The organism is Parendozoicomonas callyspongiae (genome assembly GCF_023502345.1).
Taxonomy (GTDB): Bacteria; Pseudomonadota; Gammaproteobacteria; order Pseudomonadales; family Endozoicomonadaceae; genus Sansalvadorimonas; species Sansalvadorimonas callyspongiae.
Genome location: NZ_JAMFLX010000004.1, coordinates 1 through 115,343 on the forward strand (window position 1 = coordinate 1; position 115,343 = coordinate 115,343).

Annotated in this window: 105 protein-coding genes and 1 pseudogene (1 of these 106 running past the window's edge); 64 read left to right on the plus strand and 42 right to left on the minus strand. The window is 47.1% G+C overall.

The features are described 5' to 3' along the window. From M3P05_RS03835 to M3P05_RS03880, 10 genes are all read left to right on the plus strand, one after another. Window positions 1–2,567: type I secretion C-terminal target domain-containing protein (locus M3P05_RS03835; RefSeq protein ID WP_249697927.1), on the plus strand; the 2,567-nt coding region annotated here is incomplete at its 5' end. Window positions 2,568–2,612: 45 nt separating this feature from the next. Further along, window positions 2,613–3,974 carry a TolC family outer membrane protein gene (locus M3P05_RS03840; protein WP_249697928.1) on the plus strand — a complete coding sequence of 454 codons (1,362 nt, stop codon included), beginning with the start codon at window positions 2,613–2,615 and terminating at the stop codon, window positions 3,972–3,974. A 90-nt stretch (window positions 3,975–4,064) separates the two neighbouring features. Further along, window positions 4,065–4,925 carry an OmpA family protein gene (locus tag M3P05_RS03845; protein ID WP_249697930.1) on the plus strand — a complete coding sequence of 287 codons (861 nt, stop codon included), beginning with the start codon at window positions 4,065–4,067 and terminating at the stop codon, window positions 4,923–4,925. Window positions 4,926–5,084: 159 nt separating this feature from the next. Beyond that, window positions 5,085–9,260, plus strand: coding sequence for a response regulator (locus tag M3P05_RS03850; RefSeq protein ID WP_249697932.1), 4,176 nt, complete (start codon window positions 5,085–5,087; stop codon window positions 9,258–9,260). Further along, window positions 9,257–10,096 carry a CheR family methyltransferase gene (locus M3P05_RS03855; protein WP_249697934.1) on the plus strand — a complete coding sequence of 280 codons (840 nt, stop codon included), beginning with the start codon at window positions 9,257–9,259 and terminating at the stop codon, window positions 10,094–10,096. The genes M3P05_RS03850 and M3P05_RS03855 overlap by 4 nt, the downstream gene beginning before the upstream one ends. After that, window positions 10,093–10,653 carry a chemotaxis protein CheB gene (locus M3P05_RS03860; RefSeq protein ID WP_249697936.1) on the plus strand — a complete coding sequence of 187 codons (561 nt, stop codon included), beginning with the start codon at window positions 10,093–10,095 and terminating at the stop codon, window positions 10,651–10,653. Before M3P05_RS03855 ends, M3P05_RS03860 begins: the two co-directional genes overlap by 4 nt. Further along, window positions 10,646–12,796, plus strand: a complete 2,151-nt coding sequence (locus M3P05_RS03865) for a two-component system response regulator (RefSeq protein ID WP_249697938.1) — start codon at window positions 10,646–10,648, stop codon at window positions 12,794–12,796. Before M3P05_RS03860 ends, M3P05_RS03865 begins: the two co-directional genes overlap by 8 nt. Before the next feature lie 92 nt (window positions 12,797–12,888). After that, complete coding sequence (locus M3P05_RS03870) at window positions 12,889–14,259, plus strand: MBL fold metallo-hydrolase RNA specificity domain-containing protein (protein ID WP_249697940.1); 1,371 nt, start codon at window positions 12,889–12,891, stop codon at window positions 14,257–14,259. A gap of 177 nt (window positions 14,260–14,436) precedes the next feature. Next, window positions 14,437–15,216 carry a threonine/serine exporter family protein gene (locus M3P05_RS03875; RefSeq protein WP_249697942.1) on the plus strand — a complete coding sequence of 260 codons (780 nt, stop codon included), beginning with the start codon at window positions 14,437–14,439 and terminating at the stop codon, window positions 15,214–15,216. Continuing rightward, window positions 15,213–15,746 carry a threonine/serine exporter family protein gene (locus M3P05_RS03880; RefSeq protein ID WP_249697943.1) on the plus strand — a complete coding sequence of 178 codons (534 nt, stop codon included), beginning with the start codon at window positions 15,213–15,215 and terminating at the stop codon, window positions 15,744–15,746. Before M3P05_RS03875 ends, M3P05_RS03880 begins: the two co-directional genes overlap by 4 nt. A gap of 36 nt (window positions 15,747–15,782) precedes the next feature. Here M3P05_RS03880 and M3P05_RS03885 read toward each other — a convergent pair whose 3' ends face one another. Then, a complete protein-coding gene (locus tag M3P05_RS03885) occupies window positions 15,783–16,241 on the minus strand; it encodes a methylglyoxal synthase (RefSeq protein WP_249697946.1) in 459 nt (152 codons plus the stop codon). 211 nt (window positions 16,242–16,452) lie between these two features. Between M3P05_RS03885 and M3P05_RS03890 the strand changes: the two genes are divergently transcribed. From M3P05_RS03890 to M3P05_RS03900, 3 genes are all read left to right on the plus strand, one after another. Then, window positions 16,453–16,743 (plus strand): hypothetical protein, encoded by a 291-nt coding sequence (locus M3P05_RS03890; RefSeq protein ID WP_249697948.1) that lies wholly within the window; start codon window positions 16,453–16,455, stop codon window positions 16,741–16,743. A gap of 106 nt (window positions 16,744–16,849) precedes the next feature. Beyond that, window positions 16,850–17,647, plus strand: a complete 798-nt coding sequence (locus M3P05_RS03895) for an alpha/beta hydrolase (protein WP_249697950.1) — start codon at window positions 16,850–16,852, stop codon at window positions 17,645–17,647. A gap of 96 nt (window positions 17,648–17,743) precedes the next feature. Further along, window positions 17,744–18,199 carry a YHS domain-containing (seleno)protein gene (locus tag M3P05_RS03900; protein ID WP_249697952.1) on the plus strand — a complete coding sequence of 152 codons (456 nt, stop codon included), beginning with the start codon at window positions 17,744–17,746 and terminating at the stop codon, window positions 18,197–18,199. A 101-nt stretch (window positions 18,200–18,300) separates the two neighbouring features. Here M3P05_RS03900 and M3P05_RS03905 read toward each other — a convergent pair whose 3' ends face one another. After that, window positions 18,301–19,566, minus strand: coding sequence for a 6-phosphofructokinase (locus tag M3P05_RS03905; protein ID WP_249697954.1), 1,266 nt, complete (start codon window positions 19,564–19,566; stop codon window positions 18,301–18,303). Between the two features lie 274 nt (window positions 19,567–19,840). Here M3P05_RS03905 and M3P05_RS03910 point away from each other — a divergent pair, with 274 nt between their 5' ends. The 4 genes from M3P05_RS03910 to M3P05_RS03925 all read left to right on the plus strand — a co-directional run bounded on the left by M3P05_RS03910 (window position 19,841) and on the right by M3P05_RS03925 (window position 22,960). Then, entirely contained in the window at window positions 19,841–20,332 is a 492-nt protein-coding gene (locus tag M3P05_RS03910; protein ID WP_249697956.1) for an FKBP-type peptidyl-prolyl cis-trans isomerase, read from the plus strand. A gap of 296 nt (window positions 20,333–20,628) precedes the next feature. Continuing rightward, window positions 20,629–21,993 (plus strand): UDP-N-acetylmuramate:L-alanyl-gamma-D-glutamyl-meso-diaminopimelate ligase, encoded by a 1,365-nt coding sequence (gene mpl / locus M3P05_RS03915; protein ID WP_249697957.1) that lies wholly within the window; start codon window positions 20,629–20,631, stop codon window positions 21,991–21,993. Continuing rightward, a complete protein-coding gene (locus M3P05_RS03920; RefSeq protein WP_283777670.1) occupies window positions 21,990–22,634 on the plus strand; it encodes a flavin prenyltransferase UbiX in 645 nt (214 codons plus the stop codon). The genes mpl and M3P05_RS03920 overlap by 4 nt, the downstream gene beginning before the upstream one ends. Window positions 22,635–22,684: 50 nt before the next feature. Beyond that, on the plus strand, window positions 22,685–22,960 hold the full coding sequence (locus M3P05_RS03925) for a hypothetical protein (RefSeq protein ID WP_249697959.1): 276 nt from the start codon (window positions 22,685–22,687) through the stop codon (window positions 22,958–22,960). 65 nt (window positions 22,961–23,025) lie between these two features. On the opposite strand, the gene M3P05_RS03930 is transcribed toward M3P05_RS03925, so the two are convergent. From M3P05_RS03930 to M3P05_RS03970, 9 genes are all read right to left on the minus strand, one after another. Then, window positions 23,026–23,262, minus strand: coding sequence for a YdcH family protein (locus tag M3P05_RS03930; protein ID WP_249697961.1), 237 nt, complete (start codon window positions 23,260–23,262; stop codon window positions 23,026–23,028). A 243-nt stretch (window positions 23,263–23,505) separates the two neighbouring features. Continuing rightward, on the minus strand, window positions 23,506–24,342 hold the full coding sequence (locus tag M3P05_RS03935; protein WP_249697963.1) for a YdcF family protein: 837 nt from the start codon (window positions 24,340–24,342) through the stop codon (window positions 23,506–23,508). A gap of 52 nt (window positions 24,343–24,394) precedes the next feature. Then, window positions 24,395–24,721, minus strand: coding sequence for a cupin domain-containing protein (locus M3P05_RS03940; RefSeq protein ID WP_249697964.1), 327 nt, complete (start codon window positions 24,719–24,721; stop codon window positions 24,395–24,397). A 75-nt stretch (window positions 24,722–24,796) separates the two neighbouring features. Continuing rightward, complete coding sequence (locus tag M3P05_RS03945; RefSeq protein ID WP_249697966.1) at window positions 24,797–25,099, minus strand: hypothetical protein; 303 nt, start codon at window positions 25,097–25,099, stop codon at window positions 24,797–24,799. A 166-nt stretch (window positions 25,100–25,265) separates the two neighbouring features. After that, window positions 25,266–25,907: a hypothetical protein gene (locus tag M3P05_RS03950; protein ID WP_249697968.1), complete on the minus strand. Its 642-nt coding sequence runs from the start codon at window positions 25,905–25,907 to the stop codon at window positions 25,266–25,268. 105 nt (window positions 25,908–26,012) lie between these two features. Beyond that, window positions 26,013–27,068 (minus strand): polysaccharide deacetylase family protein, encoded by a 1,056-nt coding sequence (locus tag M3P05_RS03955; RefSeq protein WP_249697969.1) that lies wholly within the window; start codon window positions 27,066–27,068, stop codon window positions 26,013–26,015. Between the two features lie 77 nt (window positions 27,069–27,145). Then, complete coding sequence (gene tesB, locus M3P05_RS03960) at window positions 27,146–28,009, minus strand: acyl-CoA thioesterase II (RefSeq protein WP_249697971.1); 864 nt, start codon at window positions 28,007–28,009, stop codon at window positions 27,146–27,148. A gap of 39 nt (window positions 28,010–28,048) precedes the next feature. Next, entirely contained in the window at window positions 28,049–28,738 is a 690-nt protein-coding gene (gene trmH / locus M3P05_RS03965) for a tRNA (guanosine(18)-2'-O)-methyltransferase TrmH (protein WP_249697973.1), read from the minus strand. A 75-nt stretch (window positions 28,739–28,813) separates the two neighbouring features. Beyond that, entirely contained in the window at window positions 28,814–29,764 is a 951-nt protein-coding gene (locus M3P05_RS03970) for a D-alanine--D-alanine ligase family protein (protein WP_249697974.1), read from the minus strand. Window positions 29,765–29,857: 93 nt separating this feature from the next. On the opposite strand from M3P05_RS03970, the gene M3P05_RS03975 reads away from it, so the two are divergent. Together M3P05_RS03975 and M3P05_RS03980 are read left to right on the plus strand one after the other, a co-directional pair. After that, window positions 29,858–30,199, plus strand: a complete 342-nt coding sequence (locus tag M3P05_RS03975) for a DUF4870 family protein (RefSeq protein WP_249697976.1) — start codon at window positions 29,858–29,860, stop codon at window positions 30,197–30,199. Window positions 30,200–30,231: 32 nt separating this feature from the next. Continuing rightward, entirely contained in the window at window positions 30,232–31,524 is a 1,293-nt protein-coding gene (locus M3P05_RS03980; protein ID WP_249697977.1) for a VTT domain-containing protein, read from the plus strand. Here M3P05_RS03980 and M3P05_RS03985 read toward each other — a convergent pair. Both M3P05_RS03985 and M3P05_RS03990 read right to left on the minus strand, forming a co-directional pair. After that, window positions 31,514–32,323, minus strand: coding sequence for an SDR family oxidoreductase (locus M3P05_RS03985; RefSeq protein WP_249697979.1), 810 nt, complete (start codon window positions 32,321–32,323; stop codon window positions 31,514–31,516). The two genes, M3P05_RS03980 and M3P05_RS03985, sit on opposite strands and share 11 nt — an antisense overlap. A 66-nt stretch (window positions 32,324–32,389) precedes the next feature. Next, window positions 32,390–33,124, minus strand: coding sequence for an FAD-binding oxidoreductase (locus tag M3P05_RS03990; protein ID WP_249697981.1), 735 nt, complete (start codon window positions 33,122–33,124; stop codon window positions 32,390–32,392). 56 nt (window positions 33,125–33,180) lie between these two features. Here M3P05_RS03990 and M3P05_RS03995 point away from each other — a divergent pair, with 56 nt between their 5' ends. After that, window positions 33,181–33,888, plus strand: coding sequence for a TVP38/TMEM64 family protein (locus M3P05_RS03995; protein ID WP_249697983.1), 708 nt, complete (start codon window positions 33,181–33,183; stop codon window positions 33,886–33,888). Here M3P05_RS03995 and M3P05_RS04000 read toward each other — a convergent pair. Genes M3P05_RS04000 through M3P05_RS04015 form a run of 4 tightly spaced genes read right to left on the minus strand, consistent with a single transcriptional unit; the run spans window position 33,846 to window position 36,224 of the window. After that, complete coding sequence (locus M3P05_RS04000; protein ID WP_249697984.1) at window positions 33,846–34,664, minus strand: ISAs1 family transposase; 819 nt, start codon at window positions 34,662–34,664, stop codon at window positions 33,846–33,848. The genes M3P05_RS03995 and M3P05_RS04000 overlap by 43 nt on opposite strands. 33 nt (window positions 34,665–34,697) lie before the next feature. Then, on the minus strand, window positions 34,698–35,282 hold the full coding sequence (locus M3P05_RS04005) for a bZIP transcription factor (RefSeq protein WP_249697986.1): 585 nt from the start codon (window positions 35,280–35,282) through the stop codon (window positions 34,698–34,700). Window positions 35,283–35,340: 58 nt separating this feature from the next. After that, complete coding sequence (locus M3P05_RS20870) at window positions 35,341–35,505, minus strand: hypothetical protein (protein WP_283777671.1); 165 nt, start codon at window positions 35,503–35,505, stop codon at window positions 35,341–35,343. 8 nt (window positions 35,506–35,513) lie between these two features. Continuing rightward, entirely contained in the window at window positions 35,514–36,224 is a 711-nt protein-coding gene (locus tag M3P05_RS04015; RefSeq protein ID WP_283777672.1) for an ISAs1 family transposase, read from the minus strand. 186 nt (window positions 36,225–36,410) lie between these two features. Here M3P05_RS04015 and M3P05_RS04020 point away from each other — a divergent pair, with 186 nt between their 5' ends. The 3 genes from M3P05_RS04020 (at window position 36,411) to M3P05_RS04030 (ending at window position 39,082) form a co-directional block, all read left to right on the plus strand. Then, a complete protein-coding gene (locus M3P05_RS04020) occupies window positions 36,411–37,193 on the plus strand; it encodes a ParA family protein (protein WP_249697988.1) in 783 nt (260 codons plus the stop codon). Between the two features lie 186 nt (window positions 37,194–37,379). Continuing rightward, window positions 37,380–37,715 (plus strand): hypothetical protein, encoded by a 336-nt coding sequence (locus M3P05_RS04025; RefSeq protein WP_249697989.1) that lies wholly within the window; start codon window positions 37,380–37,382, stop codon window positions 37,713–37,715. A 17-nt stretch (window positions 37,716–37,732) separates the two neighbouring features. After that, a complete protein-coding gene (locus M3P05_RS04030; protein ID WP_249697991.1) occupies window positions 37,733–39,082 on the plus strand; it encodes a hypothetical protein in 1,350 nt (449 codons plus the stop codon). Window positions 39,083–39,291: 209 nt separating this feature from the next. Here the strand turns inward: M3P05_RS04030 and M3P05_RS04035 are convergent, their stop codons facing one another. Both M3P05_RS04035 and hrpB read right to left on the minus strand, forming a co-directional pair. After that, on the minus strand, window positions 39,292–39,645 hold the full coding sequence (locus M3P05_RS04035; protein WP_249697992.1) for a hypothetical protein: 354 nt from the start codon (window positions 39,643–39,645) through the stop codon (window positions 39,292–39,294). A 105-nt stretch (window positions 39,646–39,750) separates the two neighbouring features. Further along, entirely contained in the window at window positions 39,751–42,276 is a 2,526-nt protein-coding gene (hrpB, locus tag M3P05_RS04040) for an ATP-dependent helicase HrpB (protein WP_249697994.1), read from the minus strand. A 218-nt stretch (window positions 42,277–42,494) separates the two neighbouring features. On the opposite strand from hrpB, the gene M3P05_RS04045 reads away from it, so the two are divergent. Continuing rightward, window positions 42,495–51,383 (plus strand): hypothetical protein, encoded by an 8,889-nt coding sequence (locus M3P05_RS04045; protein ID WP_249697996.1) that lies wholly within the window; start codon window positions 42,495–42,497, stop codon window positions 51,381–51,383. 60 nt (window positions 51,384–51,443) lie between these two features. Here the strand turns inward: M3P05_RS04045 and M3P05_RS04050 are convergent, their stop codons facing one another. From M3P05_RS04050 to M3P05_RS04060, 3 genes are all read right to left on the minus strand, one after another. Then, the gene (locus M3P05_RS04050) at window positions 51,444–52,703 is read right to left on the minus strand and encodes a MotA/TolQ/ExbB proton channel family protein (RefSeq protein ID WP_249697998.1); all 1,260 of its coding nucleotides are present in this window, start codon (window positions 52,701–52,703) and stop codon (window positions 51,444–51,446) included. Then, entirely contained in the window at window positions 52,700–53,344 is a 645-nt protein-coding gene (locus M3P05_RS04055) for a DUF3450 family protein (RefSeq protein WP_249698000.1), read from the minus strand. Before M3P05_RS04055 ends, M3P05_RS04050 begins: the two co-directional genes overlap by 4 nt. 126 nt (window positions 53,345–53,470) lie before the next feature. After that, complete coding sequence (locus tag M3P05_RS04060) at window positions 53,471–54,355, minus strand: SDR family oxidoreductase (protein ID WP_249698001.1); 885 nt, start codon at window positions 54,353–54,355, stop codon at window positions 53,471–53,473. 218 nt (window positions 54,356–54,573) lie between these two features. On the opposite strand from M3P05_RS04060, the gene M3P05_RS04065 reads away from it, so the two are divergent. Then, complete coding sequence (locus M3P05_RS04065) at window positions 54,574–58,233, plus strand: PAS domain S-box protein (RefSeq protein ID WP_249698003.1); 3,660 nt, start codon at window positions 54,574–54,576, stop codon at window positions 58,231–58,233. Window positions 58,234–58,317: 84 nt separating this feature from the next. Next, window positions 58,318–59,919 carry an ATP-binding response regulator gene (locus M3P05_RS04070; RefSeq protein WP_249698005.1) on the plus strand — a complete coding sequence of 534 codons (1,602 nt, stop codon included), beginning with the start codon at window positions 58,318–58,320 and terminating at the stop codon, window positions 59,917–59,919. A gap of 72 nt (window positions 59,920–59,991) precedes the next feature. Here M3P05_RS04070 and M3P05_RS04075 read toward each other — a convergent pair whose 3' ends face one another. Next, complete coding sequence (locus M3P05_RS04075; RefSeq protein WP_249698006.1) at window positions 59,992–61,791, minus strand: RING finger protein; 1,800 nt, start codon at window positions 61,789–61,791, stop codon at window positions 59,992–59,994. A gap of 313 nt (window positions 61,792–62,104) precedes the next feature. Between M3P05_RS04075 and M3P05_RS04080 the strand changes: the two genes are divergently transcribed. The 7 genes from M3P05_RS04080 (at window position 62,105) to M3P05_RS04110 (ending at window position 69,527) form a co-directional block, all read left to right on the plus strand. Further along, entirely contained in the window at window positions 62,105–63,343 is a 1,239-nt protein-coding gene (locus tag M3P05_RS04080; RefSeq protein WP_249698251.1) for a glutamate-5-semialdehyde dehydrogenase, read from the plus strand. Between the two features lie 122 nt (window positions 63,344–63,465). Next, entirely contained in the window at window positions 63,466–63,810 is a 345-nt protein-coding gene (rsfS, locus tag M3P05_RS04085) for a ribosome silencing factor (protein WP_249698009.1), read from the plus strand. Then, complete coding sequence (rlmH, locus tag M3P05_RS04090) at window positions 63,810–64,277, plus strand: 23S rRNA (pseudouridine(1915)-N(3))-methyltransferase RlmH (RefSeq protein ID WP_249698011.1); 468 nt, start codon at window positions 63,810–63,812, stop codon at window positions 64,275–64,277. The genes rsfS and rlmH overlap by 1 nt, the downstream gene beginning before the upstream one ends. 98 nt (window positions 64,278–64,375) lie before the next feature. Beyond that, window positions 64,376–66,247, plus strand: a complete 1,872-nt coding sequence (gene mrdA / locus M3P05_RS04095) for a penicillin-binding protein 2 (RefSeq protein ID WP_249698013.1) — start codon at window positions 64,376–64,378, stop codon at window positions 66,245–66,247. A gap of 2 nt (window positions 66,248–66,249) precedes the next feature. Then, a complete protein-coding gene (gene rodA / locus M3P05_RS04100; RefSeq protein WP_249698015.1) occupies window positions 66,250–67,389 on the plus strand; it encodes a rod shape-determining protein RodA in 1,140 nt (379 codons plus the stop codon). Between the two features lie 103 nt (window positions 67,390–67,492). After that, complete coding sequence (gene mltB, locus M3P05_RS04105; protein WP_249698016.1) at window positions 67,493–68,539, plus strand: lytic murein transglycosylase B; 1,047 nt, start codon at window positions 67,493–67,495, stop codon at window positions 68,537–68,539. Between the two features lie 28 nt (window positions 68,540–68,567). Beyond that, on the plus strand, window positions 68,568–69,527 hold the full coding sequence (locus M3P05_RS04110) for a septal ring lytic transglycosylase RlpA family protein (RefSeq protein ID WP_249698018.1): 960 nt from the start codon (window positions 68,568–68,570) through the stop codon (window positions 69,525–69,527). Window positions 69,528–69,589: 62 nt separating this feature from the next. Here the strand turns inward: M3P05_RS04110 and M3P05_RS04115 are convergent, their stop codons facing one another. Beyond that, complete coding sequence (locus tag M3P05_RS04115) at window positions 69,590–70,054, minus strand: hypothetical protein (RefSeq protein ID WP_249698020.1); 465 nt, start codon at window positions 70,052–70,054, stop codon at window positions 69,590–69,592. Between the two features lie 451 nt (window positions 70,055–70,505). On the opposite strand from M3P05_RS04115, the gene M3P05_RS04120 reads away from it, so the two are divergent. The 10 genes from M3P05_RS04120 (at window position 70,506) to M3P05_RS04165 (ending at window position 79,546) form a co-directional block, all read left to right on the plus strand. Further along, window positions 70,506–71,708: a D-alanyl-D-alanine carboxypeptidase family protein gene (locus M3P05_RS04120; RefSeq protein WP_249698022.1), complete on the plus strand. Its 1,203-nt coding sequence runs from the start codon at window positions 70,506–70,508 to the stop codon at window positions 71,706–71,708. Between the two features lie 95 nt (window positions 71,709–71,803). Beyond that, window positions 71,804–72,709, plus strand: a complete 906-nt coding sequence (locus tag M3P05_RS04125; RefSeq protein ID WP_249698023.1) for an aminotransferase class IV — start codon at window positions 71,804–71,806, stop codon at window positions 72,707–72,709. After that, the gene (locus M3P05_RS04130; protein ID WP_249698025.1) at window positions 72,678–72,947 is read left to right on the plus strand and encodes an HP0495 family protein; all 270 of its coding nucleotides are present in this window, start codon (window positions 72,678–72,680) and stop codon (window positions 72,945–72,947) included. The genes M3P05_RS04125 and M3P05_RS04130 overlap by 32 nt, the downstream gene beginning before the upstream one ends. A 35-nt stretch (window positions 72,948–72,982) precedes the next feature. After that, window positions 72,983–73,663 carry a lipoyl(octanoyl) transferase LipB gene (lipB, locus tag M3P05_RS04135; RefSeq protein WP_249698027.1) on the plus strand — a complete coding sequence of 227 codons (681 nt, stop codon included), beginning with the start codon at window positions 72,983–72,985 and terminating at the stop codon, window positions 73,661–73,663. After that, complete coding sequence (gene lipA / locus M3P05_RS04140) at window positions 73,664–74,674, plus strand: lipoyl synthase (RefSeq protein WP_249698029.1); 1,011 nt, start codon at window positions 73,664–73,666, stop codon at window positions 74,672–74,674. Window positions 74,675–74,862: 188 nt separating this feature from the next. Beyond that, a complete protein-coding gene (locus tag M3P05_RS04145; protein ID WP_249698030.1) occupies window positions 74,863–76,008 on the plus strand; it encodes an RING finger protein in 1,146 nt (381 codons plus the stop codon). 104 nt (window positions 76,009–76,112) lie between these two features. Further along, entirely contained in the window at window positions 76,113–77,213 is a 1,101-nt protein-coding gene (locus tag M3P05_RS21060) for an MlaE family ABC transporter permease (RefSeq protein ID WP_249698032.1), read from the plus strand. Between the two features lie 5 nt (window positions 77,214–77,218). Next, window positions 77,219–77,998 (plus strand): ABC transporter ATP-binding protein, encoded by a 780-nt coding sequence (locus M3P05_RS04155; RefSeq protein ID WP_249698034.1) that lies wholly within the window; start codon window positions 77,219–77,221, stop codon window positions 77,996–77,998. Further along, the gene (locus M3P05_RS04160; protein ID WP_249698036.1) at window positions 77,995–78,933 is read left to right on the plus strand and encodes an MlaD family protein; all 939 of its coding nucleotides are present in this window, start codon (window positions 77,995–77,997) and stop codon (window positions 78,931–78,933) included. The genes M3P05_RS04155 and M3P05_RS04160 overlap by 4 nt, the downstream gene beginning before the upstream one ends. A gap of 10 nt (window positions 78,934–78,943) precedes the next feature. Next, window positions 78,944–79,546 carry a PqiC family protein gene (locus tag M3P05_RS04165; RefSeq protein ID WP_249698037.1) on the plus strand — a complete coding sequence of 201 codons (603 nt, stop codon included), beginning with the start codon at window positions 78,944–78,946 and terminating at the stop codon, window positions 79,544–79,546. Window positions 79,547–79,978: 432 nt separating this feature from the next. Here M3P05_RS04165 and M3P05_RS04170 read toward each other — a convergent pair whose 3' ends face one another. Further along, a complete protein-coding gene (locus M3P05_RS04170; RefSeq protein WP_249698039.1) occupies window positions 79,979–81,343 on the minus strand; it encodes a sodium-dependent transporter in 1,365 nt (454 codons plus the stop codon). 332 nt (window positions 81,344–81,675) lie between these two features. Between M3P05_RS04170 and M3P05_RS04175 the strand changes: the two genes are divergently transcribed. The 4 genes from M3P05_RS04175 to ilvD all read left to right on the plus strand — a co-directional run bounded on the left by M3P05_RS04175 (window position 81,676) and on the right by ilvD (window position 86,498). Next, window positions 81,676–82,704, plus strand: coding sequence for an AraC family transcriptional regulator (locus M3P05_RS04175; RefSeq protein ID WP_249698041.1), 1,029 nt, complete (start codon window positions 81,676–81,678; stop codon window positions 82,702–82,704). A gap of 37 nt (window positions 82,705–82,741) precedes the next feature. Further along, on the plus strand, window positions 82,742–83,137 hold the full coding sequence (locus M3P05_RS04180) for an acyl-CoA thioesterase (protein WP_249698043.1): 396 nt from the start codon (window positions 82,742–82,744) through the stop codon (window positions 83,135–83,137). Window positions 83,138–83,271: 134 nt separating this feature from the next. After that, window positions 83,272–84,450, plus strand: a complete 1,179-nt coding sequence (locus tag M3P05_RS04185; protein WP_332841994.1) for an NEL-type E3 ubiquitin ligase domain-containing protein — start codon at window positions 83,272–83,274, stop codon at window positions 84,448–84,450. Between the two features lie 206 nt (window positions 84,451–84,656). Then, window positions 84,657–86,498, plus strand: coding sequence for a dihydroxy-acid dehydratase (ilvD, locus tag M3P05_RS04190; RefSeq protein WP_249698047.1), 1,842 nt, complete (start codon window positions 84,657–84,659; stop codon window positions 86,496–86,498). Between the two features lie 33 nt (window positions 86,499–86,531). On the opposite strand, the gene M3P05_RS04195 is transcribed toward ilvD, so the two are convergent. After that, the gene (locus tag M3P05_RS04195; RefSeq protein WP_283777679.1) at window positions 86,532–86,786 is read right to left on the minus strand and encodes a LysE family translocator; all 255 of its coding nucleotides are present in this window, start codon (window positions 86,784–86,786) and stop codon (window positions 86,532–86,534) included. Between the two features lie 21 nt (window positions 86,787–86,807). After that, the gene (locus M3P05_RS04200) at window positions 86,808–87,098 is read right to left on the minus strand and encodes a hypothetical protein (RefSeq protein WP_249698048.1); all 291 of its coding nucleotides are present in this window, start codon (window positions 87,096–87,098) and stop codon (window positions 86,808–86,810) included. 188 nt (window positions 87,099–87,286) lie between these two features. On the opposite strand from M3P05_RS04200, the gene M3P05_RS04205 reads away from it, so the two are divergent. Then, window positions 87,287–88,147 (plus strand): alpha/beta hydrolase family protein, encoded by an 861-nt coding sequence (locus tag M3P05_RS04205; RefSeq protein WP_249698049.1) that lies wholly within the window; start codon window positions 87,287–87,289, stop codon window positions 88,145–88,147. Between the two features lie 103 nt (window positions 88,148–88,250). On the opposite strand, the gene M3P05_RS04210 is transcribed toward M3P05_RS04205, so the two are convergent. From M3P05_RS04210 to M3P05_RS20880, 3 genes are all read right to left on the minus strand, one after another. Further along, the gene (locus M3P05_RS04210; protein ID WP_249698051.1) at window positions 88,251–88,871 is read right to left on the minus strand and encodes a LysE family translocator; all 621 of its coding nucleotides are present in this window, start codon (window positions 88,869–88,871) and stop codon (window positions 88,251–88,253) included. A 147-nt stretch (window positions 88,872–89,018) separates the two neighbouring features. Then, window positions 89,019–89,207, minus strand: coding sequence for a hypothetical protein (locus tag M3P05_RS04215; protein ID WP_249698053.1), 189 nt, complete (start codon window positions 89,205–89,207; stop codon window positions 89,019–89,021). Then, entirely contained in the window at window positions 89,176–89,298 is a 123-nt protein-coding gene (locus M3P05_RS20880; protein ID WP_283777673.1) for a hypothetical protein, read from the minus strand. Before M3P05_RS20880 ends, M3P05_RS04215 begins: the two co-directional genes overlap by 32 nt. A 327-nt stretch (window positions 89,299–89,625) precedes the next feature. On the opposite strand from M3P05_RS20880, the gene M3P05_RS04220 reads away from it, so the two are divergent. From M3P05_RS04220 to M3P05_RS04265, 11 genes and pseudogenes are all read left to right on the plus strand, one after another. After that, complete coding sequence (locus M3P05_RS04220) at window positions 89,626–90,585, plus strand: LysR family transcriptional regulator (RefSeq protein ID WP_249698055.1); 960 nt, start codon at window positions 89,626–89,628, stop codon at window positions 90,583–90,585. Between the two features lie 217 nt (window positions 90,586–90,802). Continuing rightward, a complete protein-coding gene (gene eat, locus M3P05_RS04225; protein ID WP_249698057.1) occupies window positions 90,803–92,236 on the plus strand; it encodes an ethanolamine permease in 1,434 nt (477 codons plus the stop codon). 178 nt (window positions 92,237–92,414) lie between these two features. Next, a complete protein-coding gene (locus M3P05_RS04230) occupies window positions 92,415–93,788 on the plus strand; it encodes a glutamine synthetase family protein (RefSeq protein ID WP_249698059.1) in 1,374 nt (457 codons plus the stop codon). A gap of 31 nt (window positions 93,789–93,819) precedes the next feature. Next, window positions 93,820–95,208 carry an aldehyde dehydrogenase family protein gene (locus M3P05_RS04235; protein WP_249698061.1) on the plus strand — a complete coding sequence of 463 codons (1,389 nt, stop codon included), beginning with the start codon at window positions 93,820–93,822 and terminating at the stop codon, window positions 95,206–95,208. 44 nt (window positions 95,209–95,252) lie between these two features. Beyond that, window positions 95,253–96,416 carry an iron-containing alcohol dehydrogenase gene (locus M3P05_RS04240; protein WP_249698063.1) on the plus strand — a complete coding sequence of 388 codons (1,164 nt, stop codon included), beginning with the start codon at window positions 95,253–95,255 and terminating at the stop codon, window positions 96,414–96,416. A gap of 76 nt (window positions 96,417–96,492) precedes the next feature. Beyond that, the gene (locus M3P05_RS04245) at window positions 96,493–97,209 is read left to right on the plus strand and encodes a glutamine amidotransferase-related protein (RefSeq protein ID WP_249698065.1); all 717 of its coding nucleotides are present in this window, start codon (window positions 96,493–96,495) and stop codon (window positions 97,207–97,209) included. Further along, entirely contained in the window at window positions 97,210–97,458 is a 249-nt protein-coding gene (locus M3P05_RS04250; RefSeq protein WP_249698067.1) for a hypothetical protein, read from the plus strand. It begins immediately after the preceding gene. A 105-nt stretch (window positions 97,459–97,563) separates the two neighbouring features. Next, entirely contained in the window at window positions 97,564–98,331 is a 768-nt protein-coding gene (locus M3P05_RS04255) for a protein kinase family protein (RefSeq protein ID WP_249698069.1), read from the plus strand. Between the two features lie 331 nt (window positions 98,332–98,662). Beyond that, window positions 98,663–98,812, plus strand: coding sequence for a hypothetical protein (locus M3P05_RS04260; RefSeq protein ID WP_249698071.1), 150 nt, complete (start codon window positions 98,663–98,665; stop codon window positions 98,810–98,812). Continuing rightward, a complete protein-coding gene (locus M3P05_RS21195; RefSeq protein ID WP_408635862.1) occupies window positions 98,809–98,955 on the plus strand; it encodes a hypothetical protein in 147 nt (48 codons plus the stop codon). The genes M3P05_RS04260 and M3P05_RS21195 overlap by 4 nt, the downstream gene beginning before the upstream one ends. Beyond that, window positions 98,943–99,523 (plus strand): annotated as a pseudogene (locus M3P05_RS04265) (transposase); the annotation flags it as partial. The gene M3P05_RS21195 and the pseudogene M3P05_RS04265, both read left to right, overlap by 13 nt. A gap of 144 nt (window positions 99,524–99,667) precedes the next feature. On the opposite strand, the gene holA reads toward M3P05_RS04265, so the two are convergent. From holA to M3P05_RS04295, 6 genes are all read right to left on the minus strand, one after another. Next, window positions 99,668–100,726: a DNA polymerase III subunit delta gene (holA, locus tag M3P05_RS04270; protein WP_249698075.1), complete on the minus strand. Its 1,059-nt coding sequence runs from the start codon at window positions 100,724–100,726 to the stop codon at window positions 99,668–99,670. Beyond that, window positions 100,723–101,307 (minus strand): LPS-assembly lipoprotein LptE, encoded by a 585-nt coding sequence (locus tag M3P05_RS04275; RefSeq protein WP_249698076.1) that lies wholly within the window; start codon window positions 101,305–101,307, stop codon window positions 100,723–100,725. Before M3P05_RS04275 ends, holA begins: the two co-directional genes overlap by 4 nt. A 99-nt stretch (window positions 101,308–101,406) precedes the next feature. Next, complete coding sequence (locus tag M3P05_RS04280; protein ID WP_249698254.1) at window positions 101,407–102,264, minus strand: serine/threonine-protein kinase; 858 nt, start codon at window positions 102,262–102,264, stop codon at window positions 101,407–101,409. Further along, window positions 102,255–102,656 (minus strand): hypothetical protein, encoded by a 402-nt coding sequence (locus M3P05_RS04285; RefSeq protein WP_249698078.1) that lies wholly within the window; start codon window positions 102,654–102,656, stop codon window positions 102,255–102,257. The genes M3P05_RS04280 and M3P05_RS04285 overlap by 10 nt, the downstream gene beginning before the upstream one ends. Window positions 102,657–102,711: 55 nt before the next feature. Beyond that, window positions 102,712–103,107 carry a phnA protein gene (locus tag M3P05_RS04290; protein ID WP_249698079.1) on the minus strand — a complete coding sequence of 132 codons (396 nt, stop codon included), beginning with the start codon at window positions 103,105–103,107 and terminating at the stop codon, window positions 102,712–102,714. Between the two features lie 130 nt (window positions 103,108–103,237). Then, window positions 103,238–103,588, minus strand: a complete 351-nt coding sequence (locus M3P05_RS04295) for a YggL 50S ribosome-binding family protein (RefSeq protein ID WP_249698081.1) — start codon at window positions 103,586–103,588, stop codon at window positions 103,238–103,240. Between the two features lie 150 nt (window positions 103,589–103,738). On the opposite strand from M3P05_RS04295, the gene M3P05_RS04300 reads away from it, so the two are divergent. Further along, a complete protein-coding gene (locus M3P05_RS04300; protein WP_249698083.1) occupies window positions 103,739–105,334 on the plus strand; it encodes an alkaline phosphatase D family protein in 1,596 nt (531 codons plus the stop codon). A gap of 108 nt (window positions 105,335–105,442) precedes the next feature. Beyond that, the gene (locus tag M3P05_RS04305; protein ID WP_249698085.1) at window positions 105,443–106,708 is read left to right on the plus strand and encodes an alanine racemase; all 1,266 of its coding nucleotides are present in this window, start codon (window positions 105,443–105,445) and stop codon (window positions 106,706–106,708) included. Here the strand turns inward: M3P05_RS04305 and M3P05_RS04310 are convergent. The 3 genes from M3P05_RS04310 to M3P05_RS04320 all read right to left on the minus strand — a co-directional run bounded on the left by M3P05_RS04310 (window position 106,702) and on the right by M3P05_RS04320 (window position 109,153). Next, on the minus strand, window positions 106,702–107,589 hold the full coding sequence (locus M3P05_RS04310) for an alanyl-tRNA editing protein (RefSeq protein WP_249698087.1): 888 nt from the start codon (window positions 107,587–107,589) through the stop codon (window positions 106,702–106,704). The genes M3P05_RS04305 and M3P05_RS04310 overlap by 7 nt on opposite strands. Before the next feature lie 139 nt (window positions 107,590–107,728). Next, window positions 107,729–108,568 (minus strand): hypothetical protein, encoded by an 840-nt coding sequence (locus M3P05_RS04315; protein WP_249698090.1) that lies wholly within the window; start codon window positions 108,566–108,568, stop codon window positions 107,729–107,731. A gap of 294 nt (window positions 108,569–108,862) precedes the next feature. Further along, on the minus strand, window positions 108,863–109,153 hold the full coding sequence (locus M3P05_RS04320) for an RNA recognition motif domain-containing protein (protein WP_249698091.1): 291 nt from the start codon (window positions 109,151–109,153) through the stop codon (window positions 108,863–108,865). 393 nt (window positions 109,154–109,546) lie between these two features. On the opposite strand from M3P05_RS04320, the gene aspA reads away from it, so the two are divergent. Next, complete coding sequence (gene aspA, locus M3P05_RS04325) at window positions 109,547–110,983, plus strand: aspartate ammonia-lyase (protein ID WP_249698093.1); 1,437 nt, start codon at window positions 109,547–109,549, stop codon at window positions 110,981–110,983. A gap of 74 nt (window positions 110,984–111,057) precedes the next feature. Here the strand turns inward: aspA and M3P05_RS04330 are convergent, their stop codons facing one another. Next, complete coding sequence (locus M3P05_RS04330) at window positions 111,058–111,234, minus strand: hypothetical protein (RefSeq protein WP_249698095.1); 177 nt, start codon at window positions 111,232–111,234, stop codon at window positions 111,058–111,060. Window positions 111,235–111,361: 127 nt separating this feature from the next. Between M3P05_RS04330 and M3P05_RS04335 the strand changes: the two genes are divergently transcribed. Beyond that, window positions 111,362–112,462 carry a hypothetical protein gene (locus M3P05_RS04335; protein WP_249698096.1) on the plus strand — a complete coding sequence of 367 codons (1,101 nt, stop codon included), beginning with the start codon at window positions 111,362–111,364 and terminating at the stop codon, window positions 112,460–112,462. Window positions 112,463–112,529: 67 nt separating this feature from the next. Here M3P05_RS04335 and M3P05_RS04340 read toward each other — a convergent pair whose 3' ends face one another. Next, the gene (locus M3P05_RS04340; protein WP_332841995.1) at window positions 112,530–114,050 is read right to left on the minus strand and encodes an F-box/WD repeat-containing protein; all 1,521 of its coding nucleotides are present in this window, start codon (window positions 114,048–114,050) and stop codon (window positions 112,530–112,532) included. A gap of 106 nt (window positions 114,051–114,156) precedes the next feature. Between M3P05_RS04340 and M3P05_RS04345 the strand changes: the two genes are divergently transcribed. After that, window positions 114,157–114,360: a hypothetical protein gene (locus M3P05_RS04345; RefSeq protein WP_249698100.1), complete on the plus strand. Its 204-nt coding sequence runs from the start codon at window positions 114,157–114,159 to the stop codon at window positions 114,358–114,360. Window positions 114,361–114,391: 31 nt separating this feature from the next. Here the strand turns inward: M3P05_RS04345 and M3P05_RS04350 are convergent, their stop codons facing one another. Then, on the minus strand, window positions 114,392–115,343 hold the 3' portion of the coding sequence (locus M3P05_RS04350; RefSeq protein ID WP_249698102.1) for a protein kinase domain-containing protein. It continues 1,400 nt past the right edge of the window; 952 of the gene's 2,352 nt are visible here — the last part of the coding sequence; its start codon lies beyond the right edge, outside the window; it ends in the stop codon at window positions 114,392–114,394.

Sequence of the window (115,343 nt, forward strand, 5' to 3'; positions counted from 1 at the left end):
TGACCGATGATGTGCCCAGTTGCAATCCAACTATTGATGAGCCAGCACAACCAACTGATGGATTCAGTATCACAATCGATTTGACTGGAAGTCATAGTCATGCAGGAATCATTAACGATCAGGGAGTTACTGTTAATGCAACTGATTATGATAATAATGCAGCCAGGATTCACATCGATGGTGACGGTGCTGGTGTTTGGTCTGATGATGAATCCACATCTTACCCCAATGTTGTAAATGGCGAAGATGGGCGCCTGCAGGAAATCAACTACAGTGATGCCAAAAACGGTTCTGAGTCCCTTATATTTGACTTGGGGAAAAATGTAGCAACAAGTGTGGATGTAAAACTGTCTCAGTTCTATTCCGGCGAGGGTGAAAAAGGTATCGCTTTGTTCTACCTCAATGGTGTAGAAGTTGCCTCAAGACCATTTACCGCAGGTCAGGATACCGGTAATCAAGCACAACAGTTTGATCTCAGCGGTATTGTTTTTGACCGAATGGTGATTAAAGCAGTTGATCACACAGTTGGCTCCACAACCGATAATAGTGACTTCCATGTGAAGGAGGTGAGGTTTACCGGACCTGATGTTATTGGGCAGGTTTCAGGCAATATTAACGCAGAGTATGGAGCAGATGGATCAGGGTCTATAGCACTTAACAGTACCCAGACAGAGACCATAACACTTGCCGATGGTACTGCTGTAAATCTTGTCGTTGATGGAAACAAAATTACCGGCATATATGATGCCACTCCTGAAGACGGTAATAACTCGCAGGATGGTCTTGCCTTTGTACTCAACCTGGATGAGGCAACGGGTGAGTACAGTTTCGTTCAATATCAGGAACTGAACCATGATGCTGACGGGATGCAGTTTGGATATACCATTACTGACAGCGATAGTGATAGTTCAAGTTGTGCATTAACTATTGCTACTCATCAAACACTACTGGTTGGAAGTGATGTAGATGATGCAGGGCTGCCAAATGCAGCTGGCCCTCAATGGGTTGTTGGCGAAAAGAGTAATGGTGAAAGTTCTGGTGATATTGAAGGTGCAGTAAAAGCTGTGATTGCAGGTGATGCTGGAGATTCATCTACAATACCTGTAACCCATGACTATAACTTTGCCTTGATGCTGGATACTTCAGGGTCAATGGATAAGAGTGATCTTGAAGATATGGTTGAAGCTGTCAGCAACCTGCTCACTTCAATCAGAAATCAAAACTATAAAGGAGGTGTCGTTAAAGTACATATAGTGGACTTTGATACTAACGCCGTTTCTTTGGGAACATTCACTATCAATGGTAGTAACCCCAATGCAGCAGGTGGTTATAAAGCTGCACTTGATACTCTTGCAACCATGGATGATGTTGAGGGTGACAATTATTATGGCGGCAGTACAAATTATGAAGCTGCAATGGATAAAGCTATTGCCTGGCTGCCGAACCCAAATTCGAATGTAACGAACTATAGCTACTTCATAACTGATGGTGCACCTAATAAAGCCTTGGATAAGGACGGGAGTCTAACTCCTTTTATCAGGTCAGAGCAGGCAATGGAGCATATTCGAGGAAAGGCCCAAGATGATCAAAGGAACGAAATTGAAAAACTACAGCAGTTGAGTCTTGTTGTAGCTGTTGGAATCGGGGTCAGCGCAGGTACAAATAAGGCTGGCTATCTCAATGAGATTGACTCTAAGTCAGATGCAATTCTGCTAACGGATACTTCGGGGCTTAATCAGGCGCTTCAACAGATTCCACCTCTAATAAATATCTCTCCTGTTGGTGATGACCATATTGAGGGTAGTAGCCGAAGTGACATCATCTATGGAGATGTTCTTAATACTGACCTGCTAGCTGATGATAAAGGCATTAATTTGCCTGAAGGCAGTGGTTGGTCTGTTTTCGAGCACTTAGAGGATAATGATCCTGACTGGTCACGCCAGGATACTATCGATTACATCAACACCCATAAGCAGGAAATAGCCGCTGAAACTGTTGCATCCGGTGGAGCCAGACGTGAAGGAGGAGATGATGAAATCAATGGTGGCGCAGGAGATGATTATATCTTTGGCCAGGAAGGTAATGATGTAATTGATGGTGGTTCTGGTAATGACTACATCAGAGGTGGTTCTGGTGATGACCAGTTAATTGGTGGCTCTGGAAAAGATACCTTTGCCTGGCATGTAGCTGATCTTGTTGATCTGGGGATGCTGAATAACCATCAGTATACGCAGAGAGATGAGATTAAAGACTTCCAGCTAGCTGATGGGGCAGGTTCAGGAGATCGGCTCGATTTCAGTAATCTGTTAGAGGCCCCTCAGACTGGTTTCACACTGCAAGACTTGGAAAACCTGCTGGGAATTAGCTTCACCAATGGTGGTGCTGATACAACCATCAGTTATACCCATACGGTGCCTGTTTCTAATTCTTCTAACGTTGACACATTCACCCTGAATATCGTTTTGGAAGGTGTTGCTCAGAATGAATGGAATGACCCAGGTTCTGATGGAGTGGATCAAACGGATGTATTAACACAATTGATTAACAGCGGCCAACTGATCGTATAAAGAAAAAAACAAATAACAAGAAAAAATCCCATGGGGAGGGATAAAATGAAAAGGTTACATATAAAGGGGCTAACGCTAGCAGTCTCGCTAATTACTGCAGCAAGTGCTCAGGCCGAATCTCTGACCGATGTCGTAAATATGACTTTGGCAACCAACCCGGATGTGTTGATTAGAACTGTTGGTGCTGATGCAATTTCAGATGAGTTGCGACAGGCTCGGGCAGGTTATCTGCCTACTGTCGACTTAACGGCAGGTGTAGGTTACGAAAACAGCCGTAATGCTACGACATTGGGCGCATATAATGCGACTCCACAGCGGCATGATAAAAAACATCAGAACCGAACCCGCCGTGAAGGTGCCATCACCGCAAGGCAGATTATCTTCGATGGTTTTGCCACTGGCCGTGAAGTTGATCGGCAGTTAGCCCGTCAGGAAGCTTCAGAATATGAAGTGTGTTCGATTTCTGAAGATATCGGTTTGCAGGCTGCTCAGGCTTATACCGATGTGATGGTTGCTGAGAAACTGGTTGAAAATGCTCGTCTGAATGCAAAAGAGCATGAACGGGTTGTTAAGCTGGTTCATGAACGTGGCGAAGATATGGGAACCCGAGCTGATATCGCTCAAGCCGACTCACGTTTGTTGTTAGCCACAGCCAATCTGATTTCCGCTGAAGCTCGGCTACAGGATGCCAAGGCTGTGTATCACCGCGTTGTCGGTAATCTACCATCAAGCTTTGAGCGTCCAGTTGTACCCCCTGTATTACCCAGCTCTTTAGACGAAGCTTTGAATCAGGCTTCTACCAGCCACCCGGTTATGCAGATAACCAAAGCTGATGTTGATGAGGCACAGGCTCAGTATGAAGCCAGTAAGAGCCGGTTCATGCCTACTTTTACTGCTGAGCTGGGTGCAACCTGGGGTAAGGATCAGGATGCTGGAAAGGGCACAACCTACGATCATACCGCCATGTTGCGTATGTCGTACAATCTGTATAACGGTGGTGCAGACAAAGCCCGTAAGAACCAGACCAGTAAGTTGATTAATGAAGCTCTCGAAATCCGTAACAGGGCTGTTCGCCAGATTGAAGAAGAAGTTCGTCTTGCATGGGTTGCTGTTGATAGCGGCACAACTCGTCTTAAGCAGCTGACGGCACATGAGCAGAATGCCCGTAAAGCAGTTGATCTTTACAATCAGCAGTTTGATAACAATCAGCGTACGCTTTTGGATCTGCTTGATAGCCAGAACGAATATTTTACTGCAGGAAACTCCAGGCTTCAGGCTGATTATGATTTGCTCTACAGTAAGTTCCGGCTGCTCCACAGTGAAGGTGCGTTGTTGAAGAGTATGGAAGCCACTCTTCCGGTTGAGAACAAATGTGGTTTGACAGTTGCGCAGCTGAATCAGGAATGATGTCAGTGTTTTGAGTGAGCCCATGAATGCCTTTTCGCTGTTCATTGGGGGAGAAAAGGCATTTCGATAAAAAACAAGGATAACAAGAACGTGAAAACAATATTATCCAGAGGGCTGATGACAGCCCTGGCCTTTATGCTGGTTGCAGGCTGTTCCAGCATGACTCCTTTTGAAAGAGCGGCAACTTGTGTTGTAACAGGTGCTGCTGTTGGCGGTGGTGCTGGCAGTATGAATGAAGGACGCGATGCCGTTAAGGGTGCTGTCGGCGGTGCCCTTGTAGGGGCTTTGGTCTGTGCCATGATCGATGATGATGATGACAATGATGGCGTATCCAATATGTCGGATAAGTGCCCGGGAACACCCGAGTATGCTCCCGTGGATGAAAAAGGCTGCGCTAAAGACAGCGATGGTGATGGTGTTGCCGATTACCGCGATCAATGTCCCGAAACGCCCAAAGGAACTCCAGTTAATGCCAACGGCTGCCCTCCGGACAAGCCTGTTGTTGCCACTGTGAAAGATGATGATATTGATGGGGTTGTTAATGCTGATGACCTCTGCCCCGGAACTCCACAAGGTACCAAAGTTGACGATAAGGGCTGTCCGAAGGTTCAGACAATTGTTTTGCAAGGAGTGAACTTCGAGTTTGATTCTGCCAATCTGACCGGTCAGGCTGAGTCAGTTCTGCTGGATCAGGCCAAAGTATTGGAAGAAAATCCAGCCATCCAGATCAGTATCACAGGGCATACAGATAGCTCTGGTCCTGATATTTACAACAAGAACCTCTCGCTTGAGAGAGCCAAGTCTGTCAGGGATTTTCTGGTGAAATCTGAAATTGACGCGTCTATCTTCACGGTTTCCGGTGCCGGTGAACTGGAGCCTGTTGCTGATAACGCTACTCGTGTAGGGCGCTCCCAGAATCGTCGGGTAGAACTTAAGATAGTCCGCGAGTAATTCTCCTCAAACCTCTCCTGCTGGATGCCGATTTAGGCATCCAGCCACGGTTGATATTGCCGATGACAATTCAGATGCCTGGTAAGTTCGGGAAATGGGGTCAAAACCCCGACAAGAGCTGCCTGTGGCCTGTTTTGATATCAGCCGGAAGTCCAAAATATGTCATCAACAGCAGAGACCAAAAAGAATCTTTCTAAAGGGAACCTCTCTAAAAAGAAGAAGGTCCGCCGTGGTCTGGCTCGTACGCTGTTCAGCTGGTTCATGCTTCTTTCACTGGCTCCCCTGATCATTGTGGGGATGATTGAGTACAACAATGCCAGGGACAGTATTTTCGAAGCACGTCATGAAGAGATGTCCACCATCAGTCTGATGCTTAGCCGCCAGATAGGTGACTATTTTGATGACATTGTGGTGAATATGCACTTCCGGAGTGGTAAGGCAGCTGATTTCCTGCAGGAAATTAAAGAATTACAGACATCAAACAACATAGAAGCGGAAGATCTTCTGAGCAGCCTCGAATATTCGGAGATTGTTGGTCGATACAGCCATGAGTTTATTGATCTCATGCGTTTTTATGATTACTCCGATGTGTTGATTGGTGATGTTGATGGCAATCTCGTTTATTCAGTGGGCCGTTATAGCGACTTTGGGCAGAACCTGTTTACTGGTGAACTGAGTCGTTCTCTTTTTGCAGAAACGGTTCATAAATCGATTGAAAATGACCAGCGACTCTATTCTGACCAGGAAGTATATCCTCCGGCTGGGGATGAGAAGGTAAGCTTCTTCGTCATGCCTCTTGTCGATGATCGGGAACAGCCTCTTGGATTTATCGCGGCCCAAATCTGGGCGCGGGATGATATCAGTTTCCTGTTGAGCCAGAGTCTTGGCATCAGTGCACACGTGGATGCTTATATTGTCGGCAAGGATAAGCGGATTCGCTTCTATCCCGATCGACAGATGTTTTCTTCCGAAGCCCCGTTACAACTGGCGCCAGTAAAGGAATGGCTTACTCATTTTGACCAACATGGCCAGTATATTGAGGATACCCATGGCTATGAAAACCATATAGAGGAGCATAATCATGCTGATGAACATGACCATGAAGATATGGTTGATGGACAAGGCATGAATGAGATGGGAGAGAGTGAAGCTAACAGCTCCAGTAAATCTCATATTTTCGTATACAAAAACAAAGATGGTAGGGAGGTTTTGGGTGTCTCACGCCATATTCAGATAACCGACACCCCTATGGTATTGATTGCTGAAATGGATTACAACACCGCTTTGGCACCAGCCATTCTTTTCAGAAATCAGCTTCTTATCATTATTAGCATTACCGGCCTGCTTGTTTTCACCATTGCAGGATTGATTACCCGCCGAATTACCAAGCCTGTTCGTACCATAACGGAATGGGCAAACAGAGTTGCAGCTGGAGAGTACAGTAAGGGAGAGATTATTCATCAGGCGAATGAGATCGGTGAGCTTTCCCATAGCTTCCAGGTTATGACAGACCGGTTGCAAAGTATCAGTGCCAATAATGAAGAACGTAACTGGCAGCAGAGCGGAGTTGCCAAACTGAATGAGACTATACGTGGCGAGCAAAGCATGGCGGAGCTGTGCCGAAATATAGTCACTGCGTTATGCCGTTATCTCGAAATTCCCATGGGTGCCATGTATGTCATGGCCGACGGTCGCCGTTTGCAGATGATGGGCAGTTTTGCCCTCTCCATGCGCAGAAAAATTGGAAGTGCCTTTGTTCTGGGGGAAGGACTGCCCGGTCAGGCTGCGCTGGAAAAACAGGCTTTAACCGTAATGGTTCCGGAAGACTATTTCACAATTGAGTCTGGCCTTGGTGGTAGAACTCCAGACCGGATTTTTGTTCTGCCATTGATATACGAAGACGAAGTAAAAGGGGTTATGGAATTTGCCCTTCTTGGTGATCTTTCAGAACAAATGAAAGAGTTTCTTGAAGCGGCTGTTGAGGGAATAGCAATTGCGATCAACACCTCGCAGGCAAGGGATCGCGTTCAGGAACTTCTTGATAAGACCACTCACCAGACGCAAGCACTTCAGCAACAACAGGAAGATCTGCGTGCAGCAAACGAAGAGCTGGAGCATCAGACCAGAATCCTGGGTGAGTCGGAAGAAGAACTGAAGACCCAGTCCGATGAATTGCAACGAGCTAACGCTGAGCTGGAAGAGAAAAGCGAATCGCTGTTTCATCAGAAAGAAGAGATTGAAATCAAGAACGCCGAGATTGAACAGTCTCGTAAAGAACTGGAGCGTAAGGCTGACGAGATGGAACAGGTCAGCAAATACAAATCCGAGTTCCTGGCCAATATGTCCCATGAGCTGCGAACACCTCTAAACAGTATGCTGATTCTGGCCAAGATGCTTGCAGATAATGTGGAAGGCCACCTTGATGAGGATGAGGAAGAATCTGCCCAGGTTATCCATAAGGTTGGCCATGACCTGCTTGGCTTGATCAACGATATTCTCGATCTGTCCAAAGTTGAGGCTGGCAAGCTCTCTGTTCATGTAGAGCCAACCTCTCTGGATGGCATGCTGGAATCCATGGATAACCAGTTTAAACCGATAGCCAAGGACAAAAATCTCTACTTCGAGATTGTTAGAAAAACAGATACAGCTATTAATCTCCACACGGACAGCCAGCGGGTTATGCAGATTCTGAAAAACCTGCTGTCGAACGCATTCAAGTTTACGGAAAAAGGCGGTATCAAACTAAATGTTGAGCTTATGCCCGCAGGAGATGAATTTAGTAGTAAGGAGCTTTGCACCCATGGTGCCATTAGCCTTGGTGTGCAGGATTCCGGTATTGGTATTCCTAAGGAAAAACAGGGGGCAATTTTTGAAGCTTTCCAGCAGGCTGATGGTTCAACCAGTAGAAAGTACGGTGGAACAGGGTTAGGGCTTTCAATTGCCCGGGAAATGTCACGTTTGTTAGGTGGGGAGATGCGCTTGTTTAGTGAGAGTGGTGAAGGCTCCACTTTCAGTTTGCTGCTTCCAAATAAATCTGAACCTTCTGATGAAGTTGTTGAACGTACTGATAAAACAGAAGCTCTTCCAGCTCCAGCTCCAGCTCCAGCTCCAGCTGAAGAGGTTACTGAAGATGACAGGGATAGGTTGGATGGAGATTGTCCAATTCTTGTTGTTGAAGATGACCCGGAATTTGCCCGAGTCGTGTTCCGCCTTGCCAAAAATCATGGTAGCAAATGTTTGATAGCTGGAACCGGCAAGGAAGCCCTTGAACTTAGCAATAAACATCACCCTCGTGCGGTTATTCTGGATCTTGGTTTGCCGGATATGGACGGTAAAGACGTTCTGAAAACTCTTAAGAAAACCAAGGAAACAGAAGATATCCCCGTCCATATTATCTCGGGTCGGGATGCTGATGATGCACTCCTGTCACTGGGGGCTGTGGATTACCTTATGAAGCCGGTTGATACACAACAGCTGACTTCTCTTTTTGGTGAACTGAAAAAAACATCCAGGTTTGAAAAAATTCTGGTTATAGATCCGGATGACGATGTTGCTGAGAAGATCAACACTTTCCTGGGAGGAAAGTGCGAACTGATAACGGCAAAAAGTGCTGCTTATGCGAGAACTTTGATTAAAGAGCACAGCTTTAACAGCATTATTCTTGAATTGAATCTACCTGATGAGTCAGGAGATAAACTGCTGCAGTCGCTGAAAGAAGAGTTTGGAGACAGTCTGCCGCCAGTCATTATTAACACCTCGGAAGATATTGATCGTGAACGCTTTAAAGAGCTTGGACAATCCTCCGGAACAATGGTGGTGAAAGGCGAGGAGAGCTCTGACCAGCGTCTTAAAGATGAAGTTCAGCTGTTCCTGAACAGTGTTGCCAAACCAGCCTCAAAACGCCGCAAGCCAGCTGTGAAACCTGTTACAGGTGATTCCCAGTTGAAGGGGCGCAAAGTATTACTGGTTGATGATGATCTGCGAAACACCTTCGCCTTGTCCAAGGCGCTTCAGCGTTTCGAGATGGATATAACTATCGCCGATAATGGTGAACTGGCTTTGGAGCAGCTTGAGAAAAATCCATCCATAGAAGTTGTTTTGATGGACATCATGATGCCGGTGATGGATGGCTATGAGGCAACCAAGAAAATAAGAGAACAGGAACGCTTTAAGAACCTACCAGTGATAGCACTTACGGCCAAGGCCATGGCTGATGATCGTGACAAATGCATTCAGGCAGGTGCTTCAGACTATCTCACCAAACCTGTCGATATCGACAAGCTGGTCGGAATGCTGAAAGTTTGGCTTCAGGGAGGAAACGGGAGCGAAGCATGACCAGTCCCGTACCCAGATCATCTCAGGATGTGAACAACCTGCTTGAAGCTATGACTGCGCAGTATGGTTATGACTTCAGTGGTTACGCACCTGCTTCGCTTAATCGACGCATTCATCGCCATATGCAGTCGTTTAATATCGAGAGTGTAGAAAATCTTAAGCAAATTATTCTCAAGGATGAACAGGCTTTTGCTGACCTGTTGCGCAGCCTTTCTGTTCCTGTGACTGAGATGTTTCGGGATCCTCCCTTTTTTAAATACCTGAGAGAACAGGTTCTTCCGTGGCTGGCAACATTCCCTTTTATCAAAATCTGGCATGCAGGTTGTGCGACAGGTGAGGAAGCCTGGTCCATGGCGATTATGCTTCACAAAGCCGGTTTGCTTTCCCGCAGCCAGATTTATGCGACTGATTATAACGAAGAGGCGCTGACAACGGCTCGAAGAGGCATATATGACTCTCCACTTCTTGATACCTGGCAAAGAAACTTTAAGGAAAGCGGGGGAGAAGGGGATCTGTCAGACTACTGCTTCCAGCGTTATGGCTCTCTGCGAATGGATCGGACTCTGCAGCAGCATATTACTTTCGCCAACCACAATCTGGTAACGGATCACGCATTCGGGGAAATGAATCTGGTGCTCTGCCGAAATGTGCTGATTTACTTCAGCCGGGATCTGCAGAATCGCGTACTGGATCTATTTAAGGAAAGTATATTGCCCGGAGGGCTTCTGTGTCTTGGCCCCCGGGAAACCATGCGTTTTTCATCGGTAGCGGACAGCTTTGAGCCTGTAGAACACGAGTGGAAGATTTATCGATTGAAACAGGGTTTTCAATTATGAAAATTGTTGTTATCGGCGCATCAGCTGGAGGCAGTCGTGCCCTCGAAACTTTGCTGAGCTGCTTGCCTGCAGACTTCTCAGTTCCCATTCTTCTGGTAAAGCATCATGACTCGGGTTCCGGAACCGATATGGTGAAGTGGCTGCACAACAGAACGACTCTGGATGTGCACTTGGCTGAAGATAAAGAACATATTCAGGCAGGATCAATAATCGTTGCCCCCCCCAGCTATCATTTGCTTTTGGAAACTGATGGCTCAGTTTCTCTTTCTATTGATGAACCTGTTATGCATGCCCGCCCTTCTCTGGATGTTTTGTTTGAATCAGCAGCACTGGCTTTTGGTGATGAAGTTCTCTGTCTGGTGCTAACAGGTGCAAGCCGGGATGGGGCCGAAGGAGCTGAAGCTATTAGAAAAGCTGGTGGAAAGGTTTATGTGCAAGACCCGGAAACCGCCGAGGTGCCGGTTATGCCAAGGGCCGCATTAGGTAAGAGCGGAGCAGGTTTTGTGCTGGGGTTGAGTGATTTGACCAAGAAATTACTGGAGTTTGCCAATGAGTGACAAGGATATGTTGCCCAAAGTGCTGGTGGTGGATGACAAGCCGGAAAACCTTCTGGCAATGGGCAAGCTTTTAAAACCTCTCAATGTTGAGGTGATCAAGGCTAACTCTGGTGAAGAGGCACTTTCTCAGGTTTTAAGACACCGGTTTGCCGTTATTTTGCTGGATGTTCAGATGCCAGGTATGGATGGCTTTGAAACCGCTCAGTTGATGAGGGCCAACAAGGCAACCTCATCTATCCCCATTATCTTTGTGACTGCCATCAGCAAAGAAGATAAACATGTCACCATGGGCTACGAGTCAGGTGCTGTGGATTATCTCTACAAACCGGTAAACCCCGATATTATGCTGGGTAAAGTGAAAGTGTTCCTGGAGCTGGAGCAGCAGCGGCTGGAAATGGAAGCACTGACCGATAACCTGCGGAATATGAGCGAAAAGAACCAGCTGCTTTTGGATAGTGCCGGTGAAGGAATTATTGGCATCAGTCCAAATGGGGATGTGGAGTTTGTAAATCCTGCTGCTCTTGAGCTTCTGGATGCCAATGAGAAAGAGCTAAAAGGTAAGCCCGTGTTTCCCTGGTTTTATGATCCGGGGGTGGAAGGGTTTATTCATCAGTGGCTGGATGAAGAAAAGTCTGAACCGATTTACCGGAAAACCAGCCGGATGAAACGCTTGGCTGGTGACAGCAAACCGGTCGAGTTCAACCTTTCTCCCATGCATGGTGTTGACGGAGAGATTACCGGTGGTGTTCTTGTTTTTCGTGATATTACCGAGCGGGTACAGCTTGAGGAGCATCTTACCAAGCTGGCTAAATATGACGCCCTGACCGGACTGGCCAACCGCAGCCTGTTTATGGAGTTTATCGGCACTTCGCTGGCTCGCAGTGAAAGGCGTGAGCGTGGTTCAGCGGTGCTGTTTCTCGATCTCGACCACTTTAAGCAGATCAACGATACCCTTGGGCATGATGTGGGCGATGACCTTTTAATCAGTGTTTCAGAGCGGCTGCACAAATGCGTGCGTGAAGGTGATTTGATAGCCCGTCTTGGCGGTGATGAATTTGCCATCGTTCTGGATGATATTGCCCAGGCAGATGATGTTCAGCTGATTGCTGAGAAAATTGTGGCTTCCATCTCCAAGCCACATCTTCTGGCTGGCAGGGAACTACATGTCAGTACCAGTGTTGGTATTGCCACCTGGCCAGAGTGTGGAAAGGATGCGACAGAACTCATTAAAGCAGCAGACACCGCCATGTATATCGCCAAGAAGGGCGGTAGGAATGGTTACCGCATGTTCACCAAGGATATGCAAGCAGAAGGGCACCGTCGTGCAAGGCAGGAGCAGGCGCTGAAAGATGCTGTACGTAACGGTAGTTTTGAGCTTGTGTATGAGCCTATGGTGTCCCTGGCATCTGGAACTGTTGCCGGATATGAAGCACAACTTCGCTGGCACCATGAAGATAAGGTTCTGTTACCTGAAGAATTTATTCCTGTCGTTGAATCGCTTCGCCTGATGAAGCCTCTGGGGTGCTGGGTTCTGGAAAATGCCAGTCAAGAAATGCAGAGCTGGCGTGGCAGTGATGCCCAGCGCAAAGATGTAACTTTTGCGATCAATCTTTCCTTGAGCCAGTGTCAGGATCAGGAGTTCCAGCAACTGGTTGAGAAAACAATTGAGCAGTATGGGTTTGAACCGGGACAGCTGGAGCTGGAAGTCTCCGAGCGTATCGTCAGCAATATTCCGGGTAAACTGATTGCAGCCCTGAACTCTCTTCGTGATCAGGGCGTTCATATTGCTCTGGATAACTTTGGCAGTGGTGTATCCGCACTCAACTATCTGAGAAAGCTGCCTGTGGATATTGTGAAGGTTGACCAGCTTTATATCCGTGAAATTGGCCAGGACAAGCGGGTTGAAGGAATCCTTAAAGCAATGACCAACCTGGCGCACGATATGGGTATTAGGGCTGTTGCTGAGGGGGTTGAGTCTTCAGAGCAGCTGGTTTTCCTGAAAGATCTGGAGTACGACCGGGCTCAGGGGTTCCTGCTGGGAAGACCGGAAACAGTGACTCGTATCGACTTTGACAGCTTTACTGTTCCAGAGATCAGTAAAGCTGTATCTCAGGGCGCATCATCCAATAATCGTCAGCAGTGACAATTCGGAGTAACGTTGGACTTCGGTCAATACCTATATTTTTTGATAAGGTTACTCTGAAATTACCCATCCAGGATGATTAGAGGTTTTCTATGCAGCTGAAGTTTCTGGGCGCAGCAGGAACTGTAACCGGTTCCAAATCTCTAGTGGTCTCCCATGGTCGTCGAATTCTGGTCGACTGTGGCCTCTATCAGGGCATTAAGAATGAGCGGGAGCGTAACTGGGCTCCACTGCCAGTACCTGCAGAAAGTCTTGATGCCGTCATTCTCACTCATGCTCATATTGATCACAGCGGCTATCTTCCGGCTCTCGTACGGCAGGGTTTTGATGGCCCAGTCTACTGCAGCGAAGGAACTCGGGATCTTTGTAAGGTTCTGCTACCCGATGCCGGTTTTCTGCAGGAAGAAGATGCCCGTTACGCTAACAAGAAGGGTTTTTCCAAACACCAGCCAGCAATGCCTCTGTATACAGAAGAAGATGCCTATCGTTCCCTGAAATTATTTCAGCCACTGGACTGGAATAAGCAACATGAGCTGATGGGAGGATTAATCCTTCGGCTCCGTCGTGCCGGCCATATTATTGGTGCAGGTTCTCTGGAACTGTTTAATGGCAAGCATGTTCTCAGTTTTAGTGGAGACCTTGGCCGGTCAGAAGACCCAATAATGTATCCACCGGAACCCATGCCGCGTGCTGACTGGCTGGTGCTGGAATCTACATACGGCAACCGTCTGCACAGCAATGAAGATCCGCTTCCTGAGCTGGAAAAGATAATCAACCAGACTACATCAAAAGGTGGAACAGTCCTGATACCTGCATTTGCTGTTGGTCGTGTACAACTGGCATTGCATCTTATACAACAGCTAAAGGATTCCGGGCGTATCCGTCGGGAAATACCGGTATATCTAAACAGCCCAATGGCGCAGAGTGCGACCGACCTTTTCTTCAAACACCCTGATAAGCATAAGCTGACCCGTGAAGATTGTGAGCGCATTGATGCGGGAACACAGTATGTTCGTTCTGTTGAAGACTCTATCGCGCTGAACAGCCAGAAATTCCCGTCGATCATTATTTCTGCCAGTGGCATGGCCAGTGGTGGGCGAGTGGTACACCATTTGAATACTCTGGCTCCCAACCACAGAAACAGTATTGTGTTTATGGGTTTTCAGGCTCCTGGTACACGGGGGGAAAAGCTGATCAGCGGTGCAGAAACTATTCGAGTTTTTGGTCGGGATATCCCGGTCAGGGCTTCAGTTCACAAGCTGGATAATCTCTCTGCCCATGGTGATTATGAAGATATTCTGAGTTGGCTGGGTAAGATCAAGCAGCCCCCCAAAGAGATACTGATAAATCACGGTACGCCGGAGTCATCAGATAATCTGGCAAACCATATTCGAGAGAGGTTTGGGTGGGAAGCCCGTGTGCCTGCCCTCAATGAAACTGTGACAATTCCTGACGCACTATGAAAATAGTCGTTGATGCCAGTCAAAAGCATCTGACCAAAATCTCTATATTGTAAGCCGATGGACGGGTTGGAAAGTGCCTATTTCCAGCTCATGGCTGCTTCAGCCCGTTTTTCTCGGAGTTAGTTCACGTCATAGCGCCTGATTCCATTCGAAAAATAATTCTTAGCTGTACTCTTGATGATTGATTTACAAGCCAATGCTACGGCGCATTCTCGGGAAGCAGCTCGTCTCTTGGTAGATATTGGCGTGTTGCTTCTGAGTGCCGGTGCACATACAGAACGAACAGTTCGAAACCTTAAGCGCTTTGCTGAGAGCTTTGGTTACACCCCGGATATTTTTATCTCTTTCTCAGGTATTACCCTGACAATTCATAATGATGAAAACTCTGTCACCTTGTTTGGCAAGGTGAAAAATCATGGTGTTCATCTTGCGATGGCTTCTGCGGTCAGTAAGTTAAGCTGGCGTACCAAGCGTGAAAATCTCTCCCTGCAGGAAGTGAGGGAAGCCGTCACTGCCATAAAAGGTATGCCCCATTACCCGCGCTGGTTTATCCTGCTGATGATTGGACTTGGTTGTGGAGCCCTGGCCCGTAATGCAGGTGCAGACATTCCAGTTGTCGCTGTCACTGCACTGGCCTCCTGCATTGCCCTGCGAGCCCGTATGCAGCTGGCTGAGTGGCGTCTGAATCCTTTCCTGGTTGTTCTCGGTTCAGCTTTTGTTGCCACCTTGATTGGAGGGCTTGCAGGTGCTCTGCACCTGGGGCCGACAAGTGGCATTGCTATCGCTGCGTCGGTACTGTTTTTGATCCCGGGTGTGCCTTTGATCAATGGTGTTATCGATATGATTAACGGCCATATGAGTGTTGGAATCGGGCGCACGGCTATGGGATCAGCTATCTCCTTTGCCTTAAGTGGCGGTATGTTGCTGGGGCTGCAGGTTCTGGGGAGCTCACTATGATCAGTTTTATTGGTGTTGTTGAGCCTGCGATTATGGCGGCTGTCACGGCTGTTGCATTTGCAGTTCTGTTTTCTGTGCCCTCAAGAACCCTACATGTGATTGCCGGGCTTGGCGCTTTGGGAATTGCCCAGAGGTTATTCTTTTTTGAATGGGGGCTGAGCACGATTGAGGGAACATTTGTTTCCGCTGCCATAATTGGCATTATCAGTATCTGGCTGTCATGGAAATATCATGCGGCAGCTATCGTGTTCTCTATTCCTGCTGTTATTCCTATGGTTCCTGGAGTTTATGCCTATCGCACCATGATGGGTTTGCTGGCGTTTACCCATGATGGTGGTCTTAACCAGGAAGTTCTTCTGGATATTATCAGTAACGGACTGCTGACAGCGTTCCTGTTTCTCTGCCTAGCCTTCGGAGTGTCAATTCCAAACCTGCTGCTGCGAGGACGGAGCATCAGGGATATTGCCAAGCCAATGGATATGGAAGGAACTGAAGAAATCGTTTATGAGAAAATGAAAAAAGCCGGTTAAACACCGGTTTTTTTCATTACAGGCTATTACCTGGAATCAGCAAGGGCGGCCAGATGCGTAAGAATCATAGTCTGGAGCCTGACGCTCAAAAGCAGTATCGAACAGCTTTGAGGTTACCAGCAGGTCTGCAGAGGCCTGGTTACAGGCAACGGGAATATTCCAGACTGCAGCCAGACGCAGAAGAGCCTTGATATCAGGGTCGTGGGGCTGTGCTTCCAGAGGATCCCAGAAGAAAATCAGTGTATCGATCTGGCCTGTGGCGATAAGTGCACCGATCTGCTGATCCCCACCCATGGGTCCGCTTATCAGGGTATTAATATTCAGACCAAGGCGGTTGGCAATCATGCCCCCGGTGGTTCCTGTTGCGTAGAGCTTGTGCTTCCTGATCTGCTCCTGATGCTTCTCTACCCAGTCCAGCAGGGCTGGCTTCATATTGTCGTGGGCTACCAGTGCAATATTGCGGGTAGCGGGCATAGTGACTGATTTATATTCCATGCCTGAATCCTGGTCAGTTTGCAGATACCATGTTTATCGCCATGGTCGGCAGTTGGCGAAAGTGCGCAGGTTATCAGATCTGGCAGAAGGGCTGTAGCGGTTATCTAGAGGAGCATGGTCCAGTTGATTGAGAGGGGATCAAGAGCAGCCTGTTTTCTTTCGATAAAATCTGTCAGGATTCCCGCTCTTTAATTTTCTCTGGGATATAAATATGCTTAGAGCGATGACTCTGGTTCTGGGTTTGTTACCCGTTATTGTAAGTGCTGAGATTCTAAACTGTGAACAGCAGCAGACTGTTTGCGATAGCCAGTGCCAAATTACCAATATTGGTGATGAAAATGGCCTGACAACCTGTAAGACCAGATGTCTGGGTAAAAGGGCAGCCTGTGCGGTCAAAAAGGGTACAGAAACAGCGAAAGAAGCTTGGGAAAACTCGGAAGAACTTCGTAAAACGCTGGGCGATAAGGCCAAGACTTTCTGGGAAGGATTTAATGAGAATTAAGTAGATAGTTTATCGGTTGACAATCCATGGAGCATGGAGAGTGTTGCTGCGTTTGCATTGATCCCATAACATGTGGTCATAACTTTAATAAACAGACTCTTCAGCCATGACTAAGCGACCACCTATCGTACTGATCCACGGAATGTGGAGTACGCCTTCGGTCTGGCGTTTATTTCACCGATATCTTTCCCGCCAAGGCTACACCGTTTATATGCCAGCCCTGCGGCACCATGCCAGCCGTGATCAGGATCTGCAGAAATTAGGCCAAACCAGTATTCGGGACTATCTGGCAGATCTTGAACTGTTTGTCAGTGCCTTGCCTGAGAAACCAATACTGATTGGACATTCTATGGGAGGTTTGCTGGCCATGCTGCTTGCAGGGAAAAGGCTCGCTTCAGCAGCAGTGCTATTAGCTCCCGCAGCTCCTCGAGGCTTCTACGTTCTCAATGGGTCAGTACTGAAAACATTCGCTGCAGTTATTGGTAAATGGCGATTCTGGCGCAAGGCGATGAAACTCTCTCCACGGGGAGCAGATTATGCTTTGTTCAATGGTCAGCCAGACGAAGTCAGGGCAGCGCTTTATCAGGATATGGTTCACGAATCAGGCCGGGTAGCAGCTGAAATCGGGTTCTGGCCTTTAGATATGCACTCGAGTACCCAGCTTGAGAGCAAGCCTGATTGTCCGGTTTTCATACTAGTGGGAGAGAATGACCGGATTACACCTGCACCTGTATGTGAAAAAGTTGCCCAGCATATTGGCGCCCAGTTCCAGGAACTGGAGAACCATGCCCACTGGCTGCCTTCAGAACCAGGCTGGGAAATCATTGCTGCTCAGTGTGAAGCCTGGCTGCAGTTGGAAGGTGTTGTTGATGTCAGCCAGGACGAGCTCTGTCCTGAGACCTGATTACGTCAACAGAACCTAAGTGAACTTTCCTGAATCCAAAATCGGGCAGTTCGGCGTATCACTACCATAATGAATGAACGCGGTGGGAGAATGATTATGCTGAAACGCTTTGCTGCACTGATATGCTTGACTCTTGGTCTCGGGGTATCCCAGGCTTCCCTGGCTGATGTGATATACACCGGTGGCTGGTTTGGTGGAAACAAGGCAGTGGGTGGCTATGACACCGTATCCTATTTCACGGAAGGCAAACCGGTTGAGGGCAAGGATCAGTTTACTTACGAATGGAGTGGCGCAAAGTGGCAGTTCTCCAGCCAGACCAATCTTGATAAATTCAAAAAAGATCCTCGCAAGTATGCACCGCAGTATGGCGGTCACTGCTCCTGGGCTGTTGCGGCAAAAGATACCCTTGTTGAAGGTAACCCAAAATACTGGAAGATTGTGGATGACAAGCTGTACCTGAATTACGACAAGTCTGTTCAGGATACGTGGCTGACTAATATTCCTGGTTTTATCGCCAAGGCTGACAAGAACTGGCCGGATCTCAACAAGTAATGGGTAGAATAATGTGAATAAAAATGTATGGTTCGCCCCGTCATTAAAATAATCATTGCAACAACGGGGCGGACCATACGTTTATTTGTGTCCAACTGGAATCAGACTTCAAAAGCTTCCAGTTTTTTCTCTTCAAGAACTTTCTTGAGATTGGCAAATACGGGAACGCCATTCTTGAAAGGAGGGAAGTCTTCACCCTGAATCAGAGGGCGCAGGTAATCCCGGCACTCCTTGGTGATATGAAGGCCATCAGGAGCAATAAAGTGCTCGGGAATCTTCATCTCAACGTTAGCAACCATTTCCAGAGGAGCTTCACCAATACTCCAGACGTACTCGTCGTTCTCGCTGTCTTCCCGAACGATGGAAGCCATCACTCCATTTTTGCCTTCGAGTGCAAATTCAACAGCAGCCCGTCCAACAGCATAGGCCTGTTCAACATCAACAGCAGAGGCCAGATGGCGAGCTGAACGCTGCAGGTAGTCGACAACTGCCCAGTGGTATTTGTAGCCAAGGGAGTCTTTAACCATCCGGGCCAGAATTGGAGCTGTACCACCGAGCTGAACATGGCCGAAAGCGTCAGTGGAACGGGATGCAGAAAGGAAAGTTCCGTCCGCATAATGCGTACCTTCTGAGGCAACGATCACACAGTAACCGTGTTCATTGACAATGCGCTCAACTTTGGCGAGGAATGTCTCCCGGCAGAAGTCTATTTCCGGGAATAGAAGCATATGGGGTGGGTCATTATCCTCTTCCATCGCCAAAGCTGCCGCCGCTGTAATCCACCCTGCGTGACGACCCATAACCTCCATGATGAACACCTTTGTTGAGGATTCATGCATGGATTCAATATCACGTGAAGTTTCCTTCACCGAAGTAGCGACGTATTTTGCAACAGAGCCAAAGCCGGGACAGGTATCAGTAGCTGGAAGATCGTTATCAACTGTTTTAGGAATACCGATACAGGTGATGGGGTAGCCTACCTTCTGGCTGTAGAGGGAAATCTTGTAGGCGGTATCCATGGAATCACCGCCACCGTTGTAGAAGAAGTAACCGATATTGTGAGCCTTAAAGACATCGACAATGCGCTGGTACTCTGCTTCATTGTCTTCAATTCTTGCAAGCTTGTAACGACAGGAGCCGAACGCACCGCCAGGAGTGTGGCGCAGTGAGGCAATGGTGTCGTTGGTTTCTTCGCAGGTGTCGATCAGCTCCTCTCTAAGAGCTCCCAGAATACCATTATGGCCAGCATATAATTTTCCGATTTTATCGGAGTGACGGCGGGCGGTTTCTATCACACCGCAGGCCGAGGCATTAATGACTGCAGTCACGCCACCAGATTGAGCGTAGAAGGCATTTTTGACGGACATCCCGTGCAAGCTCCAAAAAAGTTCAGCGATAACCCACAGCCTGCAATTCCTGTGTTTATTTGTTCTTTTGTGTTCAGTTTGCTGTTGGGTGGTGCCATCATACTCTAACGGCTGTGCTTTAGCATGTGTTGAAACTCCCAATGTTCTGGAATTTCCGGTCACTTCTGGTCAGCATGTGTACCTATTTTGGTGCCCCAAGTATTTTTCTTGCTCTGAAGGTCTTTCGTCTGATTTGATACCGGCAATTATTTGCAGTTAAGACTGGATTGATCGCATGACATCGGATATCTCTTTACTTGCTCTGACAATAGTCATCGTTCTGGTTTTCTATTTCGTGCAGCAGCGCCGTGCAGCCCGAATAAAGCAGGAAGTCGCAGAAAGACAGGAGACAGAGCGGGAGTTCCTTGAGCAAAATAAGTCAAAGGATGGCGTTGTGACTACCGACAGCAGGCTGCAGTATCAGGTTTTTGCTGAAGGCGATGGGGAGAATTACCCCAGTGCTACCAGTCGGGTCAAGGTTCACTATCACGGTACTTTGATTGATGGGACAGAGTTCGACAGTTCTGTAAGACGGAAGGAGCCTATCAGTTTTGGTTTGAACCAGGTTATTCCGGGATGGACTGAAGCTCTTCAGCTGATGTCCGTCGGTTCCAAGGCTCGTTTATTTATTCCTTGTGAGCTGGGGTATGGAATGCGTTCTGTTGGAAAGATACCAGCCGGTTCTGTTCTTATTTTTGATGTTGAGCTGCTTGAAATAGAGTCATAACAATTTTAGTGTTGTTGTTTTCCCCGTTCAGGCGGGGATACATATTGGCAAAGATAATAATGAACGTGATTTAGGCGCAGGAGGTTATCTAATTAACTTTTCATTTGTATGGAAATATCAATTACAGACTATCAATAATCAAATTAGCTGAGTAATAGCTCTAATTTGATTATTGATGAGTGTATTTCATGGCATTCATGAACCCTGTTAAACTGAGAGCTTATAGTCCAACAAGTCTTGGGATCTGTGAATGCTTTAGATACTGAGACGGCTGAAAACCTCAGGGAATAGATCGTTTGCACATACATATTCTTGGCATCTGCGGCACATTTATGGGCAGTCTGGCGCTGCTGGCAAAGGAAGTCGGTCACCGGGTTACCGGCTCTGACCGGAATGTGTATCCACCCATGAGCACCCAGCTGGAAGAGCAGGGTATTGCTCTCCATGAAGGTTATGATCCTGAGCAGCTTGATCCGGCCCCCGATATGGTTGTTGTTGGCAATGCCATGACCAGGGGAAATCCAGCTGTCGAGTATTTGCTGGATAAAGGTTTCCCCTACACATCAGGCCCGCAGTTTCTCGCAGATCATATACTGTCTGGCCGCTGGGTTCTGGCTGCTGCGGGTACCCATGGCAAAACCACAACCTCAACAATGTTGGCCTGGATTCTGGAATATGCCGGTATGGCTCCCGGCTTCCTGATTGGTGGCGTGCCCGGTAACTTTGGAATTTCAGCCCGACTGGGTGATACCCCGTTCTTTGTTATCGAAGCAGATGAATATGACACTGCATTTTTTGATAAACGCTCCAAGTTCGTCCACTACCATCCCCGAACAGCCATTCTGAACAACCTGGAGTTTGATCATGCCGATATCTTCGGCTCACTGGCTGATATTCAACGCCAGTTTCATCATTTGGTGCGTATTGTTCCTGGCACCGGACAGGTTATAGCTCCCGTGTCGGATAACAATCTGGATGATGTTTTGGAAATGGGGTGTTGGAGTGAACAACGCAGGTTTGGGGAAGGAACGGCCTTTTATGCCGAGCCTATCAAGCCTGATTGCAGTGAATTCAGGGTCTTTATTGAAGGTAAAGAGTCTGAAACAGTATCCTGGAGCCATACCGGGGAGCATAACCGCAATAATGCTCTGGCTGCTATTCTTGCGGCCCGTCATGTTGGAGTCACTCCGGCCGTAGCCTGCGAGGCGCTTTGCCAGTTCAAAGGGGTGAAGAGGCGAATGGAGCTGTTGGCAGAGACAGCAGGTGTTAAGGTCTATGATGATTTTGCCCATCATCCAACTGCCATAGCCACCACATTGGAAGGCCTGAGAGCAAGAGTCGGAGACAGTGGTGTTATCAGGGCTGTGATTGAACCACGTTCCAACACCATGAAAATGGGTATCCATAAAGGGCAGCTGGCAGCGGCAACTGCCGCCGCATCAGCTGTGATCTGGTTTGAGCCAGATGGCTTGGGGTGGTCGCTGACTGATGAAATAGCCGCAAGCCCGGTTCCGGCAACGAAAGAATCAAGTATTGATAACCTGGTTAATCATCTTGTGGCGACGAGGCGCCCGGATGAACATCTGGTTATTATGAGCAATGGTGGCTTTGGTGGGCTTCATAAAAAACTGGTGGATGCCCTGAACGGATTGGAAGAATGACGCAAGAAGCAATCATGGAAAGTGCAGAAAGAAAGCGAATCACTCTGGCCATGACTGGAGCTTCGGGTGTTCAGTATGCCTGGAGGCTTCTGGAATGCCTGGTTGCAGCTGATTATGATGTGTTCTTTATGATCAGTAAGGCAGCCCAGCTGGTCTCGGCGACAGAGTGTGATTTACAGTTGCCCGGCAAAGCACGTCAGATGGAAGGTTTTTTAACCGACCATTTTCGAGCCAAGTCTGGACAGATTCGGGTTTTTGATCAGGAACAGTGGATGGCTCCGGTTGCTTCCGGCAGTGGGGCACCTACTCAGATGGTGGTCTGCCCGGCCAGTACTGGTTCTCTATCTGCCATTGCTACAGGCGCAAGTAATAATCTGATTGAACGCGCTGCAGATGTTGCCTTAAAAGAGCGCCGCCAGTTGATTCTTGTTATCAGGGAAACGCCTCTTTCCGAGATTCATCTTGAGCATATGCTTAAACTGACTCGAATGGGGGCAGTGATACTTCCGGCAAGCCCTGGTTTTTATAATCAACCAGAGAAGATTGAAGACCTTTTTGATTTTGTTGTAGCACGTATTTTGAATCAACTTGGAATTCAGCAAAAACTTATGCCCCGCTGGGGAGAAAGCTATATTAGATAATTAGATCTTGTCGATGCTGAAACGCTGATCAAAAGACTGAGAATAATAAAATGCCCAAGAAACGAGATTTAGCCCGCAAAGCCACCCATGGAATGCTGGTCACTCTGGAAGAAACATCCAAGGGTAATCTCAGTCTTGTGCTGGATACTGTAGAGAAAGAAGAAGGCAGCGATTCCGCACAGTGGACTGTTGATCGTAATTTTACCGAGCATGAATACCCCTCGGAGATGATAGAGGGCTTTCAGTTAACGCGACGAGAACTTGCTGAAATTGGTGAAACTCTGATGATCTGGCTGCTATCTAAAGATGGTCGGTTAAATGACTGATATTAAGTGATGAATTGTTTTCCCACCGGGTTACCAATCCCCGGTGGGTTGATAACTGCTCAATATCAGGGGTGAGTCAGTTTGAAATAAATCTGGTCTTTTAACTTCAGGCGATGCTTCTTAAGATCTTCAAGGTAATGGTCTGAACAGCCGGCTTCTGTTTCGTAGTGAACTATTTCTTGGTCTATTGATTCGTATCTGGTGCAGAGTTCGTGGAATTCAGGATCGGATTTGTCGAGGGTTTTGAGAAGTGCGCGAAAGGACGGAAACTCATCAGCGAGATCGTGCTTTTCCGGTATCATGTCTGTGTCCCTCCCCAGTGACGTGTCAGCATATACCGATTTCAGACTCGCATACTTGCAGTAGAGTGATGTTGATATGAATCAATGTTACGTGGATGTAACTGTTGAGTGCTTTTGATTGCAGTTTTTATGCAGTAGGGATAATCATAGTACGTAAAGATGCACCCTCAAGAGCCCGCGTTTGATGCCCCTCTCCACTAGTATTTTCTGCTGGAAGAGTTTTGCACTTAATTAATGGGAGAACTACAGCTTGGGAGGTTTATCTCCGGTGGTCCGAATCCATACAGAAACTGCATCAAGCAAAACAGACAGAGGGATATCCGACGCAAGGGCAGGAGTGGTCATTTCCACATCGAAAGATGAAGGAAGTTCTTTCAGAAATACCGCTTCCTGGTAATGGGCAGAAGGTTGATTAGAAACCACAAGAGTTTTTCCTGGCTTGGGGTTGTGTTTCAGCCACTCATCAACAGTGTCACCGGTATGGCTACGTTCCCAGTTATTGCCCCGCCATTGTCTGGGGGAATCAATATAAACAACGGGCACTTTATCCATTCCTTTTGGCAAAGGAAAGAAAGCGAGAAGCAGCCGTGCAGCTTCAGTTTCATGCATGGGCTGAATCTTTGGATCATTGAAATTAACTCCAGAATCGGGAGCGATGGTGGTCATAATTTCAGGAAAGTGATCTATTGAGGGCGTTAACGGCCTCTGGCCAGTTAGGACAATCAGTTTGCTGAATCGGATGCCTTCTTTCCACAGCTGGGCCAGCCATTCCAGACGGGCTTTCATACTGGTCAGAGTTGCCCCGGGAAGCACCCCATAGTCATAGGTTTCATGCTGTGGCCGCCAGGGTTTGATAAGTCTGAACTCTTCAAGTACAGCCATAACCTGTTTATGTTTCTCAGGGGGAAGTGTGACATCCTTAAGCTGCCATCGCTCCTGGCCGGGAGCTCGTCCCCAGAGCGACATGAACTTCTCACGATATTCAGGCCAGGTATCAACTTCTGGCATATCAAGTAACGCTCCCAGCCTGTCGAATGGTTCTGGAACGCTTTCCTTACCAAATGTTTCTTCCTGAAACATAAGCAACATCCCTGTCAGCAGGAATGCAGCCAGCTTCCATGCCCATGTTTGATTAGCTAGTAACATGCAGGGCGAGCCAGACAGATTCCCGGTTTTCTTCAGTCCTTTCAACCCTGTGGCGGCAGTGAGCCGGAATTAAAATATGATCCCCAGGGTTCATTTCTATAAGCTGGTTGTCTTTTTCAAACAGCAGAGTGGCGGCCCCGGATAACAAAACCACCCATTCATCTGCAGCCTGGTCATACCACTCGCCATCAGGTGTTCGGTGGCCGTGGGAAACAATTCGCTCCAGCTTCAGGCCCGGTTTTTCCAGAATCCTGTCCAGATATTCACTGTCCGGGTTAAATGGGGCTTCGGTAAAAAGATTTGTTGTTTCCATATTTCTGCTCCGTATCCCGAAGCAGAAATATAGCAGTTTCTGTCAGCAAGTCGGTTAAGCCAGCCAGCCAGCTGGCTAGAGCCTGATTCCAGCGGCGGCGTCCCGGGCAGAATCCCCTGCAAATTTGGTGAAATCACCATCCAGCTCAGGAAGTGGCCAGTCAGCAGGGTAAAACTTGGAAAGCTCTTCCATTAGGGCGGAATACTCCCGGGCGGGCTTATTCAGTAGAAATAGCAGGAAGGTGTACATTCGGTCGGACATCGACTTGCGCAGGGCTTTCAGGTCATCTTCAGACATCCCGGTTTTTTCGACGGGTGTGTCTCTCAGACAATTAGCTGTGATGATTAATGCAAGTTTTTTGACAGTGTTCTCGTCCATAACACACCTGATGGGCCGCTTCCTTTTCAGTAAACCTAGCTGTTATAGATATGGCAGCAAGGGTGCGAAGAAAAAGGGAAAAAATGTTGGCACATGAAGTACCAACATTTTTGGTATGAAGAGAAATCAGGTAGCCACTGACGGACTACCTGTGAGGATTTTTCAATTAAGCGGTTTTACTTTCAATCTGCACCAGCTCTTCAACCTTTGATGGCTCAGGACGCTTGCTTAACTCGTCCTTCAGGTGCTTGATTTCGTCTTCCTTGGCACTCATTGCACTCTTCCAGTTGTCTCTGTACTGGTAGAATGATGCAACTAAAGAGCCACCCGTTGCACATGTCATGGCACCAATGCCAGCACCAACCAGAGCGCAGAAGCCTCCGGTGGTTATACCTACAATGGGAGAGCCAACAGAACCGAGGCCATAACCAAACAGGGCACCTGTGGCTGTTCCAATGATCATGCCGCCCAAGCAGCCAAACGCAGCACCATAAGCTCCTGATTTGAAATACTTACCAGTTGTGATGATGCCCTGACGAACAGCTCCGATACCAAACCAAAGAGCAGTGTCAACAGCTTTGACACATTTACAGAACGCCTTAACAGCAGTCACGGCCTCCTGCTGTACAGACTGAGCATAAGCTTTAACAGCGTGAGGAGCACTCTGGAAGAATGACTTCACTTTTCCTGGAATACTAATTACGTAACCACAGAATTTACTGCCTGCAGTTGGTTCTGTTTGAGTTTCTGCTGTTGCCGTTCCGTTAGTGATCACGGCCGGAAGGCTGTGTGATCTTTGTAATGCCATAGTTCATCCTCCTTGAATGCTAAAGCCATTAAGCCCTAATTCGCCACGTTCGAATTCTATGGTGAGACTAAGCTTTCGCGCTATTGAACCATGGTCTGTGAGGCTTTAGTCGAGTGCTTTACCGTCTTTAGTCAGACGCACCCACTCCTTGGAAAACCAGAACCAGCGGCCATCAGGACCAGGGGAAGTGCAGTTGACCCTGGAGCGTCCAAGGGGGAGATCCGGCAGGCTGATATCAAGTACGGTTTTCTGTTTGTCAGCCCAGTTGATGTCCAGATTGGAACCTAAGGCATAACAGGCAATCTGGGAAGGCGACCATTGGCCGGGTTTCAGGGTCAGTTGAAGTTGGCCCAGTTGGCCGTTAAGTGGTGCGACGGAAGTTTCTGGGAACATTGAGACAACCGGCAAAGGCAGGCTTCTGACCTTGAGAGGGAAGTTCTTCATCGAGCCATAGCCTCCTCCCATAGGGAAACGGGGCAGTTTGGCCTTATTGGAGTGAGACCCAATTGGGCCGGATTGCTGGCCAAAGCCCAGATAGCCTTCTTCAAGGATCAGCTGTTCCAGCTCAGGGCTGGATTCACCGAAGGTCCAGGCAAACAGTTTCAGGTTCTGGCCTGTCTCCTCCTTGATTCGGTTTTCCGCTATGTGAAGATCCTTGCGTATTCTTTCCAGCCATTGGACTGTTGACTCTCCGGGTTTCTTCTCAACCAGATGGTCATGACTCACTGTATGGTTGGCCAGGCTGGCCTTGTTACCCGCCATTTCCCTCAGTTGCCCCCAGGACAAAGCCCGATTGCGGCGTTCATCCACAGATAAAGTGTCCACGAAAATTGTGAAGGGGTAGTCATACTCTTTCAGAATGGGGAATGCTTCTGTGTAGATGGACTTATAGGCATCATCAAAAGTGATAACGACAGATTTATCGGGTAGGGCTTGGCCTAAGCGAATCTTTTCAGCAATGGCTGGAAGGGGATGAACAGTAAAGCCATTCTCTTTCAGCCACTTGAGATGTTCGACAAATAGCGCGGGTTGGGTGCTGGTACTGGCCGGAGTCGTCGCATCAATATGGTGATACTGCAGCACAACAGTGGAGCTTGCCGGCATGGACAGACAGAGCAGAGAAAAGGCGGAACAGGCCAGCACGCAGAGTCTTTTGAGCAAAATGTCAGATTCCCGAATAAATTAAAAAACCCTAAGACCGGGTTTCATCATGAACTGTGAAAAGTATATATCAATCGTCAGTCCCGCCTCCTGATTAAGCCTTCCTGCATGGTGGAAGCAACCAGTCTGCCCTGACGGTCAAAAATCTGCCCGCGAGCCATTCCTCTGGCTCCACCGGCAGTTGGGCTTTCCATACTGTAGAGCAGCCAGTCATCCATTCGGAAGTCCCGGTGGAACCACATGGCATGGTCGATACTGGCCACCTGCATATTGGGTTGCCAGAAGTTGACCGCATGGGGATTTAGAGATGTGGTGACAAAACTGAAGTCGGATGCATAAGCCAGCAGGTACTTGTGAACCCTGGGATCATCAGGCAGTTTGCCATTGGCTTTGAGCCAGATATGCCGAACAGGTGGCAGAGGTTCAGGTTTGATCAGGTCTGGCATCTGAACCGGGCGCAGTTCTATCGGGCGATCACAGGTTAATTTTTCTCTGGCGGGCTCAGGGATCAGGTGGGCAATTTTCCTGACCCTCTCCAGTTCCGAAATCAGTTCGTCAGGTCCGGGAACTTTAGGCATATCAGGATGTTGGTGATCAAACCCTTCTTCTTTCTGCTGGAATGAAAGCGCAACATTAAAGATGGGTTTGCCATTCTGAATGGCAACTACACGACGGGTTGTAAAGCTACGGCCGTCCCGTGATTTATCGACTTCATAAACAATGGGGCGATGAGCATTACCCGGACGCAGAAAATAACAGTGAAAAGAGTGCAGGGCGCGGTCTTCATCGACCGTCTGTTTGGCGGCGGAGAGAGCCTGGCCGATAACCTGCCCACCAAAGACATTGCCAAAGCCCAGATCCTGGCTTTGGCCACGAAAGATGGTTTCTTCAATCTGTTCAAGCTTGAGCAGGGTTAGCAGTTCTTTCAATACCTTACTCATTATCTCTCCCTTGATATTATTGTTTTACAGGTTCGGCAGCTAGTCAGAGGTGTTAGCTCGAATCTGCTCATACCAGACATCGGGTTGTATTAACTGACCTTCTTCGTCCAGTTTCGGATAGTTGAGATTTCTGTCATCACAGTAACGTGCCAGTTCCGGATAACTCCAGCGGAACAGGGTGCTGGTGTACTCTGATGATGGTATCTGATTTCTGTCGTAGAGTCCGGCGGCCTGACGTTGTCTTTGCGCTTCCATCAGAATAATACCGGCGGCGACAGAGACATTAAATGACTGAACCATTCCCTGCATGGGAATAATCACATGTTCGTCTGCCAGTTCAGCTCCTTCTTTGCTGACACCTTTCTTTTCCGCACCCATCAGCAGGGCACATGGGCCGGTGTAATCCAGCTCATGGTAAGGTTTGGCTTTATCAGAGAAGTGAGCGGCAATAACTTTAAAGCCCGCGTCTTTCAGCTTTTGTCCTGCTGTAACAATGTTGTCGTACTGCTCAACTTCCACCCAGCGGTTACTGCCCATGGAACGGCCTCGCAGCTGTCGGGCACGGATATCCGGGTCACAGAGGTGAACCTTGGGAATACCTACAGCATCGCAGGTGCGAATAATGGCTGCCAGGTTATGGGCTTTATGGACATCATCGGCCAAAACAGCGAGATCAGGCTGGCGACGAGAAAGGATTGTGCGCAGTTTCTGGAAACGTTCCGGTGTCATTGGACATAGTTCCTGTCAATCAACGCACGATTGTATGAGGCAGGAATTATGCTTACAACAGGCCAGACCCTTAACTCAGGGGCGAGGCCCTCGGGTAATCGCATTGTTTATAAGCTCCATTGCCATATCCAGAATGGAAAGTCCGAAGTTTTCTACGGCGTCGGGCAGAAGACTGGTGGGTGTCATGCCGGGCATGGTGTTGACCTCCAGGAAGACCGGATCACCCTCTTCGGGAACCATGAAATCTGTCCGGCTTAAGTCTCTTAGACCAAGCTCGTGATGTATTTTCAGGGCCCAGTCCTGACAGTATTGATACTGTTCCTCTGGGATTGGAGCCGGAATCAGGTGTTCACACAGGCCTGGCGTGTATTTATGGTCATAGTCATACCAAACTTGGTTTGGAGTACGGATCTCGAGCACAGGCATAACAACCGGGGTGGGCCGCTCAATAATCGAGACCGTCACCTCCCTGCCGGGGATAAACTCCTCGATCAGAATGTGGGGCTCAAGGTCAAAAGCGGTCTGGGCATGTTCCAGTAATTCTTCCCGGTTATGGGCGACCCGAATGGCGATAGTTGAGCCAAGGGAACGGGGCTTGACTACAACAGGGAAGCTCAATGCCTGAATGGCATTATCGACTCCCCGGTCAAGACCTTCTTCCCGCCGCACAAGAATGCTCCTGGCAAGGGCTACTCCAAGAGGCTCCAGCAACCTTTTGGTAAAATGCTTGTCCATACAGATGGCACTGGGATGAACACCGGAGCCGATATAGGGGATTTCAAGCGTATCCAAAAGCCCCTGGATGGTGCCATCTTCACCATAAGGGCCGTGTAACAGGGGAAAAACCACATCAGGTTTGATACGCTCAAGCTCCGTCGCGACATGGCGATCAAGCTCCAGAACGTGGAGGTTGTCATAATGGCGGGCCAGCACCCCCTGAATTCGTCCGGCAGAAAGCCGGGAAACAGTGGCTTCTGGTGAGCGACCACCGCACAGAATAACGACTACAAGCTGGCTGCCGGGCATATTATAAGTCCCTGATGTTGGTTTGAACCCGGCAAGAATATAGACTCTGTATTTGGCTATGCACTCTACAACACAGTGAGTAATGGATTATTAATGCAACTGGATCGTCCATCCCCTTCAAATCACAGCCCGGCTCACGTTAGTTATGCCCTGATGGCTGTCAGCGTGTTTACCGCTTTTCCTATTCTGATTGCGATGATTGTGGCCTGGATAAATAAAAACAAGAGTTTTGATCCCATGTTGATCGCCCATTACCAGTGGCAGATCAGAACCTTCTGGATCAACTTGCTTATCTGGCTGGTTGGTCTGGTATCGATCTTTTTCCTGGTGGGCTACCTTATTCTGTTTCTGAATCAGGTGTGGCTGGTTTACCGGGTCGCCATTGGCTGGTACAGACTGGCCAACAACCAGTTTCCCAATGGGCTGCTGCCTTAATTAAGTTATAAGAAGATCTGGAGTAGGCCGATTTGGATCTGATCTCTCTATCGGAAGCCATGCACTGGCTGCAGCTTCATAAAGACTGGCTTGCCCTGATAATTGCTGCGGTTGCTTTCCTGGAATCACTGGCGCTGGTAGGTCTTGTACTACCGGGTGTTGTTCTACTGTTTGCTGCAGCAACCATAGCCGGCAGTGGTGTGCTTGATATCTGGAGCACCCTGCTGGCTGGTTTTATAGGAGCGGTTCTGGGTGATGGCATCAGTTTTATTCTCGGGCAGGTGTTCCATAAGCGTATTCGTGGTTGGTGGCTATTTCGTTCCCACCCAGAGTGGCTGGAAGAGGGCGAGTCCTTTTTCCACAAACATGGTGGTGCCAGTATTGCGCTCGGCAGGTTTATCGGGCCGGTTCGGCCGGTTATTCCCCTTGTGGCCGGTATGCTGGGTATGTCCGCCAAATACTTCTATTTCATTAACATTATTTCCTCAGTGGTCTGGTCACCCGTTTACCTGTTACCAGGCTATTTGATTGGTGCATCTGTACATTGGCAGGAGCATATCCCTTTGAGTCTTGTTTACTTGGTGGCCGGAGTATTGGTATTTGCCTGGCTGCTGGCTTTTGGTTGTTATCGGTTTGGACAAAAAGTTTCCCTGAAAAAAGCATACAGCTGGACATTAGGGTTGCTGGTTTTGATGGGGCTGGCTGCCGAGTTCTTTTGGTTTCGACCTATCGATATTGATATCCAGGACTGGGCCTTATCGATTCAGACACCTTTGGCCAACAGGCTGTTTACAGATCTGACTTTGATAGGTGAGTTCTACGTTCAGGGTCTGTGGGTTTTACTGGTAGGACTCTGGCTTCTGGAAGATAACCAGCGTCGTCAGTGTGGACGATTCCTTCTGTTGGCATTAACGCTGCATGGGTTACATCTGCTGCTGAAGTTTGTGCTGGCTATAGAGCGTCCAGCTGGCTTGCCCGGTTATGCAGAAGACTGGTTCAGCTGGCCCAGCGGACATGCCTCATTTGTTCTGTTTATGGGGTTGTATGTCGGGCGCTATATTGCATTTTACTTCCCAAAGAAGTTCCGGCCCTGGTGCTGGTGGGTTGGACTCAGCTTTGGACTGTTAATGGGTTTCTCCCGGGTTTATCTCAATGTGCATTGGGCATCCGATGTTTTTGGAGGCTTCCTGCTGGGTGGTTCTGGCTTCCTAATCTGGCTGGTTCTGGATAAGGAAACTGAAGAAAGAACTTTGGGAAAACCATTCTGGTGGCGAGTAGGGTTATTCACCCTGGCTACAGGCGGTGTACTGACTCTTATTCGCTAGGGCGCGCGATACCGCTGATTCTGTGTGCCAGATGTTTCTCAAAGAAGCCTGGCACACAGCGAGCAAACAGCCTGGCGCGCCAGTCAACATTCGACAGAATCAACAGCCGCTTTCGTTTCAGTGCTGCCTGATAGATTTCTTCTGCAACATCTGCTGGCGCGGATGCCTTTCCTGTCATTTGTAACTGTGAGGATATTGAGCCATCAGCTCGCAGGGCATGCTTGTAGATATCTGTAGCTGTAAAGCCAGGACAGGCCAGCATCACATTCACATTCTTGTTTCTAAGCTCCACACGCAGGCAGTCGAAAAGACCATGCAAAGCATGTTTGCTGGCGCTGTAAGCACTGCGAAATTCCAAGGGGGCAAACCCGGCCATACTGCTCATGGTGATAACCTGCCCCTGGTTTTCAATCAGGGATTGAAGGGCGGAACGTGTACAGTTAAGTGCACCGAAGTAGTTCACATCCATGATCTTCTGAAAAACATCAGGATCTGTTTCTTCAAAAGCAGAGTGGTGAGTAATACCGGCATTGTTGATAAGTACATCAATTTTGCCGAAATCTTCGCGAATGCTTTGGAAGCAATGTTTTACTTGTTCCCGGACACTGGTATCACAATGATAGCCCTTCGAATAAACACTGCGGGATTCAAGGTGCTCGCTGAATGCTGCCAGTTCTTCGTCACGAATATCCACCAGAGCGATACGGGCACCGGCTTCTCCAAATCGCAGGGCAAGGGCCCGCCCAATCCCGGCACAGGCACCGGTGATAACAACAGTCTTGTGTAGAAATTTGGGCATATTTCTGACCAGTGAAGTGACTGTCTTTCTACCGTAAAAGTTATGGCTGTTATGGTTTTAACACAGCTATCGGGAAAAGGTATATTTTTCCCGTTTGACCTGCCTCACACCAAACCCTTGTTCCGTCAATATGGTTACACTGTCGTTAATCATTGCAGGGTTGCCACAGAGGTAAACCAGATCTTTTTCCGGGTTCAGGTGCAATTCCGGAAATCTGTTTTGTACTCGACCGCTTGTTTCACCATTCTCAGGTTGAATGTCTTCTTCTTTGCTCAGGCAGGCTTCAAACTGCACATCGGTAGAACTATCAGTTAGTGCTTTGAAATCCTGATGGTAGAATACATCAGAGCGCAACCTTGTCCCCATAAGAATATGAACTTTTACCCCTTGGCTTATGAGCTTTTCGAGTTGTGGCAGCATCGATCGATAAGGAGCCATTCCCGTACCGGTGCCCACAAGAACAAGTCTTTCTGGCAGCTCTTTCGGAAGTGTAAGCAAGCCGAAAGGGCCGATCATGGAAAATTGATCGCCTGGTTTGGCATTGGCAAAACACTCACTGGCCGCCCCACCGGGAATCAAGCCAATTGCAACCTTGAACAGATTCTCCCCAGCCAAAAGTTCTGGGGAACTGGCCAGGCTGTAACTGCGTTTAAATTGCTCTCCTTTGTGCTCGAAAAGCAGGGAAACAAACTGGCCCGCCTCGAAGGCAAAAGGAGCATCGACCCGGAAAGTGAGTTCAATGGTTCTGGGAGCCAGTTTCTGGTTGGAAACCAGTTCTATTGGAAAGGCGGGTCTTGGCATGAATACCTCTGAATTACGGATAGCTGTTCTTCTCTACAGAATGGCATAATTTCAGGATGATAAAATTTCCCCTCTATTCCGAAAACCGCCCACTGGCTTTAGCGCTGTTACTTTTCTCGGTTCTTCCCTTGCTGTTCAGTTCTTTTCTTGGTGGCTGGATACTGAGTAATACGACAACAGTTGATGTTCTGGTATCCCGCTGGGGCGTTTGGTTGATCCTGGCCTCATCTCTGACCATGGCATTTGGGCTGACACCAACAACATTTATTGCACTGGTCAGCGGTTTCTTTATGGGGATAACAGGCGTTATCCCGATGGTATTGGCTTATTCCATGGCTTCGGTTATTGGTTATGGCATTGGGCACCTTCTGGATGGCGGCCATTTTCTGAAGAGCCTTACGCGTTATGACGTTGTTTCCAGAGTGGCTGAAGATTTGAAGCACAGGCCAGTGTCTCTGATTATTCTCGTGCGTTTGTCACCAGTGTTGCCATTTTGTTTGATGAATCTTGCCTTGGCTGCTTTGAGGGTTCGCTTATCAGCATTTTTGCTGGCAGGGGCGGCAGGTATGTTACCTCGAACCCTACTGTCGCTCTGGGTCGGTGACAGGTCGCGTAACTTGCTGGATTTACTTCAAAATGGCGGAGGTCTGCAGGAGGCAATTATTCTGGCAGGTGTAACTGTTATTACAGTTGTGCTTCTGGTCATATTAATAACCAGGGCTTACGCATCAGTTGAACAAAGAATGAATTCCTCAAGGAGTTGAGCGAGACAGGAGTTGCTCCAGCCCGCTTTTTTGCGCTTGCTACGCATGCTCCCTTTTCCGGTACTGTCCAGATTGAATATGTTGAGTGCAATCCGCCCCAGTATAGACAGGTTTTCAGCCCCATTTTCATGCTTGGTCTGACAGGCATCTTCATTGAAAGAGATGTCCAGCATCCAATGGAGGTTATTCTCGACTTCCCTGTGAACCCGGGTTGCCGAAAGCATCTCCAGAGCTGTCATGGATTTACTTGTAATGTACAAACGAAGAGCCGTTGTCACTTTTCCATTCACTGTTCTGTCAGCCTGCACGACACCGAATTGCTTGAGACCGTCCCACTGGTCATGGGTAGATAGTTGGTCTAACTGGTCAAACACCCAGCAGCAGCGGTACCCCTTGCCTTTGCCTTTTGAACCCCTGATGGCTTTACCATCCATAGGGACAATATCAAAAGGCGTGTCAGCGGCTGAAAGGGCTTCCGGAAGGGCCGATTTGACCCAGCGAGTAAAGCTATCTTGAAATCTCTCTGGATCAAGAAGGCAAAAAACGCGGTAAAATGTGTCATGAGAGGGGATACCACATGGCAACTCAAGAAATGTTTTTAGCCAGTCTATTTTCTCTTTTCCATAGAGAGCCAAGTCTTCCCAGGACTCGCCGCCACTTATAATGGTAAAGATGGCAATCATCAAAATATCAATAAGCTTATGGTCGCAAGATTCAGCGCGGCGAGGGTCTTCAATGTCGTTGAGAAACATGCCCAAAGGGGAAGGTTTGAGCATCAGTTATCGTAAAATCCGGCGATTCTACAGGATTTAGCTCTCCCTATCACTTGGTGCGTAAGCCCTGGGTTCAGTGATCTCTCGTTCTAGTTCTTTAATCTTTTTTTCCTGCTCTACGACTTTAGCTTCTAACTCAGCGGTTTTTTTATTCAATTGTTCTGATTCATAAAAAGCAACTAAGCATTGTGCTTGAAGCCCTTCAAACGTTTGCTTCAATGTTTCATACTCTGTCATTAGCAGGTCGTATTTTGCCTTTGGAACTGTACCTGCAATAACTTGCTTTCCTGTATCAATCTGTGTTGGCATTGATGCAGGAATTTGAGGTCTTATATCTGCAGTTTCTCTTGTTAGAGAAGCTAATTGCTGTTTTAAAGCTTTATTCTGTTCTTCTAATACCAGTTTCGTTTTTTTTGCTTTATCCCTTGAATTTTGCGCTGCTACTCGATTACGCAATATCCTCTTTTCTGCGCGAGTCATCGAGAGAGTACCAGCTTTCTTGATAGTCAAACCTGCTGGTGCTGGCAAAATAAAAACATTATTAGATGCCAGATTTACTGATGATACTTGACTTTGGGGGCGGGGTTGATGTTGGGTACCTCCTTCTGATAAAACATGCACAGTAAGCTACCGTCTTTAAATTAGTTTCATTGTTGGACACTATATATCTGAATTTATTTTAGCGTTTTTTGTTATTATTCCTAACAAGATGGTCTGGTTGAGTCCACTTGATGCCTGATTCAAAAGTCTCGAACTTCGCGAAAGGGCGTATCAGGTGATAACTTTTCCTGTCAAATTTGCTTGAGTCCGTCACCAGAATAATCTGGCTGGCAGCATCACACATCTTGCGGTTTAAAGCCGCTTCCCTTTCGAAAAAGGAAGATCCTGTGGGTGGAGTTCCCAGTGACTTTCAACAACAGCCTGAATGTCTTTTTGCAAAGTCTCCTGATTTCCCTTGACGGCCAGCAGATAATCAGCGCCTTGTTCAATATACTTGGACGCAATACTTTTCTGGCAACTGATGGCATCGGCAGTCACCAATGCACCTCTCAGGTCAATGGCTTCAAGGAGTTCTGGAACAGCAGTGATCTCATTCGATTTTTTGTCAACCTGCTTTTGGCCAAGAACCAGCCCCAAACGGCTACTCCAGGTACTGACCATATGAACAGCGCGCTTTCCCTTGCCTTTGCCTTTTGAACCCCTGATGGCTTTACCATCCATAGGGACAATATCAAAAGGCGTGTCAGCGGTTGAAAGGGCTTCCGGAAGGGCCGATTTGACCCAGCGAGTAAAGCTATCTTGAAATCTCTCTGGATCAAGAAGGCAAAAAACGCGGTAAAATGTGTCATGAGAGGGGATACCACATGGCAACTGAAGAAATGTTTTTAGCCAGTCTATTTTCTCTTTTCCATAGAGAGCCAAGTCTTCCCAGGACTCGCCGCCACTCATAATGGTAAAGATGGCAATCATCAAAATATCAATAAGCTTATGGTCGCAAGATTCAGCGCGGCGAGGGTCTTCAATGTCGTTGAGAAACATGCCCAAAGGGGAAGGTTTGAGCATCAGTTATCGTAAAATTCGGCGATTCTACAGGATTTAGCTCTCCCTATCACTTGGTGCGTAAGCCCTGTATTAATAACAAAAAGGGTAAGCAGGCACCTGAATGATGGGCAGAAATGACCTGCTTGTTCTCTTGATTTGTAAGGCATCCCTTGATTAAGGTTTCAGCACAAGCGAGGGAGAATAATAATGCGCAGGGTGATCTTTAACCAAAAAGGCGGTGTCGGCAAATCCAGTATTGCCTGCAACCTGTCAGCCATATCGGCTGCTGCCGGATATAAAACCCTGGTAGTTGATCTCGACCCACAGGGAAACTCAAGCCAATATCTTTTGGGGAAGGATGGAATCGATGCCCGGAATAACGTGGCTGATTTCTTTGAACAGACACTGTCTTTCAATATTTTCAATAAAGAACCCAAAGATTTTGTTCATAGCACCTGCTTTGAAAATCTGTATGTCATGCCATCTCATCAGAAACTGGATGAGTTGATTTTTAAACTGGAAAACAAACATAAAATCTATAAATTGCGTGATGCGCTGAAAACATTAAGTAGTGAATTTGATCGTGTTTATATTGATACGGCTCCGGCCCTGAACTTTTATACCCGTTCCGCATTGATAGCTTCAGAAGGAGTATTGATTCCATTTGATTGTGATGCATTCTCTCAACAGGCATTAATGAACATCATGAGTGAGATCAATGAGCTGCGGGAAGATCATAATCGCGATCTGTCTTTTGAAGGGGTTATTGTTAACCAGTTTCAGCCACAGGCGAACCTTCCAACGCATCTGATTGAAGAGCTGCAGGAAGAAGGGTATCCGGTATTGCCCGTTTATCTTGGGCAGTCCGTAAAAATGCGAGAGTCACACTCTGCGGCTACACCTCTTATTTATATGGCACCACGCCATAAGCTGACCCAGCAGTATGTTGAACTTTATGAGTGCCTGGAAGAAGTGCTCGCTGAAGTTTAATCGGCATGGGATGCAGCAGTTGAAGGTGTTATCAGGAAATGGCAGGTATCTGGTGTTGAGTGAATCAGGCGCCCCCCTGTATTGGAAGTAGGTGAAAGCGTAACCTATTCATGCGAAAGTAAACTTTCATGGAACTTATTCTTGTAAGACGGGTCTTACTCTTTGTAAGACGGGTCTTAGCAAAGAATGGGGGATATCGCACTGGACTGTATAAGAACAGGTATGGCTTCTCTAGCCATCCGTCACGGGGAGCCGCATTCTGAAATTCAGAATGAAGATGAGGCTACCTCTCAGACGTTATTTGGAAGAGCGAAGAGAAAAGCAGAGAAAGTATCAACCTTACGCATATTGATTCAATCAGGCGGGAACTTTGGGGTTGAAAATGCATCCTTTGAAACCTTGAAGTGCTGGCTTGATATTGCGCAGCCTTTGAGAGTAGAAATGATTGTAGATGAGTATCAGGCTAAAACGATTTCAATACTTTCTCCCAGCTATGAACCTAAAAAAAAAGCCAAACTGTAAAATTATTTGGGAGAAACGTGCACTTCATCGATGAGAATGAGACGGATAAATTGCTTGCTTTGCCCATCGGTTTAGTAGCGGGTAAGTTTCCCTCTGTTTTCTGCGACCCTAAAGAAATTTTACGTGTAAAAAATCTTATATGTATTCAGCCATATCGATGGGAACCCGAGCATGATGGTTGGTTTGAAGGAGATTGTTTTCAAAAAATTCCTATTGATTCATATGATTTACATCTTCATGTGCGAGATAATCAAGCAGTAAATGATGAAAATATCGAAATTATTTTAAGGCAGTTTATTGAAAGAAATAAACTGCCGGAAAAAAACTGTGAAAATATCATGCTTTTAATAGATGAAGTAAGGAATAAAAATTTAAATTTTGCTGTTTTATACGGGCTGCATCAAATTATTGGCATTAATAATATAGAAGATGTTATTTATTGCTTGGCAAAATCATATTGTGAAGTATCCGGTAAGAGGACTGTGCTACTAATTCTTTCTGATATAATAAAATTTATTGAAAAGTGTAGCGTTAGATGTAAGGAGCTCAATACCGTTCATTTTTCAGAAATAAGTGGTTCGCAACCTTGGTCTTCAAGAACTGAATTAACAAAGCCTGATGTTGATATAGTGTTCTGTGGAAGATTGCCAAAGCCAATCTTTGAGTATCTTGTAGAACTGAGTAATTTGCCAGTCCTTCTAGAAGGGGCAAATACATATCAACTAGTACAAAATAAAGGGAAGAATCACCTTTTACTTCGTCCTCATGGTTGGACACTCCCTCGATATGTAGAGGATTTTTCAGAAGCGTCAAAAAAGCTGATCCACTGTTCAATATGTTTGGGTTTTCATCGCTATATTTTGGATAAAGTATCTAAATCATATTCCCTGAACAAGCGGGCTATTCAGTTTTTGAAAGATTCTTTTTGCTCGTTTGTAAAAGCAAAAAAACATCTGCCATCTTATGCTGATCTTCAAGAATTCTTAAGTTGTTTGCCTAAAGATAATCTGACAGATGTTGGTTTTTTTGATGTATTGTTTCTGTTTTTTAGGCCCAGTGTGAGGTATCTATCTAATTTTTATCTAATAAAAAAATTTTTTTCCTCGCAAGGTGAGTGCGTGGTGTCTGAAAATGATCAAGACCTGCTTATAAAGTTAATACAAGAAGATAAATTGGTTGACTTTAAGAAATTTCTTGAAGAAGAAACTATTTCATCACTAAAAGACTTTATTGTTTCTTCATTAGAGGAAGATTCAGAAATATCCAGGATGTCCAAGTATTTACAAGATGAATCCTGCAAACCAGAAAATAATAAATTACTACAGATTCTTGACCATATACCTGAAAAGTTGCTGGTTGAAAGTTAAATAAAAATAACCAGCCTGAAGTTCATCACGAATCTGTATCAGCAGTCGACCGCAAATATTCAAACTATTAACTACTGTTTTCTATTGATTATTATGAACTTTCGTTGATGTTGAAAACAGGCAGGTTACCCGTGCTGAGCAGAGCATGGCGTAGGAAAACAAAAAAGCTGCCATTAGCAGCTTTTTTGTTTCTGGTGGAAGAACAGGTTTTAGTTCTTGCAGCTGACGGCCTGCATATTGCCATCAGGAGCCTGCTCGAAAACCTGAACAATGCCAATTCCCGCCCCAGCACCAGCCCCTGTTTTCATATCCCAGACACCGGCCATAGTCTGGGCGGCTACAAAACTACGGCCATTGACGCAGACTTCAATGAAGCGAATCGTTTCCTGATAGTTATTCAGAACCGGATTACTGTGAGTTGTTGACCAGTTGGGAGCCAGCTGCTCACCTTTACCAAGGCGATTTGATTTGTGCTTGCCGACTGTGATGTCTGCCATAACCGGTGCTGATAAAAGTCCTGCTGCCAGAACGGCCCCTGCGAATTTCCCTGCTTTTTTAAGCATGATGTCAACAACTCCCTGTTGTGCCAAATGTCTCTGAAAGAATAGCGTCTGCGGGGAGTTTTGCTGCGTCATAAATTTGTCAGAGCACAATCACTCGTTTCAGGACTACCTGGGGCGAACAAACCTTGTGGCGACTGCTGTCATTGGATCTTCCGGCCAGTAGTGCTTGGGATAGCGACCCTTCAGATCCTTTTTGACCTCTATATATGTATTGCTCCAGAAGCTTTTCAGGTCATGGGTTTTCTGGACAGGTCGCTGGGCTGGAGAGAGAAGCTCGATGGTGAGTGGAAGCTTGCCATAAGCCAGACGTGGCGTATCCAGCATGCCAAACAGCTCCTGCAGTTTGACGCCTAGAATCGGTTCAGCCGGATTGCTGTAATCAATCCGGATTTTAGAGCCGCTGGGGACTTCCAGTTTTTCTGGTGCCTCATTCTCCAGCTCCTGTAAGCGTGACCAGTCCAACTGTGCCTGCAGGCATTGCAGCAGGTTCAGCTTTTTCAGATGATCCAGCCGGGTAAAGCCATCAACAAAGGGCAACAGCCACTCTTCAAGATTATCCAGCAGTGCCTGTTCAGAGAGATCTGGCCAGCTGGTGTCAAAGGTATAAAGGCAGTTCACCCGATTACGGAATGCTTCACTTTCTTTATCCCATGGCAGGGTATGAAGACCGGTCTCCCGAATACCTTGCAGCAGACCTTTGGCAATAATTTCTGGATCAGGTTTTTGGATAGGGTTGCTGGTCAGGGTTAGTGCGCCGAAAGTTTCAGTCAGGTTGGCCTGAACTGATTTTTGTCTTTTATCCCAGCAGACGGTTTCGTGCTCTTCAATCTGGTCAGTAAAAAGCTCTTCAATAGTCTCCAGGGTGATTTCACAGGCTAGAAAAACGATCGCTTCCCTTTGGGAACTGTGGCCACCTGTTTCTGGGATCACCAGAAACTCTGAGGCAGACAGAGGTTCAGCAGAGCGGAAACTGACACCTTGTCCTCCAGACAAAAGGTAACGGCCATCCTGACAGCGGCGTCTCGCGACTCTATCCGGATAGGCACAGGCCAGCAGTAATGCCACATCATCGTTTGTATATATGCATCGTTTGGGGTTCCCCAATCTTTGAAGCCAGCGAGTAGTTAGTTGCCTGAATCTTTGGGAGGTTGATTTGGGGATATGGAATCCAGGAAGTTTCTGACTCTCAAGAAAGGCCAGTCGCAAGCCAATATCAACTCCAGCATCACGGATACCTGACAGCGGATCACGTTCACTCAGCAGAACGCAAAGCAATCCAGCCAGCCGTGATAGCTGACGGTCCCTGGCGATCAGGATCATATGTGCGAGGCGCGGATGCAGGCCAAGCTGACACATTGCTTCACCATGACGGGTAATCTGACGGCGGTCATCACTATGTTTTTGCAGTGCGCCGAGGCTTTCCAACAGATCAAAGGCCTGGGACAAAGATGCAGGTGGTGGCTGTGTCAGCCAGTCCAGTTCGCTGATATCACTGATTCCCCAGCCCAGCAGTTCCAGAGCAACGGAGGCAAGATCCGCTTCCAGAATTTCGGGTTTTGAGAAAGGGATGAGTTGTTTCTGTTCAGATTCAGTCCAAAGCCTGTAGCAATGTCCGGCGGCCAGACGACCTGCCCGCCCTGCACGTTGCTCTGCGCTGGAAGCTGAAACACGGATGGTATCCAGGCGAGACATGCCTGAGCGTGGATCAAATCGGGGTACTCTCATAAGCCCGGCATCAACAACGATATGAACTCCTTCAATTGTCAGACTTGATTCGGCAATAGCCGTTGCCAGTACAACTTTACGCTGGCCTTCCGGACAAGGTTGGATTGCTTTGTCCTGAGCTTCTTTGCTCAAATCACCATAAAGTGTGTGGAGAGTGGTATTGGCAGGAAGAGAATCCTGAAGAAGTTCTTCAATCTGACGGATTTCTCCGCTGCCCGGAAGAAAGGCCAGCAGGCTGCCATCGTGATGATTTAATGCCTGTTGAATGGTAGAGGCACAATTCTGGATCAGCTCTCTGCGGTTATGGCGGTCAAAGGCTGAATCACGGTAGTGCGCTGTGACAGGGAAGCTTCTGCCTTCACTGGTAATCACTGGACATTGTAGAAAATCTGCCATCTCTTCTGTTGCCAGAGTGGCAGACATCACCAGAATTTTGAGTGGGTTATCTTCCTCTCGGTAACCTTCCTGGCTCTGCAGGGCGAGAGTCAGCCCAAGATCGGCCTGTAAGCTTCGTTCGTGGAATTCATCAAAAATTATCAGGCCAACTCCTTCCAATGAAGGATCAGACTGCAGCATTCTGGTTAGAACACCCTCGGTGACAACTTCGATACGGGTCTGTTTGCTAACCCTTGTATCCAGCTGCATACGCCAACCGATAGTTTGACCAACCTTTTCTCCTAAAAGCTCCGCCATTCGTCTTGATACAGATCGTGCGGCCAGCTTGCGTGGTTCCAGCAACAGGATTTTCTGGCCTGCGAGCCACTCGGCATTCTTCAGAATATCCAGGGGAACCAGTGTGGTTTTACCTGCACCAGGTGGTGCCTGCAGAAGAACTCTGTCGTTCCTGGCAAGGGTATTCTTAAGCTTGGAAAGCATATTAGTAACAGGGAGGTCAGAAACAGACATGAAAAATTCCTGATGTGGCAGGCAGTTTTATCGTGATATTTACGATTACATCCAGCAGAAAATGTGAGAGTAACTGCCTTACTGGGTACTTAATTGGCAGACTGGCTCACAACAAGCGGTAGGATACATAACAAAATTTCAAAAAAATGCATCGAATGCCCGTAGCCCTTGTCCATATATGTCTAACATACTGAGGTTCATAATAGGGAGGTTTGGCTATGGGGCCAACTGCTGGTGCTGGATTAGCCGGTTCAAACAGCTACGAGCGGGGAATGCCCACGCAGAAAAGTGAAGATGCAGCAGGCATTCCCGCAGTAAGAAGTACGATTGAGCAAACTGAGCAGAAATCCATTAAATATGAGGAGAGTGAAGAAGCCGCGAGTGTCAAATCAGGAAAACAAATAACTGGAAATCAAGATGATTCTGAAAAATACGGAAAACCAGTTGTTGAGCGTGAAGTGATGCCTGATGAACCACGAATAAAATTAAATCCTGTCGTAAACACGACACCGGCTGCTCCTGTTAATCCCGTACAATATCTTCAGGAAGCAAAAGAATGTTTGAACGCAGATAATTTCCAGGGAGCCCTGGATGTTTTTAATTCCCGTTTAAATCAGGATTTTCATCAGCTATCCCCGTTAGATCAATATCAGGCTGCGTATATTCGCCTGCAGGCCATGCTGAAGGTTGCGATAGGGACAACAAATACTGAACTGATCAAGGCATTAGCCACCTTTAACGATATAAGCCAGGAACTTCTTTGGCAGCAGAAGATAACTTTAGCTAAATTGCAGAGCCAAAATGCGGAGCTACTATGTCTCATGCGGCAGGCTCTGTTGCAACCGCATACTAATTTAACTGCCGAAGTATTTGATAATGAGGAAGTTGAATTTGTCAAAATAATCTCGAAGCCAATTTATCGAGGTTTGACAATAGAATTAACTTCATCGCAGTGTAATAACCATGGCTGGACCAATTTTTGGAAAGGCCTGGCCTCTTTCAGGCAGAATAAATTTGGCGAAGCCAAGGAGCACTTTCGTAAAGCACATAAACGAGAAATAAGTCAGGCTGCTCCGTGGCTGGCGCTTTGCATTATGAGTTTTGCTCATGGTGATATGACAAAGAGTATTGAAAATAGGCCGCTAGACAGTAATCCGGAGGAGGCCAAGAAAGAACTACTTCTGGCAGTGGAGCTTGGTGAACCAGCCGCTTGTGTTTTGCTGGAGGAAAAAGAAAAAATTGCCAGTGAAAGAGGCAAAACCAAAGAAAGAAATGACTACCATCAAATAGGGAGTATGCTGGGAAGTGCATCATGCTGCTGCGGTTTAGCCATGGCAAAGGCAGGTGTTATGTTCAGTATGGACATGCAAATCTCAAAAGGTAATGTCCCGGAAGCCCTTGATTATCTACTAATGGCGAAACAGGCATATGACCGCCGCATTGCCTGTCCGGCTATTCCTTCACATCCGATATTATTGGCGTTAAACATTCCCAATGATAAAACATCCAGCCCGACAGACAGCCAGCGTGTTATGAACGGCGACGAGATTCTGATGAAGCGAGAGTTTCTGGGCATGAATGAACACGGGAAAACCATGTTGCCGAAAAATATTTATAGAATTCTCGGTTTTGGCTGCAGCCAACAGTTCAAAGAGGGGATAGAAGAGCTGACCAAACTTCCTGAAAATAAAATGAACATGCATTGGGCTGCCTGCCTTATGGGGCTATTGAGTGATGATGATCACAATCATGAACAGGCTCTGAGGATTCTTGACCGTTATTCTTTAAACTTTAATCAATTTACAGCTGATGCTGCTGCACTGATACGGAATTCACGATCAAAAAATGATCGACTGGCAGCATACAGGGCAGAATGCACTTATAAAAGGAAGATGGCTGAAGAATTTTGTTCTAAAGACGAGATTGATGGGCAAAAACATGAACGGTTGCGCGAACATTATAGACAGCATCTGGAAGCGAGAGGGTATTTACATAAGGCCTATAATGAAGTTTACTATCATGAACAACCATATTGCTGCAGGAGGGGTAAGGAAATTACCTACCGCAGTTTAATATTGGGGAGAGTACTCTATCTGCCTTTTCAAAGGCATGGATCACTAGAGGGTTTGGCTGAAAACGGTTTCCCTCCTGCCTGTATGCTTTTGGCTCGAATTGCTATTGAAGAAAATAAGGAAGCCCCAGATAAATGGCTATCTAATTTGCCACTGGCAACTCTGCCTGAAGCAGAGCTTTTAAAAAGTTTTTATCATGGAGGGCAGAAACCATCAATTCAAAGAGTATTGAGTAATATCAACAGTTGCTTCAGGTATCTTGATCTTTATGGGGGCACGAAGGACGGCGATACTTTTGATTTAAAAAATCCACATAATGAAAAAGTACTGAAGCACTTTAGACAATTTGCAACGGAAGCGGAATGTCGTTTATTGCGTACAGACCCTGGAGCATCCCCTTGTGCTCTAAGGATGAAATCATATGCTGAAAGCTGTTCTGATCCATGCATAGCAATTGACTGTCTTTATCGCGCGTTCTGGATGACTGGTGATTGTGCTATTGCTGCAAGCCTGACGAACAAGCTCCAGCAGCATGGCCGGCCCATTGAAGCACTTCAAGTTGAACGTGTTGTCTGTAATGAATATCGTGAAAAAAATTTGGTGACTACTTATAAATCGCCAGATTCTAATTTAGAATTTAAGTACATGCCAATATACACCAATCAATCTTCCAATCCAAAACCGCCACAATTACCTGATGAGAAAAAAGAAAAAGAGGAGATTAGACAACTATTCCAGGATGTAGAAGAGGCGACTAAAATAACGTGTTATTTAGAGCATAGTAACAAAGAAGAGCTTCTTGAGTTATACGAGCAATATTCGATATTGGCTGAACGGGTATTGGCTGCGAAAGATGTTCAGGAGATAGAAGAGAAAGATCAACAGCTGGTAGGTCAATTGTTTTACTGTTTGGGAATGGTTTGTCATTACCTGAAAAGAACATCGGAAGCGGGTGATTTTCTTATTCTTGCGGCTGAAAAATACGCTTGTGCCGAGAGTTATTTTCCCGCCGCTGTTTATTGCTGGGACAGGAACAATACTCTGCAGGCGAAAAATTTTGTGGATAAAGCACCCGATGGCAACGCGCTGGTTGAAATCTGGAAAAAAGAGTTGAATTTACAATATAACCTCATTGATGAATGGACAGATGAAGCATGTACGAAACCTGATGATTTTGACACGTTTCTAGAGAAGGCAGAAGAGCTGGCCAAAGATGGCAATGCTGCTGGTTTTAGCTATATGCTGAGGGCTTTTCACATGAAAATTACACAGGAAGAGCAATCATTACCATATGACGACTCTGCACGCACTTGGGCGCTAAGTCGACATGAAATGCTTCAACGTAGAATTCTGGCCATGAAATCGCCTGCCATTCTTCCAATGCTGTTTAATTCGCTCTTCGTTGGAAACAGTAAGCTGTTTCCGCTCTCACCTTATCGCCTATTAAACGTACTAAGAGACGTAAAAGCTCCAAAGTGTAGAACACCATTACTTCTCTCAGGGGCTCATGACTCTGAGCATATGATTAAGGCTATGAATGATGCGCCAATTACGCAGGAAAACTGGTTTTTTGAAATGATTATAAATGGTTTGTACAAAGATGCTGAGAATGACTATGGCATATATATGAATATGCTTCAGCTGAATGGAGTACTCGCAGATACGCCTTATTTTAAGACGAAGTTTCTTGACACTCTATTGCCATCAATGAGCAAATTAAATCCAGCATTGTTGGATTTTGCAAAGGGGCAATTGAGTGAATGTGGCGAAAAACTTGCGAAGGTGTTGAAGGCAAAGGGTGACTCTCCAGATAATATCAAACTTCTTGTGTGTCAGCTTCATGTCTATTCTGGTAGCCATCAACTATCTGATGAAGAATTGAAATCACATTTAAAAGAGCTAAGAGGAAAGGGCTACTCTTGTGCAGGAACCTGCCAGGGTATTCTTGATCTGAATAAGGGACAAAGGCAAAATGCACTTTCTCATTTTTTAAAAGCGGCAACATGTTCAGCATTTGACCCTGAAGCGGCACACCTTGCAGCATTATTGAAACTGAAGAGACCATGTTGCACAGAAGGCAGAAAACTGCTCACTAAAGCGGTTGATGTAAGCTATGAGCCAGCTCTGTGCCTGAAGGCTGTAGGCCTTATCAAGGATAAAAAGTTTGACGAAGCGCTAAAAATTGTTGATGTTCCCTGGCTGCAAAACCACCCAGAAGCCATCGCTCTTAAAACCTGGATTCAATGGCAGGAGAATCAAAGCGACCAGGAACTGTGTCAGGCGCTGAAAAAGCACTGTAGCAGTGAAAACCCTCAAGTGCTGTTCCGATTATTGACATTAAGTATTCATTCCCCGTCGTTTTTTGGCGAGATAGATGTGCCTTCAGTGATAATATCTCTGTTAAATAGTCTTGATTCAGCATCTCTGCATTTCCTTCAAGCTGACCCTGATCTTACGGTGGTCAATGATTATCTGCGCATAACAATCATTGAAGAAGATATGAAATCAGCGGCAGACGGCAAGTCTCAAATTTCACTCAAAATGAAAGCTGAACAATTGATTTGCAAATTAAATCCATCCGTGAGTTCAGAAACTATCTGGACATTGCCTTCCGGACGTTTGTTGGAAACAAGGTTAACTGAATGCGCCACGCAATTGTATGAAAAAATTATGGAAGAAGATTGCAGACAAATGCATGTACAAAGGAAAAATCTGGAAACGATTTATCAGGGCACGCCCAAGGTTATAAACCCTGAGCATTGCTATCAAATTGCCCTTAAACACAACCTGGCTTCAACAAAGGGCCGTAGCAATGCTTTGCACTGGCTTACCGACTTCGTTTCTGATTCTGATATTGAAACCCTATTGGATAGAGCTCTAAATGAGGCTTACAAACAACACCCAGTCAAGTGGGCATGGATAGGTAAGCTCGCTGAAAAACTAGCCAGCTTAGATTACTCTGGAAGGCATGAAGGTGTAAATTCTGGATGTATCGAAATTCTTCTGCAATGTATTAAAAGAATTACCAAAGGTGCCAAAGCTGATGAGGCTGGAGCATTACTTCATCTACTGAATTACATTAAGGGTTCAAAGGAAGCATTAGATAAAATTAGCGATACAGATATTGTTGATCTTATTGAGCGCTGTCAGAAAGAACCATCCTGCCAGAACTTGACTATTCAAATGGCAGAGCTACTTGATTCTAGAATGCAAAACAATGAGATTGATAAGGCGTCTAAAGAGTTTGCGCAAAGAACTGCTGAGGTGATGTACAAATATTACCGTGGATCAAAAAAAGATAAGGCTTGCAGTTGGTTGTTTTACATGGAGGGTGATAGTGCGGTTCTGAGAGTGCAGGCAGAACTTGCTGAATTATTGAAAAACAACCCTCCAGATAAAGCTTTTATCCAGACGGTATATCAAACTGCAAAGAGAACTTTTCATGATTTTCCAGGCGTAAAGGGCGAGATGGTTGCAGTAGCTATGGATTACGCAGTAGAAGATGGCGATAAGGAATGGCTAAATTGGCTTGATGGTATGCAGAGAAAGGTATCGCCTTGTCAATTGAAACCCAAAACCTGTGTTGCTCTATCCTGTTTGCGGATATCTGAAGGGCAAAACGTCGATGACGTTTTCCAGCAGCTGTTGGTTCCACAAATGACAGGTTCGTCTTGTTATGATGTCCTTGATGAGGTGATTCAGTGTACCTTGGTGAAGAATACGTTTCCCGAGGAATATTTCAATAATTTTATTTATTGCTTTGAAGAAAGTGGGAATGTTGGAAGCAATAAGTCTCGAGAACAGATGGAATACATTGATCGCATACAAAAAGACCAGCTGCAGGATTTTGTGGTACTAATTTCCAGGGAAACTAATCAAGAGCGGCGAGTTGCCAGACTCCTGAGATGTGGGGAGAAACATCCAAGAAGTCTTCTAAAACTGGAAACATCTTCTGTGCTAGAGATTTATCGTGAGGCAGAAGCTGAATCAAAATGCCATGATGCTGCACTGACTATTCTTTTCCAGAGGTTTGAAAAACAGAAATTTGATGAAGCTATTTGCCTGCATATGGTTCGTTATTTTTCAAAAAAATTACAGAAAAATCAAAGTAAATCACAAGAGCAATACCTCAGTGTTTGTGAAACGCTTACAGAAAAAGAAGAGACTGCAACGCTGGTTTTTGAAACCCTTGATGAAATTGTTGACAAATTTAGTCACAGTTACCAGGCAAAAATTACAGCTATAAAAGAGCGTTGTTGGATAACATATCAGTTATCAAAATCAGTGCATAGAGTTATTCCTGAACTATTAAAAGAGTGCGATGATTTACTGGAAAAAGAAGATGAGGTCAGAGGAAGAACGGAAATTGAAGGAAGAAAGCGACTTGATTTGATTAAGCGGATGGAGTTATGGATAAAACATCATAAAGCTAGTGATCTTCATTATTCCAAGGATAGTCTTGATGAGAAAATAAAGAGACTTAATAGTTCAGCTCAGAGTATTGAGGTTCGGGAGAAACTTGATGCCTGGGAAACAGAAAAGGATCTGGGTGCCAAGTTGCGGTTGACAGATGAATTGATGAAGATTGATGCAGAGCAGTATCGTTTATCGGATAAGGACAGGAAAAATCTAAGCAAACTCTCAAGCTGGAAAGATGAGGAAATAGCGAAGGTTAACTCCATGATACAGCAGCTTAAGATAGGTTACCCTGATATTGACCTACTGAAAATGAGCGTTGAAACATTAAAACAACTTCCTGAGAGTTTTCCTGAAAAGGCTTGTTTAACAGATGCTATTTCGACGGCTAGAGAATCAAAAATAAGTTACGGCATAAAGACTTCATATACTTTGCTGGAACAGCTTAAAACAACTAGATCGGATAATACCCAGGCAAGAGAGTCATTAGATGAACAGGAACAGATCCTTGAAAATCTATCAGATTTGTTGCCATCAAAACTGGATAAACGATTAAGTCAAAGATATCAGAAAATGTTGGAAGTCAAGAAAAATGTTTTGAATGCCGTGGCGTTCAAGGAATATCTCTCGCAGAAAACGACAATGTTGTTGCAAATGGAGAGTTTCCAAGAGTCTATTCAAAATATGAAGATGGATGACCTTGATAGGATCAGTGTAACTATAAAAGATTTTATGACTGAGGATGAAAGTATTGGTATCACGGCTGATGTTCTGGCTGAAAAGCACCGTCTGCAAAATGCAATTACACTTTATCGTGCTGGAATAAGTCTATACCAACATAAGGATTGTGAAACAGCGTTTGCCCATCTTATCCAGTTGCAGGAGGATGGTGCTTTACCAGTTATTATAAATCAGTACGCGCTTAATGGTTATGAGCTGGTATGGACTGTATGTGATCAGGTAATAAAGGCTCAAAACTGCAAGTCGAAATCAAAGCGCCACTATCAACAGTGTGAATTATTGTTGCAAACTGTTGTTGGTTCATCAAAAGATACAGAGGATAAAGCTCGGGTTCGTCTGGCACAATTCTATGAAAGTACAGACTTTCAAGATAAAGCCAAAATTGAGTGGACGCGGTTGTTGGATTCATCAGATCCTTTCGTTCAGGCTGCGATACCGGAAAAAGTAAAGGGACTTTATTTAGCAGGCGCTATCGAAACCCGTGTCAAGACAACCAGTACCCATAGTCCAGAGCAATTAATACCTGGAGATAAAGAAGATTCTCCACCACAGGCAAAAAGTAAAAAACCCAAAAAGGATAAACCAGATTCTGGTACACGGGGTTCTGTACCTGTTACTACAGGGGGAGCAACTCCCCCAAAAGTCCGTCTAACTCCTGCAATACGACTTGCCAGCCTTGATCAGGACTTAGTTGAAAAAAAATACTCAGATGCTGTAGATAAGATGCTGCAACTTGTTAGCTGTTTGCGTTCTTTTGAAGAGCAAGACATGAGGAAGCTTAAAGAAATCATTGTAAAACATGAAACGGTGAAAAATGTAGCGGTTCAGCGTGAATTCAAGAGTTTGAAAGGAAAAATTGCACCACTCCTTTCTGTTTATGATGCCAAAAAACTTCAGTCACAGCTAAGAAATATCCAGGATTTCGGTGACGAGTTAGATCATATCAAAGAGGAGTTTGAAAAAATAAATAAAATCAGCAAGCCGAAGCATGATCTTAAAAAAACACTTTTTGCGATAGAAATAATGCTCAACCAGGCGGATATCGCGAGAGATGTTAAACAGAAAGAAGAGCTTTTCTTTAGGGGGAGTGATTTATCTATTGATGATTTGAATAATATTTCTGAAGTAATGAATTTACAGAGTAAACCCTCTGAAACAATATCTGAATGTTTTCCGTGTATGAAATCAACTTGTGAAATGGCTCCTTACCTGGATTGGGGAGCTCAGTTATTAATAGTACTACAGGAAATGAAGAGAGGTGTTACAGCCGATGGAGAAATCGACGTAGTATGTAGTTATGTGCCTGTGTCAAAGAGACCATGTTCTTCTCGGATAATGAATTTGCTATTGGAACATCTGAGATGTTTAACTTCTGGCGTTGTTGGCATGATTGAAAGTGATCCTGAACAACTAGATAGCTGTTATAAAGATCTTTCAATACTGAATTTTCTGGCTGGGCAGCTTAGTAAGATTAAAACTGAATATAGTGAACCATCTTTGATAATTGTCCAGCAGATAAAAGAGACTCGTAAACTGATACAAGAATGTTACACTAAAACCTTGCAAAACAAACATCATTCTGAATTTGTTCCCTTGGAAGGGTTGAATTTCTTGAAAAGAGATGAAGGTAAAGCTTCTGGTTTTGAGTTATGTACAGATACGCTAGAAAGAGTTTGTGGTTGCTGCAATTTTGATAGTTTGATACACAGCTACACCGACAAAATGGATGATGTTGTTCTCGATCAACTATGTAGTGCATTGAAAGAGCATCTATCAAAATATCCGGAAACACCATACAAATTGTCGTTTGTACGATGTCGTATAGAGCAAATGATGAGTATTTTCTACAGCAAAGTAGATCAAAAATATTATCGCTAACTATTGCCGAACAAAAGTTTTCAAAATAGTCAACAGGAGCTTGAAAGATACTGAAGCTCTTTAACTGTTAATACTACCGATAATAACAGGGTCTTTATAGTGATAGGAGCTACGTCTTTCTCTGGATGTCGAGAAAGTAACAGACACTATCTTTTCCAGTTTATTGCTCAACCGTGCGATACGTGAAGTTAAGTGAAAATAACACAGCAATAGAGGAAGAGCTGTGGCAAGCCCAAGCATCAGCGGCATCAGTTCCTGTGCTGCCCCTGCGGCCATCATTTGCTCTTCACCTGAACCGAGGCTGACTGTTTGCAGTGTTTTAATCATTCCTGTTGCAGTGGCCAGTGCTCCAATAAGAGGATTAAGGATAACCAGAAGCTGTACCGTGCTGTGGCCTCTTTTCAGATTGACCTTCTCTGAGTGAATGGTCAGTTTAACCTGAATAGATGTAACGGGTGATAAGCTTTCCACTCTATTGAGAGAGTTCAAAATACGTCCCAGTGAATTATTCTCTGAAAGCTTGTTGAGGTTGGATTTCTGTACCCGGATGCGTAAACGTTCTTTTTGCAGATAAGAAAGCCTGACTCCTGTCAGAATAATTCCACCGCCTCCAAACAGGAGGATAAGCCATCCGGAAAGGCCGCTGCTTTCGATCTTGCTCCAGAGGCTGGGACGACGGGACAGGGCTGTCAAAAGGGCTCCATGTCCGGGATCAATGGGCAGAGTCAGGTGCCCTCTTTCAACAAAATCCTCCGCCTGCAGTCTGGCAATAATATTGGGTTGGTGCGGTGCGGCTACCAGTCGATCCAGTTCTGGCTGGTAAATTAAGAAATTGCCTTTGCTGATAGCGGCAAAGGGACCGGCGTAGGTAACCGGCTGAATAATTTCTGAGCCTCCAGGCTGGACAACACTTGAAGGGATAGTATCCCGCACGGCTGTATCTTTAATAAGACTGTGGACCTGCTCCATAGCCTGCGACAAAAGTTCGGGAGATGGTAGATAGGGTATCTGGCTGATTTCAGAAAACAGCTGAAGGCGGCCAGGAGCCAGCTGGGTCACAGGAAGTGTGCTGGCTTTTTTGTGAATCAGTTGGAACTCACTTTTCAGCTGGTTAATAAACTCATCGCTGTTTTTGAACTCAGCCTGTTGTTGTTCCGTCAGTTGTTTGAGCAGCCTGTCATTATTCAGTTTTGAGTCACGGAGGCTTTGATTCTCAGCTTCCAGCCTCAGAATCTGCTGATCAATCGTTTCAGCCTTCCCGGTAAAACTGATAGAAGCTATCAATACTGCACTAGTGAGGAGAATAAGCTTGTGTTTCATGACTCACCCTCCTGCCTGATTCTTGTTCTTGGCAACGGGAGATGGAGCCAGTCTCCGGATTTTTCCATCAAAGTCATATTGCGTGCCTTGATAAGTTCCAGGGTCTGGGACAGTGTCAGAGCCCGCCACTGCTCTTTTTCTGGCAGATAGATGGCTCCTTCCTGGGCGTCAGGCGTCAGGTAATAGAGGGCAATACGCCCCAGTTTGATAAATTCCACCTTTTGGCCGCTTTCTAACTGCCCGCTCCAGCTGGTCAGGCTGATACTGGACTCCAGCTCTTCCCTCATTAATGAAAGACTGGTCAGGAAACGTTCAGAAGACTTGGGAGAATCAATATGAGCTTTCTGGTGTTCAGATATTTCAGTTTGCAGATAGGGTTGGTTTTGCTGTAGGGATTGGATATCGGATTGAGCTTTATCGCTGATAAGATCCAGCGTCTGCTGTAACTGGATAGTATTGGAGAGTTCCTGTTTCTGGCGGGAAATCTGTCTCTCCTGCCTGCCAATTGTCTGCTTGAGAAGGCCGTTTTCTTTTGTCAGAGCTTCCAGTCTCTGCTTCAGAAGTTCCTGATGGTCAACGCTTTGTGCTGTTGCTGCGATCCCGGTCAGCAATATAGCCACAATAAGTTGTAACGTTTTCATTATTCTTATTTGTAATTTTTATTATATGGCCATTATCTGCCTCTCAGTAAGGATGTAGCAAGTGCAAAGAGCCCATTGACCTTTGGAAAGGTTATAAACGAACTCTAAACTTGGAAAACAAAGAACCTAGGGTTGTTTGCTCTGATAATAATTTCTGACCAGGCGTGCCAGACCACTGCGCCAGGGGCGGGACATGATTCCGAATGTATGCTGCAGCCGTGTGCTGTTCAGGCAGGCATTTATTTCGCTCTGGGTATCGCCTTCCTTTTCGCTGTCATCAACAGGCAGCTGGCTTTCCTGAATATTCACATACTGAGAAGCTTCGGCCAGCACAATCTCTGCCAGCGAATACTCATCAATAGGTTCTGCAGCACTGTAGTGGTAGGTTCCCCAAACATTGAGATCACAGCTAATCTGCAAAGCCAGAGCGAGTAGAACCCTTGCTACATCTTCAGTGGTGGTTGGGCAACCCCTGTGGTTTGGGCATGTGCCTGCCGGTTTTCCCTCTTCAAAACTGTCGAGCAGTCGGGTCACCCGGTTATAACCTCTGCTGCTGATGATCCAGGACAAACGCAGGATAATATGTCTTGGGCAGCGCTGGTGAATCTGCTGTTCCCCAAGCCAGAAGCTGCCACCAAGAACTTCTTTCGGATTTGGTGTGTCTTTCTCTGTAAAGGCATCCTTCTTGTCACCATCAAACACCCGCCAGGATGAGATTTGAATCAGGGCTGCTCCAGCTGCGTTGCAGGCATCAGCAAGGCTGGCAACGCAGTCACGGTTCATTTTATAACACCGTGATGGTTCATAGTTGGCATGGCCGGCATCCCGGTAACCCGCTGTATTGATAACAATGTCAGGCTTCCACTCTGCAATCAGCTGCTTAACGTTCTTGTGATCTTCAAGGTCGAGCAGATCCCGGCTCGGGGCTCGGTATGAAATATCTTCATCCTGAAGTAATTGGCACAGTTCCTGACCAATCTGACCTGCACCACCAATGACGAGAACTTCCATGAGCTTCCTGAGAGTGACCAATAACAGAAAATGTGATCATAACAGAAACGGAGCTTTTGGCGGTTAGTTGATGAATAAAGGAGCAAAAACTCTGCTTTATGCAGTTTTTGTCTTAAGAGTTGCGGGTTATGCTTATTTTTGTTTCGGTTGGTATTGGTAGAGTTGCGCTTGAGTCAGTATCAATGACCGGTCTTTCTACAAGCAGCTGAGCGCCGATAGTGAATTTATCGATTCGTAAAAAAATTATTATATTTACGGTTATTCCTGTCACGCTGATCTACAACGTTATCTTCCTGATATCGCTTTACAAGAATATCACCGGTGAAACCCGGAATATTGAGAGCCGGCTGCGTGAGACAACTGCCAGCATGGCCGCGATGATCGACAGTTCTCTTTATGATGCCATGCTGACCGTGGAAACAGCCTCTTCGGTGATGCTGAAGTTTGACTATCTCAGTTTCTACCGCTTGAGAGGGCTGAATGAGTCCCTGCTGAGAACAAGCCGTGATATCGCAGCTCTGGGGGTGATCTGGGATTCTTCCGGAGGTGAGCAGGGGGCGGCTCTGGTCTGGCGTGAGGATCAACACCCGGATAAGTCGATGAAGCTGAGTGACTACCCGGGGCTGAAGAAATGGATTGACGACTGGCTGGCTTTGGGTGGAGGAAAAAGCTGGTCACGGCAGATTGATCTTGACGGAACGGGTGAACATATCGGGTTTATATATGTTGTCCCGGGAGGTGAAGGTTCAATCAGAACGTTCACATTTGCATTTATTCCCCTGACGGTTCTTCAAAGTGCCTGGAATATCCCCTATGACATTTCTTCTCGTTACAGTCTGATCAACGAGCAGGGAGAGCTGATTTACTCTTCCGGCAGACAGGCATTTGAAGATTCTACAGTTGCTACGTCGTTTAATATTTTCTCCGGTCAGCTGCTGAAGTGGATGATTGACCAGGACCTGACCAGTACTGAAGCGAAGTATGGCGAAGATGATTACCTTGCCTTTCGACAGGCTTTATCGGCATCCGGCTGGCAGCTGATTGCGGCAACACCCAAGCAGGCCATTATCAAACTGGTGCGCTCAGAAGCGTGGTTTGAAGCAGCCTTTATGGTGCTTTCGCTGCTTATGATTTTTGTCAGTGTCTGGTTTGTGACCGGGCGTATAACCCGCCCGATCAGAAAACTTGACCGGGCGATGACCCGTGTTGCTTCAGGCCATCTTGATACCAGAATTACTGTGCGCAGCGACGATGAAGTCGGAAAACTGGCAAAGCGCTTTTCTGAAATGACCAGCCAGCTGGTTTTAAGAGAACAGGCTGAACGAAAAGCACGCAAGACATCATTTGACCGAATCGTCCAGGGACTGAGTGGCCACTACTATTACTACAGCCATGATATTGATGGCGTGGTGAAATATGTCAGCCCTTCCGTGCAGGATGTTCTGGGGCTGACGCCAGAAGAGTACTCGCAGCATTACACCAAGTTTTATACCGATACTCCGGAAAACCAGAATGCCATCAACGAAACCCAGCGGGTTATCAACAAAGGGGTTTCCGGTATTTATGAAGTTGAGATGTACGGCGGTGGAGGAGCAGTTCACCATATAGAAATGGTGAAAGTTCCTGTCTATGACTTCGAAGGTAAGATTATTGGGGTCGAAGGTATGGGGCGGGATATTACTGACCGGGTCAGTGATACAGCTCGTTTCAGGGGGTTGCTGGAATCTGCACCTGATGCTGTCGTTATCACCGATGGCGATGGTGTTATAACCGTCGTTAATGCCCAGACTGAAGCCCTGCTTGGGTATGTGCGCTCATCTTTGGTTGGGCAGCCGGTTTCATGTCTGTTCCCTGAAAAAGAGTGTGCCTCTCAGCCACTGCTTAACAATCCCTCTCTGGAGCTTCTGAAAAGTCAGGCCGGTTCAACGATTGAACTACGTGCACGCAAAAGCTCGGGGCATACCCTGCCTGTCGAGATGGCCTTCAGCCCAATCGAAACCCCTGAAGGATTATTGATCTCCATATCTTTACGAGATGTCAGTGACCGCCATGCGGCTGAACGAGCCTTGCGCTTGAGTGAGGAGCGCTACCGGCGAATTATTGAAGGTCTGCAGCAGGAATGTATCTTTTACACCCAGAGGGTTGATGGCACTTTTGTTTATGTCACTGAATCCGTCGAACAGATTTTGGGTTATACACCCGAAGAGTTTATGGCTGGTCCGGAAGCCTATCTGCACAGGGATATAGACAGAGAAAAGATTGCGCAGGTCAGGAAAGAGCTGAGTAAAGGAAATACTCACCCGGGTTATGAACTGGAGCTGGTACGTGCAGATGGCTCTGTCTGTGTGATGGAAGTGCTGGATACACCAGCCTTTAATGAACGTGGCCAGGTGACGGCAATAGAAGGTCTTGCCAGGGATAAAACTGCGGAGAAAACAGCTGCCAGGGCACTGGCTGAAGCTCGTGATCAGGCGGAAGCGGCCAACAAGGCCAAGAGCCTGTTCCTCTCCAATATGAGTCACGAACTTCGTACACCTTTGAACGGTGTTCTGGGATACGCCCAGCTATTACTGGGGGATCGTGAGGTTACACCGTCCCAGCATGAACGATTGATGGCTGTGCAGACTTGCGGTCAGCACTTGCTGACACTGATAAACGACATTCTCGATCTAACCAAGATTGAAGCCGGTGAAATGGAGCTTCATTACGAAGTGACAAGCCTGACTATTCTGGTAGAAACCGTTGAGCAGATTCTTTACCAGAAGGCCGAGAAAGCGGGGCTGAAACTGGAGCTGACCATTCGCCCGGATGTACCCCGCTGCGTGTATGCTGATGAAACCAAGCTCCGACAAATTTTGATAAACCTGGTTGGCAATGCTATCAAGTTTACCGAAAGCGGACATGTAGACCTGACAGTCTTCATGGTGGGAAATGAACTCGCCTTTGAAGTGCTCGATACAGGTATTGGTATCACCGAGGATCACCTGGAGCATATCTTTGAGCCTTTCCGCCAGGGAGAAGCCGGGCGCAGGGAAGGTGGTACGGGTTTAGGGTTATCGATCAGTCGCCGCCTGGCAACGACTATGGGCGGAAACCTGACAGTTATTAGCAAGCCTGGCAAAGGCAGCTGCTTCACTCTGACTCTGCCCCTCAAATCTGCTGAGGGTGACCGGTATTGTCCGATCGTTAAAACGCTTGCGGAAGACACCTTTGAACATCTGGCTCCTGGCCAGAAGATTCAGGTTATGGTGGTTGATGACTCAACGACCAACCGGGATATCTTGAAACAGATGCTTGAAGCGGCCGGACTCAATGTTCTGTCGGTGGGTAGTGGGCGTGAAGCGATTACTCTTGGGCAGCGGTACTGTATTGATCTAGTTTTGATGGACTTGCGGATGTCTGGTATGAGCGGCTTCAGGGCTGCCCACACCATGAAAGCACGCCTGGGTAATAAGTGTCCGCCTATTGTGGCGATTTCTGCCGGTGTGTATCCCTCGTTGCCTGATATTATCAAGCGCTGGGGGTTTGTAGATTTTATAGGCAAACCTTTCCGGGTACATGAGCTGTTTCAGGTTATTCGCCGGCACCTTAACGCCGTCTGGGTGCACGCTGAAAGCCACCGGCCAACACCTCCACCCGATGCTCTGCCTGCTCTGTCCAGAGAACAGGCAAGCATGCTCGTTGGGCAACTGGCTGAAGCCATGGAGATGGGAGATGTTGAAGCTGTTCGTGCTGCGGCTGTTGGCTTAACGGATAAAGATCAGGCTATCGCCTTCTGGGCAAACCGTATCCTGGAATATTGTGATTCTCTGGCTCTCGATCAGCTGGAAGAAATGATGTCGCAACTTATGGGCCTGTGTGAGAGTGCAGTTGTGTAACATGCTATCGACATGTAACTCACAAACCTGCTAATCAAATGGGTCACCTCTATACTTTGGCCCCGAGAATCGGGGGAGAAAACTTTGACAGTCGAAATGCCTTATCAGAACCAGAGCCAGCCTCAAAACCAGACTCTGATTTCTTCCGGTCAGAATGATGATGACGAGAAAATTCTTCTGGTTGATGATAACCCCACCAACCTGCAGGTTCTCCTGCAAACCCTGAATGGGCGGGGTTACAAGCTGTTGATCGCCAAGGATGGAGAAAATGCCCTGCGTATCGCCCACAAGGCCAAACCAGCACTGATTCTTCTGGATATCATGATGCCGGGCATTGATGGTTACGAAGTCTGCCGCCGGCTGAAGGCTGACCCGGAGATGTCCAGCATCACCGTGATATTCCTGTCTGCACTTGACGACACCCAGGATAAGGTCAGGGGACTGGAAACCGGGGCGGTTGATTATATTGCCAAACCCTTCCAGGCGGAGGAAGTGATAGCCCGTGTTGAGACCCAGCTGAAAATCCATCAGCTAGAGCAGGCACTTGCGGCCAGGAACAGACAGCTGGAGGCGGCCAACCAGAGATTGCTGGAAACCATGCGTGAAGGCATCTTCGGCGTTGACGCTGAAGGGAGAATCACCTTTGCTAACCCAGCTGCCAGTCGCATGACCGGCTGGGATCTCGAAGAGCTGACTGGTGGCGATTTCTATGGCATGTTTCTTGAGCGTAATCCTGAGGGGATACATGCACCACGCCAGAATACGCCGTTGTACCGTACTCTCGTTGACGGGGTTATTCAGAATGTTGATGACAGTGTGTTCTGTCGCCAAAACGAGTCATTCTTCCCGGTTGATTATTCCTGTACGCCGATAACGGAAGGTGGGAAAAATAACGGGGCTGTTGTCGTTTTTCGGGATATTACCGAGAAAAAACGACAGCAGGAAATCCTGCAGCAGGCTCTTGATGAAGTTGATGAACAGAAAGACAAACTGACTCATATGTCTCGCCTGAGCAGTATGGGGGAAATGGCATCAGGTTTTGCCCATGAAGTGAACCAGCCGCTCACTGCCATCAATAATTATGCGCAGGTCTGCAAGCGCATGGTTGCCCGTGAGCCGATGGATGTCGAATCCATCAAAGAGGCAATGGGAAAAATCGCGACACAAGCTCAGCGTGCAGGAGACATCATTTCCCGCATTCGCAGCTTTGTGAAAAAGCCTGACCACTGTCTGGAGCGGGTTGACTGCAATCGCCTGATTCAGGATGTAGTCAAGCTGGCAGAGGTGGATGCAAGAAATAACCAGATTGAAATTCATATCGATCTGGAAGAGGGGCTTGCCCCGGTTCGTGTTGACCCTGTTCAAATACAGCAGGTGGCTCTGAATCTGATGCGAAATGCCATGGAAGCCATGCGGGATACGGCAACCCGTGACATTGGTATTCGTGTAGAGACCCTTAAGGTTAATGATGACTTTGTACAGGTCAGGGTTATCGACCGTGGCCACGGCCTGGCGGATGATGCTGAAGAGAAAATGTTTACACCATTCTATACCACCAAGCAGGATGGAATGGGGATTGGCCTTTCGGTCTGTCACTCAATTATTCAGACCCATGGTGGTGTATTGAATTTTGAGCGCAACCCTGAAGGTGGAGCGATTCTCTGGTTTACTGTCCCGGTGGCATAAACCTCTTGAATCAAGAACCCTTTTCATCATGAAATGATGAAAAGGGTTTACAATTGCCATCTTTATAGAAAATTACAACATGATAATTTCAGCAGGGATATTTCTACGACAAGTGGGGCAGGTAAAATTAAATCTTGGATAATAATCACTTCGTTGTATCTCTATACGGTGTCTGCCAGCCTGCTCTCTTCCCCATTCAAGAATACAATCTTCGCAGAAAACATGATTACACGGCATTTGTAGTAGGTTAGGAGTATCTCCACAGGCACCAATTCCGCACTCCTCAGTCCCGGTATGGTTTTGTTGATTTCTTAGTCGTATCTCTGCAACAGGCTCGGTGTTGTTCGATTGATCAACAAAAAATTGGTAGAGATCATCGCCATCCAGCCACCGCCGTGCCCAGGTGCGATGATCCTCACTGTGGGTTGTTGGAGCATTACGAAGTCTGGTTGGAGGTTCTGGCAGTGTTTCTGGTTGAGGCAAAACACTGATGACTTTTTTGGCAGCATAATTTGTTGCTGAACGGCCTAACTCACGAGATTGTGTGGCAAGCTCAGCAACCACAAAGTTAGTGAACCACTGTGGAATCAGCCATTGATCCAGAGAACTCTCAGAATTGCCTTGTTCACCTTTCATAGCTAATCCAGGCCAGAACGATCCATCAGTCCATGTCAGGCTCAAATGGACACCGTTTGTTGAGTTGAAATCGAAATCTGTATGGCTGCTCTTCATCCTGACCTTGGATGGTTGAGAAGCGATTTCCATTTCAGGCTCATAAGTGTATGTATCGGGTGCACTTTCCCAAAGCATTGCACACTTTTCTTCGGAGAATGCTTTCTTGCAAAGGAACCTGTTGGAGTAGGCTTGATAGGCATCAGCAAACGCTTGAATGACTTGTGGTGACAGAGCACTGCGCACGTTCTTTACCTTACTGCGATCAGCTTTGTGGTAGATTCTGTCCAGAAGCCATGGAGTGTCAGTATTGCTGCCAAAGTCACCATGCAAATCCAGAGTGACTATTCTTTCCAAGGCTGGATCATAGAAGTAGCTTGAGAGTAGGTTTTGGTCATTCTCCTGCTTGGGTTGAATGTATATACGGTCCACATCCATTTCTCCAAGGACTGTTGAGAGATCACCAAATTCTCCCGTTGATGCACCGGATGAAGCCAGAGCGATGCGGTTTAGTTCATACATGGCATGGGTATGGCTTCCTGAGGTGTCAGGGAAAATGGCTTTAACCATGAAGTACTTAGAGCTATCCCCCGAAAGCGGCACATGTATGTACTGGGTGTTATTTCCACTGACTGTCTGGATGGCTATGTCACGTAAAGAACCTAAACCTGAGAATCCGGCTATAAGGGCGTAGGTGACAAAAGGAATTAGATTAAATCGGTCACTATAAATATGGGAGGCTGTGACCTGAATCGTGTTTCTGAAGATGACAGGCACCGTATACCAGGCACCAGTATTCCAGGTGTTCTTTATATTTGCCAGCATGTAATACCAGTAGGAGCCTTCACTATATAGTTTGGAAATTATCTCTACAGGTGTTGCAAATGAGGAATAGGTAGGGCTGCCTTTAAGATGCTTAAGACCATAATTCGCTGCCTGTTTTAACAGTACAGGAGCTATCCCCCCGTAGATGAAACTATCACGAACCCATTTGACTTCATCATAAGTGAGCCCCTCAAAATAGATAAGCTGATTTCCGAGGCGAAGCGTTGATCCTGTTGCTGTTGTCTTGATGTAGGGCATACTTGCTTCGCCAGTAGAGTCCAGTGAAACCTCGTCAGCGGTAGCATTATGGATAGTGATTACGGCCAGTGTCAGGCAGCAAATCTTAAGAGTTTGAAATAACCTGAATCGGAACATGTTTTTATTCTCAACTTTCAGAAAAAACTCCAGAAAAAGCCGTGAAATACAGCCCAATTCTGAAAGGCAAATAAAAAAGTAGCAGCTGATATGTAATCGCTTGTTGCTTGTTTGTTGTCTTTAGGTGGGGTTGCGTCAGGCTGTGCAATAGACCGGGAAAACAGAAATAATCAGGTATCTGACAAACACACTGGTATTCCTACCAGCGGTCAACCCGTTATAATCGACGAAAACAACCATATTTCAGGTTGAAATCCACAAGATCTTTGGGAGGCATGCCTTGTCTGTTGAAATAGATGATGTCAAAGCGTACATGCAACGCCTCGGACAACAGGCACGTGAAGCTGCCACCAATGTTGCCCGGGCTGAATCCGGTATAAAAAACAACGCATTGCTGGCGACAGCAGAAATTCTGGACGCATCCCGTGCCGAGCTGGTGCAGGCTAACCGCCAGGATCTGGGAAATGGCAAAGCCAATGGGTTGACTGATGCCATGCTGGATCGTCTGGAACTGACACCTGACCGCATTGATACCATGATTGAAGGACTGCGTCAGGTTGCGGCTTTGCCAGATCCTGTCGGAAGTATCGACAACATGCGTTATGTGCCAAGTGGTATCCAGATAGGGCAGATGCGCGTGCCTCTGGGGGTTATCGGGATTATTTATGAGTCACGCCCCAATGTGACCGTGGAAGCAGCCAGCCTGTGTCTCAAATCCGGTAATGCCACAATTCTTCGCGGGGGAAGTGAAGCGATTCACTCCAATCGCGCAATAGCACGCTGTCTTCAGGATGGTCTGCGGACTGCTGGTCTGCCCCTTGAAGCGGTTCAGGTGGTGGAAACCACAGATCGCGCTGCGGTCGGTGAAATGATTACCATGCCTGAGTATGTTGATGTCATTGTACCAAGAGGTGGTAAGGGCCTGATCGAACGGATCAGCCGTGATGCCCGGGTCACTGTGATCAAGCATCTGGATGGAATCTGCCACGTCTATATCGATGAAAAAGCTGATCTGGCGAAGGCTGAGGCCATTGCTGTTAATGCCAAGACCCATCGCTATGGAACCTGCAATACCATGGAGACACTTCTGGTGCACTCAGGCATTGCTGGAGAGATTCTGCCAAAACTGGCAGATGTTTATGGTGAAAAAGGCGTAGAATTGCGCGGCTGTGAGAAAACCTGCTCTATTCTGAGTCAGACTGTTCCGGCAACGGAAGAGGACTGGAGTACAGAATATCTGGCTCCTGTCCTCGCAGTGAAAGTTGTGGAAGATATGGACGAAGCCATTCGCCACATTAATCGTTATGGCTCACATCATACTGATGCCATTGTGACAGAGGATTACACCCTGTCCCGGCGCTTCCTGCGGGAAGTGGATTCCAGTTCGGTGATGGTGAACGCCTCAACCCGGTTTGCCGACGGGTTTGAATATGGCCTGGGTGCTGAGATCGGTATTTCCACTGATAAGATTCACGCCCGTGGCCCGGTTGGTCTGGAAGGGCTGACATCGCAGAAATATATTGTGTTAGGTGATGGCCATATCCGCACCTGATCATTGTTTCTGGCCTGCCAGCACCTGCAGGTGCTGGCAGGCTTTTGCTTTATTAGGGCCTGCTGTGATGAAATCACAACAGGCCTTGGTGACTTTAAAATTTGAAAGGTAATAACGGCTACATGCAAGCCTCTGAACTGAAAGATCTGGTTGTTGACGCACTGGAAGAGACCAAGGGTAAGGATATTGTTACTTTGGATGTGTCTGACAAGACTGATGTCACCGATCTGATGATCGTTGTCTCCGGGACATCTTCCCGCCATGTGAAGTCTCTGGCTAACAACATGGTCGATAAGTGCAAGAAAGCTGGAGTACAGCCTCTTGGTGTTGAAGGTGAAGAACAGGGCGAGTGGGTTCTGGTTGACCTGGGTGATATCGTTGTTCACCTGATGATGCCTTCTGCGCGCCAGTTTTATGATCTGGAACGCCTGTGGGAGACAACCGGTATTGCAGCAGAAGCTGAATAATGCGTATTCGTCTGATCGCTGTTGGACAGAAAATGCCGTCTTGGGTGACGGAAGGATACAACGAATACGCCCGCCGACTGCCTGCCGGTTTCTCTCTTGAGCTTTGCGAGATCCCCCTGAACAAGCGTTCTAAAAACTGCGACGTTCAGCGTTTTCGGGCTCGTGAAGGTGAACAGATGCTGGCAGCCATCGGAAAAGGAGACCGGGTGATTGCCCTGGAAGTCAAGGGACGTGAGTGGAGCACGGAGCAACTGGCCGACAAGATTGGTCAGTGGCACGATAATGGAGAGAATATCAGTCTGCTGGTTGGTGGTCCGGAAGGCATGTTGCCTGAAATATCCAACAAGGCTGACGTGAAGTGGTCACTTTCTCCTCTGACTCTGCCTCATCCCATGGTCAGGATCATGGTGGCTGAACAGCTGTATCGTGCCTGGAGTATCCTGAATAATCACCCGTACCATCGTTAATCAGCCATGACTGAAATGGTTTATCTGTCTACATCTTGAAAGGTGTTGAACCCAGAACACGACAGATAAGCCTTCATGGCAGACAGGCAAGAAAATGAATGGCGGCTGATACGTTTAAAGACCACCCGGGTGAACGCCGGCTGGTTAATTTCCGCGTCTGGCTGGCTGTTGCTGTCATGATTCTCATGACAGCCGGCCTGATCGCGCGAGCATTCTATTTACAGGTGGTTCAATATGATGATCTTGCGACACAGTCGGAAGATAATCGAATTCACCTACGCACAGTACCTCCTGTCCGGGGGCTTATCTACGACACCAAAGGTCGTCTTCTGGCTGATAACCAGCCAAGTTATAACCTCACAATTATCCGGGAACGGGTTGAAGACCTGGATAAAACCCTGGATGAACTCGGAAAAATTATTGAGCTTGATCCTGAAGATGTGAAGGATTTTCGTGAACGTGTATATCAAACACGTCCATTTAACAGCGTGCCTTTAAAATATCGGTTGACGGAAGAAGAGATCGCACAGGTTTCTGTAAACCAGCATCGCCTTCCAGGGGTGAATGTAGAGGCGCAGCTGATTCGTTCTTATCCCCTGAAATCATTACTGGCCCACGCTGTAGGTTATGTGGGGCGTATAAACGACCGTGAACTCAAGAAGATAGATCCCTCCCAATACAGTGGTACCAACATTATTGGTAAAACCGGTGTTGAGCGGTTTTATGAAGATATTCTTCTTGGAAAGCCTGGCTACCAGGAAGTGGAATCAAATGCCCGTGGCCGTGTATTACGAGTTCTGAAGCAAGTGAATCCGATACCGGGGCAGGATATCAATCTGTACCTGGATCTTGATCTGCAAAAAGTGGCGATGGAGGCCCTGAAAGGCAAACGCGGCGCTGTGGTTGCCATGGATCCTAATACCGGAGGCATTCTCGCTCTGGCCAGTGCTCCTTCATACGACACTAACCCGTTTGTCAGTGGTATTAGTTATAAAGCTTACAGCGAGCTCAGGGATGATATAAATCGTCCACTTTATAATCGGGCGACACTGGGCGAGTATCCCCCGGCCTCAACAATCAAACCCTTTATGGCGCTTGCGGCACTGGACAGTGGCACGATCGAACGCGACTACAGGATTTTTGATAAGGGCTATTACCAGCTGCCAGGTGAGGAACGTAAGTACCGAAACTGGAAACGTAAAGGTGATGGCTGGACAGACCTTGTTCGTTCCATTGCGCGCTCAAACGATACCTATTACTACGACATAGCCGTCAAGATGGGCATCGATACCATGCATGACTATCTGATCCTGTTTGGCTTCGGCGAAAAGACAGGGCTGGATATTGCCTCAGAGCGCTCAGGGCTCGTGCCATCCCGTGCATGGAAAAAGAGAGCCCGTGGCGCTCCCTGGTATCCGGGGGAAACAGTTATTGCAGGTATTGGTCAGGGGTACCTTCTTACCACGCCACTCCAGTTAGCCATGGCAACTTCGATTATTGCCAACAGGGGCACGGTTGTTCAGCCAAGACTGGCAAAACCTGGCCCTGGTGTGGCTCCCATACCACCACTGGCTCGCGTTGAAAAAGATCAAAAAGACTGGGAAACAGTTATTGATGGGATGCGGTCTGTTATTGAACATCCGCGAGGCACTGCATATATCCGCATGGGTAAGAATTTGCAGTATACCGTGGCAGGTAAAACAGGTACTGCACAGGTTGTAGGCCTGCCCCAGGACATCAAGGAAGAGGAAGCTCTGGTGCTGGAAGAGTTCCAGAAAGATCACGGCCTGTTTGTTGCTTTTGCACCCATCGAAAATCCGCAGATTGCTCTTGGGATTATTGTTGAGAATGACTCCAAAGCTGCGGTGAAGATTGCCAGAAAAGTGCTGGATGCTTATCTCCTTCCACGCCTGGCAGAACAGAAAGTGTTAGGTGGACTGGCCGGAAACGCTTTGCAGGGAGGGCAATAATCATGTCTCAGGATTTTATCCGGCAGCTTGATCCCAAGCATGACCTCAGAGCTGCTCCAGCCTTGAGTACCCGTTTGCACCTGGACCCGGTACTTCTTTTGATGCTGCTGGGCATCTGCTCGGTTGGTCTGTTTATTTTGTACAGCGCCAGTGGACAGAATCTGGATATGGTTATGCGCCAGGCCATCTATATGGTGGTTGGTTTTGTCACCCTGTTTATTGTGGCCCAGATTCCTCCCCGCTTTCTTCAGCGATTAGCTCCCATTGCCTATGTTGGTGGTGTGGTGTTGCTGGTCGGTGTTCTTGTTATGGGGGAGGGCGCGAAAGGTGCCCAGCGGTGGATACAGCTCCCGGGCTTCCGGTTTCAGCCTTCTGAAATTATCAAGCTGGTGATGCCGCTGACGGTTGCTGCCTGGTTGACGCGAAAACCACTGCCGCCATCCCTGGCGGATACTTTTATCTCTCTTGCTCTGATTGGTGTTCCCGTTGTCCTGATTGCCAAACAGCCTGACCTTGGAACCTCCTTGCTGATTGCTGCATCCGGTATGTTCGTGATGCTGCTGGCCGGCTTGCGCTGGCGTGTTATCGGATCTGCTGTATTGCTTGCTCTGCCTGCTGTTTGGGTTATGTGGCATTACGTGATGCGGGAGTACCAGAAACAGCGGGTGCTGACCTTCCTGAACCCGGAGAGTGACCCCTGGGGATCAGGCTGGAATATTATTCAATCCAAGATTTCCATTGGTTCTGGTGGCCTTTATGGCAAGGGTTGGCTGCTGGGAACTCAGTCACATCTGGAGTTTCTCCCGGAGAGTCATACCGACTTTATCTTTGCTGTTCTGTCCGAAGAGTTCGGGTTGATTGGCGTTCTGGTTTTACTGGCCGTGTACGCGCTGATTATCGGGCGCGGCATCTTTATCACCATGCATGCGCAGAATATGTTTGCACGACTGGTTGCCGGCAGTGTTACTCTGACATTCTTTGTCTACATTTTTGTAAATATAGGAATGGTTAGCGGCCTGCTCCCGGTTGTAGGTGTTCCCCTGCCCCTTGTCAGTCGTGGTGGAACCTCCCTTGTGACCCTGATGGCAGGGTTTGGACTGTTAATGTCAGCCCATACACATCGGAATTTTCTTGGTCGCTAGGCTCAAAAGTGTTAAAAATGGAGGCAGTAACGCAAAACTACGCATTACTGTTTTTTTATCCATGGAAATGCTTGCGGCATTTCGCGCTCATGGCTGTTTGTAGATGACCGGCGGTGCCGAAGGGGGTACCCATATGCGGATCCGTTTCAAAAGCCTGATAGCTGTATTTTTAACAGGCCTCTTTTTATCAGTACCCAGCTATGGTGAAGGCTTCAACAAAGCGGATATCGACGGGTTTATAGATGAGCTAGTTCGCGATGAAGGTTTTTCCCGCCCCGTGCTGGAGAAGATGTTTAACGACGTAGAATATAAATCCCGAATAGTTGAAATTATGCAACGTCCAGCGGAAAAACGCTTGACCTGGGCAGAATACAAAAACCTTCTTATAAATGACAAGCGAATCAATGATGGCGTCGAGTTCTGGCGTGCTCATCGTAAAACACTGGAAAAAGCCAGCTCTGAATATGGCGTTTCTACCAGTGTCATTATCGGAATCCTTGGTATCGAAACTGGTTTTGGCCAGAACAGCGGTGGGTTCCGAGTTGTTGATGCTCTCGCCACTCTGGGTTTCAAATATCCACGACGAGCTACCTTTTTCCGTAAAGAGCTGAAAGAGTTTCTGATCCTGGCCCGGGAGCAGGGCTTTGATCCTCTTACTTTGACCGGCTCCTATGCCGGGGCAATGGGAATTCCCCAGTTTATGCCTTCCAGCTACCGTGAATACGCCATTGACTTCGATAAGGATGGGCAGGCTGATATTTGGGAGTCACCCGCAGATGCGATAGGTTCTATTGCGTCATACCTCAGCCGTCATGGCTGGCAGAAAGGTAAGCCGGTGGCTGCCAAGGCTTCTGTCCAGGGGCAGAAATATGCCAAAGCGATTGATAAGAACCCCCGTCCAACACATTCCGTCAACGAGGTGAAAAACCTTGGCTGGAGAACAACAAGGGTTCTGTCTGACACCGCCCGTGTACGGGGGCTTAAGCTGGAAGGACGTTCCGGAACAGAGCACTGGCTGACCTTGACTAATTTCTATGTGATTACCCGCTACAACAAGAGTGATCTCTATGCCATGGCCGTCTATCAACTGGGAGACATGATTGAGAAAAAAATGAAATCTCAGGATAAGAAATCACTGGCCAAGTCATAACAAGAAGTAAAAAGGAACTCATTCGTTAATGATGAGAATCATCAACAGGCTTGCTGAGCTATTTTTACATAGCCCTGCGTATAGTCTTGTGAATAGCTCTTTGTATGGTCGCCTGATATCGAAAGAAGCAGTATTTTTTCTGACTGTTGCTTTTCTGGCAGGTTGTGCAAGTACGCAGACACAGGAAGAGATTCAGGCAAGCCGCTACAAGCTGAAACACGATAGCAGTCACAAAAATATAGATGTTAGTCAGATTCCTGATGCCGTTCCGCAGGTCGCAGAAGGTGATGTGAAGTTCACACCTTATTCACTGAATGGTATTTCCTATGTTCCGTTATCCTCCGCTACCGGGTACCGAAAGGAGGGCGTCGCATCATGGTATGGAGTGAAGTTTCACGGCTACAAAACCGCCAATGGTGAAATTTATGATATGTACGGCATGACAGCCGCCCATAAAACTCTGCCATTGCCGTCTTATGTAAAAGTGACCAATCTGGCTAATAATCGCAGTGTCATTGTCAGGGTGAATGATCGGGGGCCATTCCATGGTAACCGGGTTATTGATTTGTCCTGGGCGGCAGCCAAAAAGCTCGGTTATCACAACAGGGGGACTGCCAGAGTCAGAATTGAGGGCATCGATACTTCTCCCGAAGGGCTGCTGGCATTTCAGGCAACCTCGGCCGGTACAAAGGCCACACCAGCTCCTGTCAGAAAGACAACCTCAGCAGTTGACCGGACAGTATCAGAAGCCAGCTCTGAAGGTGAACAGCTATATTTGCAGGTTGCTGCTCTAAGCAGCCGTGACGGAGCAACAGCACTGAAGCGCAAGCTGTTAAATGTAACCAGCGTGCCTGTCCGTGTTATCTCTGGAGCCGATTCTCTGTTCAGGGTAAGAGTCGGGCCTTTTCGCTCGGAGCAGGATCTACAGAGGCTTCAGGATGCTCTGGGTAATGCCAGTATGGCCAAAGGCCACAGGGTGTACGAATAGCTGGTACTTAAAGCCTTATTTTTTTCAACCGGAGCTGACTTTATGCGACTTACGCTTCGGGTTTACGTTTCGCTGTAGGGATAGGGAGGCGGGTTTTCATGTGAAGAATGACTTGGTCCCCGTAATCTTAGAATCTGATCCTTTAGAGTTCCTACATGATCTTCTAGAATTTCAATTTGCTTGTCCTTACTAATAATAATATTGTCTTTGCTTGTCAATTTCTGTACTAGCTTTTCATTTCTTTCTAACAAGGGTTGGGTAACTATCGTTATCTTTTTTTGACGTTCTTTAAATGCAGCATGCCCCGCTTGGGCTCCACAAACACCTGCAACACACGCCTCACCAGCAATTGATGTACAGCTATGACCCAGAAAAATTCCAGCTCCGGTGGCTGCACACGTTCCCAAAATGCAGCCTCTGGTAGCTAAATTGCATTGTGCTCCAAGAGGATTATGCATGATATCCCTATCCTCCATTGCGAATTCGAATACAATGTTTTTAAAAAAAAGTGTTTTTAAAGTATCCATAATATTTAAACCTCATAATATTTTTTCGCTAATTCTTCAGGTTATACGAGCTTTTTATGTGGCGTTTGTTCGTGAAATAATTAACAAAACAGTCAGCACATCAAACAGATGCCTTCAGTTCGTCCCGGGGTTTCGACCCTTCATCTTGCGTGACTTTGGCGTACGGAGGTGCTACGCCTGTGTTCTGAGTATGGCGCTTAAGCCGTGAGTGCCCCCTGCAGGATTTGGATAAATGGATGTCGATTATGTCCTTTAATGCATTCGAATCCAGTTGTTATAATCCCCGGTTACTGTAATCTGGCCTTGGTGGACAAGCAGCCATGAGTGGGCAAAATGCCCTTTCGCGTAAAATGCCCAGTCCGAAAAATGGATATTTTTTTTGGACATTTTCATAAAAGCGTCCACGGAACATGGATTATGGTTCCATTTATCAAGAATTTGTTGAAGCAAGATGAATCAAACAGCCCGAATTTCCAAAAGACTGGCCGCCTCCATGATCGGGGCAGCTATGCTGGTCGTTTCCTCAATGGCATCAGCACTGCCAGCCGGTCTTATTCCTGCACCGCCCAAGGTTGCAGCCAAAAGTTACATTCTTCTGGATGCTGATAGTGGTGAAATCCTGGCTGAGAGCAACTCTGATGAGGCCATGCCTCCTGCCAGTCTGACCAAAATGATGACCGCCTACGTGGTTGAAAACGAGCTGGCTTCTGGAAATATCAGCCGTAACGATCTCGTGACTGTCAGTGAAAAAGCCTGGCGCATGCGCGGCTCGCTGATGTTTATCGAGGTGGGCGAGAAGGTCACCGTTTCGGATCTCCTCAAGGGCGTCATTATCGTTTCCGGTAACGATGCCAGTGTTGCACTGGCCGAATATGTTGCTGGCAGTGAAGATGCTTTTTCCCAGGTTATGAATGCCACAGCCCAGCAACTGGGTATGGAAAACAGCCACTTCAAGAATGCTTCCGGCTGGCCTACCAAAGGACATTATGCGTCTGCCCGTGATCTGGCCAAGTTGTCCAGAGCGATCATCTATGATCACCCGGAATACTACGATATCTACAACGAGCGTGAGTTCCAGTACGGCGTAAACAAAAGTACTGGCAAGCCGTTGAACCCACAGCCAAACCGTAACACTCTGCTGTGGACCAATCCGGATGTTGATGGCCTGAAGACCGGCCATACCGATGCTGCCGGATACTGTCTTGCAGCCTCTGCCAAGAAAGATGACCGTCGCCTGATTGCTGTGGTTATGGGTACCGCCAGTGAGCGTGCCCGTGCCAATGAAACCCAGAAACTGCTGACCTATGGTTTCCGCTTCTTTGAGAATGTTGAAGTGAACCGTGGGGGTGTTGCACTGGAGCAGGTACGTGTCTGGAAAGGTGATCGTGATCAGCTCTCCGTTGGTCTGGAAAAAGATCTTGTTGTTACAGTGCCTCGCGGTCGTGGCAAAGATGTGAATGCAACCATGTCCGTTGAGTCTGATCTGGAAGCGCCTATCCAGGCCGGCCAGGTAGTCGGCAGTGTTATCGTTAAGATTGACGATGAAATTGTTGAAGAAAAACCGCTGATTGCGCTGGAAGATGTGCAGGAAGGTGGCTTCTTCAAGCGCCTGTGGGATGGCATTGTCCGCTTCTTTATGGGACTGTTTAGCTGATAGATGGCCCGGCGGGATGTCTGGCCTGTCTGTTACAAATAGGAGTCTGTCAGGGCTGTCAGGCTTCTATTGAGTGGATTGAATAGATTAACGTCATGGCTCAGGTTTATCTGAATGGGGAATTTGTTCCGGTAGAAGAGGCGAAGGTCTCAGTACTTGATCGTGGTTTTCTGTTTGGAGACGGGGTATATGAGGTTATCCCGGTTTTTGCCGGAAAGCCTCTGCAGGAGGACGCTCATATGGAGCGTCTCTACCGCAGCCTGGATGCTATTGAGCTTGAGCTCAGTCAGACTCCCGAAGATTTTCACGGGATGTTTACCCGCCTGCTGGAACTGAATAAAGAGTCAGCAAAGCACCTGACGATTTACCTTCAGATCACTCGTGGGGTTGTTGAAAAACGGGCTCATGGTTTCCCCGAGAAACCAACGCCGACTGTGTTCGCCATGACAATCCCTCTCGAGCCTAACATCCGCACATCTCTGGATGAAGCGCCGACTGGCAGGGCGATTACTCAGAAAGACCGGCGCTGGCAACGCTGTGATATCAAAAGTACTTCGTTGCTCGGGAACCTTATCTCGTTTCAGAAGGCCTATAGGGAAGGGATGGCGGAATCTATCTTGATAGACTGTAAAGGCCGCGTGACAGAAGGGGCTTCCAGCAATGTTTTTGCCATTATCGGGGATCGGATAATTACTCCTCCCCTGAGTAAACGAATTTTAGGTGGAATTACCCGCGCCCTCGTGCTGGAAATTGCTACCCGGGATGGCTGTTACCTCTGTGAAGAACGGCAGCTGAAGGTAGAAGAGTTGCGAGAGGCCAGTGAGATCTGGATCACCAGTTCAAACCGGGAGATTCTGCCAATTGTTGAGTTGGATGGTGCGGCTGTTGGTGCGGGGAACCCTGGTGAAGTGTGGCGTCATATTGCCGGACTTTACCGGATATACCGTGATCAGGTACCGGAGATAAATGATGACCGAAGAACAGAAAGCTCCCAAGATTGAGTTTCCCTGCGACTACACGATTCGCATTATGGGGGCTGTAACCGAAGATTTTCATGAAGTTGTGTTGAGTATCGTGAAGAATCATGACCCGGAACACAACGGAGAATATACCGTTCGTGACAGCAAGAAAGGGCGTTTCCAGTCCGTTGTTGTCACTATTAACGCAACTGGCGAACCACAGCTGCGTGCCCTCCATGAAGAACTTAAGAACAGTGGTCGAGTACTGATGGTGCTCTGATCCTGGTTTTCCCTCAATCACAGGAACCCTGAATAATGAATAACGCGGAGCAGCTTATTATCCGCGAGCTGGGTCTGAAAGATTATGTTCCCGTCTGGCAGGCAATGACTGAGTTCACTGCCAAGCGGGATAAAGAAACACCGGACGAGCTCTGGCTGGTGGAGCATCCACCAGTCTTTACCCAAGGACAGGCCGGCAAGGCAGAACATGTCCTTGCACCTGGAGATATCCCAGTTGTACAGGTTGATCGCGGCGGGCAGGTGACTTATCACGGTCCTGGGCAGCAGGTTGTGTACCTGATGCTGGATGTGAGGCGCCTGAAACTGGGCGTACGAGATCTGGTGACTTGTATGGAGAATGCGGTCATAGCTACTTTGGCTGAGTACGGCATTGAGTCAGCGGCAAAGCCTGATGCACCGGGAGTCTATGTTGGCGAGGCCAAGATTGCCGCTCTTGGTTTGCGTATTCGCAGAGGCTGCTCATTCCATGGATTATCCCTGAATGTGGATATGGATATGGAGCCATTCCAGCGAATAAACCCCTGCGGATACGCGGATATGTCCGTTGCCCAGATGAAAGACTATTGCCCTTCTGTAAGGATGACTGACGTAGCCAGGATGCTGGTTAAACAACTGGTTGGCATGACTGGTTATACTGAACTGAATATGACAAATCAGCTTTCCGTCTTTCCGGGAAGCCTGGAGAGTGCCCTGTAAATGTCTGATCAAGAACTTATTCCAACAGTACAGGTTCCCAGCGGAAGCAAGTTTGTAAACGATAAAGGCATTCGCGCTATTAAAAATGGCGTGAAAGCAAGTCAGAACAAAAAACCGCAGAATATTCTGCGCAAGCCTGCATGGCTGCGAATCAAGGCACATACCGATAAGCGTTACGGTGAGGTCAAGAAAACTGTAAAAGACCACAAGCTCAGCACTGTTTGTGAAGAAGCCATGTGCCCGAACATCAACGAATGTTGGAGTTCCGGTACCGCCACAATCATGCTGATGGGTGACGTCTGCACCCGTGCCTGTAAGTTCTGTGCGGTTAACACCGGTAACCCTAAAGGTTTGCTGGATGAGAAAGAGCCAGAAAACACAGCTGATACTGTTGGTATGATGGGGCTGAAGTACCTGGTACTTACTTCTGTCAACCGGGATGATATTGAAGACGGTGGTGCTGCACACTACGCTGCTGTCGTAAAAGCGGTTATCGAGAAAAACCCCAATACGACCGTGGAAGCGCTGACTCCTGACTTCCTGGGCAATCTGAAAGATGTAGAAACTGTTGTCGACAGTGGCATCGCAGTTTTTGCCCAGAATGTTGAGACAGTACGTCGTCTGACCCACCCGGTTCGTGACCCTCGTGCCAGCTATGAGATGACTCTCGAGGTTCTTGAGCATGCCAAGAAGCATAATCCGAATGTTCTGACCAAGACCAGTATTATGTTAGGTCTGGGTGAAACTGAAGATGAAATCCTGGAAGCCATGGATGACCTTCGTGCAATTGGTGTGGATATCCTGACCTTCGGCCAGTACCTGCAACCAACCAAGAACCATATCGCCCTGCAGCGTTATGTGACTCCGGAAGAGTTTGAGAAGTATCGTCAGTGGGGCCTGGATAAGGGGTTCCTGGAAGTCGTCTCTGGTGCCTTGGTGCGTTCCAGTTACCGTGCTGAGCAGGTTCTGGAAAAGAACAATGTTGGCCTTGGGCACCCCCCAAATAATTAAATATTTTACATCTCTCCCCGCTATTGGTGTTGTTGCTTCAATAGCGGGGCAGTTCTTCAAATCCTTCCGTGAAAGTATGTCTTGTTTAACGAAGCGGTTAGGAAAACTCGCAAAAAACCAAACCCTTTTCTCTTACAGCTGTCAAGAAACACAGATGTTAATAATGTGCTGTAAAGAGGATTGCTGCCATGACCCCAGTCCAACGACCAAACCTGCCCCTAATTAATCCCAATCTCAACAAGGCATACCATGACCGCTGTTTTGCCTTGCAACAAAATGAAAATGAAATATTTAATGGGGCCTGGAAAAAATTTCATGTTCATAGACCCAGGGATGATCAAGGTCCTTTTCTTCTTCAGGTACAATGTAGTGGAAATTATAAACATGTATATGCACCAGTTTGTAACAAGGGGCATTGGGCATGCAAGGACTGTATTCAGGACGTTATCAGGAAAGAATTGGATGTTTGCCCACAGTGCGCCCTGCAAGGAGAAGAAAATAGCTTGATGAATGATGATGAGTTAAAGGAGGCTATATCCCAGTTAGCAGATAAAAAGCTTGCGGCCAGGTATGAATGTACTGATTGCCACTCAAAGCTTGAATATGCTCAAGTAGAGGGGCATGTCAGCTGTCAGCAAGTGCCAGTATTTACCTCGCTTAAAACAGTGCAGGCAAAACTAAGTGCAGAAGAGGAAAAAATGTACTCTGTTCTAGCTCCTTATATCACTAACTTTAATTCGTCTATTCTCCTTAGTGACTCTGATCGAGTCGAAAAGAATGTGAGAATGATTGTTGCGGATTCTCCACCTGATAGGCGCGCTATGCTGATCAAAGCAACATCTCCGGAGGCCTTGGATGGATACGAGAAAGCAAAAAAAACTCTGGGCATCTGCAAAATATATTTAATTGATCTTTACTGGCAGCTTACTGAAAAACAGGAGGTCGAAGATCAGGAGCCTCAGGAAAGGGAAGTATTCGGACAAGCCATAGATTTAAACAAGAGATGGCTCAACTATCTTGATCAGCCGGGTGACACATTCAAAAGTAATGCTGTTAAGTATGCGAATGAAAAAGCCTCGGAACTTGAAGCCGGCACTCTGGATCAGCATCAGAAAATAGTTTTACGGGCTATCACTCTTGCCCAAAGGAGGTTGAATCGTACCAGATCCTCTAACAATGAAAATATGCTGGCAATGAATGAGGCTTATTTGTTCACTATAACTGACCGAATATTGCATGAGAAAAGAAAAAGAAGTGGTGGGGCTGAAGGTATGTGGTTATCCTCAACTGGCGAGCCTTCTACCAAGACTTCAAAAAAATCTAAGTCCGCATAAACTTGAAAAAAGCGCAATGGCTCTTGTGAGTTAAAGTGCAGACAGGCATATTTTTATGAGAGTATTGAAACTTGGTTTCTGGTCTCTTATCAAGATGTGGAATAGTGGATACGGATTTTTTAATTGATTTCAGTGATCTCAATGCTCCTGTTGTTTATTTGGCAGGGGCATGGGTAACAGGTAAACAATTGCCAGAAGTGCGAATTATACAAGAAGCGATCTGTACTTGTATCAATACTGTGTTCCTGGTGCCAGGCGATAATTTTGAATGGGATTCCCGCCTTCTGGCCTTTATTCTGGCCGCTGAACGCCTGTGTCAGGAGCACCAGAAAAAGCTTGATATATCAGCATTCCCTGAATCTGTTCAGCAACTTTATGACCTTGCTAAAGCTGTTCCCCCTAACATCAGCTCTCCCGAAGAAAGCCATAATCATTGGACTTTTTTAAAATCTTTCTGGGTTGGAGCTATCGAGACACTGGGTTTTATCGGTGAAATGTGTATCGCTGTTGGCCGCCTTTTTGCCGGCCGCAGTCATATGCGAGCCGTAGATCTACTCTTCTGTCTTAATCAGGCTGGCCCGAAAGCTCTTGGTATTCTCTCCTTATTAAGCGTTTTGGTTGGGATGATTCTGGCTTATCTGGGAATGATCCAGCTGTCTCAGTTTGGTGCAGAAGTGTACGTCGCAAACCTTGTTGCTCTTGGCATGGTCAGGGAAATGGGCTCTTTGATGACTGCCGTCATTATGGCAGGTCGAACGGGAGCTGCATGGGCATCAGAACTGGGTGCTATGCAGGTGAATGAAGAGGTGGATGCGCTGAAAACCATGGGAATTCGCCCCATGGATTTTCTTGTTATGCCACGGCTCCTGGCCATGGCTATCGCTATGCCCCTTTTATCTGCCTACAGCTTTATTCTGGGAATGATTGGCGGCGGTGTTATGACGACGGGAATGGAGATGACGTTGCGTATGTATCTTCACCAGTTACTGCAGTCATTTTCTCCCGGCGATGTTCTGGCGGGCTGCTTTAAAGGTTTTATTTTTGGTCTGCTGATTGTTTTAGCTGGCTGTCAGTCTGGAATGAACTGTCGGGGTTCTTCTGCAGCAGTTGGCGAGGCGACAACCCGAGCTGTGGTTCAGGCTATTGTCTATTTCGTGATTGCTGACGCTGCTCTTAACCTGATGTTTTACAAGCTGGGAATATGATGGTGATGGATGCGCCGAAAACCATAGAGTTCCCCGTGATAGAAACCCGTGCTTTGACCATGCGTTATGGTGACCGCCTTATTCAGAAGAATCTGAATTTCAAAGTTAATCAGGGTGATATTTTTGTCATCATGGGGGGGAGTGGATGTGGAAAGAGTACCTTGTTAAAGCATCTGATTGGCCTTAATTCTCCAGCAGAAGGGGACATTGTTTATAACGGTGAGAGTTATATCTCTGCCGATGAGCAGTCCCGGCAACAAATGCGGCAGCGTTGGGGAATCACCTTTCAGAGTGGTGCGCTGTTCAGCGATATGACACTGGCTGAGAATGTGGCTCTGCCTTTAAGGCATGCAGGTGCTCATCGCAGTGAAATCAGAGACATTGTTCATTACAAACTCTCTCTTGTTGGTCTGGGTGGTTATGAAGATTATTTCCCATCTCAAATAAGCGGTGGCATGTGTAAGCGGGCTGGTCTTGCCAGGGCCATTGCTCTGGATCCGGAGATTTTGTTCTTTGATGAGCCTTCAGCAGGTCTTGATCCATTAAGTGCCCGCAGACTGGATGATTTGATTCTTCATTTGCGGGATTCAATCGGCACTACGGTTGTTATTGTTACCCATGAGCTGGCCAGTATGTTTGCTATTGCCAGCAATGGCATCTTCCTTGATGCCGTAACGAAAACAGCGCTCGATCATGGTGATCCGAACTGGTTAAAAGAACATAGTCGTGAAGCTATTGTCCGGTCCTTCCTGGCCCGGGGTGAAACTGAGGGATCGCAGTTATGAAGACACAAAAGAAAGCTGTGAGTGTCGGGCTTTTTCTTGTGGCAACGATTGTATTGCTTATTACGCTTGTATTGACAGTTAGCAGCGGCAACCTGTTTGGTGATGATAAGGAACGGTTTGAGCTTGTTTATGATACCTCCATTAAAGGGTTGGAAGTGGGAGCTCCCGTCACTCTGCGGGGAGTAAAAATTGGTGAAGTTGCCAGTATTACCACCCGCTTTTATGAAGGTGCACTTGAGCCATTGAACTCTGTCGTTGTGGATATTTATCCCGATAGAGTGGAAGAAGATCACAATGGTGATGGTGAGGTGCGCACAGATTCCGAGCTTCTTGACCTTCTGCTTGCCAAGGGATTAAGTGCCAAGCTTCGTTCCCAGAGTATTCTCACAGGTCTTCTCTATATTGAAATCGATTTTTACAAGAACGAACCACGCAAGTTCGATGTAAGAACCAAGTTCCGCCAGTTGCAGACAGTTCCCAGTGATCTTGAGTTTCTGGATAAGGAGCTTGGAGATATTGACCTTTCAACTCTGGCGGAAGATATGCAGCAGATCCTGACAAATCTGCATAAATTTACCGGCAGCAGTGATTTTCAGCGGGTAGTTGTTAATCTGAATCGGTCACTCCAGACCGTTGAGAATGCCGGAAATAAAACAGCTGAAGCGGTTGAAGAGCTGAAGTTGCTGACCAGTGATCTGCGTACTCAGTTAAGCCTGCTGTCCTCAGATGTCAGCCAGACAATGATTGATGCGCAGGAGAATCTTCAGAAGGTTGGTGAAATGGCTGATACAGCAAATACTCACCTGGCTCCTGACTCTCCACTGATGCATGACCTTAATAAGACCATGCAGAGTCTTAACCGCGCAGCGGCAGCTGTTGAACAACTGGCCAAGACTCTTGAGCAGAAACCCAACTCCCTGGTACTGGGCAAGTGAGGAGATACTGATGAATTACAGAGCAGCCCTGATCCTCATTGCCGCTATGCTGGCCGGGTGTGCCACGTCTTATGACTATTACAAGCTCAAAACAGAAGTCCCGCTGACAGCTTTTCAGGTGCAGCAGAGTGTAGGTCTGATACCTGCCGATATTCCTGGCTGGCTCAATGATGCCCGACTCAGCTGGAGCGATGGTGAAGTGAAAGTCTTCCGGGCAGAGAATGATCGTTGGGGTACGGACCTCGGTCAGGAGGTAGACAGGACTTTAAGTGAAAACCTCAGTCAGCAACTGGGAGGTGCTGCTGTTACAATCGGTCCCTGGTTTGGTGACCAGCGACCTGATCTGGCGGTTAAGGTGGATCTTGATAACCTGGTTATGGTCGACAAGGTTGTTGAGGTGACTGCTCGCTGGAAGCTTCTTAACAAAAAGGGAAAAATCCTGGTGCAGTCCGACGAACAGGTTATCTGGATTGCTGAGACGGAGAGTCAGGAGCAGTCCCTTCGTTTAGCCCTGGGCATCAGTCAGGCTCTTGCCGGAATGAGTGCTGATATTGTTGAAGCTGTCCGGAATGTAGCTGCGACAAAACTTACGGACAAAAAAATGGAGCCATAAAGGCTCCGAGTTTTGGGAGAGACGGTTTCAAGTAGAATCTTGTGGGTCTGAATTCGACAGGCTGTCACCCCTTCACTTGTTGATAAGAATATATGCTCATACCCATATCCGAAATTGGATAAAGGTTGTACAGACTTTGGCCTAAGGCTAGAAAAGTTGTGCTGATTGCTAGGTTCTGTTGACATAAGTTTGTGCGATTCAGTGGTCCAGAAAGCCGCTAATCGCAAGAAAGGCTTGTGAAGGTGTAGTGGTTCTACATCAAGCAAGCCTGACGAAGTGAGTGGCGGCTTTCTGGGCCACCCGGAGGGCGCCAGCGAGGCTTTCCAGTTCGTCGTTGCAGCCGTTCGAAAGACAACCAGTATTCCTTCACGCCTGCGTCTAGATCTGAAAAGCCTCGCTGGCGCTGAATGCACAAACTTATGTCAACAGAACCTAGATGCTTTGAAAAATGATCACGCCAATCATTACCGGGCAAACAATCCGGATATACCAGGGCCAGATTTTCCAGAACAGGCTTGATTCGGCTTTGGACCAGCCACGACTGATTTCCTGAAGTTTTCTGTGACGACTTATCAGCCAGCCAGCATATAGGCAGAACAACAGGCTGTTGATGGGTTGGGCATAACGGGTTGTAAACGTAACTGTTGCGTTAAACAGCGGATCGAAATAGATAATTAGAAGCAGAGTAACCAGTAAGACTCCTGCACAAACCGTCAGGCCTGCTTTGGCTCTGGAGAATCCAGACCGCTCTGCAAGGCAGGAGACTGGAACTTCAAGCATGGAGATCGATGAGGTCAGTGCTGCAATAGTCATCAGGGCAAAAAAGGACAGGGACATGACAATCCCCTCGGTTCCCATTCGTGTGAACAGGTCGGGAAGAACCTCGAAAACCAAAGTATCGCTGTTGACTAACTGACCGTTCTCATAAATTGAGACACCATTACTCAGGGCTACATATAAGGCAGGAATAATCAGCAGGCCAGCAAGAAAAGCAATTCCTGTATCCAGCAGGCAGACCTGTAAGGCGACTCCGGGAAGATTGGTATCTCTGCGCAGATAAGAGCCATAAATCATCATTGCACAGACTCCCAGGGACATAGAAAAGAATGCCTGACCCATGGCATTGAGCATAAGATCAGTATTGATCTGGCTGAAATCCGGAACAAGATAGTGCTTCAGCCCTTCAGTTGCTCCTTCCTGTGGCATAACTGTGAAGATCATACCAATCAGCAACAGAACAAGCAGAGGCATCAGGCGGGCTGACCAGCGCTCTATACCATTCTTTACCCCGCCATTAACAACCGCCAGAGTGGCACCAACAAATAAAATGGCTAATAGAAGGTTTCTTTCAGTGGAGAAGGCCATCATCCATTTACTGAGGTCGGAGAATCCGGCAGCTTCGAAAACAGGAGCCATAGCAAACCCGGCCAGCCAGCCACCGACCACGCTGTAAAAACTGAAAATCAGGCAGATAACCAATACTGCAATAATGCCTGTGATGCGGGTAACGGGACGCCATGAGTGGTTATCAGGGAGTTGTTCCAGTGCAGTAATCGGATTGCTTTGGCTATAACGGCCAATCATCAGCTCGGCAACCAGAGCGGGATAAGCAAGTAATAATGAAAGACCCAGGTAAACAAGAACAAATGCGGCACCACCATTCTCGGCAACCTGGGTAGGAAAGCTCCAGATATTACCAAGCCCGACAGCCGATCCGGCAGCAGCCAAAACAAAACCAAGTCGTGAACTGAAGCCCGTTCGGGCTAAAGAGGAGGGCTGGTCTGTCGTGGCCGTCATTGCGAAACTCCTGATGTAATTCTGCCAAAGTGTAGCAGCAGGAAATCAACAGCCTGGGAACACAATTAATTCAATCAGAAACAGTTAAATGCAGGTAAGCCATTTGCAAATAATGAACGGGAGGGACGTTTGGGTATTGTAAATAGTGCGATATAGATACAAATCAATCAACTTGGAAGAAGTTAGCTTGTTATTAATCATTCCATCCACACTTCTGGTATGTTAATAATGTCATCCGAAAATGCATGATGAATAGTGTATTTTTGTTCGATCAACGGTCATTTAAAAAATAAAGAAGCTGTTTTTGACCGTCCCAAACTTCAGAGCGCAGTATGAAGAATATAAAAAGAAATATTGCCATACCCATCACCTATATCCGTCACCTGATGGTGTTGATTAGGGAGAACGGGCTTCGAGATGATACCTTCCTGATGGCTGCCGGGATCAGACCGGAGGAACTGTCACGGGATGAAGGAACCATTGATTTCGAACGTTGTGATCGCCTTATCACCCTGCTCAGGCAGCAGTGTAAAATCCAGAGTCTCGGCTGGCAGCTTGGCCAGAGACTCCATCTTCCCAGCCACGGTGTCCTGTCTGTTGCGGCCCTTACCAGTAAAACCATCAAAGACATGCTGGAAATGTCGGTGCGCTATATGGCGACCCGTTTCCCACTGATGGTGGTGTTCCTGGATACTGATGGTGAAGAAGCTGTGATGCAGTTTGATGAGGCGCTGGATCTGGGTGAAAACCGACGGTTCTATGTGGAAGCCTTTATCGCGTCTCACCAGGTTATGCGGTTTTACTCCTTTGGTCCTGATGCCTGTGTTGGCCACAAGCTTCATCTGGCGATCAGTAAGAAAGATTATTACGACGACTTTGATTTTGGCGACGTCGAAGTTTCATATAATCACGCTGCCCACCAGTTCCGTTTTCCTGCTTATTATCTGCAAATGCCCATGCCTATGGCAGATACAATTACCCAGCAGTCTGCTGAGCGCCAGTGCCGGAAGATTCTGGAAGATATGAAAGTGGAAACCGGCCTTCTGGGGCGGGTACTCTCCTTTATTCGCAGCCGTGAAGGGGTGATTCCCTCTTTGGAGCAGACAGCCGATTATCTGCTGATTTCTCCGCGCACCCTGCGCCGCCAGCTGCAGGAGCTGGATATTACCTATCGAACCCTTGTGAACAGGGAGCGCAAGCGTCTGGCATTACATTATCTGAGAAATACCAGACTGACAGTCGAAGAAATTGCCGAGCGGCTGGACTATAACGACCCCAGTAATTTTGGCAGGGCTTTCCGAAAGTGGACCGGCCATTCTCCAGGGTACTATCGCCATACGGTGACAGAACTGGAAACCTGAGAATGATGTGATAACAGCATAACGGGATAATAATAAGATGTATAAAGAGATGATCTCTCCCCGTTTTTTTGAAACGGATGCTCTTGGGCACATTAATAATACAGTTGTGCCTGTCTGGTTTGAGAAAGCCCGGGAGCCAGTCTTCCGCCTATTTACGCCAGATCTTGATATTAAAAAGTGGAAGTTGATTATTGCCAGAATCAGTGTCGATTTTCTGGGCGAAATCTTCTATGGCGAAGATGTTGAGGTGCGGACCGGGCTGGCAAAAATTGGCAATTCCTCAATGACTGTGCGTCAGGAGGTCTGGCAGGGTGGTAAATGCCAGGCTCGTGGAGATGCGGCCCTTATTCATTACGATTACAGCACCAGCAGTTCTGTTCCTATCCCCGATGAAATTCGCTCTCAACTGGAACAGCACATAATCGGAGAGTGATTTCTATACTTAGAGAGGTTTCGATTAAGTCAGGGACGGCTTATGCCTCTTTTTCACCGTGTGCGTCAGGGGAATACTCCTCAGCCTCCTGCTATCAAAATCCAGAACCAGCGTTATATCCCCGGTAGCTCTTTGTGGGATCACTTCATTTGGAGACTCTAAAGCTGGTAAAAAACCAGTTTACTTCTCTGCCTTCGCCACTTCTACAGCTTGGCCGGGATCATACCTGTAAGGTATTTCTTACCAAGAATCAGCTTCCTCAGTCTGAAAGGGTTGCTCTAAATGATGTTCGTGGTGCAGGTAGTTTATTTGTATATACGACCCCGAGAATTTCGATTGTAGATGCTGAGACCGCGACCCTTGGGGAGCTACTTAATCATTGGTATGTCGTCGCAGAGCAAGATTGCCCAACCGATGTTCGTAATTCGATCGCAAAGTTAGACGATACGGCGAAAGAAACGCTGAGAATACACCTGTTTAAGCTCATAGGAACTCTTGATTACGAACACCCTTCCAGGGGACAAACAATGGCAAAGAGAGTTTCGATTGTTCTTAAGGCCATGGCAGCAGATAAGGATGTTATGGAAGACTGTCTGGCTGCTTCATATGAAGCAACCAGTAGCTGTACAGACCGTGCATTGCTTGGGCTCAACATGATGGAACAGGCGGTACAGGTAGCAAAAGTCCGCCGGATGGATGATCCCAAACCGTTGCTCGATATGGGGGTAGGACTCTGGCGAATGAAGCTGGTGAAGGAAATTGCCCAAAAAGAGTACAAGAACCAACAGGGCCTTAAGCAGCTTGTTACCATGCATGAAGCTGATCAGATCGAAATTGAATTAGCCTACCTTCTGGGTTTACGCGATTCTCTTGATCTGCCTTTGGCTGAAAATCAACACATGCTTAACCGGTCATATTCCGAGGTAACTGACCGTATGCTTGATAATGCGAGAAAGAAAGTAGAAACAGAGCTTAAAGATCACCCCGAGAGGGAATATCTGTTTTTGGCACAGTGGCCTCCCCTGCGAGAAAAACTAGCTGACTTATATTTTGGGGATGTCGATGCAATCAATGATGCCTATCAAAATAAGTTCGTTGATCTCGGTGATAAGCCTCTCGAAAGCCCCGAAGTTATTGAGCTGAAAAGAGCATGGGAAGAAGAGCTGGACGACTTTTATATGGGTGTTATTAAAAATATGAAAGTTGGAGAGCCTCTGCCTTATCACAAACAAGAAGAAGTCCTGAAAATGCAGCAAGAGGAATATGCCCGTTTAAGAGCCGCGGCTGCCAATAAAAAAGACAGCTCAGGGTAGCTCCTTTAAAACCCGATCAAGAGAATTTTCCCTCAGATACATTTGGAATCTTATCGTATAGTGCAGAACAAGTCCCTGATTCCGGATTATTTTCTGGTATGCTAAGCCGCACCAGAAAAAAGTGAATAAATACAACACAGCAGATAGCGCTTATTGTTGAATCCAGCATGATGCAAAAGCTGTGGCATTGCTAATGAGGTGCTTTCATGCCTGTCTATCGATCCAAAACATCAACCCAAGGCCGGAATATGGCGGGCGCCCGTTCGTTGTGGCGTGCAACGGGAATGACTGATGAGGATTTCCAGAAGCCCATCATTGCCGTTGCCAACTCGTTTACCCAGTTTGTTCCCGGTCATGTCCATCTAAAGGATATGGGGCAGCTGGTTGCCCGTGAGATTGAAAAAGCCGGAGGGGTGGCCAAGGAATTTAATACGATTGCCGTCGATGATGGCATCGCTATGGGGCACGACGGGATGCTCTACTCCCTGCCGAGCAGGGATATTATTGCGGATTCTGTGGAATATATGGTCAACGCGCATACGGCTGATGCGCTGGTCTGTATTTCCAACTGCGACAAAATTACTCCCGGAATGCTGATGGCTGCCATGCGTCTGAACATTCCCACCATCTTTGTATCCGGTGGCCCGATGGAGGCTGGTAAAACCAAGCTGGCTGAGCATGGTCTTGATCTTGTTGATGCCATGGTCATCGCCGCTTCTGATGCCGATCAGGACACTGTCGATGAGTATGAGCGCTCTGCCTGTCCGACCTGCGGCTCCTGTTCCGGTATGTTCACTGCCAACTCCATGAACTGTCTGACGGAAGCATTGGGACTTTCCCTTCCCGGCAATGGTTCCCTACTGGCAACCCACGCTGACCGTAAGGAACTGTTCCTTGAAGCTGGGCGAAAAATTGTGGATATCACCAGACGGTATTATGAGCGGGATGATGAAACTGTCCTGCCCCGTTCTATTGCCAGCGTAAAAGCTTTTGAGAACGCGATGAGTCTGGATATCGCCATGGGTGGTTCTACAAATACCATTCTCCATCTATTAGCTGCTGCGCAGGAAGGCGAAGTGCCTTTCGATATGCAGGACATTGATCGTTTATCGCGTAAGGTGCCCCAGCTATGCAAGGTGGCTCCCAATATCCAGAAATATCATATGGAAGATGTTCATAGAGCTGGCGGCGTTATGGGCATTTTGGGAGAGCTGAACAGGGCCGGTTTGCTTCACAGCGATATTCCGACGGTGCACAGCCCATCAGTGGAGGATGCACTGAGCCACTGGGATATTATAGAGACCATCAATGATACGGTGAAAACCTTCTACAAGGCTGGTCCTGCCGGTATCCGTACGACAGAAGCTTTCAGTCAGGACACTCGCTGGCCAAGCCTGGATGCTGACCGTGAAAATGGCTGTATCCGCAGTCTGGATCATGCTTACAGTCTGGAAGGTGGACTGGCCGTTCTGTTTGGCAATATTGCCGAGAATGGCTGTGTGGTGAAAACGTCAGGTGTTGATGAAAGTATTCTGGTGTTTGAAGGACCTGCTCACGTTTGTGAGAGCCAGGAAGATGCGGTTAACGATGTTCTGGAAGGCGGGGTGAAAGCAGGCGATGTCGTTGTTATTCGTTATGAAGGACCGCAGGGGGGACCTGGTATGCAGGAAATGCTGTATCCAACCAGCTATCTGAAGTCAAAAGGCTTGGGTAAGGCCTGTGCCTTGCTAACTGATGGGCGTTTCTCCGGCGGTACTTCAGGGCTTTCTATTGGTCATGTGTCCCCCGAAGCAGCATCAGGCGGCGCTATTGGTTTGATTGAGCAGGGTGACAGGGTCTGTATCAATATCCCTGAGCGAACCATCAATGTTGATGTTGATGCTTCTGTACTGGCAGAGCGTCGTGCAGTAATGGATGCCAAAGGCAAGCAGGGTTGGAAACCCGTTGCCGATAGGCCTCGAAAGGTTTCCACAGCTTTGAAAGCTTATGCCAAGATGGCAACTTCAGCGGATCGGGGGGCTGTAAGAGATCTCGCTCTCTTTGATTAATCTCAAGAGACCTCCATACCTGAATGGCCGGATTTATTCCGGCCATTCTTCATCTATGAGCAGCCAGTACGACACCTGCCCTGATAAAATTGACTTTGAGCGCACTTTAAGCCTTTGAGCCAATACTGAATAGGCAAGAAGGCAGCTGAATGAACCAGTCATGAAAGTCGCAACAAGAATAAGAAACTGTGGCAAAAGCGGTTCAGTTATATCAATAAACTGAGGGAATAGGGCTGTAGTAAAGACAATGGCTTTTGGATTGGACAGCGCTACGAGAAGCCCCTGCAGGTGCGAAACTCTTCCTTAATTTCAGTTTCTACATCTGGCAATCAGTTGGATCAGACAATCGCCCCTGACCAGTAACCATGATGCTGAAATGAATAAAAAGCCTGTTTCGCAAACTATTCTGACGGTATTGGAAACGGTGCCTCGCCCCAGCAATACAGTCCAGCTTGTATCGGAAATCATATCCCAGGAAATGATCACCTCGCAGATAACCGGCAGAGCGCCCAGAAATGTTGGAAGTATCATCAAAGCCTGTACCAGCATCCACAAACCCGCACATCGAACCAATATCCAGGCAATATCCTGTTTGTTCATAGTGACCACCTTAAATGCCCATAATGTTTGTATGAACATATTGACTGGATGAGTGGGGATAAGTTTCTGTGCCTAATTCCAAGGTCTAATGTCAGAAATGGTCAGTAAAGTGGCTGGAAAAATCATAGAGTGCCTTCCGGTCGGGCTGATAGTTTCTTCTTTACAGAGAAGTGCCCCAAGGAGTGACTATGAATAGCCAGAAAATAACGATTCCAACGCCAGATGGCTATTACCTGAAAGGCGAGCTGCTTGAACCTGAGGAAAGCTCCTGCAGAAAGCAGCTGGTCATTATCAACGGTGCCACAGGAGTTCTACAGGGGTATTACCGTCCTTTCGCTGACTTTCTGCGGCAGCAGGGATTCAAGGTGCTGATCTACGACTATCGTGGCATAGGCCAGAGTCAGGAGTGCAAGTATCATGCGCCTGCTCCAACCATGCTTCACTGGGGAGAACGGGATATGGATGCTGTTCTCAATTGGGTAAAGAGTGAATACCCGGATTACCGGATTCATGGGGTAGGGCACTCTATAGGTGGGCAGTTGATGGGGGCTTTGCCTGATAACAATCGTTACGACTCATTCCTGGGGGTTGCCTCCCAACATATCTATTGGCGTAACTGGCCATCCTTTTCCACCCGGATAAAATCCTGGTTCTTCTTTAGAGGGATATTGCCTTTATTCCATAAGAGTATTGGTCATTTACCTGCATGGGTTCTGGGTTCAGAGAAGCTTCCCAAAGGCGTGATTCGGGACTGGGGACGGTTTGGAGGCTCTTCTGCCTACCTCTCAGATGAGAAAGGGCAGCCAATAAGATCAGGCTTCCACAACTATCAGGGACGTCTCAAGCTCTGTGCGGTGAGTGATGATCATATGTTTGCTCCTGAAAACTGTGTACGGGAGCTGGGCAAGCTTTTCACCGCTACTGACGGTGATATTCATGTGCTTAGGCCTGAACATTATCAGATGTCCCGGATAGATCACTTTGGTTATTTCAAAAAAACCATGAATACCAAAGCCTGGGAGGAAGCAGCAGACTGGCTGGCACAATAGAGCCTTTCAGTAGGTGGAAATGGATGCCCGGCCTGAATATCGGAAAAAGAATCTCTCCAGACCGTATGGGTGTGGCAGGAAATCATAAAGCCACAACAGGCTCCTAACTGACCAAGGCATTTGTTGCAATAACTACCAGAATTACTCCGGTCACTTTATTGATCAGTGCTGTGCGCATTCTCAGGTGTTTAAGAATATGGGGCTGGCTGATTGTGACAGCTACCAGCGCATACCAGGCTCCATCAACAATAACTGCTGTCAGGGCAAGGATACTCTGGTAGGCAATCCCTGCTCCCGGAATAACAAACTGGCTGAACAGAGCGATAAAGAAAACGGCAATTTTGGGGTTAAGAAAGGAAATCAGAAAACCCTGTCTGGCGGCTTCCGTAACAGTGAGTTTCGGAGTGCCGTTATTATCGCTGGTAAGATCGCCTGATACGGCAGGTGCAGTGAACGATTTATAACCCAGCCAGGCCAGATAAGCCGCCCCTCCCCAGGTAATAACACGAAACAGTGATGGTGTTTCTGTAATTAGAACAACCAGCCCCGTTGTAACTGCAACAGCATAAATCCCAATCCCAATACAGTGACTGAGACCTGTGACAATGCCATGCCAGCGTGAACCGTTGGTGGTATTGCGCAGAACAACAGCAAGGCTGGGGCCAGGACTCATGGCTCCCATCAGGCAGACAGCAAAGACAGGCAGCCATTGAGCAAAAGACATATCAACAACCGGTTAAATATTGGATGCCAGAGACTGGTGTTGGCAGCCCGGCCATAAGCGTTTTCGTGTGACGCCCACAGCATCTAGTGCTGATTTATTCGGCATGTATCCGTAAGAACCCGGTAGGAAGTGCGGTTCCACCAAGGGTTAAAATTCCATTTTCACCACCATTTGAGCAATGCGATCCTCAACGGTTGGAATACCCAGTATCCGCTCTCCTCCTGATTTCTTTGGGATAGCAACGGCTTTCACAGGTGCCGGAAAGTAACTGCCAGACGACATCCGGTTCCAGAGTTTATACAGGTTAGCCTTTAAAATTAACCAGCGACTGCTCATCAACACCCGCTGCCCCCTTAGCCTTTTTCTGACTACCCAGCTGGATTGCAGCAACGGTCTTGGCTTTCCAGCCTTCAGCAACAGGGAACATTTTTACATCCTATTGCCCAGCAGCGTCGATGCTCACTGCGGCCATGAGCATACTCATCTGTTTCGGTGAAGATAACTTCAGCTAACACGTGGGTCACTTTTTTAGGGGCACGAGTATCTGAAAAGGTTTCGAAACGGGATAGCAGTGCGGAATCGATCATAAAAAAGCAGAGAATAACACTCCTCTTTATGGCGAAATTCTCAAGAATGTGTGCTCAAAAAATGATCATGTTTTGCTCTGCCTTGCTCCTGTTTGCTCTTTAGGCAGAAAAATAGGTATGGTATGGGTTAATAATGCTCTAAGAATAATAAAAAAGTATCAGTATCCATGAGAAGTCCATACGGTTTCGACCTGCGGTCTTTGGATGTTTTTATCCAATTGGCTGAATCCGGCAACATGACAACTATTGCTCAACGGTTGGGAGCCTCTCAGTCGTCAATATCTCAGATTTTGACAGCACTGGAAGATGGTTTAAGCGTACAGTTGCTTGATCGCTCTGTCCGACCTATGGAGCTGACGACTGCTGGCAGATTTCTTTATGACCGAGGTGTCCCACTTCTCAAGCAGGTGAAGAAAACTGGGCAAGATATTCGCTGCGGAGACTTTAAGCGCCTCTTCCATGTCCGTATTGCCCTTGTAGACTCATTAATGAGCGCCATTGGCAAACCTCTTCTTGATGTTGTCGAGCAAAGAACCGGCGAATGGAGTGTACAGACAGGTCAGTCACACGTGCATGCTCATGCCATCAGATCACGCAATACTGATATTATTATTTCTGATGATGGCCTGGAGGATTACAACGGACTTATCCGGCACCGTATTCTTAAAGAACCTCTGCTGTTAATTACCCCCAAGAGCCACTCTCACCATTTGGATAACCTGAATACTCTCGCTAGAGAGCTCCATATGGTTCGGTATACCGATTATTCCCTGATTGGGCAGCAGGTTGAGCGGATACTTCGGCAGCAAGGCATTTCACCACATCCAAGGCTTTACCTTGATAATACCTCAGCCATTTTGAATGCTGTTGCCTCAGGGTGTGGCTGGACAATTACCACACCTCTTTGTCTATACCAACTTGGATCCAGAATTCAGCAACTGGTCAGTGTTGGATTACTTCCCGGTGAGAGCCCCTGCCGTGAACTTACATTAATTGCCCGAGAAGGAGAGCTCGACGACCTCCCCCAGACAATTGCCAATGATGCCAGGCAAATATTGAAAAACAGGTTTTATCCAACCATGACGGAGCAACTGATGTGGCTACAAAATCACATAGAGATAGGATGACACCGCTACACTATTAGTTTTTTTAATAGTATGACGTTAGTACCTGTGATGATATTTGCCTTTCATTTTGTCAAAAACATACATTGCCAATATGCGGCATGCAGTTTACTCAGTTCACCCCAGAGCTTTTTTCCGTGTACTTGAACAAAAAATGAATGTGAGTTCTGCAAATAAAAAATAACAAAAAACAGAATTCCGATAAAAAAAAGGCGCAGATATGCTGAATACCAATACGAGTGGAGTGGAATATGAAAGCGTTAGTGATGACTATCTTGACCAACGCCAACTGAAAAAAGGAGCTGCAGGCTGGATTCTGTTGGCCAGTCTGGGGGTGTCTTATGTTATCTCTGGTGACTTTGCTGGCTGGAATTTCGGCTTAGAGCAAGGTGGCTTTGGAGGCATGCTTCTGGCGACTCTTGCCATGGGAATCATGTACCTTTTTATGGTGCTTTCACTGGCTGAGCTCTCTGCCTCACTGCCAACGGCTGGCGGTGGTTACTCCTATGCCCGTCGTGCGATGGGCCCTTGGGGTGGTTATCTGACAGGCACAGCTATCCTGTTGGAATATGCGATTGCACCAGCTGCAATCGCAGTATTTATTGGTGGATACGTTAATGAGCTGTTTGGCTTGGACGGACCATTGGTTTATGCCGCTTTCTATGCAATATTTGTCGGACTGCATCTTTGGGGCGCAGGCGAAGCTCTAAAAATAATGATGGTCATTACAGCTATTGCAGCGCTGGCTATTGTTGTTTTCTCTCTTGGGCTGATACCACACTTTGACAGTAAGAATCTGTTTGATATTACCGTGAATCTTGATGCAGCAGGTGCGTCTTCTTTTCTGCCTCAAGGATATTTCGGAATATGGGCTGCACTGCCTTTTGCCATGTGGCTGTTCCTGGCTGTTGAAGGTGTGCCTTTAGCAGCAGAGGAATCCACCGATCCTGCGCGCGATATGCCTAAAGGTATTATCACAGCGATGGTCATTCTCCTTGTTTTTGGTGCTTTGGTTCTATTTCTGGCCCCGGGAGCAGCAGGGTCTGATGCCATGAAAGACCATGCAGCCCCTCTGGTGGGTGCTCTGCAGGCTATCTATGGAACCGATTCAGCCCTGGCAACATTCGTTAACGCTGTAGGCTTAGCTGGCTTGATCGCATCATTCTTCTCCATTATTTACGCCTATTCACGACAAGTGTTTGCCCTTTCCAGAGCAGGCTATCTGCCACGATTCCTGTCTGTGACCAATAATCGCAAGGTTCCAGCCATGGCATTGATTATTCCTGGAGCGATCGGCTTCCTGTTATCACTGACTGGCGAGGGTGACCTGATGATCACTATGGCGGTATTCGGTGCCACCATATCCTACGCATTGATGATGTTGTCTCACATTATTCTGCGTGCAAGGGAGCCTGAATTGGAGCGTCCTTATAAGACACCCGGTGGCATCCTTACCTCAGGCATTGCTCTGTTGTTGGCCGTTATAGCCTTTATTTCTACTTTTCTGGTAAATCAGGAAGCCGCGTTCTGGTCTGCTGTTTTTTATGGAATCATGGTTGTCTACTTCGGCGTTTTCAGCCGTCACCACCTTGTCGCCAAAGCTCCTGAAGAAGAGTTTGCAGCCATTGCAAACGCTGAAAAAGAGCTGAACTGATTCAGCACCAAAACAACATATGGCCCTGTGCTGACCCGGTATTCATCTGGATCAACAAGGTGAATACCGGGTCCACAATAAAGATACCAGCGAGAAGCACCCCTTAGAGCTAACAGGCATAAGTGAAAACAATAATAACCGTGGTGTTTCACAACAAGATTTAAAGAGGCTCAGCTGAATGATAAACCCAAGAGATGTACGCACAGTTGAAGAGGCCAGACAGATTGTTGAAGAGCGCGGGCTGACTCATGTGAAGATTGGGCTGTTCGACAATGACGGAGTGATGCTAGGCAAGTACATGAGCAAATCCAAGTTTTTCTCGTCATTGGAAAACGGTTTTGCCTTCTGCGATGTCATTCTAGGCTGGGATTCCAAAGACCAGCTTTACGATAATGTGAAATATACTGGCTGGCACACCGGATATCCTGACGCTCCCGTAAGGATTCTGCCAGACTCCTGCCGCGAAATTCATGCCGAACCCAATATGCTGCTGTTTATGGCTGAGTTTGACAAACAGGCAGAAGCTGTTTGTCCAAGAGGCACTCTCCGCAGGGTAATCGAAAAGTGCAATGAGCTTGGTTTTGAACCATATGCGGCACTGGAGTACGAGTTCTTCCTCTTTAATGAAACGCCAAAGTCAGCTCGTGAAAAAGGATTCCGCGACCTTGAACCAATTACACCGGACTGGTTCGGTTACTCTATTATCAGAAATTCCGTCCATTCGGATCTTTACCACCAAATCCTTGCGATGGGCGAAACCATGGATTTTCCCATCGAAGGCATTCATACAGAAACAGGTCCGGGAGTCATAGAAGCCGCCATTGCGGTTGATAAAGCCGCCAATGCTGCCGATAAAGCGGCTTTGTTTAAAACCTTCCTTAAAGTTCTTGCCCAAAAGAATGAAATGATGGCCACATTTATGGCCAAGTGGTCGGCCGACTACCCAGGCCAGAGTGGTCATATTCATATATCTCTCCAAAATACAGATGGTGGTGGCTCAGCGTTTTTTGATCAGAATAAAGAGCACGGAATCAGCGCTGTTCAGCGCCACTTTATTGCTGGCCAGCAGAAGTTGATGCCGGAATTTCTGGCCATGCTATCGCCAACAGTGAACAGCTATACACGACTCATTCCCGGTTTCTGGGCTCCCACAGATGCAACCTGGGGCGTAGAAAACAGAACAACCGCTTTGCGGGTCATTCCTGGCTCAGCCAAATCCCAGCGTGTCGAGTACCGACTTGGTTCCGCAGATGCTAACCCTTACCTGGCTCTGGCTGCAGCACTGGCATCTGGCCTGTATGGAATCATTAACAAGTGGGAACCAGAACCCCAGGTGAAAGGCAATGCGTATGAGCAGCAGCATTCCTCTGAGCTGGCACTGCCCCGCACACTCTGGGATTCCGCCCAGCGATTTAAAAGCTCAAATGCAGCCAGGGAAATGCTTGGCTCTGAGTTTGTAGAGCACTATGCAGCGTCCCGCGAGTGGGAAGAAAGAGAGTTCCGTAAACATATTACCGACTGGGAAATGGATCGATATTTCGAGATCGTCTGACTTTCGTTGTTTTAATAAGTGAATAAACAAGATGAGCAACTCTATAAAAACAATTTCACCTGTCGATGGCTCTGTCTATGTTGAAAGAGAGCTCGCTTCTAATAGCTCGATTCAAAACACAGTAAACCAGGCCGTCGACTCTCAGAAACTCTGGAGAAGCACTTTAATTCGTGAACGTGCTGCCGTTTGCAAGAAAGCAGTTGCGGCTTTTGTCGCCAAAAAAGACGACATTGCACGTGAGTTATGTTGGCAGATGGGCCGTCCCATCTGTTATGCAGCGGGTGAAGTGTCTGGTTTTGAAGAACGTGCCTGCGCCATGATTTCCATGGCAGAGGAGGCCCTGGCACCTGTTCAAACACCAGATAAACCCGGGTTCCAACGCTGGATAAAGCGAGTTCCACTTGGGACTGTGTTTGTTGTAGCACCCTGGAACTATCCATTTCTAACAGCCATCAATGCCATTATGCCAGCCATCATGGCTGGCAATACGGTTATTCTCAAACATTCTGCCCAGACACCTTTATGTGCTGAACGTATTGCTGAGGCTTTCAATAAAGCGGGTCTTCCCAAAGGCGTTTTTCAATACCTGCACCTTTCCCACCAATCTACTGAAGAGCTGATGCAGAATGATTCTATTGATTACGTCGCTTTTACCGGTTCTGTCGCAGGTGGTGAAATGGTCGAGAAAGCCATAGCCGGAAGGTTTATTGGGGCAGGCCTGGAGTTGGGGGGGAAAGATCCTGCCTACATTCGAGCTGATGCCGACATTGACCAAGCTGTAGAAGTGACAATGGATGGGGCTTTTTTCAATTCAGGCCAGTCCTGCTGTGGTATTGAGCGAATTTATGTTCATAAGGATGTCTACGATAGATTTGTCGACAAAGCCGTAACTCTGGTTAAACAGTACAAACTGGGCCGTTCAGATGATCCGGAAACAACCCTTGGCCCTGTTGTTCGTGCCACGGCTGCAGAATTTATTCGAAATCAGGTTTCCGAGGCGATCGCTCAAGGAGCCACTGCTCATATTGATGCGAATGACTTTCCTCTGGACAGCCCTGGTACCCCTTATCTTGCTCCTCAGGTTTTAACCAATGTCGATCACTCAATGCGTGTGATGACGGAGGAAACCTTCGGGCCTGTTGTTGGTATTCAAAAAGTGCTCTCAGACCAGGAAGCCATAGAACTTATGAATGACAGCGAATTCGGGTTAACGGCTTCTGTTTTCACCAGAGATACCGATGTTGGAGTTGCCATTGGTGAAGAACTGGAAACCGGGACCTTTTTTATCAACCGCTGTGACTATCTTGATCCAGCATTAGCCTGGACTGGTGTTAAGAATTCAGGCCGTGGCTGTACGCTCTCCAGGCTGGGTTATGAGTCTTTGACTCGACCAAAGTCTTTTCATATCAAAGCAACCTGAGAAGTTGAGGTACAAAGAAGACTGTGAATAACAAGACTACAAGTTTGAATCAGTTCACTGCTAACTGGAACTATCCAACTTCCGTACGCTCCGGGATTGATCGCATCCACGAGCTTGCAGATGCCTGTAAGGAGCTGGGCATAAGTTCTCCTCTGCTGGTCACAGATCCAGGGCTTGCGCAACTCCCTCTTGTAGAAAAAGCAGTTGAACTGTGCATGAATACAGATCTGAATTGCAAACTGTTTACTGATATCAAGGGAAATCCAACTGGAAAGAATATTTCTGATGGCGTAGCTGCTTACAAAACAGGGCACCATGACGGCATTATTGCCCTGGGAGGCGGCTCGGCTCTGGATGCCGGCAAAGCGATTGCCCTGATGGCTGGACAGAGCCGTTCTCTTTGGAGTTTTGAGGATGTGGGAGATAACTGGCTACAGGCAGATGCTGATGCCATTGCGCCCATTGTTGCAATACCAACTACAGCCGGAACGGGTTCTGAAGTTGGTCGCGCTTCGGTTATCACCGATGAAGAAAATCAGTTAAAGAGAATAATTTTTCATCCAAAGATGCTGCCTGGAATCGTGATTCTTGATGCCAGACTCACTTCAAGTCTTCCTGCCAAAATTACCGCAGCAACGGGAATGGACGCTCTTTCCCATAACCTGGAAGCTTTCTGCTCACCTTTCTATCACCCCATGGCTCAGGGAATTGCTTTGGAAGGCATTCGCCTTGTTAAAGAATATCTACCCAGAGCCGTTGCCAATGGTTCTGATCTTGAAGCCCGCAGCCAGATGATCGTTGCTTCCAGCATGGGGGCAACGGCCTTTCAGAAGGGGCTTGGAGGAATGCACGCTCTGGCGCATCCTCTTGGGGCTCTTTACGACGCACACCATGGTCTTCTTAATGCGGTTCTTATGCCATATGTATTGAAGGCTAACCGCGAAGCCATAGAGACAGATATCACTCGCCTTGCCAAATATCTACTACTGGAAGATTGTTCTTTTGATGGATTTTTAAACTGGATATTAAATTTACGCCGTGAAATAGGTATTCCAAATAGTCTTGGTGAGATTGGTATTGATGAAGAGCAGCTGGAGAAAGTAGGCCTGATGGCTACCGAAGATCCATCAGCCAGTGGCAACCCTATTACGTTTATTGCTGACCAGTACACCACTATCTGCCGTAAGGCTATTCGTGGTGAACTTTAAGATTTTACCTTTTCTGAATTCAGCAATACCTCTGCAGTTTTGCTGAATTCAGCATTCAAAAGACTTTTTTACACTTATGAAAATTGGAATTTTGCAATGTGACGATGTTCAGGAGCAGTTTTTGGCTGAACACAAGAACTATCCAGAAATGTTTATGAACTTGTTTTTAAAAGAAGATCCTACGTGCACTTTTTCTGTCTACAAGGTGCATGAAGGTGAATTGCCAGCAAGCACGAAAGAATGCCCTGCGTGGATTATTACCGGAAGCCGATATAGTGTTTATGAAAACCTGCCATGGCTTCCTCCCTTCTTTAAATTCGTGCGACAGCTGTATAAAAACAACTGTAAACTGGTTGGCATCTGTTTTGGTCACCAAGTCATCGCACAAGCGCTAGGTGGAAGCGTTTCTCGCTCAGAGAAAGGCTGGGGTGTTGGAATGTCATTTAACCAGGTTACCCATTGTAAGCCATGGATGCAGCCTTCCAGCAAGTCATTAAACCTTATCGTCAGTCACCAGGACCAAATAATGACACTGCCAGACAGTGCTCGAATACTTGCATCCAGTGATTTTTGTCCCTACTACATGGTTTCGTACGATGATCATTTTCTTAGTATTCAGGGGCACCCAGAATTCAGCCATTCATACATCAAGGACTTGATGCTAAGTCGAAAGGGACGAATACCTGAAGAACGAATAGCTGAAGGTTTGAACTCACTTCACACTGAGTCTGATGCTCAATTATCAATACGGTGGATTCTGAAATTTTTGTTCTATGCATCCTCGGAGCGGTGAATGAGTTCGTCAACTGGTACAACCTGGAGCATAAGTACAGTGGTATCAAGTTTCAGACGCCGTTGGACAGACATGCAGGGCAAGAAGAAGGTTGTGAAACGTGAAGAGGTTTATTGCAAGGCGAAAGAGCAACACCCTGAACGATGGGGAAGTCGAGACATCAGAAACTGGCAGTTGCCAGCGGAGGTCTGGCTTAACCCTGAACGGTTAGATAATCAGCAGCATTGTGATTTAGCTGCGGTAATTTGAGGCGACATCTTCCTTGAAAATCACCGCTAACCAAGTAGTTATATCATTGATAATTTCTTGTAATTCTCTGTCTAAAAAGAATAAATTATTATATGGAGCTAAAACATGAAGCCTGTAACCTCTGGAGCTGTAACTGCTTCTTGCTCAGATACTCATCCTCAAGAGTGTATTTGGTCTATTTGTGGTAAAAGTTATAAATGCGATAGTAAAAAGTTATCTGAATCAAAACTGAAAGAAAATTATATCATCGACAGGCATGTTGATAGTGGGTGGTATTCTAAAATATTTCAGGCTCATGATAAAGATTCAAAAAAATGGGCTATCAAAGTAGTAGATAAAGAAAGTTCTTGGGAAGACAGGTTTCAGCAAGATCTAAGAAGCTTCCAAATAACCAAAGGGGAGCCTGCAATTATTCAAAGCCGAGAGAATCATGATTTAGGAAAAACTGGAGTTGTAGTTGTTGAGTGGGCTGACGGTGATATGAGTTGGAGAAAAGGTGTGTTTGAAAACGTTAAATCTGACATGGAGTTTCGACTGTTAGCCAGACAATTATTGGAAGGTATTGAGGTATTAGACAGAAAAAATCTTTATCACGATAGTCTTGGCACGTTTGATTTTTTATATGTAAAAAAAGACGGTCGTGTAAAATTAAGCGCTTTAGAACGAGCTATTGAAAAAGAAGATGCTTCCAATAGCCAAGCACTTAGAGTTGTTTTAGAAGCTCTTTCACCAATAGCAGAAAGAGTTGATCTGAGTGATAACAGTAAAAACCTACTTATTTTATTAGACAGCAATCGGGATATAAAAGCCCGCGACATATTGACACATCAGGCATTTTCTCATCTTTCAGCAGACATGACGCTAGACCTTTAACACCGCCACATACCAAAAATTTCCAGAGGACTGCACCTGCGGCGCAGCCACTGAAATTGGCGTGTGTGCCGAGCATGGCACTTAACTAGGAGCCTGTCGGACTTAACGCGCACCTACTGCGAAAAAGCCGGATTTGGCCAGTTTTTAGAACCACTTTCGTCAAATAGAACCACTATTATCCTCAAGTGCTTCTAAAAACTGGCTCAAACCGGACTTTTTCTCGCTACGGTCGGTTAAGTCCGACAGGCTTCTAGTACATCATTTCCTTGTTTTTGACTTCTGCCAAGGAAAGCAAACTCGAAAATGAGCATGATTTGGAATTTTTCAAATCATGCCTGTCAAATACCATATCCGGCTATCCGCTGAAGAACAGCTCTCACTCAAAGCGCTGGTCAAAAGCAAGGCTGCTCGCCACAAGCGCTTTGAAAAGGTGCAGAGCGCAAGCTTGATGGAGAGAAACAGGCCCAGCTCATTGCTCTGACCTGTTCAGAACCACCTGAAGGCCGTTCAAAATGGACTATGGAACTGTTGGCTGACAAGTTGGCTGACAAGTTGGTTGAGTTGGATATTGTTGAAAGTGTCTCTGATACAACAGTCTGGCGTGAACTAAAAAAAACGAGTTAAAGCCTTGGTAAAAAAAGGAGTGGTGCATACCTGCGAAAGCCAGCGCAGAGTTTGTCGCAAACATGGAGAACATACTGGATGTTTACAAGTTGCCATATGACTCCCAGATTCCCCTTGTTTGCATGGATGAGAACAGTAAGCAACAGGTCAGCGAACATCTGAAGACTGGGCCGTGCAGATCAAACAGCTGGTAGACGTTCATTTTCCAGAAGCCGACCGCATTCAGCTGGTTATGGATAATCTCAATACGCACATTACAGCGTCTCTGTACAAGGCTTTTGAGCCCAAAGAGGCGCGCCGTTTAGCCAGCAGGCTGGACATTCATTACACGCCAAAACATGGAAGCTGGTTGAACATGGCAGAGATTGAGTTGAGCATTCTGAGCAGACAATGCCTGAATCGCCGTATTCCGGATCAGGATACCTTGAGGTCAGAAGTTGCAGCCTGGGAATCCAAAAAAAACACTTGCCAAGCCAAGCCAAGCCAAGCCAAGATGGACTGGAGGTTTACCACCGAAGATGCACGGGTAAAACTGAAGAAACTTTACCCGACAATTTCAGAGAAATGATGTACTAGAGAGGTGAAAGCCCTCTCACCAGGTAACCGGACGAATAACGGGGACTACCCCTACTTGTCCAAAGGTGCTTTTAACGGATTGTCCCCAAATCGTTTTTTCCAATTTCGGGGGATCAGGTCATGAATCAACAACCGGTTAAATATTGGATGCCAGAGAGACTGGTGTTGGTAGCCCGGCCATATGCATGGCTAAACCCTGCAGTTCATCGGATGGGTTGCCATGGGGGGCTGCACCTTTCAGCATGCGATCAATGCGGGCTCCATGGTTGATCATTTCCCGAATCGCTCTTTCGCCATGCCTGTGAATAAAGTTGAGATAGTGTCCTTTACGCTTTTTGAGCATAAACGGCACCTGCCTGTGAGGGCCGGCAACCTGCTCAATCACAGCATCAATCGTCATACCATGGCGCAGACCACTGGCCATATGGTTCGCCAGTCTCAGCTCCCGGGTCAGAGCCCAGAGGATAATAGTCGGTTCTGTACCTTCTGAAACCAGGCCATTGTAAATTCGCAGGCTATGACGGATGTCGCCGGACAGAACAGCATCAGCCAGCCCGAACACATCATAGCGGGCGCTGTCGGAGACGACATTCTGAACGGTGTCGACAGTAATGATTTCAGATCCAGCTAAGAGCTTGAGTCGTTCAATCTCCTGAGCTGCAGCCAACAGGTTACCTTCCAGCAGGTCAGCAAGAAGGGTTATTGCTTCCTGCTCAGCTCTTAAGCCAGCTTTTTTAAGGCGGTGGGCAACCCAGCCCGGCATCTGGTGTGGTTCAACCGGCCAGACCTGTACAAAGCAGCCATGTTTTTCCATGGCAGCAAACCACTTGGTCTTTTCATGCTTTTTGGAAATGCGGCTGGTGATTATCAGGAGAATAGTGTCAGGCGGAAGGTTTTTTGCGTATTCCTCCAGCACCTTTTTTCCATCCCCGATTTTGTCGAAAGCAACTCGTATCTCAATCAACTGCCGGGTTGCAAACAGGGACAGGCTGTTGGCTTCTGCCAGAATTTCCTGCCAGGAAAACCCGGGTTCAACATGATGAACAACCCGGTCGGTAAAGCCATTATCTTTGGCTGCACCTCTGATAGTGTCACAGGCCTCCTCAATTTGAAGAGGCTCATCTCCGGCAATTATGTATACCGGAGCCAGCCCCTTCTGGAGCTGACCTGGCAGTTGCTCGAAGCGAATCTTCATGGAGTCAGAAGACCTTGGGGCTGGTTTTGGGCATTCTGCTCTGCTGCTTTCAATGCTTCACGGGCCTTAACGGTAAGTTCTTCAAGCTGAGAGTTACTCATGGCCGCAATCTGGCGGGTCAGAGAGGTTGCAAGGGTTCTCTGCAGATCCTTCCAGATAGTTTCCAGCTCGCGCTGGGATGCGTTGTACTGATCTTCATAACGCTGATATGTGGCGAACTGCTGCATTTCAATAGGCTGAGTGAGCTTCAGGCCATCAGCATTTTCCAGTTGCCATTTCAGGGTAGCGATAACGTCATAGTCGGTCACAATATTGCCGCCGGAGGTGCTGGCAATCTGTTCCTTGCTATTCAGATCAAGAATAGTGATTTTGTAAGGGGCTTCGGATTTAACCTGAATACCGGTCTGCTCAAGGGAAGTGGCCAGCAGCTTTTGGAAACCCCGATCAGGACTTTGAATAGATAAACTCTCAAGATCAGAAGCAATATCAACCGTACCGCGTAAATGAAAACCACAGGCGGTAACAAACATGGCAAGAGAGGCCACCAGGACCGTTGAGAACATCCGTTGAATTCTGGTCATTGTACACTTTCGCTGTTATTGCGCTGTTAGCGGGATCATACCTGACCGGTGATTATAACCCCGCAGCTGATTTAAGACGATGGATGCAGTGATGTTTGTCTATTTGTAACCAAGCCATCCTTTGATCTGTTTTAGAATGCCCGGTTTTTGAGGTGCTTGAAGGGGCTGACAAAACCCAGAGAAAAAAGGATGACGTGCAATTTCCCTTGGGCCGATGCGATTTTGAGGGTCTGGGTTAAGCATTCCCATTAATAGATTGACTGTTTCATCAATCTGAGCTGGTGGGATGCCTGGCATTGCATGTTGAATTTTTGCTCTTATAAGAGGTTCAGAGTACTCAGAATAAGATCTTTCATAGAGGCTTGCGTATTGTGCTTCTTCCGTTTGCCCAAAGGTGGGTAAATATTTGCTGCCGGTAATCATTTCAAAAAGAATGCAGCCCAGCGAGTATGCATCTGCTGCTGTAGAAACAGGGGGAGCGTTTTTATCCAGAAAACTTAATACAACTTCTGGTGCCATGTAGCCTTGGGTTCCGCCTGCAGCGTAGATTTTTCCTTGACTATAGGTTTTTCTAGCGAGCCCGAAATCTGCGAGCAGAATTCTGCCAGTGACTGGATTAAGCAAGATGTTGTCTGGCTTAAGATCAAAATGAATCACCCCTTTGCCTTGAAGATAAACGAGGGCATCGACAACCTGCCCCATATGCTGTTTGGCTTCTTTGACCTTTTGTTCTGTCGTTGGCAGGGCAGTTCTTTGCGGAATAAGGTTCTTTAGGGTTTTGAGTGTGGCTCCCCCGTTTTCCATATACATTTCTGATTGGTCAGAAACCATGAGTCTTCTGAGCAGCGAGGGCTTTGATGTTTTTACAATGTTGCGGTGTTTGAGCTGAGAAAGAAGCTGTTGCTCATGCCTGAGTTCTTCATCTTTCCCTTTGAGAGCCTGCTTCCTTACAGAAATCGGGCCTGCCCGACCAGGAAATACCGTTTCAGCTTTACCAAATGCCCCTGACCAAGGGTTTTAAGCGGAGACATTTTTCTTGATACTTTTTGAGAATTATCTCCTTTTTCCTGCCGCTTGAGCATACTCTTTGCCGCATCAGGATTTGTTATATGCTTAATTGACCTCTTGTATAGAGACGTATCGCCTTCCCGCTTTTCCTCCAGGGCTTTCTTGAGAAGATCTTTGCCACGAAATTGGGTTTTATCACCTTTCGCTTTTGCAATGATATTGACAACCCACTGCTTCCATTGGCGAGGATCGTAGGCGTGATACTTTTTTTGCGGGGATGTGGTTGGAACTGGGCTGGTTTGCCCCGAACCCTGAGGAGGAACTGAGTTAGTACTCGGCATAATAGAACCCGCATCCGTGCATAAGTCCTATTACTATAGTTCTACAATCCCTGGATTAGTTGAGGGCTGCCCACTCTTCCACTTCTGGCTCGAGCCAGGCATTTTCCAAAGCATCTGAAGCCCAGCTGTGAGATGCTGCCAACTCCCGCAACGTGCGAAGGGCAATAACCTTGGCAACGGGCAGCTCGCTCCAGATTGTTTTGGTCAGACAGCGCCAGTGGTCAGGTTGACGATGTTTGCGATCTGCCAGGTGGGTCTTGCATTCTTCGCAGATCAGCAGGCAGTGATCAATATTCGGCTCTTTGGGCTCGGGGGGGACTTCAAAAGTGACCAGCCGAACACCTGCTGCTTCACACAGCTCACACTTGCTACTTGCCCGGCGGGTAAGATCCTTGCCCAGAAGGCTGAGAGCCTGCTGGCGTTCCTGGTGCTTGATTAATCCTTTAGCCATGATGTGTTCCTTTGCTGAAGGGCAGGTGATGAGAGCATAAGGTGTGCAGCTGAAACTGAAAATATCATCTGCTTGAGTAAGAGGGCACGTTGGGCTGCCCTCTTATTTTGGCTTACAGGCAGACTCTTATTTAAAAGTCAGCATTAGCGTCCTGGAGTTCGCCAATCTCAACACTTTCAACCTGTGAGTTACTCTTCAGCCAGTCAGAGATAAGTTTGCGGTCATCCTCGGTTGCTGACTTATAGCGCTCCATGGGAATGATAAAACCAGAGAACTCTTCAGTTGTGCCGCCACCGCCAAAGATCAGACCATTCTGGTAAGTGGCGGAGTCGAGAAAATCTTCAAAGAAAGAGTCGAGGTCGTCTTCAGAAGAGTTGGCAACGAACTTCAGGTCAATATTGAAACCAAGAACCTGGAATTCTTCGACATAGAGTTTTTTACGCAAACGGCGGGATCGGTTTGTGGCATTTCGTTTAATCATTGGTACTTCCTAAACTTGAACAGCAATAAGCTACTGTGGGCAATTATATACGGTGTTGTTATGGAATTGCTGTTAATTGTGAGCATCCTCCCGCGCCTTGACTAGACTTCCCCTCCGTTTCAGTCATCACTGGTACGGTGGTTTACTCTTATGTTGTCTCGCCTGCTGTTTTTCTTGAGTCTTCTGTTCAGTTTGTCCGTGGTGGCTTTTGAGCATGAAGAGAATGAACATTTCCCTCTTGGTGTTCGTTCCGGGGACCCAACCGATAGCGGTGTGGTTTTCTGGACCCGGGTGAACCCGCAGAAATGCACAGGGAGTGATCCTGTTTCACTTGAAGTTTCCAAAGATAAGTCGTTTGGAAGCCCTGTCATTAAAGAGAGTCTGCAGGTTGATCCGCTGAATGACTACACCCTTCACGTTGATCTGAATGGGCGCCTTGAGGCTGACACAGTCTATTTCTTCCGCTTTGTGCACAATGGTGTGACAAGTCGTACAGGGCGCACAAAGACGCTGCCCCAGAGAGATCAGGAACGGCCGATTAAACTGGCTGTTCTGACATGTCAGGATTACTCAACAGGGTACTTTAATGCCCATCAGATTCTGGGGGATATGGCCGAGAGAGGCGAGCTGGACCTGGCGTTCTTCGATGGTGACTTCACTTATGAATATTCATCTTATGATTCCAGTGCGGCAAAAATTATTCGGCCAATGACGTTTCCCAGCCGCAGTCCTTCAGCTATGACAGCCGAGGATTTCCGGTTTCTCTATCAAAATTATCTGAGTGACCCACAGCTGCAGTACTCACTATCTTCAATGCCCTTTGTTGTAATTCCAGATGACCATGAAGTGGCAGATAACCAGTTCTGGGACCGTGAGCGTAATCAGGCGGGTATCCCTGGCAAACGTTATAAGTTTCTTTCCCCCCTTGAAAAATCCCGGTTGATGCTGGACTCCCGCAAAGCCTGGGTGAATTACACACCTGCGCGTATCCAGGTTAATCCGATTACTGATAACCCCCAGAAGTTTGTCAAGCTCTATCGTTCATTCCGGCTGGGCAAAATGGCTGACTTCTTTGTCACCGATTCACGCAGCTACAGGGATGGAGAGCATGTTGATGCCGATGATCCAAAAAAGACCATGCTGGGTCATGAGCAGCTCGACTGGTTCAGGCATCAGCTGGCACACAGTGATGCTCACTGGCGCCTATGGGGAAATCAAACCATGTTCTCCCGGTTTGTCGCTTATGGGGAACATCTCGATATTATTCCGGATGGCCTTGTTAACACTGACCAGTGGAATGGTTTCAGGGCTGAACGTGCCATGCTCAAGCAGCAGCTGGATGACTCGAATATCCACAACCTGCTGATTTTGACCGGGGATATGCACACGTCCCTGGTATCCCAGGTGAAGCCATTTGATCAGCCCGATGCACCAGACCATCTGGCTGTGGAATTTATGACGCCATCCATTACTTCTCCCAATATGAAGGATGAAATCGGCTTTATTGGTAACTTTGACCGGATAATGGATCTGATTCGTTATTACCTGAAGGATCAAAACCACCATCTGGCGCATTTCAACAGTGAAATTCATGGGTTTGCCATTCTTACCCTGAATGCTGATGAGGTGATTTGGGATGTCTATAGCGTTCCAACCAGAGAGCGTCTCGAGAAGCCTGAAGCCACCCACGTTCTGCAGGTTAAGTATCGGGATGAAAAACTGCATATCATCTTCGACCTGACTTGAAATAATTTTGATGCTATCGTGCCTCTTGCAGGCTGGAACTCCTGACGCAGGTGAGAAATACTCCGCTGGTACAATGCAGTTTATTATGGAAATCTTTCAGGGTATTTCATGAAATTATTCCTTTTTATGGTTCTGATTGGGATCATACTCTATTGGCGTCATGACAAAGGGAGTATTCACAGCCTTTATTTTATGAGGCTTCAGGAACAGTTACAAAAATATGGTGTTTCACACCCTCGCCTAGTTCTTGATCTTGACTCTCTTGATCACAATATCGAGAGGGTCTCTGAGCATTTTGGCGATACATCGGAAGTACGCATTGTCGCCAAGTCGCTGCCATGTTTTGAACTGATAGAGTATCTGCAGGAAAAGCTTCAAACCAACAGGCTTATGGTTTTCCATCAGCCATTTCTTGTTCAACAGCTGGAACGGTTTCCCCATGCCGATATTCTGATTGGCAAACCCTTTCCCATTTCTGCCCTGCGAAAGACTCTGGAACACTCCGAGCAAATGAGTGTGGCAGCTGTTGAGCGTGTTAAGTGGCTGGTGGATAACATCGACAGGCTGAAGCAGTATCGAAAGTTAGCGATAGAGAAACAGGTCACCCTTAAAGTTGCCGTGGAACTTGATGTTGGCCTGCACAGGGGGGGGGTGGAGAAAACTGATGAGCTTAGGGTAATGCTTAAGCAGATATCAGAAGATGATGAGCATTTTCAGTTCAGTGGCTTTGTCGGATATGAGCCACATATTGGGAAAATTCCAGAACTGCTCAAGGGGCAGCGTGAACCTGCAAGAGTCAGCGCGCTTCGGCAGTATCAGGAATTCGTTGATGTGGTGAAAAACGAGTTTCCCTCTCTTTGGAACGATGACCTTTGCCTGAATGGTGGAGGCAGTATGACTTACCAGCTGTATCCTGAAAATGACCGGACACCATTCAATGAGCTGGCTCTGGGATCAGCCTTTGTTAAACCTACCGATTTCGACTTATTTAGCCTTACAGATCACAAACCAGCTATTTATATTGCTACGCCAGTCCTGAAGGTACTGGATAGGTTGCAGATTCCGGTTATGGAAAAATTGAATGGATTCTGGAAAGCCCTGACCCCAAATATGGCTCGTAGTTACTTTATCTATGGTGGCTGGTGGAAGGCTGTTCTGGAATCACCAAAGGGTTTATCAAATAATGCACTTTACGGGCGGAGTACCAACCAGGAGTTGCTGACCGGTTCAGAATCAACAGGGTTGGGAGTAGATGATTTTGTTTTTTTGCGGCCAACCCAGAGCGAGGCCGTACTTCTTCAGTTCGGCCGCATTCTGGTTGTTCGCAAGGAGCAGGTTGTTGGGGAGTGGGAATCTTTCGACCAAAGTTACTGAAGAGAAATCACTTCAGTCACCATCACAAACTCGGTGTCAGTCAGTAGCTCTGCAGAAACCCTGACGGCACCTAGTTCCTGCAGATTTCTGGCATGGGTTCCTCCGCAGGGAATAACTGCATATCCATCCTCGCCCAGATGACAATGCCAGTATCTTCTATCTGTCAGGGAGCCACCTTCACAGTTTATCTCGATGGGTGAACCCAAAGTCAGCCAGCTGTTAACCTGTTGTTCGGTTGCCGCCATAAGTTGTGGCAGATCCTGAATCATCTCTGCCGCTAGAAGACCTTTTTTGCGAATAGTCTTGCCAATCCGGTAGTGATCACGAGAGCTACCGGGCTGGATCTGGGAAGAGACAATTGCCATCTGATCAAAGTCAGGTCGGTCCAAAGCATCCTTTCTGCTTGGAATCTTGCGCCAAAAAGGAGCAATGGCTTGGTTGAGTGCCATAGCGCTTAAATGACAGGCGGTATGACCAAGGCTTAGTTGTTGCTGATAGTGCGCATCAATAGTGAGTGTGATTTCCGCACCAGTCATCAGGTTTTCAGTTTCTGGAGAACTGTCTACAAGATGTACGACAACAAATGACCATCCATCATCGCCTTTTCTGGCTGGGATATCACTCCCTACATAAAACTCGTTGCTCTCGTGTTTGATCGCTCCGGTCAGGCAGTCTTTAACCTCAAGGGTTAAGCCGTCCACCTGCAAAGAACCACGGTCAGCAGGCTGGTCAGGCCAGGTAAAATCAACAGGATGGAATGGCGTTGATTCAGCTACAACAGCAATTTTGCCGGTCTCTGTTAGCTCTGATCTGACGACGTTCGCTCGTACGGATGATTGTCGTTGTGGGAAAGTGACCTGGAACTGGTTCTCAGTAGACATTAGCAGAGCTTCAACCTGAAATAATAAACAGTGCAATCTCTACCTTAAGAGTGTTTTTTAGGTAGAACTTTACATTCTGCCTTACTTCCAGATGATCACACAGGGCATTAGAAAGTTCTAAAAATATTCCTGTTCTGGCTCAAGGCATCATAGTATCGGTTTCACTCTCTGGTGCAGTTTCAGCTGTTACGATTTCAGCCTGGCTCTCTACCCACTCAACTTTCCAGCGCTGATGTTCACACATAGATTTTTCCGGTTCTGCTTCACACTGGATCCTGAAGGTTTTTGCCAGTGTTTGAGCTAGCTCAGCCTGTTCTTTATGCATCAAGGCTTCTGCCAGTGTACCAGGGTAGATATTGCTGAAAGGGGAAATAGCAAACTCTTTGAGTAGCTTCAGGGCCCCTTTGCTTTGTGTGTTTCCGAGGATGGTGATAACTGGTTCCAGAATGGATTCTGGAAAATCCACTTTTTCAGTAAGAGCATCCTTTGCCAGCCGTTTTACGCTGGGGATAAGCTTATCAGGCTTGGTATATGCAAGAGTCCACAAAGTTTCCTGTAAAGGGTTATACATCGCATCATCTTCAGGAAATGAGTCATCATGCGATTCGAGCCAGTCTAGAAAAAGTTGGTTGATAACATCACTCAGAGCAGCTCTTGCTGTGGATGACTTGTTTTCAGCCAGCGCAGTTATAAGCTCCCGTTTAAGGCTCCTGTCTTCGGAATCCCCAACGATATAGTGACTGATCATGGAGAGACTGGCTTTATCAGTACATTTGCCTAGTGCCTGTCCAAGTGCATAAAGCCGAATGGTTTTTCTGGGGGAGGTTCCTGCAGCCTGATCCAATAGTAAACGACAGAAATCATGTCCCATTTTTTTTATCTTCGGTAATGCATCTTTATGACGGTCAATATGAAGAATGCTATCCAGTACCAATGAGAATTTCTGAGCCTGCTCTTCAGAATAACCATAATTATCCATCAAGGTAGATGCATCATATGGAGGGTATGAGGCCTGATCTGAGAGAACAGCCGGAGAAATTAACACGAATAGAAAAGGTATTGTTCTTATTAACAGCATCAATCACCCTCACCAGAATATCAGATTTTCATCGGTTATTAGATTGAGCGAAAACTATAGACTGGTTTTTTCAGGATGCTGGAAATAATTGGGTAATAAGAATTAAATTCTATAACTTATTAATAATAAAAAAATCTTTCTAAGAAGGGGAAGGAATTCCGGCGCATCTGCGCCGGAATTGAATAACCGGAATAATTAGAAACGATTACTGCGGTTATTGTTGCCAGCCGGACGGCGAGGACGTTCGGTGGCAATGCTGACACGCATATCACGTCCGCTGACTGCTGTACCATCCAGGGCCAGGGCATCTTTGGCGGACGCATCATCAGCGAAGGTTACAAAAGCAAAACCGCGGGAGCGGCCGGTTTCCCGGTCCATGATGATCTTGACTTCTTCAAGTTCACCGTACTGACCGAAAACTTCTTCCAGTTCCTGTTCGGTTGCGCGAAAAGACAGGTTGCCAATGAACAGTTTATTCTGCTGCATGCAGTGCTCCGATGATGTTATAAGAATCTATGTCTGGATACTCGTTCAGTTCACACCATCAGTGCGCAAGACTGTGGGCACAACTATCAACATTCTCCTCAAGAGCGCAACTTAACCAAAGTGAATTATGAATGCAAAACAACTCAATCGCCGTAAATACGGAAAGTTCAAAAAGTCGGGCTTGGGTCAATAGTTCGCACCAAATGTTAATTTTTCTTTATTTTAATACCTGCCTATCTGAACAGGACTATGTTAGCCTGCGCCTGTGTGCTCCCAGTTGTTTTTGAATCAGTTCTCAATGTTCAATTGAGAGCACTGGCTTTCCTTGTTGTTTTTTAAATCCCCCTGTTGAGAGATTCCTCTCAAGCATTTTTATTTGCAGGTGAAACTGTGATGCAGTATCGCACGGAAGAAGACCTTCTGGGTTCCATGGATGTTCCCGCCGAGGCTTATTATGGTATCCATACTGTTCGTGCCCTGGAAAATTTCCAGATAAGTAATGAACGTATTCAGGATAACCAGGAATTTGTTAAGGGCATGGTTCTGGCCAAGAAGGCTGCAGCCCTTGCTAACGGTGAACTGGGTACGATCGACCCAACAGTTGCTGAAGCTATAGTCAAAGCTTGTGACGTTATTCTGGAAACCGGCAAGTGTATGGATCAGTTTCCCGTTGATGTCTTCCAGGGTGGAGCGGGCACTTCCGTCAACATGAACACCAATGAAGTTCTGGCCAACCTGGCCCTGGAACTGATGGGGCATGAGAAAGGTCACTACGAAATCGTTAACCCCAACGATGATGTGAACCGGTGTCAGTCTACCAATGATGCTTATCCGACCGGATTCCGGGTTGCTCTGTTTAACAGCACCGGAAATTTGCTGTGGTCTTTGGAAAAGCTGGTTGCCGTTATTGAAGTCAAGTCCAAAGAATTTGCCGACGTTCTGAAAATGGGACGTACTCAGCTACAGGATGCTGTGCCCATGACTCTGGGGCAGGAGTTCCGTGCCTATGCAGTGACCCTGCGTGAAGAGCTGAAAAACATTCATCGCTGCCGTGAGCTGCTGCTGGAAGTCAACCTTGGTGCCACAGCTATCGGTACCGGCATCAATACGCCTTCCGAATATTCTGCTCTGGCTGTTCGTAAGCTGGCAGAAGTGACTGGCCAGCCTTACATGCAGGCCGCTGATCTGGTGGAAGCTACATCAGATTGTGGTGCTTATGTGATGTTGTCTGGCGCTGTTAAGCGCATGGCTGTGAAGATGTCCAAGATCTGTAATGATCTTCGTCTCCTTTCCTCTGGCCCCCGTGCAGGCTTGAACGAGATCAACCTGCCAGAGCGTCAGGCTGGTTCTTCCATTATGCCAGCCAAGGTTAACCCGGTGATTCCTGAGGTGGTTAACCAGATCTGCTTTAAGGTTGTGGGTAACGATATCACCATCACCATGGCTGCTGAGGCTGGACAGCTGCAGTTGAATGTTATGGAGCCGGTAATTTCCCAGAGCCTGTTCGAGTCCATGCACCTGCTGGAGCGTGGCTGTGAGACTTTGATGGATAAATGCATTGTTGGTATTACTGCTAACCGTGATGTCTGTGAGAAGCAGGTATTTGATTCTATCGGTATTGTGACCTTCCTGAATCCCTTCATTGGTCACCATGAAGGTGACATTGTGGGTCAGATCTGTGCGCAGACCGGGCGGAGTGTTCGTGATGTGGTTCTGGAGCGGAACCTGCTCTCCAAGGTAGAGCTGGACGAAATCTTCTCCGTGGAAAACATGAAGGCACCGCAATATCGCGGTAAGCGTTTTGAGGTCTCTGTTCAAGCCAGAGCTTGATCTGCCACTTTGAGTGAAATAAAAATGCCGAGCCTGTGAATATCAGGCTCGGCATTTTTTTAGGGATTTGGAGGCTATTTCTTATCTTGAAAAGGCTTTTTTGATTTTGAAGGCTGGTCCAGAACATCATCAACCAGGCTCAGAGTGTTGCTGATTACACCCGCAGTCATTGCAACAGATACCGCAACGGTATGTACGGCAATCAGGGTCAAACGATCAATAACTCGCATCCGCATTTTCCTTAATGACATGATGAGCCTCCTATTGAGTATAGGAGGCCTATCGGCATTTTTTATAGAAACTCGTGGTTGAAGCTGTGTATGTAGGGAAGATTTCTCCTTTCTTGCCGATAAGCATCGCAGAACTGAGGAGAATGTGATGCGACTATTCAAACTGTCACTCCAGCTTTTGGGGACTTTATCCCTTGCGATAGCTTCCTTGGGAGTGGTTCAGGCCGAGATGTTATCCCTGGAACAGGATGGGGCTTCCCAGATTACGAGCAGGGTAATAAATAAGAGTGCAGTATACTCATCTGTTGAAGGTGCTGATGCTCCGGTACTTTTCAGTTATCAGGGGCGGAATGGCGAGAAGGTTGTCAGTATTGGTGAGCGGTTGCCCCTGAAGGTTCGGAAGGATGGGGTTGATATGGGGATGGCTCAGCACAAGACCCAGATTGATGGCAATGAAGCTATTGCCCTGATTGATGGCAGCAGCCTCCACTTAAGTTACAGGGAACAGGTCGGTGAAAATTCAGAGCGTATACATGCCACCCTGGAGGGAAATCAGGCCCGGGAAAGTATCTGGCAGAGTGAAGTTGAGAAAGGTGATAAGCCTTTGGATATCGATCTGGAGCTTCAAACCCCTGAAGAACTCCGGGAAACCGAGCAGGATATCAACACCGCCTACAGCGGCAATCAGCCAGTTACTATTTATGTATTTGTTCACAATGATGTTAAAGAAAGCGATAAGAAACTGACCAAGGAGCTGTTCACCTGGTGGGTTGGGCAGATGAACAAGGTGAATGAACGCCATATGTCCAAAGGAAACCCATCATTGTTCAGCGAGGTGATTGTGGACTTCCGTTCAGACAACCGTATTCAGAGTTTCAACTATAAAGGAACACCGGCTGACAAACTGAAAGAGCTGGCTGTTGAATTCAGGCGTTACAAGCAGGGCAACGGTATTGTCGGCTCTTATCGCCGTAATAAATTTCTTCTTGTAACCGAACAAATGATGAACTGGCAGACGCTGGGTGTTGCCTACGTCGGAGGCCAGTATGGCATGGCCGCTGACGATGATGATCAGGTGGCTGCTCATGAGATTGGTCATATGTTCAGTGGCCTGCATGAGAATGCCGATATCTGGTACACCGGCTGGTGGTGTGAAACGGTTCTTTATTGGCAACACCTTCCTTTCAGAGCAAGTTGCCATAAGTACACCAAAAAGAATATGGATGCGATTGCAGACTATCTCGACTGATCAGTACTTCTTGTCGAACTGCCTCCGGTAGTCGCTGAATTTGGCGTTGTATGCTCAGGCAATAACATCATTCTCCACTTTCAAACATCCAGATATTGGCGGTGTTATCACAAGAGGCTGTCACAAAGCAACGTCCATCGGGGCTGAAGTGGACATTTGTTACCCAATGATCGTGCTGGACTGAGGCTTTTACCTGCCATTGGCCGTCAACAACACCCCAGATTTTGGCAGTGTTATCACAAGAAGCTGTTGCAATGTGATGCCCATCGAGGCTGAAGCAAGCGTCGTTCACGAAATTCGTATGCTGGAGGCTGGCTTTTACCTGCCATTGGCCGTCAACAAGCCCCCAGATTTTGGAGGTGTTACCAGCATAAGAGGGTGTTATAAAGTAACGTCCATCGGGGCTGAAGCAAACGTTATTCACGGGAGCCATATTCAGGATTGTGTCTTTTTCCTGCCATTGACCGTCAACAAGCCCCCAGATTTTGGCAGTTCCATCTTGAGACGCTGTTGCAATGTGATGCCCATCGAGGCTGAAGCAAGCGTTGTTCACGAAATCCGTATGCTGAATGGTGGCTTTTTCCTGCCATTGGGCATCAACAAGCCCCCAGATTTTGGCGGTTTTATCATCGGAGGCTGTCGCAAGGTCATGTCCATCGGGGCTGAAGCAGACATTTCTCACCCAATCAGTGTGCTGGATGGTGTCTTTTTCGTGCCATTGGCCGTCAACAAGCCCCCAGATTTTGGCAGTGTTATCACAAGAAGCTGTCGCAATGTGATGTCCATCGGGGCTGAAGCAAACGTTATTCACGGGAGCCATATGCAGGATTGTGTCTTTTTCCTGCCATTGACCGTCAACAAGCCCCCAGATTTTGGCAGTTCCATCTTGAGACGCTGTTGCAATGTGATGCCCATTGAGGCTGAAGCAAGCGTTGTTCACGTTACCCGTATGCTGAATGGTGGCTTTTTCCTGCCATTGGGCATCAACAAGCCTCCAGATTTTGGCGGTTTTATCATCGGAGGCTGTCACAATGTGATGTCCATCGGGACTGAAGCTGGCGGTGCGCACCCAATCAGTATGCTGGATAACGCCTACTTTTTTGCAAGTCAGACGCTCTGCCCTGGCTAAGGCTTTGGCAATGGAAAAAAATAATATCTCAGGGAGATTTTTATGCTCCCCAAGCCCGTCCAGCTGTCCGGCTAATTCTTTTCCTTTATTGCTGAAACCTGCTAGCCAACTTCTGGTGAGCGAATGGTCGTACTGAAGCGCTTGTGAAATGGGGGGACAATGGAGGTCCCGATTGAAAGAGAGAGCCTGTAGATGATTTTTATCAATAAGTTTTTTCCAGCGGGAGTTTATGCGCCTGCAAGCAGAAATACTTTTTATGTCCAGGTTGGAAAGGACTTTTACAAGCATTTCATTTGACAGATCTGCTAAACCTGTGTTGGGAGCTGGAGCTATCAGCCGTTCTTTTTCAACAGAGTAATAATCCCATCCTGTATTGTTTTTTATTTTCGCACCACTCGCATTAGAGTCTCCTGCTGGACTGGTGGTGGGTGTATCACTGTGGTAAACCTGCATTGCCATGTCCTTAAATCATTTCATCAGTTTTTCCCATTCTTAAATCCTTCGATTTTGCGGCAGTTGTTTAGTGCCTGATATCAGGTGACAAAACGGTAAGAACTCACAAGAAATGTCAGCAGCCACACTGGTTCCATATCCTTTTGATCGAGTTCCTCTCTATGCCTTGCCTCCGGTGGGACGGATGCCAAGACACTTCCACAGGGATGGAAACAATGTTCGCCTGCTTAACCAGGTTGCCAGTACACTGATGCCGGGTGTCGGTGTCTGGCTATGTCCTGAAGGGGAACATATGGTGACAGAACTGGTGGGCTAGCAGTGTTTCGTGCCTAAATGGATGGAAGTGTTCACACAATGACTTGATACTGATCGTTGAGCTGGTGATCAGTGCACTGAGTAGGTGTACACGGAGACATGTCTTTAAAATCGTCTTGTTGCAGCCCCAGACCCAGATATGGCGGAATGGTACCTTGGGGAGGTTTTGTCGATTTTTTTTCTACGACTTCGGTGTCAGACATATCTTTCAACTGCTTCAGCTTGGTGATTATATCAGCCAATATTGGTCTACCAGCAGGGTCTTTATTTAAAAGTTCCACAATAATATCGACAAAATCTGGGAATTTCGGAGGGTCATTGTCCGGGTCGTCTTCCATCGAATCCATGATCAGTTTTACTTTTTCATCGAATGATGTTTCAGCAAAATTTAGAATGCGCTTTTGAATACAGTGCATTCCCTCTTCTTCGGGAAAAATCTCTAGAAGAGTTGAAGTCTCTCTATCGAATAAGCCAGGAGGTTTGGTCGTAAGCAGGTGCATGATTGTGGCACCAACTCCCCATATATCTGTGCTCGGCCCCGGAAAGTCATGAATCACCTCCGGAGCCAGATTTGTTAGCGTTCCCCTTAAGCCGGGAGGAGAAGAATCGTGTAATAATCTTGACGAATTGAAATCAATCAGTTTTATTTCTCCTGTCTCTTTATCATAAAGTACATTGTCAGCTTTTACGTCGCAATGTATAAGCTGATGCTGCTCGTGGATGTAACGCAGAGCATCACAGAGCTGGATCGATATATTGATCATTGCTTCCAGGTCAATATCCGGAGAATTGATCAGCTGTCCTAAATTTTTACTAGGAACCAGCTCAGCAATAACAGCAGCAGTTTTAAAAAAACCAAAACCAATTTCACCATATTTTTTATTATGAAAATCATCTTCAGTGATAATGTAAAACCCTCTGTCTATTTGGCAAATCATCGCAAAAGTACGAACGATACTGATATGTTTTAACTGCAGAGCATTA

Coding starts and splice junctions, on each gene's coding strand:
- M3P05_RS03840 (WP_249697928.1), top strand. CDS start 2,613: ATGAAAAGGTTACATATAAAGGGGCTAACGCTAGCAGTCTCGCTAATT.
- M3P05_RS03850 (WP_249697932.1), top strand. CDS start 5,085: ATGTCATCAACAGCAGAGACCAAAAAGAATCTTTCTAAAGGGAACCTC.
- M3P05_RS03855 (WP_249697934.1), top strand. CDS start 9,257: ATGACCAGTCCCGTACCCAGATCATCTCAGGATGTGAACAACCTGCTT.
- M3P05_RS03860 (WP_249697936.1), top strand. CDS start 10,093: ATGAAAATTGTTGTTATCGGCGCATCAGCTGGAGGCAGTCGTGCCCTC.
- M3P05_RS03865 (WP_249697938.1), top strand. CDS start 10,646: ATGAGTGACAAGGATATGTTGCCCAAAGTGCTGGTGGTGGATGACAAG.
- M3P05_RS03870 (WP_249697940.1), top strand. CDS start 12,889: ATGCAGCTGAAGTTTCTGGGCGCAGCAGGAACTGTAACCGGTTCCAAA.
- M3P05_RS03875 (WP_249697942.1), top strand. CDS start 14,437: ATGATTGATTTACAAGCCAATGCTACGGCGCATTCTCGGGAAGCAGCT.
- M3P05_RS03880 (WP_249697943.1), top strand. CDS start 15,213: ATGATCAGTTTTATTGGTGTTGTTGAGCCTGCGATTATGGCGGCTGTC.
- M3P05_RS03885 (WP_249697946.1), bottom strand. CDS start 16,241: ATGGAATATAAATCAGTCACTATGCCCGCTACCCGCAATATTGCACTG.
- M3P05_RS03890 (WP_249697948.1), top strand. CDS start 16,453: ATGCTTAGAGCGATGACTCTGGTTCTGGGTTTGTTACCCGTTATTGTA.
- M3P05_RS03895 (WP_249697950.1), top strand. CDS start 16,850: ATGACTAAGCGACCACCTATCGTACTGATCCACGGAATGTGGAGTACG.
- M3P05_RS03900 (WP_249697952.1), top strand. CDS start 17,744: ATGCTGAAACGCTTTGCTGCACTGATATGCTTGACTCTTGGTCTCGGG.
- M3P05_RS03905 (WP_249697954.1), bottom strand. CDS start 19,566: ATGTCCGTCAAAAATGCCTTCTACGCTCAATCTGGTGGCGTGACTGCA.
- M3P05_RS03910 (WP_249697956.1), top strand. CDS start 19,841: ATGACATCGGATATCTCTTTACTTGCTCTGACAATAGTCATCGTTCTG.
- M3P05_RS03920 (WP_283777670.1), top strand. CDS start 21,990: ATGACGCAAGAAGCAATCATGGAAAGTGCAGAAAGAAAGCGAATCACT.
- M3P05_RS03925 (WP_249697959.1), top strand. CDS start 22,685: ATGCCCAAGAAACGAGATTTAGCCCGCAAAGCCACCCATGGAATGCTG.
- M3P05_RS03930 (WP_249697961.1), bottom strand. CDS start 23,262: ATGATACCGGAAAAGCACGATCTCGCTGATGAGTTTCCGTCCTTTCGC.
- M3P05_RS03935 (WP_249697963.1), bottom strand. CDS start 24,342: ATGTTTCAGGAAGAAACATTTGGTAAGGAAAGCGTTCCAGAACCATTC.
- M3P05_RS03940 (WP_249697964.1), bottom strand. CDS start 24,721: ATGGAAACAACAAATCTTTTTACCGAAGCCCCATTTAACCCGGACAGT.
- M3P05_RS03945 (WP_249697966.1), bottom strand. CDS start 25,099: ATGGACGAGAACACTGTCAAAAAACTTGCATTAATCATCACAGCTAAT.
- M3P05_RS03950 (WP_249697968.1), bottom strand. CDS start 25,907: ATGGCATTACAAAGATCACACAGCCTTCCGGCCGTGATCACTAACGGA.
- tesB (WP_249697971.1), bottom strand. CDS start 28,009: ATGAGTAAGGTATTGAAAGAACTGCTAACCCTGCTCAAGCTTGAACAG.
- trmH (WP_249697973.1), bottom strand. CDS start 28,738: ATGACACCGGAACGTTTCCAGAAACTGCGCACAATCCTTTCTCGTCGC.
- M3P05_RS03970 (WP_249697974.1), bottom strand. CDS start 29,764: ATGCCCGGCAGCCAGCTTGTAGTCGTTATTCTGTGCGGTGGTCGCTCA.
- M3P05_RS03975 (WP_249697976.1), top strand. CDS start 29,858: ATGCAACTGGATCGTCCATCCCCTTCAAATCACAGCCCGGCTCACGTT.
- M3P05_RS03985 (WP_249697979.1), bottom strand. CDS start 32,323: ATGCCCAAATTTCTACACAAGACTGTTGTTATCACCGGTGCCTGTGCC.
- M3P05_RS03990 (WP_249697981.1), bottom strand. CDS start 33,124: ATGCCAAGACCCGCCTTTCCAATAGAACTGGTTTCCAACCAGAAACTG.
- M3P05_RS03995 (WP_249697983.1), top strand. CDS start 33,181: ATGATAAAATTTCCCCTCTATTCCGAAAACCGCCCACTGGCTTTAGCG.
- M3P05_RS04000 (WP_249697984.1), bottom strand. CDS start 34,664: ATGCTCAAACCTTCCCCTTTGGGCATGTTTCTCAACGACATTGAAGAC.
- M3P05_RS20870 (WP_283777671.1), bottom strand. CDS start 35,505: ATGTGTGATGCTGCCAGCCAGATTATTCTGGTGACGGACTCAAGCAAA.
- M3P05_RS04015 (WP_283777672.1), bottom strand. CDS start 36,224: ATGCTCAAACCTTCCCCTTTGGGCATGTTTCTCAACGACATTGAAGAC.
- M3P05_RS04020 (WP_249697988.1), top strand. CDS start 36,411: ATGCGCAGGGTGATCTTTAACCAAAAAGGCGGTGTCGGCAAATCCAGT.
- M3P05_RS04025 (WP_249697989.1), top strand. CDS start 37,380: ATGGGGGATATCGCACTGGACTGTATAAGAACAGGTATGGCTTCTCTA.
- M3P05_RS04035 (WP_249697992.1), bottom strand. CDS start 39,645: ATGCTTAAAAAAGCAGGGAAATTCGCAGGGGCCGTTCTGGCAGCAGGA.
- hrpB (WP_249697994.1), bottom strand. CDS start 42,276: ATGTCTGTTTCTGACCTCCCTGTTACTAATATGCTTTCCAAGCTTAAG.
- M3P05_RS04045 (WP_249697996.1), top strand. CDS start 42,495: ATGGGGCCAACTGCTGGTGCTGGATTAGCCGGTTCAAACAGCTACGAG.
- M3P05_RS04050 (WP_249697998.1), bottom strand. CDS start 52,703: ATGAAACACAAGCTTATTCTCCTCACTAGTGCAGTATTGATAGCTTCT.
- M3P05_RS04055 (WP_249698000.1), bottom strand. CDS start 53,344: ATGAAAACGTTACAACTTATTGTGGCTATATTGCTGACCGGGATCGCA.
- M3P05_RS04060 (WP_249698001.1), bottom strand. CDS start 54,355: ATGGAAGTTCTCGTCATTGGTGGTGCAGGTCAGATTGGTCAGGAACTG.
- M3P05_RS04075 (WP_249698006.1), bottom strand. CDS start 61,791: ATGTTCCGATTCAGGTTATTTCAAACTCTTAAGATTTGCTGCCTGACA.
- M3P05_RS04080 (WP_249698251.1), top strand. CDS start 62,105: ATGCAACGCCTCGGACAACAGGCACGTGAAGCTGCCACCAATGTTGCC.
- rsfS (WP_249698009.1), top strand. CDS start 63,466: ATGCAAGCCTCTGAACTGAAAGATCTGGTTGTTGACGCACTGGAAGAG.
- rlmH (WP_249698011.1), top strand. CDS start 63,810: ATGCGTATTCGTCTGATCGCTGTTGGACAGAAAATGCCGTCTTGGGTG.
- mrdA (WP_249698013.1), top strand. CDS start 64,376: ATGGCGGCTGATACGTTTAAAGACCACCCGGGTGAACGCCGGCTGGTT.
- rodA (WP_249698015.1), top strand. CDS start 66,250: ATGTCTCAGGATTTTATCCGGCAGCTTGATCCCAAGCATGACCTCAGA.
- mltB (WP_249698016.1), top strand. CDS start 67,493: ATGACCGGCGGTGCCGAAGGGGGTACCCATATGCGGATCCGTTTCAAA.
- M3P05_RS04110 (WP_249698018.1), top strand. CDS start 68,568: ATGATGAGAATCATCAACAGGCTTGCTGAGCTATTTTTACATAGCCCT.
- M3P05_RS04115 (WP_249698020.1), bottom strand. CDS start 70,054: ATGGATACTTTAAAAACACTTTTTTTTAAAAACATTGTATTCGAATTC.
- M3P05_RS04120 (WP_249698022.1), top strand. CDS start 70,506: ATGAATCAAACAGCCCGAATTTCCAAAAGACTGGCCGCCTCCATGATC.
- M3P05_RS04125 (WP_249698023.1), top strand. CDS start 71,804: ATGGCTCAGGTTTATCTGAATGGGGAATTTGTTCCGGTAGAAGAGGCG.
- M3P05_RS04130 (WP_249698025.1), top strand. CDS start 72,678: ATGACCGAAGAACAGAAAGCTCCCAAGATTGAGTTTCCCTGCGACTAC.
- lipB (WP_249698027.1), top strand. CDS start 72,983: ATGAATAACGCGGAGCAGCTTATTATCCGCGAGCTGGGTCTGAAAGAT.
- lipA (WP_249698029.1), top strand. CDS start 73,664: ATGTCTGATCAAGAACTTATTCCAACAGTACAGGTTCCCAGCGGAAGC.
- M3P05_RS04145 (WP_249698030.1), top strand. CDS start 74,863: ATGACCCCAGTCCAACGACCAAACCTGCCCCTAATTAATCCCAATCTC.
- M3P05_RS04155 (WP_249698034.1), top strand. CDS start 77,219: ATGGATGCGCCGAAAACCATAGAGTTCCCCGTGATAGAAACCCGTGCT.
- M3P05_RS04160 (WP_249698036.1), top strand. CDS start 77,995: ATGAAGACACAAAAGAAAGCTGTGAGTGTCGGGCTTTTTCTTGTGGCA.
- M3P05_RS04165 (WP_249698037.1), top strand. CDS start 78,944: ATGAATTACAGAGCAGCCCTGATCCTCATTGCCGCTATGCTGGCCGGG.
- M3P05_RS04170 (WP_249698039.1), bottom strand. CDS start 81,343: ATGACGGCCACGACAGACCAGCCCTCCTCTTTAGCCCGAACGGGCTTC.
- M3P05_RS04175 (WP_249698041.1), top strand. CDS start 81,676: ATGAAGAATATAAAAAGAAATATTGCCATACCCATCACCTATATCCGT.
- M3P05_RS04180 (WP_249698043.1), top strand. CDS start 82,742: ATGTATAAAGAGATGATCTCTCCCCGTTTTTTTGAAACGGATGCTCTT.
- ilvD (WP_249698047.1), top strand. CDS start 84,657: ATGCCTGTCTATCGATCCAAAACATCAACCCAAGGCCGGAATATGGCG.
- M3P05_RS04200 (WP_249698048.1), bottom strand. CDS start 87,098: ATGAACAAACAGGATATTGCCTGGATATTGGTTCGATGTGCGGGTTTG.
- M3P05_RS04205 (WP_249698049.1), top strand. CDS start 87,287: ATGAATAGCCAGAAAATAACGATTCCAACGCCAGATGGCTATTACCTG.
- M3P05_RS04210 (WP_249698051.1), bottom strand. CDS start 88,871: ATGTCTTTTGCTCAATGGCTGCCTGTCTTTGCTGTCTGCCTGATGGGA.
- M3P05_RS04215 (WP_249698053.1), bottom strand. CDS start 89,207: ATGAGCAGTCGCTGGTTAATTTTAAAGGCTAACCTGTATAAACTCTGG.
- M3P05_RS20880 (WP_283777673.1), bottom strand. CDS start 89,298: ATGTTCCCTGTTGCTGAAGGCTGGAAAGCCAAGACCGTTGCTGCAATC.
- M3P05_RS04220 (WP_249698055.1), top strand. CDS start 89,626: ATGAGAAGTCCATACGGTTTCGACCTGCGGTCTTTGGATGTTTTTATC.
- eat (WP_249698057.1), top strand. CDS start 90,803: ATGCTGAATACCAATACGAGTGGAGTGGAATATGAAAGCGTTAGTGAT.
- M3P05_RS04230 (WP_249698059.1), top strand. CDS start 92,415: ATGATAAACCCAAGAGATGTACGCACAGTTGAAGAGGCCAGACAGATT.
- M3P05_RS04235 (WP_249698061.1), top strand. CDS start 93,820: ATGAGCAACTCTATAAAAACAATTTCACCTGTCGATGGCTCTGTCTAT.
- M3P05_RS04245 (WP_249698065.1), top strand. CDS start 96,493: ATGAAAATTGGAATTTTGCAATGTGACGATGTTCAGGAGCAGTTTTTG.
- M3P05_RS04250 (WP_249698067.1), top strand. CDS start 97,210: ATGAGTTCGTCAACTGGTACAACCTGGAGCATAAGTACAGTGGTATCA.
- M3P05_RS04255 (WP_249698069.1), top strand. CDS start 97,564: ATGAAGCCTGTAACCTCTGGAGCTGTAACTGCTTCTTGCTCAGATACT.
- M3P05_RS04260 (WP_249698071.1), top strand. CDS start 98,663: ATGCCTGTCAAATACCATATCCGGCTATCCGCTGAAGAACAGCTCTCA.
- holA (WP_249698075.1), bottom strand. CDS start 100,726: ATGAAGATTCGCTTCGAGCAACTGCCAGGTCAGCTCCAGAAGGGGCTG.
- M3P05_RS04275 (WP_249698076.1), bottom strand. CDS start 101,307: ATGACCAGAATTCAACGGATGTTCTCAACGGTCCTGGTGGCCTCTCTT.
- M3P05_RS04285 (WP_249698078.1), bottom strand. CDS start 102,656: ATGCCGAGTACTAACTCAGTTCCTCCTCAGGGTTCGGGGCAAACCAGC.
- M3P05_RS04290 (WP_249698079.1), bottom strand. CDS start 103,107: ATGGCTAAAGGATTAATCAAGCACCAGGAACGCCAGCAGGCTCTCAGC.
- M3P05_RS04295 (WP_249698081.1), bottom strand. CDS start 103,588: ATGATTAAACGAAATGCCACAAACCGATCCCGCCGTTTGCGTAAAAAA.
- M3P05_RS04300 (WP_249698083.1), top strand. CDS start 103,739: ATGTTGTCTCGCCTGCTGTTTTTCTTGAGTCTTCTGTTCAGTTTGTCC.
- M3P05_RS04305 (WP_249698085.1), top strand. CDS start 105,443: ATGAAATTATTCCTTTTTATGGTTCTGATTGGGATCATACTCTATTGG.
- M3P05_RS04310 (WP_249698087.1), bottom strand. CDS start 107,589: ATGTCTACTGAGAACCAGTTCCAGGTCACTTTCCCACAACGACAATCA.
- M3P05_RS04315 (WP_249698090.1), bottom strand. CDS start 108,568: ATGGATAATTATGGTTATTCTGAAGAGCAGGCTCAGAAATTCTCATTG.
- M3P05_RS04320 (WP_249698091.1), bottom strand. CDS start 109,153: ATGCAGCAGAATAAACTGTTCATTGGCAACCTGTCTTTTCGCGCAACC.
- aspA (WP_249698093.1), top strand. CDS start 109,547: ATGCAGTATCGCACGGAAGAAGACCTTCTGGGTTCCATGGATGTTCCC.
- M3P05_RS04330 (WP_249698095.1), bottom strand. CDS start 111,234: ATGTCATTAAGGAAAATGCGGATGCGAGTTATTGATCGTTTGACCCTG.
- M3P05_RS04335 (WP_249698096.1), top strand. CDS start 111,362: ATGCGACTATTCAAACTGTCACTCCAGCTTTTGGGGACTTTATCCCTT.
- M3P05_RS04340 (WP_332841995.1), bottom strand. CDS start 114,050: ATGGCAATGCAGGTTTACCACAGTGATACACCCACCACCAGTCCAGCA.
- M3P05_RS04345 (WP_249698100.1), top strand. CDS start 114,157: ATGTCAGCAGCCACACTGGTTCCATATCCTTTTGATCGAGTTCCTCTC.